Origin of the sequence: Streptomyces sp. NPDC008121 (assembly GCF_042957155.1) — a bacterium.
Classification (GTDB): Bacteria; Actinomycetota; Actinomycetes; order Streptomycetales; family Streptomycetaceae; genus Streptomyces.
The window spans coordinates 1,226,899-1,313,399 of record NZ_JBIBHT010000001.1 but is presented as its reverse complement, the minus strand read 5'-3'; the positions used below and the strand labels follow the sequence as shown (position 1 = coordinate 1,313,399).

Sequence of the window (86,501 nt, the reverse complement as noted above, 5' to 3'; positions counted from 1 at the left end):
CGCCTGGCACGCACGCTCGCTGCGTTGTCGGTCGTCGGCGCAGCCCGCTGCGCTCTCCTCCCTCCGCCTTGCGATCGCACGCACCAGACGCCCCCGGCCCCGCCCTGCGGGCGGACGACGCTACTTCCGACACACGCCCTAGGTCAGCGCGGCGCCTGCGACCTCGCCACGACGCTGTCCTCGCAGGGGCCGTCCGCCAGCAGCTTGACGGCCTCGACCTCGTCCTTGTCCGCGGACAGGCCCCAGCGCAGCTTGGTGCCCACCCACTCGGCGGCGTAACGGCAGTACTGGGCCGTCACCGAGGGGAGCCATTCGGCGGGGTCCCGGCCGGCCTTGTCCTTCTGGCTGCGGGCGGTCACCGCGACGAGCGTGGCGGCCGCCCCCTGGTCGTTGGCGTACTTCTCGCGGCGCGCTGCGGACCAGCCGGACGCGCCCGACTCCCAGGCCTCGCTGAGCGAGACGAGGTGGTCGACGCGGAGCGCGGCGGGGTCCGTGACGCTCTGACCGTCGTAGTACGACGTCCACTTGCCGTCCATGAGCGCGCAGCCCACGCCGGTCTTGGGGGCGTCCACGGCCTCTTCCAGGAGTACCTCGCCGCGGGTGTCGCAGCCGTCGGCGGGGTCGAGGCCCTGATTCCAGTGGCGGAACGCGGAGGCGGTGTACCCGGCCGCGTCCTCGGTGGCCACGTCGAGTTCGGCGAGGGCGTCGGGGAGCAGCACGACGCTCGCCGAGAGGGCGGGGGAGGGGGCCGCGAGGGGGGAGAGGATCAGGGCGACCGGGGTGAGTCCGCGCATCAGGTTCTTGATCATGTCGCCGTGGATAGCGGTGGCGGCGGGGGCGCGGGGACGAAACGCGGGTGTGTTCGCCCAAGCGGGTGTGGATCTTCACCGCAGAAACGATGCGCTGACACCACTGCCCCCGTAAGGGTCCGCGCACGTGAAAGAGCGCGGAACCAGGGACCGTAAACCTGGTTCCGCGCTCTCGTGATGCCCGCCCGACGGTGCGAGGCTGGCGCGACAGGACGTTCGCACCGCCGGGCGGAGTCTCGGGGTGTGCCCCCATGGGGGCGTTGGGACCGCGGCGGCGGCGACGGGCGTCGCGGACGGTCCTCTTCCTTCAGGTCAGGAAGAGGGTCCGGACGTCCTTACCACCGCACTGGCTCGCTCGCCGCCGCGGTCCTCACGCTGTCCGTACCGCCGGCCACCCCTCATCCGGGCCGCCGGTCCGGACGGCGTACGGCTTCTGACCTCCCGTCATCCGCCGTACGCGGTCTGGTACCGCGTGGGATCAGTCCTCGCGCAGGGCGCGGACCGCCTCCTCCACGCGCTTGCCGTACTCCGGGTCGGCCGCGGCGAAGTGCGCGATGTTCTTCTCGACGACGTCCTCGCGGGACACCTGGGAGAGACCGCCGGCGATGTTGGCGATCAGGCGGCCCTTCTCGTCCTCGGACATCAGGCGGTAGAGCTCACCGGCCTGGAAGAAGTGGTCGTCCTTGGCGTGCTCGGGCGCCGCGTGGGTGCCGGTCCAGCCGTGGATCGCCAGCGGGGCGGAAGGCACCTCGTCGCTCTGCGAGGGGCCGGAGTACGAGTTGGGCTCGTAGTTCTTGTCGTGGCGCGAACCCTGACGGGTGGCCATGAGGCCGTCGCGGCCGTAGTTGTCCGCCACGGTCGCCTTGGGCGCGTTCACCGGCAGCTGGGTGTGGTTGACACCGAGACGGTAGCGGTGGGCGTCGGCGTAGGCGAAGAGACGGCCCTGGAGCATCTTGTCCGGCGAGGGACCGATGCCCGGCACGAAGTTGTTCGGGGAGAACGCGGCCTGCTCGACCTCGGCGAAGACGTTGTCCGGGTTGCGGTCGAGGACCAGACGGCCCACGCGCTGCAGCGGGTAGTCCGCGTGCGGCCACACCTTGGTGAGGTCGAACGGGTTGAAGCGGTAGTCCGCGGCCTCGGCGGCCGGCATGACCTGGACGTAGAGGGTCCAGGAGGGGTTCACCCCGCGCTCGATGGCCTGGAGCAGGTCCGTCTGGTGCGAGTTGGCGTCCTTGCCGACGACCTCGGCCGCCTGCTCGGCGGAGAGGGAGCGGACGCCCTGGTTCGTCTTGAAGTGGTACTTGACGAAGAAGGCCTCGCCGGCCTCGTTGGTCCACTGGTAGGTGTGGGAGCCGTAGCCGTTCATGTGACGGTACGAGGCGGGGATGCCGCGGTCGCCCATCAGCCAGGTGATCTGGTGCGTCGCCTCGGGGGCGTGCGCCCAGAAGTCCCAGACGTTGTCCGGCTCCTGCTTGCCCGTGAAGGGGTCGCGCTTCTGGGAGTGGATGAAGTCGGGGAACTTGATCGGGTCCTTGATGAAGAACACCGGGGTGTTGTTGCCGACGAGGTCGTAGTTGCCCTCCTCGGTGTAGAACTTCAGCGCGAAGCCGCGCGGGTCCCGGACGGCGTCCGCGCCACCGAGCGAGTCGGCGACGGTCGAGAAGCGGATGAACGTCTCGGTCCGCTTGCCGACCTCGGAGAGGAAGGCGGCCTTCGTGAAGCCGGTGACGTCGTCGGTCACCTCGAAGTGGCCGTACGCGCCGGAGCCGCGGGCGTGGACCACGCGCTCCGGGATGCGCTCACGGTTGAAGCGCGCGAGCTTCTCCAGCAGGTGCTGGTCCTGCAGCAGGATGGGGCCACCGACGCCGGCGGTGGCGGAGTTCTGGTTGTCGGCGACAGGTGCGCCGGACTCGGTCGTAAGCACGCGCTTCGACATCGTGACCTTCCGTACGGGAGCTCTGCAGACGGTGCGAGGAGCGTAAATTCGCCTCGAACATCACGTCAACAGTTTGTTGAAGATGAAGGGAGGTGTTCCGGTCGGCGGTGGCGCCTGGGCGCGACAGGACAGGTGTCAGCGCCACCGCCGACCGGAAATCTGGGTCAGACCTGTTGGCCGGAGAGACGCTCGACGGCGCGGAGCAGGGCCGAGTGGTCCAGGCCGCCGTCACCCTGCGCGCGCAGGGAGGCGACGAGCTGGGCGACGACGGCGCCGACCGGGAGGGCCGCACCGACGTTGCGGGCGGCGTCGGTGACGATGCCCATGTCCTTGTGGTGCAGGTCGATCCGGAAACCGGGCTTGAAGTCGCGGTTCAGGAAGTTGTCCTTCTTGCGGGTCAGGACCGTGGAGCCGGCCAGACCGCCGTTGAGGACGTCCAGGGCGGCCTGGAGGTTCACGCCGGACTTCTCGAGGAAGACGACGGCCTCGGCGCAGGCCTGGATGTTGACCGCGACGATGAGCTGGTTGGCGGCCTTCACCGTCTGGCCGGAGCCGTGCGGACCGCACAGGACGATGGTCTTGCCGAGGGCCTCGAGGACCGGCAGGGCCGCGTCGAAGTCGGCCTGCTCGCCACCCACCATGATCGACAGGACGGCCTCGATGGCGCCGGCCTCGCCGCCGGACACCGGGGCGTCCAGGACGCGGATGCCCTTCTCCGCGGCGTTCTTGGCCAGGTCGACCGAGGTCTGCGGGGTGATCGACGACATGTCGATGATCAGCGCGCCCTGCCTGGCGTTCTCCAGGATGCCCTCGGGGCCGTAGGAGATGGCCTCGACCTGCGGGGAGGCGGGCACCATCGTGACGATCACGTCGGCGTCCTTGACGGCCTCGGCGATCGAGCCGGCGACGGTGCCGCCGGCCGCGGCGAGACGGTCCAGCTTGTCCTGCTCCAGCGTGAAGCCGGTGACGGAGTAGCCCGCCTTGATCAGGTTCTCGGACATGGGCGAGCCCATGATGCCGAGACCGATCCACGCGACCTTGGGGAGATTGCTCATGGTGAGGGTGCCTCTCGAAACTGGTGGTACGGAAGGAGGTCAGCGGGCCGCGCGGGCCTCGGCGGGGAGCCACTCGAAGGACGCGGCGGCGTCGGCGGCCTTGTACTCCAGGCCGACCCAGCCGTCGTAACCGGCCTTCTTGAGCTCGTCCAGCAGCTGCTCCAGCGGCAGCTCGCCGGTGCCCGGCGCGCCACGGCCCGGGTTGTCGGCGATCTGCACATGGCCGGTCTTGTCCGCGTACGCGGCGATGACCTGGCTGACGTCCTCGCCGTTCATCGACAGGTGATAGATGTCGAGGAGGAACTTGGCGTTGCCGAGTCCGGTGGCGGCGTTGACCTTGTCGACGACCTCGATCGCGGAAGGGGCGCTCACCAGCGGGTAGAGCGGCGACTCCGGCTTGTTCAGGGTCTCGACCAGGAGGATCGCGCCGACCCGGTCGGCCGCGCGGGCGGCCAGGACCAGGTTCTCCAGGGCGAGGGAGTCCTGGATCTGCGGGTCCACGCCCTCGACGCGGTTGCCGTAGAGCGCGTTGAGCGCGGTGCAGCCGACCGAGGCGGCGAAGTCGGCCGCCACGTCGATGTTGGCGCGGAAGCGGTCCGACTCCTCACCGGGTACGGAGAGGGCGCCGCGGTCGGGTCCGGGCAGCTGCCCGGCGTAGAAGTTCAGGCCCACCAGCTGGGTGCCGGCGTCGTCCAGAGCCTTTTTGAGGGCGTCGAGCTCGCTCTGGTCGGGGGTGGCGGTGTCGATCCAGGGCCACCACAGCTCGACCGCGGTGAAGCCCGCCGCGGCGGCGGCCGCGGGGCGCTCCAGAAGCGGGAGTTCCGTGAAGAGGATCGACAGGTTCACATCGAAGCGCTGGTCCGTGTATCCCATGAGGGGCGGCGCTCCTTCCGTATTGCGGAAGTAAGTTTCTGTCTGACGGAATGTTGCACGGAGGGGTGCGGGGGTGTCAAGGGGGCACCCGCGCAGGTCGGCCCCGCGCGGGGTCCCGGCTGATCGTCGAAGCCCGTGGCCGCCTTCTCCGCGGACCGGCCTCCCGGGCGGGTTCCGCGCCCAGTAGCGTGGGGCCATGGTGCGTTTGAAAGTGGAGTTCACGACCGAGCCGTTCGACCTCGACGAGGCACCGGCCCACGCGGTCGTGGCGCGCGAGGTCATCCAGGCGGCCGAACTGGACGCGGTGGACGTCGGCCCGTTCGGCAACACGGCGGAAGGCGCCGCCGACGAGGTGCTGACCGCCGTCGACGCCCTGCTGCGCAGGTCCCTGGCGGCCGGCGCGACCCGCGTCTCCCTCCAGGTCAACGTGATCGGGGAGGACGAGAAGTGACCGAGCACCCCCTGGTCGCCGCGGTGAAACCGCTCGTCGACGCCATGGGCGCCGAGATACTCGGCCCGGAGCAGGCCGAACCGGACGACGTCGTGCTCGCCTGGGAGGGCGAGGACGTGCTCGCCGTACGCCTGCCGCAGCTGTCCGACTCGCTCGACCACATCCTGGCCGCCATGGAGCGCCGGCACGGGATGCCATTGGCCGAGCTGGACCGCAAGGCCAAGCAGGAGGCCGTCCGGATGCTGGAGGCACGCGGTGCCTTTTCCGTACGCCACGGGGTGGAGACGGTGGCCGGGGCGCTCGGTGTCAGCCGGTTCACCGTGTACAACTATCTGAACAGGGAAACCGCCCTGAACAGGCAAAAGACCGCCCAGGCCGACTAGGGCGCGTTCCGATAGGCCCGTCCGGCCGGGGTGTCCCCGGCCGTGCCCGGTGCAAGCCGCCGTCCGGATGTCGGGACGGCGGCTTTTGTGTGGCCGAGTTTTCAACAAAGTGTTGACGGGATGTTGCGCCAGGGCGTTAGCTATCCGCAGCCCGTCCGACGCACAGTGAAAAACAGCCACGGAGGCTTCCCGTGACTTCAGGTTCGACTCCGGGCCTCGCCCGGTTCAACACCTCGGCGGACAGCGACGCTGTCGCCGCGCTCCACGAGGTGTGCTCCAGCTCGGCGTGGGGGAGCAAGCTCGTCGCCCAGCGCCCGTACGCCACCGTCGAAGCCCTCTTCCTCGCCAGCGACGCCGCCATGGCCGAACTGACCGCCGAGGATCTGGCCGAGGCGATGGCGGGCCACCCGCCGATCGGTCGTCCGAAGGCCGGGGACCCGACCTCCTCCCGCGAGCAGAGCGGGATGGCCGGGGCCTCCGAGGAGCTCAAGGCGGAGATGCTCGAACTCAACCTGGCCTACCAGGACAAGTTCGGTCATGTCTTCCTCATCTGCGCCACCGGCAAGACCGGCGAGCAGATGCGGGACGCGGTCCGCGAGCGGATCGAGCACGCGCCCGAGGAGGAGCGGGAGATCGTCCGCACCGAACTGGGCAAGATCAACCGTATCCGCCTGACCCGTCTCGTAGAGGAAGAGAGCGCCGCATGAGCACCGACACCACCGCCTCGGTGTCCACCCACATCCTGGACACCAGCGTCGGCCGCCCCGCCGAGGGCGTGGCCATCACGCTCGCGGCCCGCAGCGGCTTCGACGCGTCGTGGGTGGCGCTCGGCGGCTCGGCCACCGACGCGGACGGGCGTTGCAAGGACCTGCCGGCGCTGCCGGAGGGAACGACCCATGTACGTCTCGACTTCGAGACCGAGGCGTACTTCTCCAAGAAGCAAGCCGAGGCGCAGCAGGACGCCCCCCGCGTAAGGGACAGCGGTGCGTTCTTCCCGGAAGTGACCATCACCTTCGCGGTGAATCCGGGCGAGCACTATCACGTACCGCTGCTGCTCAACCCGTTCGGCTACTCCGTTTACCGAGGGAGCTAGCAGACATGCCCACGATTCTCGGCCAGAACCAGTACGGCAAAGCAGAGAACCGCGTCGTCAAGATCACGCGGGACGGCGAGACGCACCACATCAAGGACCTGAACGTCTCCGTCGCCCTCTCCGGCGACCTCGACGACGTCCACCTCACCGGCTCCAACGCCCACTGCCTGCCCACCGACACGACGAAGAACACCGTCTACGCCTTCGCCAAGGAGTACGGGATCGAGTCGGCCGAGCAGTTCGGCATCCACCTGGCGCGTCACTTCGTGACCAGCCAGGAGCCGATCCGCCAGGCCCGGATCCGGATCGAGGAGTACTCCTGGGAGCGGATCGCGACCTCGGACGCCAACTCCAAGTTCATCGGCGCCGACGAGGTCAACCACTCCTTCGCCCGCAAGGGCCAGGAGACCCGCGTCACCCAGATCACCTACGACGGCGAGAAGTGGGAGGTCATCTCCGGCCTCAAGGACCTCATCGTCATGAACTCCACCAACTCGGAGTTCTGGGGCTACATCAAGGACAAGTACACGACGCTCCAGGAGGCGTACGACCGCATCCTGGCCACGCAGGTCTCCGGTCGCTGGCGGTTCAACTGGACCGACGACGACCAGCGGATGCCCAACTGGGAGAAGTCCTACGAGCAGACGCGCAAGCACATGCTCCAGGCCTTCGCCGAGACGTACTCGTACTCGCTCCAGCAGACGCTGTACCAGATGGCCACCCGGATCATCAACCACCGTTCGGAGATCGACGAGGTTCGCTTCTCGCTCCCGAACAAGCACCACTTCCTGGTGGACCTGGAGCCCTTCGGGCTCAAGAACGACAACGAGGTCTACTTCGCCGCCGACCGCCCGTACGGCCTCATCGAGGCCACCGTGCTGCGTGACGGAGCCACGGCGCAGATCCCGGTCGACATGACCAACCTCTAAGCGGCACGCGTGGCCGCCCCCGCCGCCCGCCCGCAGGAGGGCGGGGGCCGCCACCACCGGAGGGACAAACCATGGCACAGCCCGCAGTCGGGCCGGCAACCGCCGAAGGCCCGTGTACCACCCCGCCGGCCACCTCGGCCGAGGTCCACCCGGTCGACGAGAAGCTCCCCGCCTCGCGACTCGTTCCCGCCGCGCTCCAGCACATCGCCGCGATGTACGCGGGCGTCGTCACCCCTCCGCTGATCATCGGCCAGGCGGTCGGCCTGGACGCCGCCGGGATGACCCGTCTCATCGCCGCCGGCCTGCTCATCGCCGGATTCGCCACCATCCTGCAGACCATCGGCGCCGGCCGCTTCGCCGGAAACCGGCTCCCGTTCGTCAACGCCGCCTCCTCCGCGGGCATCGCCCCCATGCTGGCGATCGCCGAGACCAGCGCCCCCGGACACCAACTCCCCGCCATCTACGGCGCGGTGATGGTCGCCGGAGTCTTCTGCCTCGCCGTCGGCCCCTTCTTCGGCCGGCTGCTCCGCTTCTTCCCGCCGCTCGTCACCGGCGTCGTGATCACCCTCATCGGGGTCACCCTGATGCCCGTCCCGGTGAGCTGGGCCCAGGGCGGCGACCCGACCGCGGGCGACTTCGGCGCGATGAAGTACCTCGCGCTCGCCGCCTTCACGCTCGTCGTCATCCTGCTCTTCCAGCGCTTCGGCAAGGGATTCGTCAAGCAGATCGCCCTGCTGCTCGGCCTGTTCATCGGAACCCTCGCCGCGATCCCCTTCGGGATGGCCGACTTCGGCGCCTTGCGCGAGGCGCCCGTCGCCGCGCTGCCCAGCCCCTTCGCCTTCGGCGCCCCCGAGTTCCAGCCCGCCGCGATCCTCTCCCTGTGCATCGTGATGCTCGTCCTCATGACCGAGTCCAGCGCCGGCATGCTCGCCCTCGGCGAGATCTGCGACCGCAGGAGCGACGGCCGGACGATCACCCGCGGGCTGCGGACCGACGGCATCGCCACGCTGCTCGGCCCCGTCTTCGGCGGCTTCCCCACCTCGGCCTTCGCCCAGAACGTCGGCGTCGTCTCGCTGACCCGGGTCCGCTCCCGCTACGTCGTCGCGGTCGCCGGCTGCGCCCTGCTCGTCCTCGGCGCCTTCCCGGTCCTCGGCGCGGTCGTCTCCATGGTCCCGATGCCCGTCCTCGGCGGCGCCGGCATCGTCCTCTTCGGCTCGATCGCCGTCTCCGGCATCCGTACCCTCTCCGAAGCGGGCCTCGACGACAGCTCCAACATCATCCTGGTGGCCGTCGCCCTCGGGGCGGGCATCATCCCGCTCGCCGCCCCCACCTTCTACGCCGGCTTCCCGGCGTGGGCCCAGACCGTCCTCGGCTCCGGCATCAGCGCCGGCGCGCTCGTCGCGGTCACGCTCAACCTGTTTTTCCACCACCTCGGCACCCGGAGCCGTCACGCGGCCCCGGCACTCAAATCCTCCTAGGGTCCTGCCGTGCCCGCCCCCTACGACTCCGTCGTGGTGGGACCCCCAACCAAAGAGGAATGAAGGAACCACCGCCATGGCAGCACCTTCGGCAGCCCAGCGCATCGTCATCGAGAACTGTGCGATCGCGACCGTAGACGCCAACGACACCGAGTACGCCTCCGGTCACCTCGTCGTCGCCGACAACAAGATCGAGTCCATCGGAGCCGGCAAGGCGCCCGAGGGCCTGGAGAACGTGGTCCGCAGGATCGACGCCACCGGACACCTGGTGACGCCCGGTCTGATCAACACGCACCACCACTTCTACCAGTGGATCACCCGGGGCCTGGCCACCGACCACAACCTCTTCAACTGGCTGGTCGCGCTCTACCCGACCTGGTCGCGCATCGACGAGTCGATGGTGCGCGTCGCCGCCCAGGGCTCGCTGGCGATGATGGCCCGCGGTGGTGTCACCACCGCCATGGACCACCACTACGTCTACCCGAAGAACTCCGGCGACCTGTCCGGCGCCATCATCGGCGCCGCCTCCGACATGGGCGTGCGCTTCACCCTCGCCCGCGGCTCCATGGACATGAGCGAGAAGGACGGCTTCCTCCCGCCGGACTTCGCCGTCGAGACGACCGAGGGCGCGCTCGCCGCGACCGAGGAGACGGTACGGAAGTTCCACGACGCCTCCTTCGACTCGATGACCCAGGTCGCCGTCGCCCCCTGCTCGCCGTTCTCCATCTCCACCCAGCTCCTCAAGCAGGGCGCCGAGCTGGCCCGCCGCCTCGGTGTGCGCATGCACACGCACGGCTCGGAGACCGTGGAGGAGGAGAAGTTCTGCCACGAGCTCTTCGGCATGGGCCCGACCGACTACTTCGAGTCGACCGGCTTCCTCGGCGAGGACGTGTGGATGGCCCACTGCGTCCACATGAACGACTCCGACATCGAGGCCTTCGCCCGTACGAAGACCGGCGTCGCCCACTGCCCCTCCTCCAACGCACGCCTGGCCGCCGGCATCGCCCGCGTCCCGGACATGCTGAAGGCAGGCGTCCCGGTCGGCCTCGGCGTCGACGGCACCGCCTCCAACGAGTCGGGCGAGCTCCACACCGAGCTGCGCAACGCGCTCCTCGTCAACCGGCTCGGCGCCCACCGCGAGGCCGCCCTCAACGCCCGCCAGGCCCTCCGTCTCGGTACGTACGGCGGCGCGCAGGTCCTCGGCCGCGCCGACTCGATCGGCTCGCTGGAGGCCGGCAAGCTCGCCGACTTCGTCCTGTGGAAGATCGACGGCCTCGGCCACTCCTCGATCGCCGACCCGGTGACCGCGATCGTCTTCGGCGCCGCCGCGCCGGTGACGGCCTCCTTCGTCAACGGCAAGCAGATCGTCGAGAACAACCGCCTGCTGTTCGCGGACGAGGAGTCCATCGCCCGCGACGCGCGCGCGGAGGCGCAGCGCCTGGCCCGCATCACGGCCCAGGGCTGACCCTCCCCAAGGAGTCCGACCGAGGGGGACGGCCCTCGGTCGGTCGCCACGGACCCGAGCGGGGCCCGTGGCCGGCCGGACGGGGGGTGCCCGTACGAAAAGAGGTACGGCACCCCCCGGACGGTCGACATCGTGTCCACCCCTCCCCGGGCACACCGAGCGCGGCGCCCCCAGGCCGACGCGAGCACACGTCCTCATGAGCCGCACTTCGTGAGGCGCCTTCACCGCACGACTGCACCACCTCCCTGACATCCGCGTCACCGCCGACGTGTAACCGACCGGAGGAACCGCCGTGGCCACCAAGCCCAGGTTTCGCAATGATGCACAAGACGCAGGCGCCGATACCGAGACCCGGAGCAAGCATCCGGTCGACGAGACGCTGCCGCCCCTGAAGATGTTCACCAGCGGTCTGCAGCACGTGGCCGCCATGTACGCGGGTGTGGTGGCCCCGCCACTGATCGTCGGAGCGGCCGTCGGCCTCTCCGGCACCGAGCTGACCTTCCTCACCGGAGCCAGCCTCTTCACCGCCGGACTCGCGACCTTCCTCCAGACCCTCGGCGTCTGGAAGATCGGCGCCCGGCTGCCGTTCGTCAACGGCGTCACCTTCGCCGGTGTCGCCCCGATGCTCGCGATCGTCGACACCACCGACGACAAGGCCGACGCACTGCCGCTGATCTTCGGCGCGATCATCGTCGCCGGCGTCCTCGGCTTCATCGCCGCGCCCTACTTCTCCAAGCTCGTCCGCTTCTTCCCGCCCGTCGTCACCGGCACCGTGATCACCCTCATCGGTGTCTCGCTGCTCCCGGTCGCGTTCGGCTGGGCGCAGGGACCCGATCCCGGTGCGAAGGACTACGGCTCCACGACCTACCTCACCCTCGCCGGGATCACGCTGGCGGTGGTCCTGGTCCTGCGCCGGTTCACCCGCGGCTTCCTCAAGCAGATCGCCGTCCTCGTCGGTCTGGTCATCGGCACCCTGATAGCCATCCCCTTCGGGGTCACCGACTTCAGCCCGGTGACGGAGGCCGACATCGTCGGCTTCCCCTCGCCGTTCCACTTCGGCGCACCGCAGTTCGCCCTCGCGGCGATCATCTCGATGTGCGTGGTCATGCTGGTGTCGATGACCGAGTCGACCGCCGACATGCTGGCGCTCGGCGAGATCGTCGACCGGCCCGCGGACGAGAAGACCATCGCGGCCGGACTGCGCGCCGACACCCTCGGCTCGGCGCTCAGCCCGCTCTTCAACGGCTTCATGTGCAGCGCCTTCGCCCAGAACATCGGCCTGGTCGCGATGACGAAGATCCGGAGCCGGTTCGTGGTCGCCTGCGGCGGCGGATTCCTCGTCCTGATGGGCCTGTCGCCGGTGATGGCCTCGCTGATCTCGGTCGTCCCGCGGCCGGTCCTCGGCGGCGCCGGAGTCGTCCTCTTCGGCTCGGTCGCGGCCAGCGGCATCCAGACGCTGGTCAAGGCCGGTCTGGAGAAGGACAACAACGTGCTGATCGTGGCGGTCTCGCTGGCCGTCGGCATCATCCCGATCACCGAGCCGGAGTTCTACCACGCCTTCCCGGAGACCGCGAAGATCATCCTGGACTCCGGCATCTCGACCGGCTGCGTCGCGGCCGTCCTGCTGAACCTGGTCTTCAACCACCTGGGCAGGCGCGGCGACGAGGACACGGTCACCGCGCCGATGGAACCGGGCGAGGAGATCTCCGAGACCCGGGGCGCCAAGGCGGTACACGTCCACTGAGCCCTCCTCCGCCGTCCGCCGAGCCGGTCCCCGCGTACGACGCGGGGGCCGGCCGCGGGCGTTCGGTGGTGCTGGTCAACCCGAACACCTCCGCCGCCACGACGGCGATGATGACGGCGATCGCCCGGCGGACCCTGGGCCCGGCCGTACGCGGGGTGACGGCGAGGCACGGCCCTCCGATGCTCACCGATCCGGCCGCGCTGCGGGCCGCCGTGCCCGAGGTCGTCGCGGCCGGCCGCCGCGCCCTGGCCGCCGGCGACTGCGCGGCCCTGATCGTGGCGGCCTTCGGCGACCCCGGCCTGGACGCGCTGCGGGCCGTGGCGGGGGAGGTCCCGGTCGTCGGCATCGGCGAGGCGTCCCTGCGGGAGGCCTCCGCCGGCGGCACCCGTTTCGGCATCGCGACGACGACCCCGCGCCTCGCGGTCTCCCTCGCGGACGGGGTCGCCGCGCTCGGCCTGACCGGCCTCTTCACCGGCGTCCGCCTGACCGTCGGGGACCCCGCGACCCTGTCGGCCGACCCGGACGCGCTCCTGGAGGGCCTGGCGCGCGCGGTCCGGGAGTGCGTCGCCCGCGACGGCGCCGAGGCGGTCGTCATCGGCGGCGGCCCCTTCGCCGCCGCGACCGAGACCCTCGCCCCCCACAGCCCCGTCCCCCTGATCGCCCCGGTCCCCGCGGCCTGCCGAAGGGTGCGCCGGCTGCTGACCGGATGACACGCTCCGGGGCCCCGGCAGCCGCCGGCGCGGGGCGGCGCACAGCGTGGCCGCCCGGGGAGAGGCGGCCCACGAAGGGCCGGTCGGCGAAGGCCCTGACGCCTTCTCCCACACCGGTCCGCGGCGAGGCGGCCGGCGGTGGGCCCGTCGGCGAAGGCCCCGAAGCCCTCCCACACCGGTCCCGTGGCGAGGCGTCCGACCGTGGGCCCGTCGGCGAAGGCCCCGACGCCTCTCCCGGGCCGGTCCCGTCGCTGCCCCGCCGCCCCCCTACGCCGCCCCCTCCGGGCGCCAGGCCGGGTCGCGGCCGCTCAGGCCGATCACCCGGTCGAGGAGGGGCGCCTCCGGGGGGACCGGGACGACCGGGCCGAAGAAGCCGTCGTCGGCCGGGGCGTCCGCCTCGGGGGTCAGCAGCTCCTCGGAGACGGCCAGGTCCTCCTCTCCCGGGGCGTAGGCCTGGTGCGTCGCGCGCGCCAGGTCCCAGCCGTGGATGACCAGTTCGTTGAGCGCGATGCGGCCCATGACGGCGGCCGGCAGCTCGACGCCGCCCGCCTCGGTGTCCCCCTCCCACGCCCCCGGCTCGCGCCAGGCCGCGGCCAGCTCCTCCAGGGCCTTCGGCAGCTCCGACCGCCAGCCCTCCGACAGGACCGGCCGCACCGAACCGGGCGGGGTGCCCGTCGTCGGGCCGAGGTCCTTGCGGGCCGCGTCCCGGAAGGCCACGCTCAGCGAGGCGAGGTGCGCCAGGATCTCCCGTACCGCGTACTCCGGACACGGCGTCGGATCACCCAGCCGCCGGTCGTCGATGTCCTCGGCGAGCCGCGCCACGCGCGCGGCGGCCGCTCCCAGATCGATCTGCGTCGACTTCTCCATGCAGGGCAGACCGCCGCGAGCCCCGGAACTCATCGCTCCGCCCCGATCCGCCGTCGGCACTCCCGCTCCAGCGCGGGATAGGCCGCCGCGATCGCCTCGTACAGACGCAGCCGCAGCAGCCGTTCGGCCTCGGCCCGCCCGGTCGCGCCGTACAGCCCGTCGAGCAGCGCGTCGTACCGCGCCAGGGCGTGGCGCAGATAGCTCACCTGCCACCGCACCAGCGCCCCGGCGGCCGCCTCGCCCGGCCCGCGGGCCCCGAGCAGATGGCGGTGGCGGACCGCCCGGCGCTCCAGCTCGGAGGCGGGCAGGCGCGGCACCTCGATCGGCTCCGCGCGGATCGCCGCCATGACCGCCCGCCGCCGGCGCTCCGCCCCCTCCTCGGTCGCGGACGGGCACCGCCCCGCCGCCGCCGCGCACCGGACGAACTCGGGGGTGCGCGCCACCGCCTGCACCCGGGCCAGGAGGAAGAGCCGGACCGGCGCAAGCGACCAGCGGCGCGGGTCGCGCCCCTGCACGTCCGGCTCGCCGAGCAGGCGGCTCACCATCGCGTCGGTCCAGCCCCGCTCGCGCAGTCCGGCGAGCGTCACATAGGTCGTACGGTCCGTCATGGTCCCCCCTCAGGACAGTCACGGAGAGTGACGAATCCAGTGAAGCGCACCCCACTGACAACGACCGCCCGCCGCCCCCTTGCCGCATCCCCCGCCCAGGTGCCATAAAGGTCTGGACCAGGGTCTGGACCATGTCGACGGACGGAGGCATTTCCGTGCAACGCCCGCCCGCCACCACCCCGTGGGCCCTCGCCCTCGCCGCACTCCTGACCACCGCGCCGGTCCTCGCCGGCTGCTCCGCGTCCCCGCCCGAGGACACCGCCGCCCCCGCCGCCCCCACCGGCGTCACGGCCGCCTCCGGCAGCGCCCGCACCGTCCACGTCATGTGGAACGCCGCCGCCGACGACCGCGCCGTCACCGGCTACGAGGTCTACCAGCAGGGCCGCAAGGTCAGGGACCTGCCCGCCACGACCCTCATGACCGACGTCCTCGGCCTCACCCCCGCCACCCCCTACACCTTCACCGTCCGCGCCCGCGACGCCGCGGGGAACCGCTCGCCGCACAGCGCCGCCGTGCCCGCCACCACCCTCGCCGCGACGGCCGAGGACCGCACGCCCCCCACCACCCCCGGCGCCCTGCGCGCCGCCCCCGACGGCGCCCGCGCGGCCACCCTGACCTGGAAACCCTCCCGGGACGACACCCGGGTCACGGCCTACGACGTCTACCAGGCGGACGCCCGGGTCCACACCGTCCCCGGAACCGCCACCACCGCCCGGGTCACCGGCCTGCGCCCCGGCACGATCTACTCCTTCACCGTCCGCGCCCGCGACGCCGCCGAGAACTCCTCGCCGGACAGCGCCCCCGCCGACCTGACCACCGCCCGGGCCGCCGGCGCCCCCGGCGGCACCGCTCCCACGGACCTCACCGTCACGGCCTCCCCGGGCTCGATCACCCTGACCTGGACCCCGCCCCGCGCCGACGCCCCCATCACGTCCCACCAGCTGTACCTGAACGAGAAGTTCGCCACCACCATCGTCTGGGGCGCCGCACCACCCCCCGGCCGCGCCACCTACACCTTCACCGTCCCCGACCCCCCGGGCACCCGCTTCAGCGTCAAACTCCGCGCCCGCCTCCCCGACGGCACCTGGGGTGACTTCTCCGCCCAGCGGACCGTTGTCGTCCCATGACGGCGCCGTCCCGCGCGTCGGCGTCCGGCCCCCGCCGGAACTACCCTGGGAAAGGTGGCTGGCACCGTGCTCACCAACACCGGGCTCGACGCGTTCCTCGACGGAACCCCGGAGACCCGTGACCCCTCGTACGCCCGCGCCGCCGACGCCGTCCTCGGGCTGCTGTCGCTGAGAGGCGCCGACCGGCGGACCGGGCTCCCCGAGCCGACCGTGGGGCTGGTGCGGCACCTCCTCGTGGAGGACGCGCCCGCGTTCGTCTACGCCACGCCCGAGGAGCTCGCCGCCTACCCCGCCGTCCTCGCCGCCCTTACCGAGCGCGTCCGGCGGGCCGGCCGGCTCAACGGCAAGCGCCAGGCCCGGATCCTCGCCGCGATCGACGAGACGGTGCCCGACTTCGAGCGGGCCATGAACGACCCCGGGAACCTCACCTGGCAGCGCTGGTACGCCTCCCTGCTGCGCGCCGACGGCACGGACCCCGCCGACGCCGACGCCGTACGGAGCTGGCTCGCCGCCCACCGGGGCGGCACGCCCCCGGACGGACTGCACCGCGCCGACCTGATGAACCGCAGCGTCCTCGCCGACATGGTGCTCGCCGAAGTGCTCACCGGCGCCTACGTCCGGGACACCGAGACGCCGTCACCCGCCGGGCCGCTGCTCTCCGACGCGGACGTCTCCCACGGCGTGAGCCGGGTCGGCGGCCTGCTGGTCGACCGCTGGACCGCCGAAGGGCTCGCCGAAGCCCTCGCGGGGCCGTACGCCCACCTGGCCCCCGGGCCCGACGCCTTCCCGCACCTCGCCCTCGCCGACACCCTCCTCGACGAACACCTCGACTACTACGGCGACTCCTGGACCCCGCTGCCGCCCCCGCCCGTGGAGGCCGACGACCCCGAGCCCTCCGTCGAGGCCGCCGCGGACCGGCTCGCCGCGACCGTCGAGGAGATGAAGGCCGAGGACGGCGGCCTGTTCGACGGCGAGGCCACGCACCTGCTCTACGCCCTCTACCAGCGCGGCTCCTGCGCCGAATCCGTGGCCCGCCGGGCCGCCGAGTTCGAGGACTGGCCGGTCGACCCGCGCCAGGAGGACGCTCCCGTCCTCGTCCCGGCGGAAGCGCCCGACAGCTACGAACTCCCCTCCGCCGAGGAGCTGTCCCGGCTGTGCGGCACCGCCGTCTCGGTGACCGAGGCCGACCGGGCCGGCCTCGAAGCGGCGGCGAAGGCCATGGCGGCGACCGTCGACCGGCTCGCGGCCGGCGGCACGGTCTTCCGTACCGGCGACGCCTTCGGACTCACCGCCCACGGCATCGAGGTGGTCCGCTACCTCCTGCGCGCCGGACACGTGGCCGCCCCCGACGCCGCCGAGGCGGCCGCCTGGGACGCCCCCGCCGTGGTCGCCGCCGCCGAGGGCTGGTCCGCCTCGGCCGCCGCGCGCGTGCTGGCCGACTGGCTCCACGCGCGCGGGGACACCGCCGCGGCCTGGTCGGAGCTGCTGGCGGCGCTCGGCACCGTCAACGCCGGCACCTGGGAGGCCGCCGACACCCGCGCCCTCTTCGGCTTCCTGGACACCGGCGCCATCCCCGCCGAGGCCCTACGCGGCGTCCTCGACGACCCTGCCATGGGCGCGTACGCCTACGAGGTGCTGCACGCCCGCGGCGAGCCCGCCGACGAGGCCCGCGTGCCCCGCTCCGCCCAGGCCGTCCTGCTCCTGGACCGGCTCCGCGGACCCGACGCGCGCACGCTCCTCGACGCGGCCGCCGCCGACTGGCCGGGAGGCGGCACCGCCCTGGTACGGGAGATGGCGGCGGCCGACCCCCACCGCGCCGAGCGGGTCCTGCCCACCCTCGGCATCGACGTCCCGGCGCCGTCCAAGGGACGGGCACGCCGCCGCCGGGGCCGCCGCCGCGTGCGCTGAGCCCGCACCGGCCCCTCCCGCCCCCGTCGGACACCGGACACCGGGCACCGGGCAGGAAAACGGCTCCGCCCCCGGTGCTGTGCGTACACCAGGGGCGGAGCCGGTTCAGGGTGCTATTCGGCCGCTGTGCGGTCAGCCGATCAGCTGGTCGTACGCCGGAAGCGTCAGGAAGTCGGCGTAGTCGGCGTCGAGCGAGACGTGCAGCAACAGGTCGTGGGCCTGCTGCCACCGGCCGGCCGCGAAGGCCTCCTCGCCGATCTCCGCGCGGATGGCGGCCAGTTCGGCCGCCGCCACCTCGCGGGCCAGCTCGGGAGTGGCCGCCACCGCCTTGCCGTCGTGCTCGAAGACGACACCGGCGTTGATCCACTGCCAGATCTGCGAACGCGAGATCTCGGCGGTGGCCGCGTCCTCCATCAGGTTGAAGATGGCGACGGCACCGAGGCCGCGCAGCCACGCCTCGATGTACCGGATGCCGACCTGGACGGCGTTGCGCAGACCCTCGTAGGTGGGCCGGGCGTCGAGCGAGTCGATGGCGATGAGGTCGCCGGGCGCCACGGAGACGTCCTCGCGCAGGCGCTCCTTCTGGTTCGGCTTGTCGCCGAGGACCGCGTCGAAGGAGGCCATCGCGATCGGCACCAGGTCCGGGTGGGCGACCCACGAGCCGTCGAAGCCGTCGCCGGCCTCGCGGTCCTTGTCCGCCTTGACCTTCTCGAAGGCGACCTTGTTGACCTCGGCGTCACGGCGCGAGGGGATGAAGGCCGCCATGCCGCCGATCGCGTGCGCGCCGCGCTTGTGGCAGGTGCGGACGAGCAGTTCGGTGTACGCGCGCATGAACGGGGCCGTCATCGTGACCGCGTTGCGGTCCGGCAGGACGAACTTGGCGCCGCCGTCACGGAAGTTCTTGACGATGGAGAAGAGGTAGTCCCAGCGGCCGGCGTTGAGGCCCGCCGCGTGGTCGCGGAGCTCGTAGAGGATCTCCTCCATCTCGTACGCGGCCGTGATCGTCTCGATGAGGACGGTGGCGCGCACGGTGCCCTGCGGGATGCCCACGTAGTCCTGGGCGAAGACGAAGATGTCGTTCCAGAGGCGGGCCTCCAGGTGCGACTCCGTCTTCGGCAGGTAGAAGTACGGGCCCTTGCCCAGCTCGATGAGGCGCTTGGCGTTGTGGAAGAAGTACAGGCCGAAGTCGACCAGCGCGCCGGGGACCGGGCGGCCGTCGACGGTCAGGTGACGCTCCTCCAGGTGCCAGCCGCGCGGCCGCATCACGACCGTCGCCAGCTCGTCGGCCGGCTTGAGCGCGTACGACTTGCCCGACTTCGGGTCCGTGAAGTCGATGTTCCGGGTGTACGCGTCGATCAGGTTGACCTGACCGAGGACCACGTTCTCCCAAGTGGGGGCCGAGGCGTCCTCGAAGTCCGCCAGCCACACCCGCGCGCCCGAGTTCAGCGCGTTGATCGTCATCTTGCGGTCGGTCGGACCGGTGATCTCGACCCGGCGGTCGTTCAGGGCGGCCGGGGCCGGCGCGACCCTCCAGGACGCGTCGGCGCGGATGGCCGCGGTCTCCGGGAGGAAGTCGAGGGTGGAGGTGCGGGCGATCTCGGCGCGGCGCTCCGCCCGGCGGGAGAGGAGCTCGTCCCGGCGGGGGGTGAACCGCCGGTGCAGCTCCGCCACGAAGGCGAGGGCCGCGTCGGTGAGCACCTCCTCCTGCCTCGGCAGGGGCTCGGCTTCGACGACGGCCAGAGCGGACGGCGCTGGTGCGGACATGAACTGTCACTTCCTTCAGCGGGCTTCACGAGCGGTGCCTTGTGGCCGCCGGGCGTCACGGTCGGCACGGAGTGCCGCAGGCGCCGAGATACGGCCACGAGCGCCGTCAGAGGTTTCAGGCGCTTCTGAACAGTGGATATTAGTTTCCTCATAGTGGAAGTTCAAGGTGTGTCGATGTCGAGATTCTCCGGATCGACACAACGTGGCGCTCAGTGCCACCCCCTTCACTCCTGGTGTGTCCGCTCCGGCCGGGTTCATTCCAGATGTGCCAGATCCGCCTCCGTGTCGATGTCGTAGGGCTCGGCCACATCCGAACAGTCCACCAGGGTGATCGCATCCCGGTGCGCCTTCAGATAGTGGCGCGCCCCCTGGTCCCCGGTCGCCCCCGCCGCGATCTCCGCCCACCGGTCCGCGCCGAACAGCACCGGATGGCCGCGCTTCCCGTCGTACGAGGCGGCGGCGAGCGCCGCCCGGGAGGCGTAGGCCGACCGGACCCGCGCCACCGCCTCGGCCCCGATCCCCGGCTGATCCACCAGGGAGACCAGCGCCGCGTCCACCGGCAGCGCCGCCGCCGCCAGCGAGGCCAGGCCCACCCGCAGCGACGAGCCCATGCCCTCGGCCCACTCCGGATTGTCCACCAGCACGCACCCCGGCAGCCGGGCCCGCTCCCGCACGGCCCCGGCCGAGGCGCCCAGCACCACATGGACGACCTCGCAGCCGCCCTCGCGGAGCACCCGCACCGCGTGCTCGACCAGGGGCCGGCCGCGATGGGACAGCAGCGCCTTCGGGCGGCCGCCGAGCCGCCGCCCGCCGCCCGCGGCGAGCAGCAGCCCGGCCACCACCGGCGCGGAGGAGGCGTCCGGGGGAGGGGCGGAGGACGGGGCGGACGGAGAGGAGGAAGGGGGCGTGTGCGTCATGAGGACTGCATACCTCATCCCCACGGGGGACACCGAAGCCCGAATTACGTCCACGGAGTGGCGCGCCGGGCGGACGATGGCGTTAACTGACCCGCGACTCACGGCGCCTGACGGCCGTTCGACGGCCCGCCAGGAGCGTGGAGATCGGCGCACAGAGTCGTGCGAGGGGGAGAAACTTGTTGCGTAGCGTGGGGCAGAGGCGTGTGACAACAGGCGGCGACGAGGACCCGAGGGTGGCGGAGCTGCGCGCCGCCGTCTCGCGGCTCCGTCGTGAACTCGCCAATCACCGGGTGGAGTTCGCCGACCGGGGCATCGCCGAGGACGAACTGGCCTCCCTGGACGCCATGGCCGCGGGCGGCCTCCCCGAGGTACGCCGCCTGCGCCGCTCTCTGCTGCTCATCGCCGGCTCGATCGGCTCCGTCAGCGCCCTCGGGGACGGCCTCTCCGGGGTCCGCAAGGCCGTGGAGATGTTCGGCGAACCGCCACGCGACCTGCCCTGACCCAGGCGGGACGGAGCCGTCGCGACCCGGACGGGAAACGCGGCGCGCCGGCGCGGCGCCGTCGCCGCGGCCACCGCTCGGGCCCGGCCCCGACGGGTCCGGTCCGTACCGGCTCCCGCCCACCCTCCGGCGGGCCCGGTCCGTGCCGGCCCCCGTTCGGACCCGGTCCGTACCGGCTCCCGCTCGGACCCGGTCCGCACCGGTCCACGGCCGCCTCCCGGCCGGTCCGGTCCGTACCGGCTCCCGCCCGCCCCCCGGCCGGTCCGGTCCGTACCGGCTCCCGCCCGGCCCCCGCGCGCGGCTTGCGGGGCGGCGGACGTCGGGTCATAGTCCGAGGTATGGACGCGCGCGAGACGGCGCTCCGCCAGGCCCACGCCCATGCCGTCCGCTGGCTGGCCGGCCTGTCCGACCGCCCCGTCCCCGCCCGCGCCTCGGTCGACGAGATCGTGCGCGCGCTCGGCCCCGCGCTGCCCGACCGCCCCACCCCGCCCGCCGACGTCGTCGACCTGCTCGCCACGGCCTGCGAACCCGGGCTCACCGCGTTCCCCAGCGGCCGCTTCTACGGCTTCGTCGTCGGCGGCGGCGAACCGGCCGCCCTGGCCGCGGACTGGCTGGTCAGCGCCTGGGACCAGAACTGCGTCATGCGCGCCGTCACACCCGCCTACGCGGCGGCCGAGGAGATCGCCGGCGACTGGCTGCTCGATCTGCTCCGACTGCCCGCCGGCAGCTCCGTCGGCTTCACCACCGGCGCCACCATGGCGAACTTCACCGCCCTCGCCGCCGGGCGCGACGAGGTCCTGCGGCGCGCCGGCCGGGACGCCGCCCGCGACGGGCTCGCGGGCGGTCCCGCCGTACGCGTCCTCGTCGGCGAGGCCCGGCACATGGCCGTCGACCTCGCGCTGCGCTACCTCGGCCTCGGGCAGCCCGAGACGGTGCCGGCCGATGCACAGGGGCGCATACGGCCCGAGGCCCTGCGGCGCGCCCTGGCGGCCGGCGAACAGGCGCCCACGCTGGTGGTCCTCCAGGCCGGGGACATCCACTCCGGCGCCTTCGACCCCTTCCCCGACGCGATCCGCGCCGCCCGCGAGGCCGGGGCATGGGTCCACGTCGACGGGGCCTTCGGCCTCTGGGCGGCAGCCTCGCCGCGGTACGCCGCGCTGACCGAGGGCTGCGCGGACGCCGACTCCTGGGCGACCGACGCCCACAAGACCCTCAACGTCCCCTACGACTGCGGTCTCGCGATCGTGCGCGACCCGTCCGCGCTCCGGGCGGCGATGGGCCGGCACGGCGACTACCTCATCCACGACGCGCTCGGCGACCCCATCGACAAGGTCCCCGAGCTGTCCCGGCGGGGCCGGGCCTTCCCCGTATGGGCCGCGCTCCGCTCCCTGGGCCGGTCGGGCGTCGCCGACCTCGTCGACCGGCTGTGCCGGCACGCCGCGGCGTTCGCCACGGGCATCGCCGGCATCGACGGCGTCACCGTCCGCAACGACGTGGTCTTCACCCAGGTCTGCGCCGAATTCGGCGACGACGCGCGCACGGACCGGGTCCTGGCCCGCCTGCTCGCCGACGGCACGACCTGGATCAGCGGCTCCACCTGGCACGGCCGCCGGGTGATGCGCATCTCGGTCAGCAACTGGTCCACGACCGACGACGACGTGGCGCGGGCCCTCGCCGCGATACGCCGCGCCGCCGCGGAACCCTGAGACGCGCCGCCGTCACCCCGACCGACAGCGCCGCCGCGCGCGGCCCCGGCCCGCGCCGGTGTCCGGGCCCGCGCCCCCGCCCTGACGCCCGGAGCCCGCCCGTCAGCGCCTGATCAGGCGGCGGGCCGTCGCCGCGGCCACCGCCGCCGTGCGGGAGTCCACGCCGAGCTTGGCGAAGACGTGGACCAGATGGGACTTCACCGTCGCCTGGCTCAGGAAGAGACGCTTGCTGATCTGCTGGTTCGACAGGCCCTCGCCCACCAGCTGCAACACCTCCAGCTCCCGTCTCGTCAGCGCCTCCGACGGCATCCGCATCCGGTCCATCAGCCGGTGCGCCACCGCCGGCGCGAGCGCCGACCGGCCCGCCGCGGCCGTACGGACCGCCGCCGCCAGCTCCTCCGGCGGCGCGTCCTTCAGCAGATAACCGCAGGCCCCCGCCTCGACCGCCGCCAGGATGTCGGCGTCCGTGTCGTACGTCGTCAGCACCAGCACCCGCGGACCGCCCGCCACCGCCGTGATCGCCGCCGTCGCCTCCGAGCCGTGCATCCCCGCGCCGAACTGCAGGTCCATCAGCACCACGTCCACCCCGCCCGCGGCCGCCAGCTCCACCGCCCGCTCGGCCGTGGCCGCCTCCCCGACCACGGTGACGTCCGGCTCCGTGTCCAGGACCGCGCGCAGCCCCGCCCGGACGACCGGGTGATCGTCCGCGAGCAGCAGCCGGACCGTCATGCCGCCACCTCCACCGGCAGGGGAAGACAGACCGCGACCGCCGTGCCCTGCCCCGGCGCGGACTCCACCGTGAACGTGCCGCCGAGCGACCTCGCCCGCGCCCGCATCGCCGGCAGCCCGAAACCGCCCTCCGCCGTCGGCGACGGCGCCGCCGGATCGAAGCCCTCCCCGTCGTCGACCACGTCCAGCGTCACCGAGGCCCCCATGAACGACAGGGTGATCTCCGCCCGCGAGGCGCGCGCGTGCCGGACCGTATTGGCCAACGCGGACTGGGCGATCCGCAGCAGCGCCACCTCGTACGGCGTCGGCAGCTCCACCGGGGCCCCGCTCACCGTGAACCGGGCCCGCACCCCGGTGTCGGGGGCCGGCCGGCACAACCGCTCCAGCGCCCCCGCCAGCGAGCCGTGTTCCAGGTCCGCAGGGGACAGCGCCCGGACGAAGCGCCGCGCCTCCGCCAGGTTGTCCTGCGCCGCCTGCCGCGCCCGTGCGAGGTGCCCGGCGGCGGGCGAGTCCCCGGGCAGGGCCCGCTCCGCCGCCCGCAGCAGCAGCTGGATCGAGGAGAGCCCCTGCGCCAGCGTGTCGTGGATCTCCCGGGCCAGCCGTTCCCGCTCGGCGAGCGTCCCGGCGTGCCGCTCGGCCGCCGCCAGCTCCGCCCGGGTCGCCACCAGCTCCTCCACCATCCGCCGCCGCCGCTCGCTCTCCCGGTACAGCGCCTGGTAGCCGAAGACCGTCGCCACCGCGACCGCCGCGCCCAGCAGCGGTCCGATGAAGACGCCCGGGTTGAGCGGGTCGCCCTGGCGTACGTACGAGAGGATCGCCGCCCCCGCCGTCAGCGCGACCGACGGCAGCGACCAGCGGGCGGGCAGCAGGTGCAGCTGGAGGAAGTAGAGCGGGAACGCCACCCAGAGCCCGTCCGGTGTCAGCCACAGCAGCGCCAGCCAGGCGACGCCCAGCACGACAAGCCACCCCGCGGCGGCCCGCGGGGAGCGCCGGACGGACGGCAGGAGGGAGCCGGTGGCGTAGACCGCGGCCGTCACGACCGCGGCGGTCACGCCCGCCGCCGTGTCCGACCGGAGGGCCGCCAGCGCGAGCAGCCCCGCCACCATCAGATGCAGACATAGGCGCAGCGCGCGCAGGGCGGGGGTGAGGGCACGTGGATCCATGGCCCGTCCAGCGTAGGCGGGCGGCGCCGGTCCGGACTCAACCGAAAGTTTGATCACGGAGCCATCCGTGGCGCGATGTCCGCGCCCGCCCCGGCCCCGCAGGCTTGGTCCCATGTTCGTGGCATGGAGAGACCTGCGCTTCGCCAAAGGGCGATTCACCTTGATGGGCACGGTGGTCGTGCTGATCACCCTGCTCGTCGGACTGCTGTCCGGGCTGACCGCCGGACTCGCCCGCGAGAACATCTCGGCGATCACCGGTCTGCCCGCCGACCGGCTGGCGTTCGCCGCCCCACCCGCCGGCCGGTCCGTCTCCTTCACCGGCTCGACCGTGACGGAGCGGCAGTGGCGGGAGTGGTCGGGGCGTCCCGGTGTGACGAGCGCCCGGCCGCTCGGCATCCGCACCCTCGAGGCCGCCGCCGGGGACCGTACGGCCGCCGTCTCCGCCTTCGGTACGCGGCCGGCGGACGCCCTCGCCCCGGAGAGCCGACGGCTGGGACCCGGCCGGGTCGTCCTCTCCCGGTCGGCCGCCGCCGAACTGGAGGTCGCGGACGGCGACACCGTACGGATCGGGCCGCTGGAGGCGACCGTCGCGGCGATCGCCGGCGACGCCTCGTACAGCCACACGCCCGTCGTCTGGACCTCGCTCGACGACTGGCAGCGTCTCGGCCACAACGGCAGCACGCCCGAAGAACAGGCCACGGCGCCCGAAGAACAGGCCACCGTCATCGCGCTCACGACCGCCGAGGGGGCGGACCTCGCTGCCGCGGACCGGGCGATCGGCACCTCCGCGCGGACCGTCGACGAGGCGCTCACCGCCCTGGGGTCCTACCAGGCCGAGAACGGCTCGCTCCAGCTGATGCGCGGGTTCCTCTTCGTGATCTCCGCGCTCGTCATAGGGGCGTTCTTCACCGTCTGGACGATCCAGCGCGGCGGTGACATCGCCGTCCTCAAGGCCCTCGGCGCCTCCACCCCCTATCTGCTGAAGGACGCGCTCGGCCAGGCGGTGCTGATGCTCACCGCCGGAACCCTCCTCGGCACCGGCCTCGCGGTCGGGATCGGCGCGCTGGTGAGCGGAGGGGACGTGCCGTTCCTCCTGGAGCCGGCGACCGTCCTCGGCCCGGCCGCCGTGATGATCGTCCTCGGCGTCCTCGGCGCGGCCCTGTCCATCCGGCGGATCACCGCCGTCGACCCCCTGACCGCTCTCGGGAGCGCGCGATGACCCTCCTCCTCGACGACGTGACCCTGACCTACCCGGACGGCGAAGGCCGGCTCACCGCCCTCGACTCCGTCCGGCTGGACGTGCCCGCCGGGCGCCTCACCGCGGTCGTCGGGCCCTCCGGCTCCGGCAAGTCCAGCCTCCTCGCCGTCGCGGCGACGCTGGCGACCCCGGACCGGGGGCGGGTGGTCGTGAGCGGTACGGACACCGCCGGGCTGGACCGGGCGGGGAAGGCGGCGCTGCGGCGGGAGCGGATCGGGATCGTCTTCCAGCAGCCGAACCTGCTGCCGTCGCTGACGGCGGTCGAGCAGCTCCTCGTGATGGCGCACCTCTCCGGCGGCCGGCCGAAGGCGGTACGGGAGCGGGCCCTCGCCCTCCTCGACGCGGTCGGCCTCGCGGACCTGGCGGCCCGCCGCCCGCACCAGCTCTCCGGCGGCCAGCGCCAGCGCGTCACCCTCGCCCGCGCCCTGATGAACGAGCCGTCCGTCCTCCTCGTCGACGAGCCCACGAGCGCGCTGGACCACGAGCGGGGCGCCGCGGTCGTCGACCTCCTGGCCCGCCTCACCCGGGAGCGCGGCACGGCGACGGTGCTGGTCACGCACGACCGTACGCATCTGTCCCGCGCGGACGTGACGGTCACCGTCCGGGACGGCCGCCTGTCGGAGCCGGCCGGCGTCTGAGCCGTGACCGTACGGAAGGGGCGGCGGCGCGGGCGGTCGGGGCGGGGATGCGCGGAGCGCCCGGGGCCTGAGGCTCCGGGCGCTCCTTCGGTGCGTGGCCCTACGCCTGGCCGTTGCCCGCCGTGTTGGCGAGGGCCGTGGACAGCTCCTTGGCGACTTCCTGGAGGATCGGGACGATCTTCTCCGTCGCCGCCTCGGTCACGCGGCCCGCGGGACCCGAGATGGAGATCGCGGCCGCGGTGGGGGAGTCCGGGACAGACACGGCGAGGCAGCGGACCCCTATCTCCTGCTCGTTGTCGTCGACGGCGTACCCCGCGTCGCGGACCAGGGCGAGCGCGTCCAGGAAGCCCTCGGGCGTGGTGATCGTCTTCTCCGTCGCGGCGGGCATGCCCGTACGGGCCAGCAGCGCGCGGACCTCGTCCGCGGGGGTGTAGGCGAGCAGCGCCTTGCCCACGCCGGTGGAGTGCGGCAGCACGCGCCGGCCGACCTCGGTGAACATGCGCATCGAGTGCTTGGAGGGGACCTGTGCGACGTACACGATCTCGTCGCCGTCGAGCAGCGCCATGTTCGCGGTCTCGCCCGTCTCCTCGACCAGACGCGCCAGATACGGACGCGCCCAGGTGCCGAGCAGCCGTGCGGCGGACTCGCCGAGCCGGATGAGCCGGGGCCCGAGGGCGTACCGCCGGTTGGGCTGCTGACGGACGTACCCGCAGGCCACCAGCGTGCGCATCAGCCGGTGGATGGTGGGCAGCGGCAGCCCGCTGCTGGCGGACAGCTCGCTGAGCCCGACCTCGCCGCCGGCGTCGGCCATCCGCTCCAGGAGATCGAAGGCACGCTCAAGGGACTGGACGCCGCCGGCGGCGGGCTTGGCGGCGTCGGTGGTGCTGGCGCTGGACGTCGGCACGTCAAGGTCCTTTCGAGGCAGGCGGGCAAGGCAGCAGCCTACCGGGCCGTCCCGCCGGACACACGGCCCCGGCCCCGGCGTACGAGCCGGTCAGGGGGGTGTTTGTCCGGTGTCGGCGGGCACCGGTCGGCGTGCGGGTCGACCACGCATGTGGGGAGCTACGTTCTACTGTACGAAATTTTCCTTCCACTTCATGGAAACCTCCAAGCGGAGTTCCGGAAGGCCCGTTGTGGCGCCGCAGGAAGCCCGCGAGCGCACCGCTGCCGGGGCGCTCCACCCGGGTCATGCTGAAAGTGTGCCCTTGACGACATGTCGTCCTGAGTGAAGACTCCTTCAACAGTTCGTTGAATTTCTGCTGGTGGAAGAAGAAGGGGTACGGGTGGACGTCAACCTGGTACTGCGCTCGACAAGGGTCATCACCCCCGAGGGAACGCGCCCCGCGTCGATCGCCGTCTCCGGCGGGACCATCGCCGCGGTGCTGCCGTACGACGCGGAGATTCCGGCCGGCGCCCGGCTGGAGGACGTCGGCGACGACGTCGTACTCCCCGGCCTCGTCGACACCCACGTCCACGTGAACGACCCCGGCCGCACCGAGTGGGAGGGCTTCTGGACCGCCACCCGCGCGGCCGCCGCCGGCGGCATCACCACGCTCATCGACATGCCGCTCAACTCCCTGCCGCCGACGACCACCGTCGAGCACCTGCGGACCAAGCAGGAAGTCGCCCGCGCCAAAGCACACATCGACGTCGGCTTCTGGGGCGGCGCCCTCCCCGACAACGTCAAGGACCTCCGCCCCCTCCACGACGCCGGCGTCTACGGCTTCAAATGCTTCCTGTCGCCGTCCGGAGTCGACGAGTTCCCCGAACTCGACCAGGAACAGCTGACCTCCTCGCTCGCCGAGATCGCCGGCTTCGACGGCCTGATGATCGTGCACGCGGAAGACCCCCACCACCTCGCCGCGGCCCCGCAGCGCACCGGCGGGAAGTACGCCGACTTCCTGGCCTCCCGGCCGCGCGACGCCGAGAACACCGCCATCGAGAACCTCATCAACCAGGCCCGCCGCCTGAACGCCCGCGTCCACGTCCTGCACCTGTCCTCCTCGGACGCGCTGCCGATGATCGCCGCCGCCAAGGCCGAAGGCGTCAAGATCACCGTCGAGTCCTGCCCGCACTTCCTCACCCTCACCGCCGAGGAAGTCCCCGACGGCGCCACCGAATTCAAGTGCTGCCCGCCCATCCGCGAGGCCGCCAACCAGGACGCCCTCTGGGAGGGACTCGCCGACGGGACGATCGACTGCATCGTCTCCGACCACTCGCCCTCCACCGCCGACCTGAAGACCCCCGACTTCGCCTCCGCCTGGGGCGGCATCTCCTCCCTCCAGCTCGGCCTCCCCGCCATCTGGACCGAGGCACGCCACCGCGGCCACGACCTGACCGACATCGTCCGCTGGATGTCCGCAGGCCCCGCCCGCCTCGCCGGCCTGGACCGCAAGGGCGCCATCGAAGCCGGCCGCGACGCCGACTTCGCCGTCCTCGACCCCGAAGCCACCTTCACCGTCGACCCCGCCGAACTCCAGCACCGCAACCGCGTCACCGCCTACGCCGGCCGCACCCTCCACGGCGTCGTCACCTCCACCTGGCTGCGAGGCGAACGCATCGCCGACCGCGGCACCCTGGCCGAGCCCTCCGGCCGCCTCCTCGAAAGGAACAACTGACGTGTCCGCCATACCCAGCTTCACCGGTGACGCCAGCCCCTACGGAGGCGGCGACCCGTACGCGGACTACCGCACCGCGGACTTCCCCTTCACCCAGTACGCCGACCTCGCCGACCGCCGCCTCGGCGCCGGCGTCATCGCCGCCAACGACGAATTCTTCGCCGAGCGCGAGAACATGCTCAAGCCGCAGGCCGCCGAGTTCGACCCGGAGCACTTCGGACACAAGGGCAAGATCATGGACGGCTGGGAGACCCGCCGCCGCCGCGGCGTCTCCGCCCAGCAGCCGCACCCCACCGACGACGACCACGACTGGGCGTTCGTACGCCTCGGCGCCCCCGGCGTCATCCGCGGCATCGTCATCGACACCGCCCACTTCCGCGGCAACTACCCGCAAGCCGTCTCCGTCGAAGCCACCTCCGTCGCCGGCTCACCCTCCCCCGACGACCTCCTCGCCGACGACGTGAAGTGGACGACCCTCGTCCCGCGCACCGCCATCGGCGGCCACGCCGCCAACGGCTTCGCCGTCGACATCGAACAGCGCTTCACCCACCTCCGCGTCAACCAGCACCCCGACGGCGGCATCGCCCGCCTGCGCGTCCACGGCGAAGTCGCCCCCGACCCCGCCTGGCTCCGCGTCCTCGGCACCTTCGACCTGGCCGCCCTCGAAAACGGCGGCCAGGTCGAGGACGCCTCCGACCGCTTCTACTCCCCGGCCACCAACACCATCCAGCCCGGCCGCTCCCACAAGATGGACGACGGCTGGGAAACCCGCCGCCGCCGCGACAAGGGCAACGACTGGATCCGCTACCAGCTCGTCGCCGAATCCGAGATCCGCGCCATCGAGATCGACACCGCCTACCTCAAGGGCAACAGCGCCGGCTGGGCCGCCCTCTCCGTCGCCGCCGACGGCTCCGACGACTGGACCGAAATCCTCCCCAGGACCCGCCTCCAGCCCGACACCAACCACCGCTACGTCCTCGACACCCCCGCGGTCGGCTCCCGCGTCCGCATCGACATCTACCCCGACGGCGGCATCTCCCGCCTCCGCCTCTTCGGCTCCCTCACCGAAGCGGGCTCGGCGCGCCTGACGGCCCGCCACCAGGAACTGGGCGGGTAACGACACCCCGCCCGGCACGCGAGGGCGCACCGGCCCGACAGCACCGGTGCGCCCTCCTGTTTTGTTTTTTGAGGCTCGGTTCCCCTCCGGGCGCTGAGAGCCGGACTCACAGCCCCGTACGTGCTCGCCCCCTCGTTCCTCGGGGGCTCTGCGCGTTCGGGGCTGTTCCCCCGGCGCGCCCTTCGGGTCACTCGCCTGTCGGGGGCCGGCGTTCGGGTCTGTTCCCCCGGCGCGCCCTTCGGGTCACTCGCCTGTCGGGGGCCGCTTCCGCCGGTCCCGGCGTTCGGGGTCACTCGCCGTCCGGGGCGCTCCCTCTGGGCGCTCGGACGTGGGTGTCACGCCGCGTGGCCGCCGTCCACCGCGAACTCCGCGCCCGTCACGTACGCCGCGTCCGGGCCCGCCAGGAACGCCACCATCGCGGCGACCTCGTCCGGCGTGCCGAAACGACCCAGCGCCGTCCCCGCCGCCTGGGGCTCCGCGTACGGGCCGGACGCCGGGTTCATGTCGGTGTCGACCGGGCCAGGGTGGACGATGTTGGCCGTGATGCCATGGCCGCCCAGCTCCCGCGCGAGGCCCTTGGTCAGCCCGATCAGCGCCGACTTGCTCAACGCGTAGAGCGTCGCACCGGGCCCGGGAACCCGCGCGGTGACACACGAGCCGATCGTCACGATCCTCCCGCCCCGCCCCATCCGTGCCGCCGCCGCCTGCGAGGCGAGGAAGACCGCCCGCACATTCACCGCGAGCACCCGGTCCACGTCGGCCAACGACAGCGACGCCAGCGGCCCCAGCACCCCCACCCCCGCGTTGTTGACCAGGGCGTCCAGCCGCCCGAGCGCGTCCGCCGCCCACTCCACCGCGCCCGCCGCGTCCCCCGCGTCGGCCGCGTCGGCCCGCACGGGGAAGGCCTTGCGCCCCACCGCCTCGATCGCCTCGGCGACCTCCCGCGCCCGCTCCTCTCCCCGTACGTACGTGAACGCCACGTCCGCCCCCTCCCGCGCCAGCCGCACAGCCGTCGCCGCGCCGATCCCCCGGCTGCCGCCCGTCACCAGAACCGCCCTGCCGTCCATCGTGGACATCCCGAACCTCCGTCGATGCGTACTCATGTCATGACTGGTTGCGGGTTCAATGAAAGTCGGGTGGGGCTCAGGGCACCGGCGGGAAACGGACACCGATGAGATCCGCCGGGCGGTGGAGTCGGAGTGAGTGGGACACGATGGACCGGGGGACACCCGGCCGACACCGAAAGGCACCCGCCATGGCCACGCTCAGCCTCACCCAGTTCCTCTCCCTCGACGGCGTCTACCAGGCCCCGGGCGGCCCGGACGAGGACCGCAGCGACGGCTTCGGTCAGGGCGGCTGGTCCGTGCCGTACGGAGACGAGGACTTCGGCCGCTTCATGGACGGGGTCTTCCGGCGGCCCAGCGCCTTCCTCCTCGGCCGGCGGACGTACGAGATCTTCGCCGGCCACTGGCCGCGGCAGACGGACCCCGCGAACCCGGTCGCCTCGAAGCTCAACGCCCTCCCGAAGTACGTCGCGTCGAGAACCCTCGAAAAGGCCGACTGGGCCGGGACCACCGTCCTCGGCGGCGACGTGATCGCGGAGGTCACCGCGCTGAAGGAGGGCACCGACGGCGAGGTGCAGATGCACGGCAGCGGCGGCCTCGCCCGGACCCTGCTCGCCCACGACCTGATCGACACACTCCACCTGCTCGTCTTCCCCGTCGTCCTCGGCGAGGGCCATCGCCTCTTCGCCGACGGCGCCAGGCCCACCGCGTTCCGGCACGTCGAAGGCAGCACCACCGGCTCCGGCATCGCCATCCACACCTACGAACTGGCGGGCCGCCCGGAGTACGGGAGCTACGCCTGAGCGGGCGCGGACGGGCACGTCCAGGAAAGGTGTAGCCGCCACGCGCCGCTCCGGGTACGGTGATCGTCCCCGTGCGAGCCGCCGAAGTCTCCACCCCGGACCACGCGTTGGAGCAGGCCCGCCCATGACAGCCACGTCGCCGACCGCCGCCCCCCTGCCCCTGCGCGCCCCCCGCCCGGCCTGGCTCACCGACCTTCCGGTGCTCCTCGTCGCCGTCGTCTGGGGCGCCAGCTACCTCGCGGCCAAGGGCATCACCACCACCCACACGGTCGTCGCGGTCCTCGTCCTGCGCTTCGCCGTCGTCCTGCCCGCCCTCGTCGTCGCCGGATGGCGGGGGCTGCGCGCGCTCGGCGCCGCCCAGTGGCGCGGCGCCGGGATGCTCGGCCTGGTCCTCAGCGGGATCTTCCTCCTGGAGACCTACGGCGTCGTCCACACCTCCGCCACCAACGCGGGCCTGATCATCAGCCTCACCATGATCCTCACCCCGCTCGCCGAGGCCGCCGTCACCCGCACCCGCCCGCCCCGCGCCTTCCTCCTCGCCGCCGCGCTCTCGGTGACCGGCGTCGTCCTGCTCACCCAGGGCGGCGGGTTCACCACCCCGTCCCTCGGCGATCTGCTGATGCTGCTCGCCGCCGTCGCCCGTACCATCCACGTCCTGGCCATGTCCCGGATCAAGGCGGTCCGCGGCGCCGACTCGCTCTCCCTCACCACCGTCCAACTCGGCGCCGCCGTCGCCGTCTTCGCCCTGCTGGCCGCCGCGCCCGGCACCGGTGCGTCGCCCTGGTCCGTGGCGCTGGACTTCGGCCCCCGGGAGTGGGCCGGGCTGCTCTTCCTCTCCGTCTTCTGCACGCTCTTCGCGTTCTTCGTCCAGATGTGGGCCGTCCGCCGCACCTCCCCCTCCCGGGTCAGCCTGCTCCTCGGCACCGAACCGCTCTGGGCCGCCGCCGCCGGCATCGCGCTCGCCGGCGACCGCCCCGGAGCCCTCGGCATCGCGGGCGCCGTCCTCGTCCTCGCCGGCACGACCTGGGGACGCCGGGCCGCGGACGAGGGCACCCGCTAGGGGGGTCCGGGCCCTACGCCTTCCGCACCCGGTCCGAGACGATCAGGATCACCAGGCCGAGCACCGCTATCACGATGTTCGCGAACAGCTCGCGGCCCTGGAGGAACCAGACGTTCTCCGTCAGGAAACGGGTCAGACCCATCAGACGGAACCAGCCGTCCGTCAGCTCACGGATCACGCCGCAGACGCCGAAGACCAGGGTGAGGAAGCCGACGACTTCCAGGAATCGCTTCATGGCACCAGCATGATCCTTCCGGCCTCGCGCCCGCGTCCACCCCCCGGACATCCCCCGTCGACGGAAGTCTTCCGTCCCGCGACTTTGGTAGCCGAGGCCCCTTCCTACCCGCTCCCGCGGCCCTCACCTGCGTACGTTGGTGGGTATGACTCGGACGGACCGCCACGCCTGGCTGCTGCCCTCGGCGATGGCCGACCCCCCGGCGGACAGCCCCCCGGGCCGTCGGCCCCGCCGCACCGTGCGCGACTGGTTCGTCGACACCCTCCTCTTCCTCCTCGCCGCCTTCGTCGGACTCATCGCCGCCGACTCCACCGAGCAGCTCACCAGCGAGATCGTCGCCTTCGCCGACCAGATCGTCGGCGCCGCCGCCTGCTGCGCCCTCTGGCTCCGCCGCCGCTGGCCCGCGGGAGTCGCCGTCGTCCTCACCGTGATCAGTACGGTCGCTCCCGTCGCCGGCGGAGCCGCCCTCGCCGCCCTCTTCGGCGTCGCCGTCCGCCGCCCCTTCCGCGAGACCGCGCTCATCGGCGGACTCGCCGTCGCCTCCTCCACCGCCCAGGTCTTCCTGCGGCCCGACCCCAGCCTCCACCCCGCCGCGGCCGTCGTGATCGGCATCGTCATGACGCTCCTGGTGACCGCCTGGGGCATGCTCGTCCGCTCCCAGCGGCAGCTCCTCGTGGCCCTGCGCGAACGCGCCCGGCGCGCCGAGGCCGAGGCGGAACTCCGCGCCGAACAGGCCCAGCGCCTGGCCCGCGAGGCCATCGCCCGCGAGATGCACGACGTCCTCGCCCACCGGCTCACCCTGCTCAGCGTGCACGCCGGAGCGCTGGAGTTCCGGCCGGACGCCCCGCCCGAGCAGGTCGCCCGCGCCGCCGGCGTCATCCGGGACAGCGCCCACGAAGCCCTCCAGGACCTGCGCGAGATCATCGGCGTCCTGCGCGCGCCCGGCGAGGACGGCGGTGGCGACCGGCCCCAGCCCACCCTCGACACCCTCGACGAACTGGTCGCCGAATGCCGCGCGGCCGGCATGAAGGTCACCCTCGACCTCGCCCTGGACGGCGCCGACGGTCCCCGCGCCGTCCCCGCCGCCACCGGACGCACCGTCTACCGCATCGCCCAGGAGGGCCTCACCAACGCCCGCAAGCACGCCCCCGGCGCCGATGTCGACATCACCGTGCGCGGCCGCCCCGGCGACGGCCTCACCGTCCACATCCGCAACGCGGCCCCCACCGGCCCCGTCCCGCACGTCCCCGGATCGGGCCAGGGACTCATCGGACTCACCGAGCGCACCACCCTCGCCGGCGGACGGATGGACCACGGCCCCGCCCCCGACGGCGGCTTCGCCCTGCACGCCTGGCTACCGTGGCCCGCATGACCATCCGGCTGCTCATCGTCGACGACGACCCCCTGGTCCGCGCGGGCCTCACCCTCATGCTCGGCGGCGCGGAGGACATCGAGATCGTCGGCGAGGGCGCCGACGGCCGCGACGTCCCCGAACTCGTCGCCCGGCTCGCCCCCGACGTCGTCCTCATGGACATCCGGATGCCCCACGTCGACGGCCTCACCGCCACCGAACGGCTCCGCGCCCGCCCCGGAGCCCCCGAGGTCGTCGTCCTCACCACCTTCCACGCCGACGAACACGTGGTCCGCGCCCTGCGGGCCGGAGCGGCCGGCTTCGTCCTCAAGGACACCCCGCCCGGCGAGATCGTGGCCTCCGTCCGCCGGGTGGCCGCCGGCGACCCCGTCCTGTCCCCGGCCGTCACCCGCCAGCTGATGACCCATGTCGCAGAACAGCAGCCCCGGACCCGCCGCGCGCACGCCACCGCCCGCCTCGCCGAACTCGCCCAGCGGGAACGGGAGGTCGCCGTCGGCGTCGGCCGCGGCCACTCCAACGCCGAGATCGCCGCCGCCCTCTACATGAGCGTGCCGACCGTCAAGACCCACGTCTCCCGCGTCCTCGCCAAACTGGGCCTCAACAACCGCACCCAGATCGCCCTCCTCGTCCACGACGCCGGCCTCCTGGAGGACGACGGGACCCCGTGAGGCGCCCGGGCCCGCCCGCCCCGCCGACGTGCCGGGACCGTTCCGACCGCCCGGGAACCCCGCGCCCCACCCGGCTACGCTGGACCGATGTCGGACATCGATCTGGGGGAGTACGGCCCGGACTTCACCGTGAATCCCCACCCGTACTACGCGAAGATGCGCGAAGCCGGCCCCGTCCACCGGATCCGCACCACGGACGGCAGCCGTCTGTGGCTGGTCGTCGGCCACGAGGCGGCCCGCGCCGCCCTCGCCGACCCGCGGCTCTCCAAGTCACCGTCCGTCGTCGGCATGACCATGCTGGACGAGCGGGTCATCGGCCCCAACCTCCTCGTCCTCGACCCGCCCGACCACACCCGGCTGCGCAGACTGGTCGCCGGGCAGTTCACCGCCCGGCGGGTAGAGAGCCTGCGGCCCCGCGTCGAGCGGCTCACGGGCGAACTCGCCGACGCGATGGCACCGGCCGGACACGCCGACCTGATCGACTCCTTCGCCTTCCCGCTGCCCATCACCGTCATCTGCGAACTGCTCGGCATCCCCGCCGCCGACCGCGACACCTTCCGCGCCTGGTCCAACGAGATCGTCGCCCCGACCGGCGCCGGGCCCGAGGCCGAGGCGATCGAGGGGCTCGCCGCCTACCTCGACTCGCTCATCGAGGACAAGCGCGCCGCCGGCCCCTCCGACGACCTGCTCTCCGACCTGATCACCGCCCGCGCCGAGGACGGCGACCGGCTCTCCCTCGCGGAACTGCGCGCCCTCGCCTACCTCCTGCTCATCGCCGGCCACGAGACGACCGTCAACCTCATCTCCAACGCCGTCCGGGCCCTGCTCACCCACCCCGCCGCCCTCGCCGCCGCGCGCGCCGATCCCGGTCTCCTCGACGGCGTCGTGGAGGAGACCCTCCGCTGGGAGGGGCCGGTGGAGAACGCGACCTTCCGCTTCACCCGGGAACCGGTACGGATCGGGGAGACGGTCATCCCCGCGTACGAACCGGTCCTGGTCTCGCTGGCCTCGGGCGACCGGGACCCGGCGCGCTACCCCGACGCCGACCGCTTCGACCCGCACCGCGACCCCCGGGGGCACCTCGCCTTCGGCCACGGCATCCACTACTGCCTGGGCGCCCCGCTCGCCCGCCTGGAGGCGCGGACCGCGCTCGGCACGCTCCTGGAACGCTTCCCCCAGCTGGAACTCGACCCGGAGGGCGGGGCGCCGGAGTGGCTTCCCGGCCTCCTCATGCGAGGCGTGCGCCGCCTCCCCGTCCGATGGTGAGGCCATGACCGCACTCGATCTCGCACACGCCCGACGGGTCCTGGACGCCCAGCCGTTCAGCCGCCTCCTCGGCGCCCGGCTCACCGCCTTCGGCGAGGGGTCCGCCGCCCTGGAGCTCGACCTCCGCGAGGAGCTGCGGCAGCAGAACGGCTTCGCGCACGGGGGAGTGCTCTCGTACGCCGCCGACAACGCCCTCACCTTCGCCGCCGGCACCGCTCTCGGCGGCGCGGTCCTGACCGCCGGCTTCTCCATCCAGTACGTCCGCCCGGCTCTCGGCGTCACCCTGATCGCCCGCGCCGAGGTGGTCCACGCGGGCAAGCGCCAGGCGGTGGTCCGGTGCGACCTGCTGACCGTGTCCGAGGACGGGTCCGAAGCCCTCTGCGCGGTCGCCCAGGGTTCGGTGCTCGCCGCCGACGGCTGACCCGCGGGCCGTGAAGACAGCCGCGGCGCGAGCACCGACCGGCTGACCGACCGGCCGGGGGAGCCCTCAAGGCCCGCACGCGCGATCCCGGTCAGGCGTCCGGCCCGGCCCCGTCCGCGGGGATCTCCGCCAGGGCGACCGGCCGGCGCTCGCGCCGTGACCGCTCGCACGCCTCGGCGATCCGCAGCGCCCGCAGGGCCTCCCGGCCGTCGCAGGGGTTGGGCGCCGTGCCGCGGACCAGGCGTACGAACGCGTCCAGTTCGGCCTCGTACGCCGGGGCGAACCGCTCCAGGAAACCGGACCAGGGCTTCTCGGGGGGCGGCGGGCCGTGAGGCTCGACGGAGGAGAGCGGGGTCCGGTCGTCCAGGCCGACCACGATCTGGTCCCGGTCACCCGCCAGTTCCATCCGTACGTCGTACCCGGCGCCGTTGCACCGCGTCGCCGTCGCCGTCGCCAGCGTGCCGTCGTCCAGCGTGAGCACCGCCGCCGCCGTGTCCACGTCCCCCGCCGCGCCGAACATCGCGGGACCGGCGTCCGAGCCGGTCGCGTACACCTCCACGACCTCCCGCCCGGTCACCCACCGCAGGATGTCGAAGTCGTGCACCAGGCAGTCGCGGAACAGCCCGCCCGACAGCGGCAGATACGCGGCGGGCGGCGGCGTCGGGTCGGAGGTGGCCGCCCGGACCGTGTGCAGCCGCCCGAGCCGGCCCGCGCGCACCGCCTCGCGGGCCGCGCGGTAGCCGGCGTCGAAGCGGCGCATGAAGCCGAGCTGCAGCTCCGTGCCGGCGCTCTCCACCGCCCGCAGCGCGCGGAGGGTGCCCGGCACGTCGAGGGCGATCGGCTTCTCGCAGAACGCCGGGAGCCCGGCCCGCGCGGCGCGCGCGATCAGCTCGGCGTGCGCGGCGGTGGCGCTGGAGATGACCACCGCGTCCAGCGGACGGCCGAGCAGGGCCTCCACGGTCGGCTCGGCCCCGGCCCCGACCGCCCCCGCCACGGCCGCCGCCCGGCCCGGGTCGGCGTCCGCGACGACCAGCGATTCGATCTCCGGGTGACGGGCCAGCACGCCCGCGTGAAAGGCCCCGATACGGCCCGTTCCGATCAGTCCGATGCGCATGGCCCCAAGGTGCTGCCGGCACGACCCCCTGTCAAGGATTTGTCAGGACAATCGGACGTCACCACTTCCTGTCATCTTTTCCTCCGACTACGCTCGCCCCCGTGGCCAAGCAGTCCCCGCCCCCGCCGAGGTCCGTCGCCTCCCTCCCGCACCTCTCCGTCGACCGCACCAGCCCGGTCCCGCTGTACTACCAGCTCGCCCGGCAGCTGGAGGCGGCCGTCGAGAGCGGCGACCTGACGCCCGGCACCCTCCTCGGCAACGAGATCGACCTCGCCACCCGCCTCGGCCTGTCCCGGCCGACCGTGCGCCAGGCCATCCAGACCCTGGTCGACAAGGGACTCCTGGTCCGCCGCCGGGGCGTCGGCACCCAGGTCGTGCACAGCCAGGTCCGGCGCCCGCTGGAGCTGAGCAGCCTCTACGACGACCTGGAGTCGGCCGGCCAGCGCCCCGCCACCCTCGTCCTGGTCAACCGCGTCGAGCCGGCCACCGCCCGGGTCGCCGCCGCGCTCGGCGTGTCGGAGGGCAGCGACGTCCGCTGCCTGGAACGGCTCCGCGCCGCCCACGGCGAGCCGATGGCCCGGCTGCGCAACCACCTGCCCGCCGGTCTGCTCGACTTCGACACCGAACGACTGGAGGCCACCGGCCTCTACCGCCTGATGCGCGGCGCCGGTATCACTCTGCACAGCGCCCGCCAGACGGTGGGCGCCCGCGCGGCGACCCCCGCCGAGGCGGAGCTGCTCACCGAGGAGGAGGGCGCGCCGCTCCTGACGATGGAGCGCACCACGTTCGACGACACCGGCCGCGCCGTCGAGTTCGGGTCCCACGTCTACCGGGCCTCGCGGTACTCCTTCGAGTTCCAGCTGCTGGTCCGGCCCTGACCGACAACCCCGGTGACGGCCGGGCGCACCCCCATGACCGATACTGCAATGCACGCAGAAGGACATAAAGGAGGGCACGGCCTCGTGACCAGGGTTCGGACAGGAGGGGTACGCGCGGCCATCGGCGCCGTGCTCGCGGTGACGCTCACCGCCGCACTCGCCGGCTGCAGCAGTACGGGGGGCAAGCGGGCCGAGGACGCCCGCAAGGCCGCCGCCGCCCAGGGCAGGGCCGCCGTCGACACACCGAGGTGGACCTTCGCCATGGTCACCCACTCGGGCGACGGGGACACCTTCTGGGACATCGTCCAGAACGGCGCCAAGCAGGCCGCCGTCAAGGACAACATCAACTTCCTGTACGCCCACAGCGACGAGGCCCAGCAGCAGGCGCAGCTGATCGACTCGTACATCGCGAAGGGCGTCGACGGGCTCATCGTCACCCTCGCCAAGCCGGACGCGATGAAGACGGCGGTCGCCAAGGCGGTGAAGGCCGGCATCCCGGTCATCACCGTCAACTCCGGATCGGAGCAGTCCAAGGCCTTCGGCGCGCTCACCCACATCGGCCAGGACGAGGCCGTCGCCGGCGAGGCGGTCGGCGAGGAACTCGACAAGCGGGGGCGCAAGAAGGCCCTGTGCGTCCTGCACGAGCAGGGCAACGTCGGCCACGAGCAGCGCTGCGGCGGAGCGAAGAAGACCTTCGGCGGCGACCTGCAGAACCTCTACGTCGACGGCACCAACATGCCCGACGTGCAGGCGTCCATCGAGGCCAAGCTCCAGGCCGACCCCTCCATCGACGCGGTCGTCACCCTCGGCGCGCCCTTCGCCGACGCCGCCGTCCAGGCGAAGAAGACCGCCGGCAGCGACGCGGAGATCGACACCTTCGACCTCAACGCCAAGGTCGCCACCGCCCTCGGCGCCGGGACGCTCGGCTTCGCCGTCGACCAGCAGCCCTACCTCCAGGGGTACGAGGCCGTCGACCTGCTCTGGCTGTACAAGTACAACGCCGATGTCCTCGGCGGCGGCAAGCCGGTCCTCACCGGCCCGCAGATCATCACCAAGGACGACGCCACCGCGCTCAAGGAGTACACCGAGCGGGGCACCCGATGAGCACCACCAGCCCGTCCGGCCTCGACCACGTCGACGAACGGCTGCTGCGCACCTCACCGCTGCGCAAACTGCTCGCCCGGCCCGAACTCGGCTCGGTCGTCGGCGCGGCCGCCGTCTTCCTGTTCTTCGCGATCGTCGCCGACAGCTTCCTGCGCGCCTCCAGCCTCGGCACGGTCCTCTACGCCGCCTCCACCATCGGCATCATGGCGGTGCCCGTCGCCCTGCTGATGATCGGCGGGGAGTTCGACCTGTCGGCCGGCGTGATGGTGACCAGCTCCGCGCTGATCTCCTCGATGTTCAGCTACCAGATGACGGCGAACGTCTGGGTCGGCGTCGGCGTCTCCCTGCTCGTCACCCTCGCCATCGGCGTCTTCAACGGCTTCATGCTGACCCGCACGAAACTGCCCAGCTTCATCATCACGCTCGGCACGTTCCTGATGCTGACCGGTCTCAACCTCGGTCTCACCAAGCTGATCAGCGGCACCGTCTCCACCAAGTCGATCGCCGACATGGAGGGCTTCCCCTCCGCCAGGAAGCTCTTCGCCTCCCAGCTGACCGTCGGCGGCGTCGAGCTGAAGGTCACCATCCTGTGGTGGCTCGTCCTGGTGGCCCTGGCCACCTGGATCCTGCTGCGCACCCGTTTCGGCAACTGGATCTTCGCCGTCGGCGGCGGCGCCGACGCGGCCCGCGCGGTCGGCGTCCCGGTCTTCAAGACCAAGATCGGCCTCTACATGGGCGTGGCCTTCTGCGCCTGGGTCTCCGGCCAGCACCTGCTCTTCTCCTTCGACGTCGTCCAGTCGGGCGAGGGCGTCGGCAACGAGCTGATCTACATCATCGCGGCGGTGATCGGCGGCTGCCTGATCACCGGCGGCTACGGCTCCGCCATCGGCTCGGCGGTCGGGGCGTTCATCTTCGGCATGACCAGCAAGGGCATCGTCTACGCCGAGTGGAACCCGGACTGGTTCAAGTTCTTCCTGGGAGCGATGCTCCTCCTGGCGACCCTGCTGAACGCCTGGATCCGCAAGCGCGTGGAGGCGACCAAGTGACCACGACCCCTCCGCCGGCCCCGTCGCCCGCGCCCTCCGCCGCGCCGGATCCGGCGCCGCTGGTCGAGCTGGACGACGTCAGCAAGTACTACGGCAACATCCGGGCCCTCGAAGGCGTCTCGCTGGAGGTCCACCCGGGCGAGATCACCTGCGTCCTCGGCGACAACGGCGCCGGCAAGTCCACCCTCATCAAGATCATCGCGGGGCTCCACCGGCACGACGCCGGCACCTTCCGCATCGAGGGCGAGGAGGTCTCCCTGGCCAACCCGCGCGAGGCGCTGGACCGGGGGATCGCCACCGTCTACCAGGACCTCGCCGTCGTCCCCCTGATGCCGGTCTGGCGCAACTTCTTCCTCGGCTCCGAGCCCACCAAGGGCGCCGGACCGTTCAAGCGCCTGGACGTCGAGCGGATGCGCCGGACCACCCGCGCCGAGCTGCTGCGCATGGGCATCGACCTGCGCGACGTCGACCAGCCCATCGGCACCCTCTCCGGCGGCGAGCGCCAGTGCGTGGCCATCGCCCGGGCGGTCCACTTCGGGGCCAAGGTCCTCGTCCTCGACGAGCCGACCGCCGCGCTCGGCGTGAAGCAGTCCGGAGTGGTCCTGAAGTACGTGGCCGCCGCCCGTGACCAAGGCCTCGGCGTGGTGCTCATCACCCACAACCCCCACCACGCCTACCTCGTCGGCGACCGGTTCATCCTGCTCAAGCGCGGTCTCATGTCGGGCAGCCACACCAAGACCGGCGCCGGCGCCGTCACCTTGGACGAGCTGACCCGCCAGATGGCCGGCGGCAGCGAGCTGGAGGACCTCCGCCACGAACTGGAGCGCCCCTCCGCCACGTGACGGCGCCCCGACACCCCACCTGGCAGAATCGAGCCGATGAGTACCTACCGCGACCTCACCCAGCGCGGCTCCGCCCGGGGCACCGTGCTGCGGACCGTCGGCACCCGCGAACGGCGCTCCCACCTGACCGCCCCGAAGGTGCCCACCGTCGGCATCGACATCGGCGGTACGAAGGTCATGGCCGGTGTCGTCGACGCGGACGGCACCATCCTGGAGCAGCTCCGCACCGAGACGCCCGACAAGTCCAAGAGCCCCAAGGTCGTCGAGGACACCATCGTCGAGCTGGTCCTGGACCTCTCCGACCGGCACGACGTGCACGCCGTCGGCATCGGCGCGGCCGGCTGGGTCGACGCCGAGCGGGCCACGGTGCTCTTCGCCCCGCACCTGGCCTGGCGCAACGAACCGCTGCGCGACGCGCTCGAGTCCCGGCTCGCCGTCCCCGTCATGGTGGACAACGACGCCAACACCGCGGCCTGGGCCGAGTGGCGCTTCGGCGCCGGACGCGGCGAGGACCACCTCGTCATGATCACGCTCGGCACCGGCATCGGCGGGGCGATCCTGGAGGAGGGCCGGGTCAAGCGCGGGAAGTACGGCGTCGCCGGCGAGTTCGGCCACATGCAGGTCGTCCCCGGCGGCCACCGCTGCCCCTGCGGCAACCGCGGCTGCTGGGAGCAGTACAGCTCCGGGAACGCCCTGGTCCGCGAGGCCCGTGAGCTGGCCGCCGCCGACTCGCCGGTCGCGTACAACATCATCGACCGGGTCCAGGGCAACGTCCCCGAGATCACCGGCCCGCTCATCACCGAGCTGGCCCGCGAGGGCGACGCCATGTGCGTGGAGCTGCTCCAGGACATCGGCCAGTGGCTCGGCGTCGGCATCGCCAACCTCGCCGCGGCCCTCGACCCCTCCTGCTTCGTCATCGGCGGCGGCGTCAGCGCCGCCGACGACCTCCTCATCGGCCCCGCCCGGGACGCCTTCCGCCGGCATCTGACCGGCCGCGGCTACCGCCCCGAGGCCCGTATCGCCAAGGCCCAGCTCGGCCCCGAGGCCGGCATGGTCGGCGCCGCCGACCTCGCCCGGCTCGTCGCCCGCCGCTTCCGCCGCGCCAACCGCCGCCGGGTCGAACGCCACGAACGCTACGAGCGCTACGCCCAGGCACTGCTCAACGGCACCGCCGGACGCGCCTCCCGCACCACCCAGGACCCGCCCTCATGACCGTCCCCTCCCCGTCCGCCTCCCCCGAGCAGCGGACGAAGCTGCCCGAGGACCGGCGCCACATGATCCGCCGCCGCTGGCTGACGGCGATCATCATCGTCCTCCTCGTCGGCATCCCGGCCGGCTATCTGCTGATCTCCGCGGGCCAGAGCCGCGACAGCGGGCGGGACAAGGAGCGCGAGTCCTCGGCCGCGGGCCTCCAGGACAACTGGCCCTCCCAGATGAAGCGCCGGATCTTCGAGGTCCCCATCCCGGCCGGCAGCACCGACGTCGCCTACTACGAGACGAGCAACTGGCGCACCAGCCGCCTGTACGTCCGGTTCACGACCAGCGCCGGCAAGCTCGACACCTTCCTCGACCGGCTCGGCACCAGCCGCTCCGGCCTCACGGCCGGCGAGGTCACCATCGGCGAGCGCGACGCCTCGATCGTCGGCTGGGACTTCCCGCGCGACCGCGACTGGTCGGGCACCAGCATCACCCGCGACAAGCCGAGACCGGGCCAGGACCTCACCGTCGACCTCACCGACCCGGCGGCCCCGACCGTCTACGTCGTCTCCACCACCACGCCCTGACAGGCGCCCGCCACCCCCGGGAGGACGCCCCGGAGCCGGCCCGCTCCGGCCGGAGCGCCCTCGTCGGCACACCGCCCCCGGAGAGTGCTCATCGCCCCCCGCCACGGGCCGACCACGGGATGTGAGAGCGTGCAGGGCGTGAGTGAGACACCGACGAACACCCTGCAATACCGCGTCGACGGGCCGGACCAGGCCCCGGTCCTGGTCCTCGGCCCCTCGCTGGGAACGACCATGCACATGTGGGACCGGCAGATACCGGAGCTGACCCGGCAGTGGCGGGTCGTCCGCTTCGACCTGCCCGGGCACGGCGGCGCCCCCGCCCGGTCCTTCACCACCGTCGCCGAGCTGGGCGACCGGCTCCTGGCCACCCTCGACGAGCTGGGCGTCCAGCGCTTCGGGTACGCGGGCTGCTCCATCGGCGGCGCGGTCGGACTCGACCTCGCCCTGCGGGCACCCCACCGGGTCGCCTCCCTGGCCCTGATCGCCGCCTCGCCCCGGTTCGGCAGCGCCGACGAGTTCCGCCAGCGCGGGGTCGTCGTCCGGACCCACGGCCTCGAACCCATGGCGCGCACCGCCCCCGAGCAGTGGTTCACCCCGGGCTTCGCCGCCGGCCAGCCGGCGATCGTCGAGTGGGCCGTCCAGATGGTGCGCACGACCGACCCCGGCTGCTACGTCGGCGCCTGCGAGGCCCTCGCCCTCTTCGACGTCCGCGACGCCCTGGGCCGGATCGGCGTCCCCGCCCTGGTCCTGGTCGGCTCCGACGACCAGGTCACCGGCCCCGCCGAGGCCCGCACCCTGGTCGCCGGGATAGCCGACGCCCGGCTCGCCGTCGTCCCCGGCGCCTCCCACCTCGCCCCGGTCGAACAGCCCGGAGCCGTCACCGACCTCCTCACCGGCCACTTCGCGGGGATCGTCCACGACACCCAGAGCGCCCTGCCCGCCCCGCCGATGCCGCCCGTCTCCGCCCCGGTCGCCCCCGTCGCCGAGATCGCCCCGTCGGCGGCCGTCCCCGAGGGAACGGGTTCCGTGCGGCCCGACCCGTACGACGAAGGCCTCAAGCTGCGCCGCGAGGTCCTCGGCGACGCCCATGTGGACCAGGTGCTCGACGACGGGTTCGGCGCCGAGTTCCAGGCCCTGGTCACCCGCTACGCCTGGGGCGAGGTGTGGAACCGCGAGGGCCTGGACCGCCGCACCCGCAGCTGCGTCACCCTCACCGCCCTGATCGCCGGCGGTCACCTCGACGCCCTCGCCGACCACACCCGGGCCGCCCTGCGCAGCGGACTGTCCCCGGCGGAGATCCGGGAGGTCCTGCTGCAGACGGCGGTCTACTGCGGGATGCCCGCCGCCGACAGCGCCCTGCGCGTGGTGCGGCGGGTGATCGAGGAGGAGACCACCCCGTAGGGTGGGCCGTTCCATGCCGTCGTGAGGGGGACCCCTGTGAAGCTGACGAAGAAGTCGCACGCCTGCATCCGCCTGGAGAAGGCGGGGCGGTCCCTCGTCGTCGACCCCGGCGGGTTCAGCGAGGAGGACGCCGCACTCGGCGCCGACGCCGTCCTCGTCACCCACGAGCACCCCGACCACTTCGACGAGGGACGGCTGCGGGCCGGTCTCGAGGCCAACCCGGCGGCCGAGATCTGGACGCTGCGGAGCGTGGCCGAGCAGCTCTCGGCCGCGTTCCCCGGCCGGGTCCACACCGTCGGCGACGGCGACACGTTCACCGCCGCCGGCTTCGAGGTGCAGGTCCACGGCGAGCTGCACGCCGTGATCCACCCGGACATCCCCCGGGTCACCAACATCGGCTTCCTGGTCGACGACGCGGTCTTCCACCCCGGCGACGCCCTGACCCTGCCCGGCCGGCCCGTCGACACCCTGATGCTGCCGGTGATGGCCCCCTGGAACAAGATCTCCGAGGTCATCGACTACGTCCGCGAGATCAGACCGCGCCGGGCCTACGACATCCACGACGCCCTGCTCACCGACCTCGCCCGGCCGATCTACGACCGCCAGATCGGCGCACTCGGCGGCACGGACCACGGCCGGCTGACCCCCGGCGACTCCACCGAGCTGTGACCGCGCCGCGGCCGCGGACGCGGTGACTGTCACACCCCGCCGTTAGGCTTGCGGCCATGCGCATCGCCACGTGGAACGTCAATTCGATCACCGCCCGGCTGCCCCGCCTCCTGGCCTGGCTGGAGAGCAGCGGCACGGACGTGCTCTGCCTCCAGGAGACCAAGTGCACCGCCGAGCAGTTCCCCACCGACGAGCTGCGCGAGCTGGGATACGCCTCCGTCGTCCACGCCACCGGGCGGTGGAACGGCGTCGCCCTGCTCTCCAAGGTGGGCCTTGACGACGTCGTCATGGGCCTGCCCGGCGCGCCCGACTACGAGACCGCGCAGGAGCCCCGCGCGATCTCCGCGACCTGCGGCCCGGTGCGCGTCTGGTCGGTGTACGTCCCCAACGGCCGCGAGGTCGCCCACGAGCACTACGCCTACAAGCTGCGCTGGCTGGAGGCGCTCCAGGCCGCCGTCGCCGAGGACGCGGCGGGCGGGCGCCCCTTCGCCGTCCTCGGTGACTACAACATCGCCCCGACCGACGACGACGTCTGGGACATCTCCCTCTTCGAGGGCGCCACGCACGTCACCGCCCCCGAGCGGGCGGCGCTCGCCGGTCTGCGCGAGACCGGGCTGACCGACATCGTCCCGCGCCCCCTCAAGTACGACCACCCCTATACGTACTGGGACTACCGCCAGCTCTCCTTCCCGAAGAACAAGGGCATGCGGATCGACCTCGTGTACGGCAACAAGCCGTTCGCCGACGCCGTGAAGGACAGCTACGTCGACCGCGAGGAGCGCAAGGGCAAGGGCGCGTCCGACCACGCCCCGGTCGTCGTCGACCTGGACATCTGACCCCCCGGCGCGCGCCGGTCCGCGCGCCGGGGGTTCGCCGCGCGCCCCGGCGCCCGGACGATCTCCGCGCGCCGGGTGGTGCCGGGCGAGGGTCCGGTGCGACGCTGGACGGATGTACATCCCGTTCCTGGACAACTGGCGCAAGCGGCGCGAAGCCGAGAGCACCCCGCTGGCCGCGGCCTTCGACCGTGACCCGGAGGGGATGGGGGAGCTGCTCGCCGAGTGCGAGCTGCTGCGCGCCAGGGCCGAGGAGGCCGGGATCGCCCTGGATGACACTCCGCGCTCGCTCGGGGCGATCGACCAGCTCACTCCGCGCTGGCGCGACGATCCGGAGGAGCTGCCCTGGCTGGGCAATGACGCCGGCCTCTATCTGGGCACGGTGATCGTGCGCACGGTGCCCGGGGCGAGCTGGCAGCTGTGGCCCGGCGGGCAGCCGATCGTCCGGCTGGCCTCCGGCCGGGAGATCAACGTGGTCGAGGCCGGACTCGACTGGGCCGTGAGCGGATCGCCCGAACTCTCCCAGGTGTACGCGGAAGCCGCCGAGTACTGACCGTTTTCCTCGCCTTCGGCAGTAAATACGGCTTATCCCCGTTTCATGCGTGTCGGTCGGCACGTCCCTTTTCGTGCTGAATAGTTTGCGCTGACCTCGACACCGCTGAGAAATGGGGCAGGGCAGCGTATGGCCGTCGTCGATCCGTTGATCGAGCTGCGTGACGTCAACAAGCACTTCGGCACCTTGCACGTCCTGCAGGGCATCAACCTCACCGTCGGGCGCGGGGAGGTGGTGGTGGTCATCGGGCCGTCCGGATCGGGCAAGTCGACCCTCTGCCGGGCGATGAACCGGCTGGAGTCGGTCGAGTCGGGCGAGATCCTGGTCGACGGACGCCCCCTCCCCGAGGAGGGCAGAGCGCTCGCCCGGCTCCGGGCCGAAGTCGGCATGGTCTTCCAGTCGTTCAACCTCTTCGCCCACAAGACCGTCCTCGCCAACGTCTCGCTGGCCCAGATCAAGGTCCGCGGGCGCAAGCGCGAGGAGGCCGACCGGCGCTCACGCGAACTCCTCGACCGGGTCGGCCTCGCCGACCACGCGGACAAGTTCCCCGCCCAGCTCTCCGGCGGCCAGCAGCAGCGCGTGGCCATCGCCCGCGCACTCGCCATGGACCCCAAGGCGCTCCTCTTCGACGAGCCGACGTCCGCCCTCGACCCCGAGATGATCAACGAGGTCCTTGAGGTCATGCGACAGCTCGCCCGCGAGGGCATGACCATGGTCGTCGTCACCCACGAGATGGGCTTCGCCCGCTCCGCCGCCCACCGCGTCGTGTTCATGGCCGACGGCCGGGTCGTCGAGGACCGCACGCCCGAGGACTTCTTCACCGCCCCGCGCAGCGAGCGCGCCAAGGACTTCCTGTCCAAGATCCTCAAGCACTGACCGGGGAGGGACGCCATGCACCGTACGAAACGAACCCTCGCCGCCCTCGTGCTGCTGCTCGCCGCCGCCGTGACGGCCGCCTGCGGCAGGGAGGGCAGCCCACCGGTCAAGGGACCGCAGCCGGACGCCCTGCCCGTCTACCAGGTCCGGACCGACTTCCGGCTGCCCTCCTCCCCGACGTGGGAGAAGGCGAAGCGGCGCGGCCACCTGGTCGTCGGCGTCAAGGAGGACCAGCCCTATATGGGCGAGAGGGACCCCGCCACCGGGACGTTCTCCGGCTTCGACATCGAGATCGCCAAGATGATGTCGGCCTCCCTCGGCTTCGACCCCGCCACCCTCGCGTACCGCACCATCGCCTCCGCCAACCGCGAGACAGCCCTGCAGAACGGCCAGATCGACTACTACGTCGGCACCTACACGATCAACGCCAACCGCAAGAAGCTCGTCGGCTTCGCCGGCCCGTACTACATGGCGGGCCAGTCCCTGCTCGTCCGTACCGACGAGAACGACATCCACGGCCCCCAGGACCTCGACGGCAAACGGGTCTGCTCGGCCGCCGGTTCCACCCCGTACCAGCGGATCGAGAAGGACTACCCCAAGGCCGACCTCGTCGCCTACGACACCTACTCCGTCTGCGTCGACAACCTGCTCACCTTCCAGGTCGACGCCGTCACCACCGACGACACCATCCTGATGGGCTACGCCGCCAAGGCCCCCGACGAACTCAAGGTCGTCGGCAAGCCGTTCTCCCAGGAGCCGTACGGCATCGGCGTCCCGCACGACGACAACGCCCTCCGCTTCGCCCTCGACGACGCCCTCGCCGCGCACGAGAAGAACGGCGACTGGAAGAAGGCGTACGACGCGACCCTCGGCCTGTCCGGGGTGCCCGCCCCCGCGCCGCCGGCCATCGACCGCTACCCGGCGAACTGAGGAGGAGAACGGCGACATGGACGTCCTGACACAGAACTTCTCCCTCTACGGCGACGGCTTCCTCGGCACCGTCGAACTCACCGTCTACGCCTCGGCCCTGGCCCTCGTCCTCGGCTTCCTGATGGCCTCCTTCCGGGTCGCCCCGGTCGGCTCCTTCCGCGTCTTCGGAGCCGTCTGGGTGACCGTCCTGCGCAACACCCCGCTCACCCTGCTCTTCTTCGCCGTGATGCTGGGCCTGCCCCGCTTCGGACTCGTGCTCCCCTTCGAGCTGTTCGCGGTCCTCGCCCTCGGCTGCTACACCTCGGCCTTCATCTGCGAGGTGCTGCGCTCGGGCATCAACACCGTGCCGCGCGGCCAGGGCGAGGCGGCCCGCAGCCTCGGCATGACCTTCGGGCAGACCCTGAGCACCGTCGTCCTGCCCCAGGCGTTCCGCTCGGTCATCCCGCCCATCGGCTCCACGCTCATCGCGCTCGCCAAGAACTCGGCCATCGCCGGAGCCTTCAGCGTCACCGAACTCCTGGGCACCTACAAGACGTTGAGCGAACTCGGCTACAACATCATCTGGACCTTCGTCTGGATCGCCGTCGGCTATCTGATCATCACCCTCACCATCAGCGCGATCTTCAACATCATGGAGAAGCGCTGGGGAGTCGCCCGATGAGCCAGTCCACCGCCCTCTACGACATCCCGGGCCCGCTCACCCGGCGGCGCCACCGGCTCTACGGCGTCCTCTCGACCGTGGTGATCCTCGCCCTGATCGGCTGGATCCTCTCCCTCCTCTTCGACACGGGGCAGTTCACTGCGACCAAGTGGGCACCGTTCACCTACGAGGGCATCCAGGAGCTGCTGCTTCGCGGCCTCGGCAACACCCTCAAGGCCTTCGCCTACGCCTCGGTGCTCTCCCTGGTGCTCGGCGGGATCCTGGCCGCCGGCCGGCTCTCCGAGCACCGGATCCTGCGCTGGGTCTCGACGCTCTTCGTCGAGTTCTTCCGCGCGATGCCCGTCCTGGTGATGATCTTCTTCATCTTCGTCGCGCTCAAGGTCCAGCCGCTGCCCGCGCTCGTCGCCGGACTGACCCTCTACAACGGCTCGGTGCTCGCCGAGGTGTTCCGCACCGGCGTCGACTCGGTCGACCGCGGGCAGCGGGAGGCGGCGTACGCGCTCGGCATGCGCAAGACGCAGGTGATGACCTACGTCCTGGTCCCGCAGGCCCTCCGCGCCATGCTGCCGACCATCATCAGCCAGCTGGTGGTGGCGCTGAAGGACACCTCGCTCGGATTCCTCATCACCTACGAGGAGTTCCTGCACGCCGGCAAGCTGATCGCGTCGAACCTCGACTACGACCTGCCGTTCATCCCCGTCGTGATGGTCATCTCGCCGATCTACATCGGCATGTGCGTGCTGCTCTCGTGGTTCGCCACCTGGGTGGCGAGGAGGGAGCGCCGCAACCCCAAGACCAAGGCCGTGGAGCTCCCTCCCCCCGACCGGGGGACGCTGCTGCCGGGCGGGGGGCCTCCCACCGGCGCGTGAGGCGCCACCGGGGACACCGCGGCCGCACGGCGGCTCGCGAGGGGGCCGTACCCGTCCGGCAGCAGCCGGTGATCACTCCTCCCGCAGCGGAACCGACACGTACGACGGGTCGGTCGACGGCGAGGAGAAGGTCAGCTGCGCGCCGGTCGGGTTGTGCTCGATGTAGAGCGGGTCGACCGTGTCCACGACCACGGCGAGACGGTGACCTGCCGGCACGTCGTAGGCCGTGGAGAACAGCTCCAGGTCGACGGTGAACGGCCGGCCGGGCGTCTGTCCGTGGAAGGTGTACGGGGCGTTGCTGACCAGCTTGCCGAGGCCGAGCGGGCCCACGTCGTAGAGGTACGCGACGAGGGTGCCGCTCTCCTTGGTGGAGGTGACCGTGGTGTGCAGCCTGGCCGTGCCGCGCACCTTCCGGGCGGTGTCGTACCGCTCGGACTGCCAGACGCCGGCGAAGGCGCGGGGGAGCAGCGGGATGGAGGCGACGGGCGGGGTGTGGAGGAACTGGTCCAGGAGGTTGGAGAGGAGGACCACGCCGCCGTTGGCGCCGGAGTCGACGTTGGCCCATATCTTCCGGGAGCCGCCGAGCGCGATCCTGGCCTCGTCGGCGCCGACCGACTTCCAGTCGGGGTAGCCCTCGTAGCCGCCGGAGGAGCGGGGCTTGAGCTGGACGGGCTGCTCGCGGTCGATGCCGTTGTCGGCGCCCTTGAGATGGCGGTCGAACCAGCGGTGGGCGTTGGTCCAGGTGTCGTTGGGCAGTCCCAGCAGACCCGTCGCCTCGGCGGTGGCGTGGTCGCCGGGGCGGAACTCCAGGCGCTTGGGGCCCTGGAGCTTCTCGTAGAAGGAGGCGTACTGGTTGGGCGGGAAGATGGTGTCGCCCCAGGCGTTCCCGAGCATGATCGCGGCGCCGTTGGCGTTGATCCGGTCCAGGTAGGTGGCGGCCGAGCGCTTCTTGCCCCAGGCGATCATCCCCTCTTCCTTGGTGAGGTCGGAGGAGAGGAAGTCGTCGAGGATGGAACGGAGTTCCGGCCCGGGGCGGCCGGTGAGGAAGCCGGCGCCGCCGAGCAGGCCGGCGGCCTGGCGGTGCTGGGTGCGGCCGCTGTAGATCGACTCGATGAGGTCGGCCCAGCCGCTCAGGGCGGCGACGGCCTTGACGCGCTTGTCGCGCGCGGAGGTGAGCAGGCTGATCCCGGCGCCGTACGAGACGCCCGCCATGCCGACCTTGGCGGGGTCGGCGGGGGTGTGGGCGAGCGCCCAGTCGATGACCTTGGTGGCGTCGGCGACGTCCTTGGGGCCCGCGGTCTCGATCTCGCCGCCGGACTGCCAGAAGCCGCGGGAGTTGTAACTCACCACGACGTAACCGGAGTCGGCGAGCTTCTTCGCCTGGGCGAGGTACTCGATCTGGGGCATCGCCCAGCTGGTGGGGAGCACGATGACGGGGTAGCGGGCGGAGCCGTCGGCTCCGGCCGGGGTGACGACGTTGGCCTTGAGGACGGTGCCGCCGTCGCCGGCGATGTCCACGAAGCGGATGCCGGTCTCCGAGGCATCGGCGGCGGGCGCGAGCCCGAACGCCGTCCCCGCCACGAGAGCGGCCGAGACGGCGAGGGCCAGGGGTATGCGCACGGGTCACTCCTCACTGGGTGTCACTGATGGGGGGCAGTGAAAGTGACCCGACGGTAACCGCGGAGACTTACTCGGGGTAACTGGTCGGTGAGTTACGTGCGGGTAACGATTATTGGACGAGCTGTCAGTTAAGTGCGCTCTTGGAACGCCACTCCGCCCAGGACAGATTCCACTCGCCGTAGCCGTTGTTCAGGGCCTGGGTCCCCTTGGCGTCGGAGCCGGTGATCTCGAAGGGGTCCCCGACCCGCACCGCGTCGTACACGGACCGCGCGTCCGCGTCGCTCATGCCGATGCAGCCCGAGCTCCTGTTGGCGCTGCCGAAGTAGGAGGCGTTCCAGGGCGCCGCGTGCGCGTACATCCCGGACCAGGTCAGCCGCATGGAGAAGTCGACCATCTTGTCGTAGGCGTCTCCGAGTCCGACGGTCTCGGAGCGCATGTTGATGGTGCCCTCCTTCGACATGAGCACCGTCTTCCCCCGCCAGGACGCCTTGTCGCCACCGGGCGTACCGGCCGACATGGGCACGTCCTTCACCACCGCGCCGTCCCGCAGCAGGGTCAGCCGGTGACGGTCGAGGTCGACCTTGACGACCTGCCGCGCGCCGATGCCGAAGGTGGTGGTGTAGTCGCGGACGAACCAGCCGCCGGCGCCCGAGTCGACGCCGTTCAGCCGGGCGTCCAGCGTGACCTTGGTGCCCGGCTTCCAGTACTCCTTCGGCCGCCAGTCCACCCTGTCCTTGCCGGACCAGTCGCGCATCCAGCCCCAGGAGCCCTCGGTGCGGTTCGAGGTGGTGACGCGCAGGTGCCTCTCCACCTCCGCCTTGTTCTTGACCGGGTGGTCGAAGACGATCGACAGCGGCTGGCCGATGCCGACGGTGGTGTTCTTGCCGGGCGCCAGCGTCAGCTTGTTGACCTTCTCGGGCGGGGCGGTGGTGAAGGCGGCGGTGGCGCTGCCGCCGCCCGTGTCCTTCGCCTGGATCGCGTAGGCAGTCCCCGGGGCGGCCTTCCGCGAGGAGGTCCAGCTCCGGCCGTCGGCCGCGACCGTGCCGTCGAGCCGCGCACCCCGCGAGTCGGTCACCTCGACCCGGGCCAGCCTCCCCTCGGCGAGGCGCACCACGACCGGCTCGCCCGCGTTCGCGCGCTGACCGGTGAGGTTCACCGAGATCCGCGTCGCCGGCTTGGCCGGCTTGCCGTCGTCGGCCGCCGTCGTCCCGCCGGAACACGCGGTGAGGGCGGCCAGGGCGAGCGCCCCGGCGGCGGCGGTGAGCAGGGGACGCGGGCGTATGCGGTTCACGTGGGACGACCTCCGGTGTGGATCTCTTTCCCGGGGAGAGAGGGCCACGGGGCCGGAAGGGTTGCGACAATCCGATCTTTTTCCCCGATGTCGGATGTGAGACGGGACACGGCCCCACCGGCCCGCCCGGCTGAGTGCACGGGCTCTGCCCGGACACGACCTAGGCGCAGCGGCGGCCGATCGAGGCCAGCAGGCGGCGCATGCCGACGGCGTGCCCGCCCGTACCGACCACCAGCAGCCGGTAGAGAGCGCCCGACGGGCCGGGGAAGGAGGCCCGGCTCTCCGCGCGCAGTCGCGTCCGGCCCGGGCCCGCGGGGTCGAGACGGAAGGTCAGGGCGTACACCGAGAACCGGTGGCGCCCTTCGAGCGCCAGCTCGCGGTCGGGGTCCGCGCGGACCACCCGGAAGCCCGGCAGCGTGGAGCCCGCGACGAGCGGGCGCGGTCCGGACGCCGTGGGGTCGGCGCATCCCACGAGCCGGGCGTAGCGTGCCCCTCGGGGGTGGGAGAAGGTTCCGTCGACCGCGGCGAGCAGCTCGCGCCAGACGGTCTCGGCCTCCGCGGGGACGACGGTCGCGTGCTCGTCAAGGTACGGCAGCGGGGTGAACTCCATCCGACCGTCCCCCCTTTCGTGGTCGCCGGCGCCTGCGACGCGGTCCCACGGCCAGTATCCGCCCGCGTCACCGCCCATGGAGCACCGGCCCCGGCCGGTCTCGGACTCGATCGGGTCCGCGCCCCGGCCGTCCGTGCCAAGCTGGTCCCGTGGAGAGTCCGAGCGACGTACCCGGCGTGCCCGATGTCTTCGACCCCCGCCGCTACGCCCGAGGCCTGCCGCACGCGGCTTTCCGGACCCTGCGCGACCGGTATCCGGTCGCCTGGCAGGAGGAGTACGCCGTGCTCGGCTGGCCCGCCGGCCCCGGGTTCTGGGCCGTCACCCGCCACGCGGACGTCGTCCGGGTGCTCAAGGACGCCGCCACCTTCTCCTCGTCCCTCGGCGCCACGCAGATCCGTGACCCCGACCCCGCCGACCTGCCGTTCATCCGGCGCATGATGCTCAATCAGGACCCGGCGCCGGATCCCCACGCGCGTGCGGACGCCGGCGACCGTCATGACCACGGCAGGCTCCGACGGCTCGTCAGCCGGGCCTTCACCCCCCGACGGATCGAGCGCTTCGCGGCCACCGCCCGCGAGCGGGCCCGGACGCTGCTCGCCGCCGCGGCGGAGGCGGGGCCCGAGGTGGATCTCGTCCGCGCGGTCACCGACGACTACGCCCTGCTCAATCTGACCGACCTCCTCGGCGTCCCCGCGCCCGACCGGGGCCTCCTGCTCGCCTGGACCGAGCGGGTCATCGCCTACCAGGACCCCGACGAGCCGCCCGTCCTCGACCCCGAGGGCCGGCCCGTCAACCCGCGCTCCCCGGCCATGCTGGCCGAGATGTTCGCGTACGCCCGGGACCTGGCCGCGTACAAGCGGCTCCACCCCGCCGACGACGTGATGACCGCGCTGGCGACGGGCGAACTCCGGGACGCGGAGCTGGAGATGTTCTTCTTCCTGCTGACCGTCGCCGGCAACGACACCGTGCGCTCCGCCGCCCCCGGGGGACTGCTCGCCCTCGCCGAACACCCCGGCGAGCGACGCCGGCTGTGGGACGGGGAGGTGTCCGTGGACAGCGCCGTGGAGGAGCTCCTGCGCGTCCACCCGCCGGTGCTCTCCTTCCGGCGCACCGCCGCCCGCCCCACCGAACTGGCCGGTCGGACCATCGCCGCGGGGGAGAAGGTCGTCGTCTTCCACGCCTCCGCCAACCATGACGAACGGGTCTTCCCCGACCCCCTGCGGCTCGACCTCGCCCGGCGCCCCAACCCCCACGTCTCCTTCGGGGACGGCCCGCACGTCTGTCTGGGCGCCCACTTCGCCCGGCTTCAGCTGCGCGTCCTCCACGAGGAGGTGCGGGAGGCGGCGGCGCGGGGCGCCTTCACCCGCCTCGCCCCGGCCGGCCCGCCCCGCAGGCTGGTCTCCAACTTCGTCAACGGCATCAAGTCGCTGCCGCTTCGGGTGCGGTAGCCGTCCGCGCCGCCCGGGTCACGTCGGCGACCAGCTCCACCACGTCGGGTCCGTACGCCTCGGAGTTGACCACCTTCAGCAGGAGCACGAAGGGGCCGGAGCCGTAGCTGCGGGCCAGCTTCTCGTGGTGCCGCGCGAGATAGCGGGTCGCCGCCTGGTTGGTGACGGCGAACTGTCCGCAGAAGAGGAAGACCGGCCGGCCGCCCTCGCCGCCCGTGAGCCTCGCGAGGAGGACGTACTCCCGCTCGCCCTGCACCCCGCGGTACACCTCGCCCCCGACCGTGATCATGCCCCGGTCGGCGACCGGATCCGACTCCACGTTCATCGTCAGACCGGGCAGCAGGGAGGCCAGATGGGCCGCCATCCGCCGATTGGAGTACGGCCCGCCGACGCAGAACTCCGTACGGTCGCCGAGGCCCTGGCGCGCCATGTCGTGCTGGACGATATGGGCTTTCGCCCCGCAGTCCTTTATCAGCGCGGAGAGCTCCAGGAGCGCGGAGACGTCGACGTTGTGCACCGCGGCGTCGCTGCCCGCCTTGCGGTTCATCACCAGGACGCACTCGGACCCGCTGGGGAGCCCGAAGAACGCCTGCTTGCGCCGGAGCCCGCGGCGCCACGCGTAGGTGCGGGTCAGCCAGCCCAGCGACGCGCTGACTCCGGTCGCGAGCACGCCGAGGACGACATTGCGCAGGTCTTCATTCATGGGCGCGCATGCTAGCGGGGGCGCCGCGGCGCGTCCGAGGCGGTCCTGACGATGCGGCCGCCCGGAAGTTACGCTGCGCGGACGGCTGTTGACTGGAGGTAGGGATGCGTCGTTCCGTGGCCCGCAACGGGTCGGTTCTCGTCGTCGCCACGACCGTGCTGCTGGCGGTGGGGGCGGCGGCCCCGCCGACCGGGGCGGTGGCCGCTCCGGCGGCCGTGACCCGGTCCGGCCCCCCGGCCCCCGGCCCCGCGAAGGTACCGGTCGCCGTCGGGTACGGCGGAGCCGTCGCCAGCGTCGACCCGGACGCCTCCGCCGCCGGGATCGAGGTGCTCCGCGACGGCGGCAACGCCGTCGACGCGGCCGTCGCCGTGGCCGCGGCCCTCGGCGTCACCGAGCCCTACTCCGCCGGCATCGGAGGCGGCGGCTACCTCGTCCACTACGACGCCGCGAGCCGTACGGTGCGCACGGTCGACGGCCGCGAGACCGCGCCGCTCTCGGCCGACGCGCGCCTCTTCGTCGAGGACGGCGAACCCCTCCCCTTCGAGGAGGCCATGACCAGCGGCCTCAGCGTCGGGACCCCCGGCACCCCGGCGACCTGGCGGACCGCCCTCGACGCCTGGGGCACCAAGCCGCTGCGCCGCCTTCTCGCCCCCGCCACGCGGCTGGCCCGCGACGGCTTCACCGTCGACCCGACCTTCCGCGCGCAGACGGCCGCCAACGAGGCCCGCTTCCGCGACTTCCCCGCCTCCTCGAAGCTCTTCCTGCCGGGCGGCGCCCTCCCCGTCGTCGGCTCCACCTTCAAGAACCCGGACCTCGCCCGTACGTACGAGAAGCTCGGCCGGGAAGGCGTCGGCGCGCTCTACCGCGGCCCGCTGGCCCGGGACATCGTCGACACCGTGCGCAAGCCGCCGGTACGGCCGGGCGCGACGCGGGTGGTCCGCGCCGGGGACCTGACGGAGCGCGACCTCACGGTGTACGAGACCGAACGGCGCCGGCCCACGAAGATCTCGTACCGCGGCCTCGACGTGTACGGCATGGCGCCCTCCTCGTCCGGCGGCACCAGCGTCGGCGAGGCGCTCAACATCCTGGAGCGGACCGATCTCTCGGCCGCCTCCGAGGCCGCGTACCTGCACCGCTTCATCGAGGCGAGCCGGATCGCGTTCGCCGACCGGGGCCGTTGGGTCGGCGACCCCGCCTTCGAGGACGTGCCCGTCCGCGGCCTGCTCTCGCAGCGGTTCGCGGACTCGCGCGCCTGCCTGATCCGCGACGACGCCGTCCTGACCAGCCCGCTCGCGCCGGGGGACCCGCGTCACCCCGCCGACTGCGCGCGGGGCGGGACGGCGGCGCCGACGACGTACGAGGGCGAGAACACGACGCACCTCACGGTGGCCGACCGGTGGGGGAACGTCGTCGCCTACACCCTCACGATCGAGTCGACCGGCGGCAGCGGGATCACCGTGCCGGGGCGCGGCTTCCTGCTCAACAACGAACTGACCGACTTCTCCTTCGTCCCGGCGAACCCGGCGGTCCACGACCCGAACCTGCCCGGCCCCGGCAAGCGCCCCCGCTCGTCGATGGCCCCGACCATCGTGCTCGACCGGCACGGCCGGCCGGTCCTCGCCCTGGGCTCGCCGGGCGGGGCGACGATCATCACCACCGTGCTGCAGACCCTGACGGGCGTCGTCGACCGGGGACTGCCCCTCGTCGACGCCATCGCCGCGCCCCGGGCCAGCCAGCGGAACCAGACGACGACGGAGCTCGAACCGGGTCTCTGGAACAGCAAGCTGCGCGGCGAACTGGAGGCGATCGGCCACGCCTTCCGGCAGAACCCGGAGATCGGGGCGGCGACCGGCGTCCAGCGGCTGCCGGACGGCCGTTGGGTGGCGGCGGCGGAGACAACCCGCAGGGGCGGAGGCTCGGCGATGGTCGTACGGCCCCGGGGCTGAACCGGGGCCGTTCGAACGGAGTGCCGGGGTGCCGGGTCAGGAGGGACGGGCGCCGGACCCGGTCGAGCGAGGCGCCGGGTCCGGGCGGTCCCTCGTGGTCGACGACCCGGCCGGTCTCGCGCTTCGCCTGCGGGGACGCCTCCGTCGTGAGCCCATGACGCCAATTACTATACCGGTATTAGAATGGGTGGATGGTACGTACCCCCTTGACTCCCGAAGAGCGCGAGCGCGGCGAGCGCCTCGGCCTGCTGCTGCGCGAAGCGCGCGGCGACAGGTCCATGGCCGAGATCGCCACGGCCGCCGGCCTCTCCGCCGAGACGCTCCGCAAGATCGAGACCGGACGGGCCCCGACCCCCGCCTTCTTCACCGTCGCGGCCCTAGCCGGCGTCCTCGGCCTCTCCCTGGACGAGGTCGTCACGCGCTGCGCGCTCGTCCCGGTCTGACCCCCCGAGCCGGTCCGATCCCTCGGGCGCCCGGAGCCGTGGGGGAGCGGCCCGGGGGCCTTGTTGGGGCCTCCGGCCCGGTGGCATAGCCTCGGCCGCATGATGCCCGAGGAGCTGCGACGCGGCCGCTATGTCAGCCTGACCACCTTCCGCAGGAACGGCACCGGCGTGGCGACGCCCGTCTGGTACGCGGTGGAGGGCGACGAGCTCTACGCATGGACCCGTACGGACTCCTGGAAGGTCAAGCGGCTGCGCAACGACCCCCGGGTCACGGTCGCCGTCTGCGACCTGCGCGGGAACGTCGCCCCTGACGCGACCGCGACGGCGGGCACCGCCCGCCTGCTGACCGGCGAGGAGCTGCGCCAGGTGCGCAAGCTGCTCGCCCGGAAGTACACCTGGCAGTTCTGGTTCGTGGACTGGCCCGCCATGGTCGCCCGCCTCGGGAAACGCCCGCACACCGGCATCGCCGTGACGTTCCCCACCGACGCGTCCTCTCCTGAAAACCGTCCGTAGCCGCCCCGTAACACGACTGCGGTCGAATGCCCGCGGACCGGAATGTTCCAGTCGAGGGCACGGGCGGTGCGGCGGTATGACGGTGTATCAACTTCCGGCGGAGGTCCACGCTTTCGCGCGCTGCCTTCGAGAGCTCGCGGGCCGTCTGGATCCGGGCGCGGGCTGGTACGGCGTCTTCGTGAGCCGGGACCCGGAGGGGCTGCGAGCCTGCTTCGACGGCACGGAGATCATGCCCTGGGACCTCGTCGAATCCCTCCTCCAGGACCTGGGGGAGGCCCCCTCCGGACCGACGGCCGCGCGGGTCGGTGCCCGCTACGCCGCGGCGGCCGTGGCCCACGACCGCCGGCCCGGCGGCGCCGAGGCCCTGCGGGAACGCAGGGAGCTGAGGGAGCGGGAACGGCGGCACGCCGAGAACCGGGCGCGCGAAGTGGGCGCGACGGAGGAAGCCCCCCAGGCCGTCGCCGTACCTCAAGCCGTCGCCGTGCCCCCGACCGCCGGTGACCACGCGGCCGCACCGCGCGGCGCCCGGTTCGCCGCGGCCGAGGCCGCCCCCGAACCCCGGCCGCGCCCCCTCCTCCCCGCCGCCGACCTCGCCGCGGCCGAGCGCGCCGCCGGAAACGCGGTGTACGCGCTGGGCCGGCTGCGGGCCCAGGGCCGCAGCGGCGAGGCGCACGCCCTGCTCTGCGAGGCACTGGCCGGTCCGCCCGCCTGGCTGCCCCCGCTCGCCGCGGAACTCCACCGCGCGGGACTCGGCGCCGACTGGACCACCCTGCTCTGGGAGGCGGCCACGCTGCCGCCCGGCCGGCTCGCCGCCGTCGCCGGGGCGCTCGCGGACGCCGGCCGCGACGACGACTGCGATCAGCTCCTCCGCCAGGGCGTGAGCCGTCCCGTCGAGGAGCTGGCCGGCGCCTGCGCCGCCCTGCGCGCCGAGGAGCACCACCCCGAGGCCCGTGCCCTGCTCACCGCCTTCGTCCGGGTGCGCACCCCCGAGGACGCGGCCCGGCTCGCCGCCGTCGACCCGTACACCCTCGTCCCCCAACTCCTCGACGCCGCCGGGACGCTCTCCCCGGCCCACGTCCGGGCCCTGTCCCACGCGCTCCGGGTCGCCGGCCTCGCCGGCGCCTGAAGGCCGGGCGAGCCGCCCTCGCGCCGGTCACATCGGTCACACCGGAACAGGCCCGGACGTGTCGGTGCGTGTCCGACGTGGACCACTCGGGTATGAAACATGATCGACTCCTTTGCTTCGCGGCGGCGGTCTTGCTCCGGGGTGTGACGGGGCTTACGTTCTCCATCTACGCACCGCGTCTACGTGCGTAGAGGCTCTCTGACGCCGTGCCGAAGGAGCAGCTCATGACCGCTGTCGTACGCGCCGCACTCGTCCAGGCGACCTGGACCGGCGACACCGAATCCATGATCGCCAAGCATGAGGAGCACGCCCGCGAGGCGGCCCGGCAGGGCGCCAAGGTCATCGGGTTCCAGGAGGTCTTCAACGCCCCCTACTTCTGCCAGGTGCAGGAGCCCGAGCACTACCGCTGGGCCGAGCCGGTCCCCGACGGGCCGACCGTGCTGCGGATGCGCGAGCTCGCCCGCGAGACCGGCATGGTGATCGTCGTCCCCGTCTTCGAGATCGAGGACTCCGGCTTCTACTACAACACCGCCGCCGTGATCGACGCGGACGGCTCCTACCTCGGCAAGTACCGCAAGCACCACATCCCCCAGGTCAAGGGCTTCTGGGAGAAGTACTACTTCCGCCCCGGGAACATCGGCTGGCCGGTCTTCGACACCGCCGTCGGCAAGGTCGGCGTCTACATCTGCTACGACCGGCACTTCCCGGAGGGTTGGCGGCAACTGGGACTCAACGGCGCCCAGTTGGTGTACAACCCGTCCGCCACCCACCGCGGTCTCTCCTCGCACCTCTGGCAGCTGGAGCAGCCCGCGGCCGCCGTCGCCAACGAGTACTTCATCGCCGCGATCAACCGCGTCGGCCAGGAGGAGTACGGCGACAACGACTTCTACGGCACCAGCTACTTCGTCGACCCGCGCGGCCGGTTCGTCGGCGACCTCGCCTCCGACAAGACCGAGGAACTCGTCGTCCGCGACCTCGACTTCGGACTGATCGAGGAGGTCCGGCAGCAGTGGGCCTTCTACCGCGACCGGCGCCCCGACGCCTACGACGGGCTGGTGAGCCCGTGAGCGCCCTCCACGACCGGCACAAGGCCGTCATCCCCGACTGGGTCGCCCTCTACTACCGGGACCCGCTCGAGATCACCCACGGCGAGGGCCGCCACGTCTGGGACGCCGAGGGCCGCAGGTACCTCGACTTCTTCGGCGGCATCCTCACCACCATGACCGCCCACGCCCTGCCCGAGGTCACCAAGGCCGTCGCGGAACAGGCCGGCCGGATCATCCACTCCTCCACGCTCTACCTCAACCGCCCGATGGTGGAGCTCGCCGAACGGATCGCCGCCCTCTCCGGCATCCCCGACGCGCGCGTCTTCTTCACCACCTCCGGCACCGAGGCCAACGACACGGCGCTGCTCCTGGCCACCACCCACCGCCGGTCGAACCAGATCCTGGCCATGCGCAACAGCTACCACGGCCGGTCCTTCTCCACCATCGGCATCACCGGCAACCGCTCCTGGTCGCCCACCGCCCTCTCGCCGCTCCAGACCCTGTACGTCCACGGCGGCGTCCGCACCCGCGGTCCGTACGCCGCGCTCAGCGACGACCGCTTCATCGAGGCGTGCGTCGCCGACCTCGAGGACCTCCTCGGCCACACCCGGGACGTCGCCGCGCTGATCGCCGAGCCGATCCAGGGCGTCGGGGGCTTCACCTCCCCGCCCGACGGGCTCTACGCCGCCTTCCGCCGGGTCCTCGACCGGCACGGCATCCTCTGGATCTCCGACGAGGTGCAGACCGGCTGGGGCCGCACCGGCGACCACTTCTGGGGCTGGCAGGCCCACGACCAGGCCGGACCGCCCGACATCCTCACCTTCGCCAAGGGCATCGGCAACGGCATGTCCGTCGGCGGGGTCGTGGCCCGCGCCGAGGTCATGAACTGCCTGGACGCCAACTCCATCTCCACCTTCGGCGGTTCGCCGGTGACGATGGCCGCCGGCCTCGCCAACCTCGGCCACCTCCTGGAGCACGACCTCCAGGGCAACGCCCGCCGCGTCGGCGGACTGCTCCTGGAGCGGCTGCGGGCCGTCGGCGCCGGAGTGGAGGCGGTACGCGAGGTCCGCGGCCGCGGCCTGATGATCGGCATCGAACTGACCGTACCGGGCACCGACGAGCCGCACCCCGAGGCGGCCGCCGCCGTCCTGGAGGCCGCGCGCGAGAACGGGCTGCTCATCGGCAAGGGAGGCGGTCACAGCACCAGCTCCCTGCGCGTCGCCCCACCGCTCTCGCTCACCGTCGCCGAGGCCGAGGAAGGGGCCGCGATCCTCGAAGCGGCGCTCCGCGCCCTCTAGCCCCACCCCCCCGGGCCCCACCCCCCGGGCCGCGCCGCCGGCCCCGTCGGCCCGGGGGAGCCCGCCCCCCAAGCCCTCACACCCCAGCGCACCCACCCGGTTCCTGTCAGGGGGAGACCCGTGAGCACCCGTACCCTCATCCGCGGCGGTCTGGTCGTCACCGCCGCCGACGAGCTGCACGCCGACGTCCTGATCGAGGACGGCCGCATCGCCGCCCTCGCCACCCACGGCTCCGACGCGGCCGCCCGCTGGACCGCCGACCGGACCATCGACGCCACCGACCGCTACGTCATCCCCGGCGGCGTCGACGCGCACACCCACATGGAGCTGCCCTTCGGCGGCACCGCCGCCTCCGACACCTTCGAGACCGGCACCCGCGCCGCCGCCTGGGGCGGCACCACCACCATCGTCGACTTCGCCGTCCAGAGCGTCGGCCACAGCCTGCGCGAAGGACTCGACACCTGGTACGCCAAGGCCGACGGCGTCTGCGCCGTCGACTACGCCTTCCACATGATCCTCTCCGACGTCAACGAGCACACGCTCAAGGAGATGGACAAGCTGGTCGAGGAGGGCGTCACCTCCTTCAAGCTCTTCATGGCGTACCCCGGCGTCTTCTACAGCGACGACGGCCGGATCCTGCGCGCCATGCAGCGCTCGGCGGGCAACGGCGGCCTGATCATGATGCACGCGGAGAACGGCATCGCGATCGACGTCCTCGTCGAACAGGCCCTGGCCCGCGGCGAGACCGACCCCCGCTACCACGGGGAGGTGCGCCGGGTGCTCCTGGAGGCCGAGGCGACCCACCGGGCCATCCAGCTCGCCCGGGTCGCCGGGGCGCCCCTCTACGTCGTGCACGTCTCCGCCGACGAGGCGGTGCGGGAGCTTGCCGCCGCCCGGGACATGGGGCTGCCGGTCTTCGGCGAGACCTGCCCCCAGTACCTCTTCCTCTCCACCGACAACCTCGCCGAGCCCGGCTTCGAAGGCGCGAAGTACGTCTGCTCCACGCCCCTGCGGCCCCGGGAACACCAGGAAGCGCTCTGGCGCGGGCTGCGGACCAACGACCTCCAGGTCGTCTCCACCGACCACTGCCCCTTCTGCTTCGCCGGCCAGAAGGAGCTCGGCCGCGGGGACTTCTCCAAGATCCCCAACGGTCTGCCCGGCGTCGAGAACCGGATGGACCTGCTCCACCAGGCCGTCGTCGACGGCCGCATCAACCGCCGCCGCTGGATCGAGATCGCCTGCGCGACCCCGGCCCGCATGTTCGGCCTCTATCCGCAGAAGGGCACCCTCGCCCCCGGCGCCGACGCCGACGTCGTCATCTACGACCCGCACGTCCGGCAGACCCTCTCGGCGGAGACCCACCACATGAACGTCGACTACTCCGCGTACGAGGGGAAGACCGTCACCGGCCAGGTCGAGACCGTCCTCTCGCGCGGCGAGGTCGTCATCGACAAGCGGGAGTTCACCGGCCGGGCCGGACACGGCTGCTTCATCCCCCGCTCCACCTGTCAGTACCTGAACTAGGAGAAGCAGTCGTGGACTTCGGACTCGTCCTGCAGACCGACCCGCCCGCGTCGGCGGTCGTCGGCCTGATGCGCCGGGCGGAACGCAACGGCTTCCGCTACGGCTGGACCTTCGACTCCGCCGTGCTCTGGCAGGAGCCCTTCGTCATCTACAGCCGCATCCTGGAGCACACCACCAAACTGACCGTCGGCCCGATGGTCACCAACCCGGGGACGCGGACCTGGGAGGTCACCGCCTCCACCTTCGCCACCCTCAACGAGATGTACGGCAACCGGACCGTCTGCGGCATCGGCCGCGGCGACTCGGCGATGCGGGTCGCCGGCCGCAAGCCCAACACCCTGGCCCGGCTCGGCGAGGCCATCGGCGTCATCCGCGACCTCGCCGAGGGCCGCGAGGCCGAGGTCGACGGCAGCACGATCCGCATCCCCTGGGTGAAGGACGGCCGGCTCCCGGTCTGGATGGCCGCCTACGGCCCGAAGGCGCTGGCCCTCGCCGGGCAGAAGGCCGACGGCTTCATCCTCCAGCTCGCCGACCCCTTCCTCACCGAGTGGATGGTCAAGGCCGTCCGGCAGGCCGCCACCGAGGCCGGCCGCGACCCCGACGCGCTCACCATCTGCGTCGCCGCGCCCGCCTACGTGACGGCCGACGACTCCCCGGAGGCCCTGGCGCACGCGCGCGAGCAGTGCCGCTGGTTCGGCGGCATGGTCGGCAACCACGTCGCCGACCTGGTCGCCAGGTACGGCGAGCACTCGGGGATGGTGCCGGAGGAGCTGACCGCGTACATCAAGAACCGGCACGGCTACGACTACAGCCACCACGGCCGGGCCGACAACCCCGACACCGCCTTCGTCCCCGACGAGATCGTCGACCGCTTCTGCCTCCTCGGCCCGGCCGAGGAGCACGTCAGGAAACTGCGCAGGCTGCGGGAGCTGGGCGTCGACCAGTTCGCCGTCTACGCCATGCACGACGCCAAGGAGGCCACCATCGACACCTACGGCTCCGACATCATCCCGGCGCTCGCCGACTGACCCCCGTGCCCGCACTCGCGCGGAGTGAGGGCAGCCGCCTCCCGTGACCGGGCCTCGCCCCGTGGCGGGAGGCGACTCCGGGCCACCGGGCCACCACGTGAACGGATGTACGGGGGCGGTCCCCGGTCGCCACCCCGACCACGGGGGGCCCGGGCCGGGCCGAGGAATCGTGCCTCCGAAGCCGCTTGGACCTTTACCTTCCGCTCGCCCGTCCCCTAGCCTGAAGTGGCGCCGATCACATCGGCGATCACCTGCATGTCGTGGTTCCCCATGGAAAAAGCGAAGGATAGGCGGTTGCCGATGGCCGGCACCCAGGACAAGGCCCGCGAATCCGGGACCGAGTCCTCCGAGTACACCCAGCGGCTGGCACGTCTGGAGCAATCGGGACTCAAGAGGTTCCTCCCCACCCAGGCGCCCTACAGATGGAATCTGCGCCGCCTCAAGCTCGGCCGTGTCCTCGACGTCGGGTGCGGCCTCGGCCGCAACCTGCTCAACTGCGGACCGGACAGCGTCGGCGTCGACCACAACGCCCACTCCGTCACCACCTGCCGTGAGCGAGGGCTGAACGCCTACACCCCCGAAGAGCTGGCCAAGGCCGAGGACTGCGGTCCCGGATCCTTCGACAGCCTGCTCTGCGCCCATGTCCTGGAGCACATGGAAGAGGGCATGGCGGTCGACGTCCTCGCGCAGTACCTCCCGCTGGTGAAGCCCGGCGGATCGGTCGTATTGATCACCCCACAGGAATCCGGCTACAAGACGGACGCCACGCACGTGCGCTTCGTCGGCTTCGAGGAACTGCGGCGCCACGCGGAGAAGGCGGGGCTCGACGTCGCCCGGACCTACTCCTTCCCCTTCCCGCGGCCGGTCGGAAAGGTCTTCCCGTACAACGAGTTCGTCCTCGTCGGGACCCTCGCCACTCCCTGAACGCGCCCCACGGACCCGTTGCGACGACACCCCCACCGGGCGCGCGCGGCGGGTCCGTTCGCGTCCCCGCCGCAGCCGCGCGGGTCCGGTGCCGCGTCCGGCGCCTATTCTTGGTCGTGCCGGTCGCCGGACGGCGGCCGGTGGCCGACGAAGGAGTCCGAACGTGCCGTCGATGCTCGATGCCGTCGTCGTGGGGGCGGGCCCCAACGGACTGACCGCCGCGGTGGAGCTGGCCCGTCGCGGGTACTCCGTCGCCCTGTTCGAGGCCGCGTCCACGGTCGGCGGCGGCGCCAGGACCGAGGAGCTGACCCTGCCGGGCTTCCGGCACGACCCCTGCTCCGCCGTGCACCCGCTCGGCGTCACCTCACCCGTCTTCAGGACGATGCCCCTGGACCGCTATGGCCTGGAGTGGCTGCACCCCCGGCTCCCCATGGCCCACCCGCGGGACGACGGCACGGCCGCCGTCCTCTCCCGGTCCGTGGGGGAGACCGCCGCCTCCTTCGGGCCGCGCGACGCCGGGACCTACCGACGGCTGGTCGCGCCCTACCTCAGCCGATGGGACACGCTGGCACGGGACTTCATGTCCCTGCCGCTGACCGCGCTGCCCCGCGACCCCCTCACGCTCGCCCGCTTCGGCCTCGACGGACTGCCCCCCTCCACCTGGCTGCTGCGCCGCTTCCAGGACGACAAGGCGCGCGCCCTGTTCGCCGGGCTCGTCGCCCATGTCATCGCCCCCCTCAACGGCTTCGCCACCACGGCGATCGGCCTCGTCTTCGCGCTGGCGGCGCACGCGGGCGGCTGGCCGCTGCCCCGGGGCGGCTCGCAGTCGATCTCGGACGCCCTCGCCGCGTACCTGAAGGACCTGGGCGGCGCCGTCCACACCGACTTCCACGTCAAGCGGCTCGACGACCTGCCGCCGGCCCGCGCGTACGTCTTCGACACCTCGCCCACCGCCCTCGCCCGGATCGCGGGCTTCGGCGGCCACTACGACCGCTACCGCTACGGCGCCGGCGTCTTCAAGATCGACTACGCCCTGGACGGACCCGTGCCCTGGACGGCCGAGGAGGCACGGCACGCCGGCACCGTCCAGATCGGCCCCTCCACCGCCGAGATCGGCACCGCGCTCCACCAGGCGTCCTCCGGGACGGCGCCCGACACGCCCTTCCTCATCACCGCCCAGCCCAGCCTCGTCGACCCCTCCCGCGCCCCCGAGGGGCGGCACGTCTTCTGGGCGTACGGCCATGTGCCCAACGGCTGGGACGGCGATCTCACCGACGCGATCGAGCGCCAGATCGAGCGCTTCGCGCCCGGCTTCCGCGACCGTGTCCTGGCCCGCGCCACCGCCGGACCGCCCGAGCTCGCCGCCCGCAACCCCAACTACGTGGGCGGCGACATCGCCTGCGGCGCGGCCCGCGGTCTCCAGCTCCTGCTGCGCCCCAAACTGTCCCTCTTCCCGTACCGCACCCCGCACCCCGCCGTCTTCCTCTGCTCCTCGGCGACCCCGCCGGGCCCGGGCGTCCACGGCATGTCCGGCCACAACGCGGCCAAGGCGGTGTGGCGCCGCCTGCGTGCGTCCGGCCGCTGACCGGGGGCGCCGTCCGCCTGCGTACGCGGACGGCGCCCCGGAAAACGGGCGGCGCAGGCGCCCGCCCCCGGGCGAGGATGACCCCATGACCCGTACGACGCCTCCCGGCATCACCCTCGTCCTCGGCGACATCACCGCCCAGCACGCCGACGCGATCGTCAACGCGGCGAACTCCTCCCTGCTGGGCGGCGGCGGGGTCGACGGCGCCATCCACCGCAAGGGCGGCCCCGACATCCTGGCGGAGTGCCGTGCGCTCCGCGCCGGGCACCACGGCCGCGGCCTGCCCACCGGCCAGGCCGTCGCCACCACCGCCGGCCGGCTCGACGCCCGCTGGGTCGTCCACACCGTCGGCCCGGTCTGGTCCCGCGACGAGGACCGTTCCGCACTGCTCGCCTCCTGCTACCGCGCCTCCCTCCGGGTCGCGGACGAGCTCGGCGCCCGCACCGTCGCCTTCCCCGCCGTCTCGACCGGCGTCTACGGCTGGCCCCTGGACGACGGCGCCCGCATCGCCGTCGAGACCGTCCGGGCGACGGAGACGGCGGTGGTCGCGGAGGTCCGCTTCGTCCTCTACGACGAGACGGCGTACGAGGCCTTCGCACGCCACCTGCGCTGACCGGCGCACGTGCGCGGGCGGATCCCGGCTGCCGAACGGACCACTCGCAGAGCCCCGCAAGGGCGGCTCGGATAGGGTGACTGCGTAGGAATGACACCCCCCGGGGTTAGGTCGATGCGTTGGACACTGATCAGTCGCGGAGCGGGAAGCCGGGGCGGCCGCCGGCGGCCATCGGATACGCGGGTGTGCTGCGCGAAGTGCTGCCGATCGCCCTCTGGAGAGAGGACGCCGACGGCCGCGTCGTCGAATGGTCCCTCGCCGCCCAGGACCTCCTCGGTTACCGCCCCGACGAACTGCTCGGCCGCCCCGCCACCCCCGTCCTGGTCCCCGAGGCCAACCAGGAACTCGCCGACGACCTGACGCGCCGCGTCCACTCCGGCGAGACCGTCGTGGGCACCCTCCCCGTGCGCCACCGCGACGGCCACGACGTCACCATGGAGATGTGGATCGTCCCCGAGGTCGACCCGCGGGGGCGGCCCGGCGCCATGCTGATCGCGGTCGAGACCTCCGAGGTCCTGCGGATGCGGGACTCGCTCGCCGCCCTGCAGAGCCTCTTCACCCAGTCGCCCATCGGCCTCGCCACCCTCGGCCCCGACCTGCGCTTCCTGCGCGTCAACGACGCCCTGGCCCGGATGAACGGCGTCACCGCCGCCGCGCACCTCGGCAGACGGCTCACCGAAGTGGTGCCCGGCGTCAACGCCGCCGCCCTGGAGGCGACCATGCGCCAGGTGCTGGACCGCGGCGAGGCCGTCGTCGACGTCCGCCGCACCGGCCGCACGCCCGCCGACCCCGACCACGACCGCACCTGGTCCTGCTCGTACGCCCCCCTCCTCGACGGCTCCGGGCGGCGCCTCGGCCTGATCGCCTCCCTCATCGACATCACCGACGGCCAGCGCGCCCTCGTCGAAGCGGAACGCGCGCGGTCCCGCTTCGCACTCCTCGCCGAGGCCGGCGCCCGCATCGGCACCACCCTCGACCTGGGCCGGACCGCCGAGGAGATCGTCCGGGTCCTGGTGCCCCGGTTCGCCGACTCGGCCGACGTCCAGATGCTGGAGGCCGTCCTCGCGGCCGACGAGACCGCCGCCGCGGCCGGGTCCTCCGCCCAGGGCCTGCTGCGCCGGATCGCCGCCGTCTTCCCCGACCCGACCGCCCCCACCGCCCGGCTCACCGTCGGACAGACCTTCCAGATCCCGCTCGGCACGGTCTACGAACGGGTCGTCGCCGAAGGCCGTCCGATGAACCTCTACCACTCCGACCTCCCCGCCCTCTTTCCCGACCCCCGCTCCGCGGCCCTGCGCTCCTACTTCGAAGGCAACATCGGCTCGGCCCGCCTCGTCCCGCTGGTCGCCCGCGGCAAGGTGCTCGGCGCCGTCACCGTCACCCGGGTCTACGGCCGCGAGCCGTTCGACGAGCAGGACTGCGTCCTCGTCGACGAACTGGTCGCCCGCGCGGCCCTCAACATCGACAACGCGCGGATGTACACCACCCAGCGGGAAGCCGCCCTCACCCTGCAGCGGAGCCTGACCAACAGCTCGCTGCCCAGGGTCGAGGGACTGGAACTGACCGGCCGCTACCTCCCCGCGAGCGACCACGACGTCGGCGGCGACTGGTTCGACGTCATCGCCCTCCCCGAGGGCCGCACCGCCCTCGTCATCGGGGACGTCATGGGGCACGGCATCCACGCGGCCGCCGTCATGGGCCAGCTCCGCACCGTCGTCCGCACCCTCGCCCGGCACGGCGTCCCGCCCACGGAGCTGCTCCGCTCCCTCGACGCCGCCGTCGCCGACCTGGGCGAGGACGAGATGGCGACCTGCGTCTACGCCGTCCACGACCCGGCCACGAGCAGCGTCGTCATCGCCCGCGCGGGCCATCCGCCACCGGCCGTGGCGACGGCCGACGGGGCGATCACCTTCCTGGAGGGCCCGCCCGGCACACCGCTCGGCACCGGCGTCCAGGACTTCCGCACCGACGAGGTGCGGCTGCCCCCGGGCAGCCTGCTCGTCCTCTACACCGACGGGCTCATCGAAGCCCGCGACCGCGACCTCGACCAGGGCATGGACGAACTCGCCCGGGCCCTGTTCGACCTCGAACGCCCGCTCACCCAGCTCTGCGACGGCATCCTCGAACGGCTGCTGCCCTGCGCCCCGACCGACGACGTCGCCGTGCTCCTCGCCCGTACGCCACTGGGCTGACCGGGGGCTCACCAGGCCAGGCGCTCCAGCGCGTCCAGGTCCGGCACGCCCATCGCCGCCGCCTCCGCCGCGGGCGCCGTGGTCAGCGTCAGCTCCGCCCAGATCACCTTGCCGCGCTCGGTGTACCGGGTGCCCCAGCGCTCGGCGAACTGCGCCACGAGGAACAGGCCCCGGCCGCCCTCGTCCGTGGTCGTCGCGTACCGCAGATGCGGAGAGGTGCTGCTCCCGTCGGCGATCTCGCAGATCAGGCGGCGGTCGCGCAGCAGCCGTACCTTGATCGGTTCCGCGCCGTACCGGATGGCGTTGGTGATCAGCTCGCTCAGGATCAGTTCGGCGGTGAAGGCGACGTCCCCCAGCTCCCAGGCGGCGATCTGGGCCGAGGCCGCGTTGCGCACCCCCGAGACGGCGGCCGGGTCGGCCGGCACGTCCCATTCGGCGATGCGGTCGGCGGGCAGCCGGCGGGTGTCCGCCACGAGGAGCGCGATGTCGTCGTCCGGAGCGGGGACGAGCAGCGCCGTCAGGACGTCCGCGCAGGCCTGCTCCGGGCTGCGGCCGGGCCTGGCCAGGGCGGAGCGGAGCAGGCCGAGGCCGGTGTCGAAGTCCCGGTCGCGGTTCTCCAGGAGGCCGTCGGTGAACAGCACCAGACGGCTGCCCTCCGGCAGGGACAGCTCGGTCGACACGAACGGCATCCCGCCCACGCCCAGCGGCAGGCCCGCAGGCAGTTCGGGGAACTCCACCCGCCCGTCGGCGTGCACCAGGGCCGGGCCGGGATGCCCGGCGCCCGCCATGGCGCAGCGGCCGCTGACGGGGTCGTAGATCACGTACAGACAGGTCGCGCCCGTGATCGGATCGCGCTCGGAGCCGACCGGCCCCTGCTCGTCCTCGTCCTGGCCGTCGCCGTTCCCCGTCTCCGGCCGGTCGATCCGGTCGATCAGCTCGTCGAGATGGCCGAGGAGTTCGTCGGGCGGCAGGTCCAGGGTGGAGAAGTTGTGCACCGCCGTGCGCAGCCGGCCCATCGTGGCGGCCGCGTGCAGACCGTGCCCGACGACGTCGCCGACGACCAGCGCCACCCGCGCGCCGGGCAGCGGGATCACGTCGAACCAGTCGCCGCCGACCCCCGCCTTCGCCGGCAGATAGCGGTGCGCCACGTCGACGGCGGACAGCTCCGGCAGCACGCGGGGGAGGAGGCTCCGCTGGAGGGTGACGGCCATCGCGTGCTCACGCGTGAAGCGGCGGGCGTTGTCGATGGAGACGGCGGCCCGTGCGGTCAGCTCCTCGGCGAACGACAGGTCGTCCTCGCCGAACGGCTCCGCGGTCTCCGCGCGCCAGAAGTTGGCCATGCCGAGGACGACTCCCCGGGCCTGCAGCGGCACCGCCACCAGCGAGTGCAGGCCGTAGTCGAGTGCGGCGGCGGCCCCCTCCGGGTCCTGCGCCCGCCAGCCGTCGGCCGCGCCCAGCTCCTCCACCAGGACCGCGTGTCCGCGGTCGAGCGCCGTCGCCATGGGCGTGGTCGGCACGACGCAGCGGATCGGATCGCCCACCGGCTGGAGCGGATGGTCGTCCCTGATGCCGGTGAGCGCCGCCCGGCGCATCTCCGTGTACGCCCCCGAGGGCTCCTCGCCGCGCAGCACCGGCTCCAGCAGCTCGACGGTGACGTAGTCGGCGAACCGCGGCACCGCGACCTCCGACAGCTCCTCCGCCGTGCGCTCCACGTCCAGGGTGCTGCCGATCCGCACCCCGGCGTCGTACAACAGCTGGAGCCGCCCCCGCGCCACCTCCGCCCGGCCGGAGAGCGCGGCGAGTTCGGTGGAGTCCCGGAGCGTCATCACGGTGCCGGTGGGGCGTCCGCGGTACGGCTCGGTGGGCCGTACGTTCACGGCCAGCAGGCGGTCGCCCGCCAGGTGCACCTCGTCCGTCACCGCCCGGCCGGAGGCGAGGAGAGCGGCGGTGGCCGGGTCCAGGCCGAGTTCGGTGACGTGCCGCTGCTCGGCGTCGGGCGGGAGGTCGAGGAGCCGGCGGCCCTCGTCGTTGGCGAGCAGCAGCCGGCGGTCGGCGTCGATGATGAGCACGCCCTCACGGACGGCGTGCAGGACCGCCTCGTGGTGTTCGTTGATCCGGGTCATCTCGACCGGGCCGAGGCCGTGCGTCTGGCGGCGCAGCCGCCTGCTGACCAGCGCGGCGCCGCCCACCGCGAGCAGCAGCGCCCCGGCGGCGGTGCCGAGCAGCAGCGGCAGCTGCCCCTCCACCACGTTCGACACGGCGTCGATCTCGATGCCGGTGCCGACCAGGCCGACGATGTCGCCGTCCTCCGTCCGCACCGGGACGATCGCCCGGACGGCGTCGGTCGGCTCGCCGGTGAAGATCTCGGTGAACGACTCGCCGCCCCGAGCCCGCGCGATGTCGCCGGTGGCGCGCTGCCCGATCAACTCGGGCCGGGCGTCGGTGTAGCGGATCCCGTCCGGGGTCATCACGGCGAGGAAGTCCAGACCCCCGGCCACCCGGGCCTCCTCGGCCGCCGTCTGCAGCTCCGCCGTAGGGTCGGGCGCCCGCAGCGCGTCCACCAGGCCGGGCGCGTGGGCGAAGGCCTCCGCGGCGGCGAGAGAGCGGTTCCGCGCCTCGCGCTCGCTGTCGTAACGGGTCTGGAAGACCAGGGCGAGCGCGCCGACCGTCACCAGCAGGACCACGATGACCGCCTGCAGGGCGAACACCTGTCCGGCGACACTGCGCGTCCACAGCCCCCGTGGTCGGCCGAGACGTCCGGTCATGGGGTTCTTCTCGTGGATGTGGCTGTCATCACGGACTCGGCTGTCACCCGTCCACTTCCTCGGCTCGCCGCCGCCGCACACTTTCCTTCCTCCCATGCTGCCCCCGCCGGGCCCGGAAATCGAGGCGGCACCGGCCAGACGAGGTCGATGTCGTTTTCTCGCCAGCCGGGGACGGCCGCCGTCCACGATCCTGGACCCATGCACACCGACACCGAGCGCTGTGTGCGGGCCGTCCGGTCGAAGGACGCCCGCTTCGACGGCGTCTTCTTCACCGCGGTCCTCACCACACGGATCTACTGCCGTCCCAGCTGCCCGGTCGTGCCGCCCAAGGCGGAGAACATGGTCTTCCACCCCAGCGCCGCCTCCTGCCAGCGCGCCGGATTCCGGGCCTGCAAGCGCTGCCGGCCGGACACCAGCCCCGGTTCCCCGGAGTGGAACGTCCGCGCCGACGCCGTCGCCCGCGCCATGCGCCTCATCCAGGACGGCGTCGTGGACCGCGAGGGCGTCTCGGGACTCGCCGCCCGGCTCGGCTACTCCACCCGCCAGATCGAACGCCAGCTCCTCGCCGAACTGGGCGCGGGCCCCCTGGCCCTGGCCCGCGCCCAGCGGGCCCAGACGGCCCGCCTGCTGATCGAGACCACCGCGATGCCCATGGCGGAGATCGCCTTCGCCGCCGGATTCGCCTCGATCCGCACCTTCAACGACACCGTCCGCGAGGTCTTCGCGCTCGCCCCCGGAGAGCTGCGGGCCCGCGTCGGCGGCCCCCGCCCGGGGGGCTCCCGTGTCTCCGCCGGCGCCCCGGCGACGCCGGGTGTCCTCGCGCTGCGCCTGCCGTACCGCGCCCCGCTGAACCCCTCCAACCTCTTCGGCCATCTCGCCGCGACCGCCGTGCCCGGGGTGGAGGAGTGGCGGGACGGCGCCTACCGCCGGACGCTCGCCCTGCCGCACGGCCACGGCATCGTGGCCCTGGCCCCGCGACCCGACCACATCGCCTGCCGGCTCTCCCTCACCGACCCGCGCGACCTCACCCACGCCATCAGCCGCTGCCGCTGGATGCTCGACCTCGACGCCGACCCGGTCGCGGTCGACGAGCAGCTGAGCCGCGACCCGCAGCTCGCGCCGCTCGTCGAGCGGGCGCCCGGACGGCGGGTGCCGCGCACCGTCGACGCCGCCGAGTTCGCGGTACGGGCCGTGCTCGGCCAGCAGGTCTCCACCGCGGCGGCCCGCACTCACGCCGCCCGCCTGGTCACCGCGCACGGCGTCCCCGTCGAGGACCCCGAGGGCGGCCTCACCCACCTCTTCCCGACCCCCGCCGCGCTCGTCGGCCTCGACCCCGAGACGCTCGCACTGCCCCGCAGCCGCCGCCACACCCTCCTCACCCTCGTCGAGGCACTCGCCGACGGCTCCCTGGAGCTGGGCCCGGCCTGCGACTGGGAGGAGGCCCGCGCCCGGCTGCAGGCCCTGCCCGGCTTCGGGCCCTGGACCACCGAGGTCATCGCCATGCGCGCCCTCGGCGACCCGGACGCCTTCCTCCCCGGCGACCTGGGCGTCCGCCGCGCCGCCCACCACCTCGGGCTGCCGTCCACCCCGGCCGCGCTGACCGCCCGCGCCGCCGACTGGCGGCCCTGGCGCGCGTACGCCGTGCAGTACCTCTGGGCCACCGACAGCCACCCCGTCAACCACCTCCCCGCCTAAGGAAGCAGCCCCCGCCATGCCCACCGTCCAGCACCTGGTCGTGGACAGCCCGTACGACGCGCTGACCCTGGTCGCCGTCGACGGCGTCCTCAGCCGCATCCACATGACCGACCAGCGCCACCGCCCGCCGGAGGAGACCTTCGGCGCGCCCGACCCCCGCCCCTTCGGCGAGGCGGTCCGTCAGCTCGACGCCTACTTCGCCGGTGAACTGACCGCGTTCGACCTGCCGTTGAGGCTAATCGGCACCCCGTTCCAGCTCCGGGTGTGGGAGCAGCTGTGCCTGATCCCGTACGGCGAGACCCGGACGTACGGCGAACTGGCCGAGGCCCTCGGCAACCCCGGCGCCTCCCGGGCGGTGGGCCTGGCCAACGGCAAGAACCCGCTCTCCATCGTCGTCCCCTGCCACCGCGTGATCGGCGCGAGCGGTTCCCTGACGGGATACGGCGGCGGCCTCGGCCGCAAACAGCGGCTGCTCGCCTTCGAGTCCGGCCGGTCCGACACCCTTTTCTGACGCGGACCGGCCCCCGGGAGACGCCCCGGGCGCGCGCGTCAGAGCAGTCGGTCCAGGAGCGCCGGGAGCGCGGTGCCGATCGGCTCGCGTACGACCTCGTCGGCGATCTCGTCGTACGGCGTGGGCTGGGCGTTCACGACGACCAGCCGCGCCCCGTGTTCCGCGGCGATCCCCACCAGGGAGGCGGCGGGATGGACCTGGAGGCTCGTGCCGACCGCGAGGAAGACCTTCGTGGCCTTGGCGATCGACATCGCCGTGCCGAGGACGACCGGGTCGAGCCGCTGGCCGAAGAGCACGGTCGCCGACTTGAGGATGCCCCCGCAGTCCCGGCACGCCGGATCGTCCTCGCCCGCCCGCACCCGGTCCAGTGTCTCGTCCATGGGGGACCGGACATGGCACCGGGTACACACCACGGCCCGCGCGGAGCCGTGGAGTTCGAGGACCTTGCGCTCCGACACCCCGGCGAGCTGGTGGAGCCCGTCCACGTTCTGCGTGAGCACCCGGACCGGGTTCCCGCGCTTCTCGAACGCGGCGATCGCCCGATGGGCCACATTCGGCTCGGCACGCCCCACCGGCCCGTCCAGGCGCATCCGCCACGCCCGCCGCCGGATCGCCGGATCGGCCATGTAGTACGCGTACGTCACGACCTTCTCGGCCTCCGGGTCGCGCGTCCACTCCCCGTCGGGCCCTCGGTAGTCGGGGATGCCGGAATCCGTGGAGATTCCGGCGCCGGTGAGTATCGCGACCATGGTCATGACCGGAGCGTAGGACCCGGCTCACGGGCGTCGCCACGGATTTCCGGCCTCCTCGGCCGCCCGTCCCGGCGGCCTCGGCCCGTATGGGCAGGGCGCACGAACCGGCCTGTCGCCCCCCGTTTGATCGATCGTCGGGGATCCCGCGCCCCGCTATGAGCGGGAATATCGCCTCATCGGGGGGTGGCACGGCCTCTTCCGCTCCGGATAGGGTCGGCCTCGGCGCGACTGCCTGTTCGAAAGCAAGGGATGCAAGGTGACGGACGGAGCAGTAACCGAGGTCGCACAGGGACGAGCACGCGTGCTCGTCGCGGCCGACAAGTTCAAGGGTTCGCTCACGGCCGTGCAGGTCGCGGAGCGGGTCACGGCTGGGCTGCGGCGGGTCGTCCCCGAGCTGGAGGTGGAGACGCTGCCCGTCGCGGACGGCGGCGACGGCACGGTCGCGGCCGCGGTGGCGGCCGGTTTCGAGCGCCGTGAGGTGCGGGTGACCGGGCCCCTCGGCGAGCCGGTGACGGCGGCGTTCGCGCTGCGCGGGACGACGGCGGTCGTGGAGATGGCGGAGGCTTCCGGCCTCCAGCTGCTCCCGCCCGGTGTCTTCGCGCCGCTGACCTCGACCACGTACGGCTCCGGCGAGCTGCTGCGCGCCGCCCTCGACGCGGGCGCCACGAGCATCGTCTTCGGCGTCGGCGGCAGCGCCACCACGGACGGCGGCGCGGGCATGCTCGCCGCGCTGGGCGCGGTCTTCCTTGACGCGGCCGGCGAGCCGGTCGCCCCCGGCGGCGGGCCGCTGCGCGAGCTGGCCTCGGCCGACCTCTCCGGTCTCGACCCGCGCTTCGCCTCCGTCGACCTGGTCCTCGCCAGCGACGTGGACAACCCGCTGACCGGCCCCAAGGGCGCTCCGGCGGTCTACGGCCCGCAGAAGGGGGCGTCCCCCGAGGACGTCGAGACCCTGGACGCGGCCCTCGCCCACTTCGTCACCGTCCTGGAGAAGGCCATCGGTCCCAAGGCCTCGGAGTGCGCCGTCGCCCCGGGCGCGGGCGGCGCCGGCGGCATCGGCTACGGCGCGCTGGTCGGCCTGGACGCGAGCTTCCGGCCCGGCATCGAGCTGATGCTGGACGTCCTCGGCTTCGCCCCGGCCCTGGAGCGGGCCACCCTCGTCATCACCGGCGAGGGCTCCCTGGACGAGCAGACCCTCCACGGCAAGGCCCCCGCGGGCGTCGCGTCCGCGGCCCGCGCGGCGGGCAAGGAGGTCGTCGCGGTCTGCGGCCGCCTCGCCCTCGCCCCGGAGACGCTCGGCACGGCCGGCATCCGCCGCGCCTACCCGCTCACGGACCTGGAGCCGGACACGGAGAAGTGCATTGCCGAGGCGGGCCCCCTCCTGGAGCAGGTCGCGGCGAACATCGCACGCGACTTCCTGGCCTGAGGCGCCGAAGCCCGGTGTGGCGGGCGGGTCGGGCTGGCCGGCGTGACGGTCCGACGGGACCGGCCCGCCGGCCCGGGGCCGGCCTTCCCGTCACGTGCCGGTCTCTCCGTCACGGCCCCGCCCGGCGGTCACGGTCCCGTGGCCACGGGCGGGGCATGCCACCCCCGCCTGGTTCGTCCGGGGCGCCGCCGCACCCCCCGCTCCGGCGCCACCGCGCCGCCGCCGGGCCTGAGCACTGCGGGGCCTGAGCGCCGCCCGGCCAGTGTGGCCGTACGCCGAGGACCTCTGCCCAGATCGCGCGCAGGGCCTCCTCGACGGATCCCTCCGCGCTCTCGCCGTCCGAGACCGCGTCGGCGGCCCGCCCGGTCTGCGTGCCCGCGCCCCGCCGGGCCTGCGTGCCCGCACCCCGCCGGGCCTGAGCGCGCCCGTACCCCGCCCGGCCTGTGTACCCGCACGGCGCCCGCCTGCGCGCCCGCACCCCGCCCGCACTCCTCCCGCGCCGCCGCCGTCCCCCTCACCCCGCCGCCGTCAGCCGGAACGCGTCCAGGGCCAGCGTCATCTCCGTCAGGTCCCTCGGTCGCGACAGCGACCGTGACGTCAGCTGCTCCAGGCGCCGCAGCCGGTTGAAGACCGTGTTCCGGTGGCAGTACAACCGCCCCGCCGCCCGCCCCGCCGAACCCTCGCAGTCGAGCCACACGTCCAGCGTCTCCAGCAGGATCGCCCGGTCCGCCGGATCCAGTTCCAGGAGACCGCCCAGCACGCCCGTGATCAGCAGCCCCGCCATCTCGGGCTGCCCGACCACCAGGGCGGCCGCCATCCGCCGGTCCAGCCGGACGATCTCGTGGGACTCCGGCGGGCAGGTGCGCAGTGCCAGCTCCGCGAGCCGGCGGGCCCGGCCCAGCTCCGCGAGGCCCGAGACCACCGGACTGATCCCGCCGGGGCCCGGGCAGCGACCGGTCAGCAGCTCGGACAGCGCGTCCAGACCCGTGCCCTCCGTCAGCGACACCACCCCGATCTCACAGTCCGCCCGCATCCGCCACAGGAACCGCACCCCCGCGCCCTGCACCCGCCGGTGGAACGGCTCCGGCACCTCCCGCCGGTCGTAGCGCAGCACCACCACCGCGTACCGCCCGTGCTCCGGCAGATCCAGGCCCGCCGCCGCCCGCGAGACCACCTCAGGCGTCCGCTGGCCCTGCAACAGCGCGTCGAGCAGCGCCTGCAGCTGCTCGTCCGTACGCCGCCGCAGCTCCAGCTCCGTCGCCCGATAGGCCTCCGACGCCGTGTCCGCCTGCGCGTCCACCGCGTGCCACACCATCGTCGCCGACTGCATCAGCGCCGTCAGCTGCGCCGGATCCGCCGCCGCGCCCTCGATCAGCGCCTCCCAGACCAGATGCCCGGCCGACCGGTACGAGTGCACCACCAGCTCCAGCGGCATCCCCTGCTCCGCCCGCAGCCGGCCCATCTCGTCCGCGTGCTCCAGATCCCGCCGGGGCGAGTCGCGGGGCGCCGAGATCATCTCGATCCCGATCCGCATCGCCTCGTGGGCCTCCTGCCAGTGCTGGTCGTGCGGCACGATCCGGCCGTACGCCGGCTCGTACGCGTGCAGCTCTCTCAGATGCTCGTCCACCAGCTCCGGCAGCCGTGCCAGGAGCGCCGCGCACGCCTGTGCGAGCAGCTTCCAGTCGTCGCCGGTCCGCGGTCTGCGCCGTCCCATGCCCGGAGGATGCCATCCTTCCGCCGTATCCCACAGGCCCCTGACACGCACTGTTGTGCCCGTGCACAACCCGCCGCCGCGCCCGCTGGTCACCGGCAGCGTTTCCGCCGCCGGACGTGGACGGGCGGCCCCCGCGGTGCTGGGGTGAGCGCCACTGAACAGGCCACGGAATCCGAACAGGCCCCGGGAACGGGGCAGGCCGACGCAACGGACAGGCCACGGAGACCGGGCAGGCCACGGAAGGGGAGCCATGGGGGGTACCGCACTCGCGCTCGAGATAGCGGACCTGTCGGCGGGATACGGACCCGTACGCGCACTGCGAAGGGTGTCGCTCGACGTACCGGAAGGCGCCGTCGTCACCGTCCTCGGCGGCAACGGCGCCGGGAAGTCCACGCTGCTGCGCGCCGTCTCGCGCACACTGTCGTTCCACGGCGGCGCCGTCGTCTCCGGCACCGTCCGCTTCGGCGGCCGGGAGCTCGGCGGGCTCGCGCCCGACCGGGTCGTCGCCGCCGGCGTCTCCCAGGTGCCGGAGGGACGCCAGGTCTTCGCCCGGATGACCGTCGAGGACAACCTCCGCGCCGGAGCGCTGGGCGCCCGCGGCGACCGGGCCGCGAAGGCCTCGGCTCTCGCCCGGGTCCACGAACTCTTCCCGGTCCTCGCCGAGCGCGCGGGGCAGCGCGCCGGGCTGCTGTCCGGCGGCGAACAGCAGATGCTCGCCGTCGGCCGCGCCCTGATGGCCTCGCCGAGGCTGCTCCTCCTCGACGAGCCCTCGCTCGGCCTCGCGCCGCTGATGGCGGCCCGGATCGCCGACACCATCCGCGAGATCAACGCCCAGGGCACGGCCGTCCTGCTCGTCGAACAGAACGCCGCGCTCGCCCTGCGCCTCGCCTCCCGGGCGTACGTCCTGGAGGTCGGCGAGGTCACCCTCTCCGGCCCGGCCGACGAACTCGCCGCCTCCGACGAGGTACGCCGCCGCTATCTGGGCGTCGTCGACGAGGACGCCGCCGCCGACGCGGCCGGCGCCACCGCCGCCCATCCGGTGCTCTCCCGCTGGGAGGAGGCCCGATGAGCGACGACGCCACCACCCCGCCGGCCGCTCCGCAGGGCGTCGGCACACCCGTCCCCGCCCTGGAGGTACGGGACGTCACCGTCAGGTTCGCCGGACTCACCGCCCTGGACTCCGTCGGGTTCACCGTGCGCCCCGGCACCGTCCACGCGGTCATCGGCCCCAACGGCGCCGGCAAGTCGACCTGCTTCAACGTGCTCTCCGGGGTCTACCGGGCCACCTCCGGCTCCGTCCGCTTCGGGGACCGGGAGCTCACCGGCCTGCCCCCGCACCGGATCGCGGACCTCGGGGTCGCCCGGATCTTCCAGAACCTCGCCCTCCCGCCCCGGGTCACCGTCGAGGACAGCCTGATGCTGGGCCGCCACCGGCTCACCCGCACCGGCTTCGTCGCCGCCGGGCTCCGGCTCCCCTCCGCCTCCCGCGAGGACGCCCGGCACCGGGCCCGGGTACGCGAGATCGCCGCCTTCGTCGGCCTGGAGCAGCAGCTGGCGCAGCCCGCCGGGTCCCTCCCGTACGGACAGCAGAAGCTCGCCGAACTCGCCCGGGCGCTCTGCATGGAGCCCAAGCTGCTGCTCCTCGACGAGCCCGTCGCCGGGATGACCGCCGACGAACGCCGCCGTACCGCCGCCGTCATCGCCGGTGTGCGCGACAGCCTCGGGATCTCCATCGTCCTCGTCGAACACGACATGGGAGTGGTGATGCGGCTCGCCGACGCCGTCACCGTCCTCGACTTCGGCCGTCGCATCGCCGACGGCACCCCCGGCGACGTACAGAACGACCCGGCGGTCGTCCGCGCCTATCTCGGAGAGGAGACCGCCGAGTGACCACCTTCGCCGAACTCCTGCTCAACGGCGTCTCGTTGGGCTCGATCTACGCCCTCATCGCCCTCGGCTTCGTGGTGATCTTCCGCGCCACCGAGGTCGTCAACTTCGCCCACGCCTCGCTCCTGCTCGCCGGCGGCTACGTCACCGCCGTCCTCCACGAACCCCTCGGATTCTGGCCGGCGCTGCTCGTCGGCATCGCCGGCGCCGCCCTGGTCGGCGCGGCCGTCGAGTTCCTGGTCATGCGCCGCTACCGAGGCTCCGACCACAGCGTCCTCGCCATCGTCACCATCGGCGTCGACATCCTGCTCGCCACCGAACTCACCCGCCGCATCGGCACCGACATCCTCGCGCTCGGCGACCCCTGGGGCGACTCCGTCGTCACCCTCGGCCCGGTCACGATCGCCCAGACCCGGATCGCGGCCTTCCTCGCCGCCGCGCTGCTCATCACCGCGTTCCTGCTGGCCTTCCGCCACACCTCCTGGGGCGTCGCCATGCGCGCCGCCGCCGAGAACCAGGAGACCGCCGCGCTCATGGGCATCCGGCTCGGCCGGGTCTCGCTCGGCGCCTGGGCGGTGGCCGGCGGGCTCGCCGCCGTCGCCGCTCTCTTCCTCACCGTCTTCCCCACCCCCGGCCTGGAGCGCTCCACCTCCCTCGCCGCGCTGAAGGCCTTCCCGGCCGCGATCCTCGGCGGCCTCGACTCCACCACCGGCGCCCTCGTCGGCGGACTCCTCGTCGGCATCACCGAGTCCCTCGCCACCGGCTACCAGGGCGACCTGACCTTCCTCGGCCGGGGCATCGGCGACCTCGCGCCGTATCTGGTGATGGTCGCCGTCCTGCTCATCCGCCCGGCCGGTCTCTTCGGCACGAAGGAGCTGGCCCGTGTCTGACGCGCTGCCCCGCCGCGGGTTCGCCGCCGTCGCCCGCCCCCGGGTCTACGGCTGGGCCGTCGCCGGCCTCGTCCTCGCCGCCTTCCCGTTCTACCTGGACCGCTTCTGGCTCCAGGCCGGCCTGTTCGCCATGGCCGCCGCCATCGGAGCCATCGGCATCAACCTGCTGACCGGCGCCACCGGCCAGCTCTCCATGGGACACGCCTTCTTCCTCGCCGTCGGCGCGTACGGCTACTGCGCCTTCGCCGGCGACGGCACGGACGGACTGGCCGGCCTCGGCCTGCCGGGCTGGCTCGCCGCCGTCCTGGCCGTCGCGCTCGCGGGCCTGGCCGGTGGGGTGTTCTCGCCGATCGCCGGGCGCCTGCGGGGCGCGTACCTCGGCATCGCCACCCTCGCGCTGATCTTCATCGGCCAGCACGTCCTCTTCAACGCCCATGACCTCACCGGCGGCTTCAACGGCCGGGCCGTGCCACCGCTCAGCCTCTTCGGCCTCACCTTCGACGACAGCGAACTCCTCGTCGCCCAGGTGCCGTTCGGCGCCGCCGAGAAGCTCTGGTACCTCGGTCTGGTCCTGCTCCTCGCGGGCGCCCTCTTCGCCCGGGGTGTCCTGCGCGGCCGCCCCGGCCGCGCCATGAACGCCATCCGGGACCACCGGATCGCGGCGGGCGTCATGGGCATCCCCGTGGCCCGCTACCGCGCCGCCGTCTTCGTGCTCTCCTCGATGTACGCGGGTCTGGCGGGCGTCCTCCTCGCGCTGGTCTTCCAGCGCACCGTGCCGGAGTACTTCGGCATGATGCTCTCCCTCGAATACCTGGCCATGATCGTCATCGGCGGTCTCGGCTCGGTCGCCGGAGCGGTGGTCGGAGGCGTCTTCGTCTCCCTGCTGCCGCAGCTCCTCAACCGGTACAGCGACGCGCTTCCCCTGGTCTCCGCCCCCGGGACGGGCGGGATCGCACCGGGGGAGGCCTCGCGCTATCTCTACGGCGCCGCCGTCGTCGCGGTGGTGCTCTTCCTGCCCGGTGGCCTGGTCCGGCTGGCCGCACGGCGCACCACACACCCCTCACGCACCAAGCAACCCTCAAGCACCACGCGATCCTCAGGGGAGGACAGATGAACCACCGACGACAGGCTGTGCGGGGCCTGACCGCCGCACTCGCCGTCCTGGTCACGCTCACGGCCGCCGGATGCAGCTCCAAGGCGAAGAGCGGTGATGACCAGGGCACCGGCGCGGGCGGGGTGAAGGCCGGCAAGGGCGTCACCGACAAGACCATCGCCATCGGCGCGCTCACCGACATGACCGGGGTGTACGCCACCCTCGGCAAGAGCGTCACCCAGGCCCAGCAGCTGTACGTCAAGCAGACCAACGCGGCCGGCGGGATCTGCGGCCGGCAGCTGGAGCTGACGGTCCGCGACCACGGCTACGACCCTCAGAAGGCGCTGTCGGCCTACACCGAGCTGGAACCGAAGGTGGTCGGTTACGCCCAGTTCATCGGCTCCCCGTTCGTCGCCGCCGTCAAGCAGCGCATCGACGGCCAGGACAAGGGGGTCGTCCTGCCGCAGGCCTGGTCGGCCTCGCTGCTCGGCTCCCCGTACATCCGGGTCCTCGGCGCCACCTACGACGTGGAGACGATCAACGCGGTCGACTTCCTGGTCAAGGAGAAGGGCCTGAAGGCGGGCGACAAGCTCGGCCACGTCTACTTCGAGGGCGACTACGGCGAGAACGCCCTGGCCGGCTCGAAGTACGCCGCCGAGAAGGCCGGTCTCACGGTGGTGGAGCAGAAGATCAAGCCCACCGACAACGACATGTCGGCGCAGGTGGCGGCGTTGCGGAAGGAGGGGGTCAAGGCCATCGTCATCAGCGCCGGCCCGCGCCAGGCCGCCTCCCTGGTGGGTGTCGCGGCCGCCGTGAAGCTGCTGGTGCCGATCGTCGGCAACAACTCGGCGTTCGCCCCGCAGCTGCTCGGCACCCAGGCCGGACCGGCGCTGGAGAAGATGTACTGGTTCGCCTCCCCGAGCCTGCCGATCGGCGCGGACACCCCGGCCGCCAAGAAGCTCGTCGCCGACTACAAGACGGCCTACCCGAGCGACACCCTCGACAACGGCATCGTCGCCGGCTGGACCGCGGCCACCGTCTTCGGCGAGGCCCTGAAGAAGGCCTGCGCCGACAAGGACCTCACCCGCGAGGGCGTCGACAAGGCCCTCCTGACCCTGAACGCCCACGACGCCGGCTTCGGCATGACGCACGACTTCAGCGACCCGAAGGCACCCTCGGCACGCGAGTCCGTGATCATCCAGCCGGACAAGACCGTCCCCGGAGGCATGCGCACGGTCCGCGAGCCCTTCGTCTCCGAGGCGGCGCGGAGCTTCACCCCGAAGACGGGCTGACGGGGCCCCACGGGGGCTCTCCGGGGCGGGCGGGGCGGGTGGACGAGCATCCGGCCCCGCCCCGCCCCCCACGACGCACTCTCCAGCGGCTCCGACCGCCTCGCGGCACCGGAGACGAGAAAGGGCCCGGACGCATCGGCGTCCGGGCCCTTTCTCTCTGTCCGTACTTCCGCTACGGCAGCTGGGCCGCGCGAGCCTCCCGGCTCTCGCGGCGGTTGCCGCGGAAGGTGTTCACCCGACGGGCCGTCGCGAAGAGGGGGATCACGGCGCCCATCACGACCTGCAGCGCGCAGCCGGTCTGGAGCAGGAACTGTCCGCCCGGGGCGTCGAACGCCCAGGCCGCCAGCATGCCCATGGCACCGACGATCCAGGCGAGCATCGCCACCGCGAGGACACCCCGCGGCTTGGGGTACTCGACCCGGCTCACCATCAGCCACGCCACTCCGATGATCGCGAGCAGCGTCGGGATGAACGGCAGCTCCAGCAGCACGATCGAGACGACCGTCAGCGCGCCGAAGGGGCTCGGCATGCCCTGGAACATGCCGTCCTTCATCGTCACGCAGGAGAATCTCGCCAGCCGGAGCACCACCGCGAGCAGCACCACGATCGCGGCCACCGCCGAGACCTTCTGCTGCGCGTCGTCCGCGACCATTCCGTACACCAGCACGAAGTAGGCCGGGGCCAGACCGAAGCTGATCAGGTCCGAGAGGTTGTCCAGCTCGGCACCCATCGGCGACGAGCGGAGCTTGCGCGCCACGATGCCGTCGAAGAGGTCGAAGATCGCCGCGGCCAGCATGAGGATCACGGCGGTGGCGGCGCTGTTGCGCGCCATGCCGTTCTCGGCGCTGCCCGTGAGGTGCGGGATGAGGATGCCGGTGGTGGTGAAGTACACCGCCATGAAACCGCACGTGGCGTTACCGAGCGTGAGGGCGTCCGCTATGGACAGCCTCATCGACAGCGGCATCTCCTCGGCGTCTTCGGCACCGTCCGCTTCGGCGTCGGCGACCCAGTCGCCGGCATGTGTGTCGGGATCAATCACGGTCAATGCGAGTCACCCCCGCGGTCGTGGTCTGACCGACCTCGACAGCGACGTCGACACCTTCCGGAAGGTAGATGTCAACGCGCGACCCGAAACGGATCAGACCGATGCGCTCGCCCTGCTCGACCTTCGTCCCCTGCGGGATGTACGGCACGATGCGGCGGGCCACGGCCCCCGCGATCTGCACCATCTCGATGTCGCCCAGCTCGGTGTCGAAGTGCCAGACAACGCGCTCGTTGTTCTCGCTCTCCTTGTTGAACGCCGGGACGAACCCGCCGGGGATGTGCTCCACGGACGTCACCGTGCCGGCCAGCGGCGCGCGGTTGACGTGGACGTTCAGCGGGCTCATGAAGATGGCGACCCGGGTCCGCCCGTCCTTCCACGGCATGATGCTCTGCACCACACCGTCGGCGGGGGAGATGACCCGGCCCTGAGCGATCTCGCGCTCGGGGTCGCGGAAGAACCACAGCATGCCCGCCGCCAGAGCGGTGGTGGGCACGGCGACAGCGGCCCAGCGCCCGGACCGGCGGGCCCGGGTGAGGCTGAGCGCCGCGGTGGCGACGGTCGGCAGAAGCCACGGCGATGCTCCGCGCGCGAGGCGTACGCCAGCGAGGCTGTCGCGAGGTGCAGAGGTTTGGCTGTGGGGCATGAATGACCTTCGTAGCGGATGATGCCGCACGGGCAAGGGGGACGGCGGCTTTCCGGCGATGCTATCGGTTGCGGGGCGCAACTGGGCAAGCCAGAAGCCGAGTCGGTCGGCCGGAAACCCTCGGCAAACGCTGACAGGGTGTGATCTTCTTCGCGGCCGAACCGACTCAAAAGCGACATCAACCCTGGAAGCGGTACTCCTCGAGCAACCGGCGACCGATGATCATTTTCTGGATCTCGGCGGTACCTTCACCGATGAGCAGCATCGGAGCCTCGCGGTAGAGGCGCTCGATCTCGTACTCCTTGGAGAACCCGTATCCACCATGGATACGGAAGGCGTCCTCGACGACTTCCTTGCAGTACTCGGAGGCGAGGTACTTCGCCATCCCTGCTTCGAGGTCGTTTCGCTCCCCGGAGTCCTTTTTGCGCGCTGCGTTCACCATCATCGCATGAGCGGCTTCCACCTTGGTAGCCATTTCGGCCAGCTTGAACTGGATCGCCTGGTGCTGGGCGATCTGCTTGCCGAAAGTATGACGCTGCTGGGCATAGGAGACACCCAGCTCGAACGCACGCTGAGCGACACCGCA

Annotated in this window: 82 protein-coding genes (1 of these 82 running past the window's edge); 58 read left to right on the top strand and 24 right to left on the bottom strand. The window is 72.8% G+C overall.

Annotation, left to right across the window (positions count from 1 at the left end):
• Nucleotides 1-143: 143 nt before the first annotated feature.
• The 4 genes from ACFZBD_RS05645 to ACFZBD_RS05630 all read right to left on the bottom strand — a co-directional run bounded on the left by ACFZBD_RS05645 (nucleotide 144) and on the right by ACFZBD_RS05630 (nucleotide 4,673).
• Nucleotides 144-809 (bottom strand): HNH endonuclease, encoded by a 666-nt coding sequence (locus ACFZBD_RS05645; RefSeq protein ID WP_391135797.1) that lies wholly within the window; start codon nucleotides 807-809, stop codon nucleotides 144-146.
• A 478-nt stretch (nucleotides 810-1,287) separates the two neighbouring features.
• A complete protein-coding gene (locus ACFZBD_RS05640; protein ID WP_391135794.1) occupies nucleotides 1,288-2,745 on the bottom strand; it encodes a catalase in 1,458 nt (485 codons plus the stop codon).
• 164 nt (nucleotides 2,746-2,909) lie between these two features.
• Nucleotides 2,910-3,800, bottom strand: a complete 891-nt coding sequence (locus tag ACFZBD_RS05635; RefSeq protein WP_391135791.1) for a 2-hydroxy-3-oxopropionate reductase — start codon at nucleotides 3,798-3,800, stop codon at nucleotides 2,910-2,912.
• Nucleotides 3,801-3,839: 39 nt separating this feature from the next.
• Nucleotides 3,840-4,673 carry a TIM barrel protein gene (locus ACFZBD_RS05630; RefSeq protein WP_391135788.1) on the bottom strand — a complete coding sequence of 278 codons (834 nt, stop codon included), beginning with the start codon at nucleotides 4,671-4,673 and terminating at the stop codon, nucleotides 3,840-3,842.
• Nucleotides 4,674-4,872: 199 nt separating this feature from the next.
• Between ACFZBD_RS05630 and ACFZBD_RS05625 the strand changes: the two genes are divergently transcribed.
• From ACFZBD_RS05625 to ACFZBD_RS05585, 9 genes are all read left to right on the top strand, one after another.
• Nucleotides 4,873-5,124, top strand: a complete 252-nt coding sequence (locus ACFZBD_RS05625) for a thiamine-binding protein (RefSeq protein ID WP_391135981.1) — start codon at nucleotides 4,873-4,875, stop codon at nucleotides 5,122-5,124.
• A gap of 44 nt (nucleotides 5,125-5,168) precedes the next feature.
• Nucleotides 5,169-5,507: a helix-turn-helix domain-containing protein gene (locus ACFZBD_RS05620; RefSeq protein ID WP_391135978.1), complete on the top strand. Its 339-nt coding sequence runs from the start codon at nucleotides 5,169-5,171 to the stop codon at nucleotides 5,505-5,507.
• 191 nt (nucleotides 5,508-5,698) lie between these two features.
• Nucleotides 5,699-6,214 carry a 2-oxo-4-hydroxy-4-carboxy-5-ureidoimidazoline decarboxylase gene (uraD, locus tag ACFZBD_RS05615; RefSeq protein ID WP_391135785.1) on the top strand — a complete coding sequence of 172 codons (516 nt, stop codon included), beginning with the start codon at nucleotides 5,699-5,701 and terminating at the stop codon, nucleotides 6,212-6,214.
• A complete protein-coding gene (gene uraH, locus ACFZBD_RS05610) occupies nucleotides 6,211-6,600 on the top strand; it encodes a hydroxyisourate hydrolase (protein ID WP_391135782.1) in 390 nt (129 codons plus the stop codon). Before uraD ends, uraH begins: the two co-directional genes overlap by 4 nt.
• Before the next feature lie 5 nt (nucleotides 6,601-6,605).
• A complete protein-coding gene (pucL, locus tag ACFZBD_RS05605; protein WP_391135778.1) occupies nucleotides 6,606-7,529 on the top strand; it encodes a factor-independent urate hydroxylase in 924 nt (307 codons plus the stop codon).
• A gap of 71 nt (nucleotides 7,530-7,600) precedes the next feature.
• The gene (locus tag ACFZBD_RS05600) at nucleotides 7,601-9,007 is read left to right on the top strand and encodes a solute carrier family 23 protein (RefSeq protein WP_391135775.1); all 1,407 of its coding nucleotides are present in this window, start codon (nucleotides 7,601-7,603) and stop codon (nucleotides 9,005-9,007) included.
• Between the two features lie 76 nt (nucleotides 9,008-9,083).
• Nucleotides 9,084-10,472 carry an 8-oxoguanine deaminase gene (locus tag ACFZBD_RS05595; RefSeq protein ID WP_391135772.1) on the top strand — a complete coding sequence of 463 codons (1,389 nt, stop codon included), beginning with the start codon at nucleotides 9,084-9,086 and terminating at the stop codon, nucleotides 10,470-10,472.
• A 292-nt stretch (nucleotides 10,473-10,764) separates the two neighbouring features.
• On the top strand, nucleotides 10,765-12,216 hold the full coding sequence (locus tag ACFZBD_RS05590; protein WP_391135769.1) for a solute carrier family 23 protein: 1,452 nt from the start codon (nucleotides 10,765-10,767) through the stop codon (nucleotides 12,214-12,216).
• A 68-nt stretch (nucleotides 12,217-12,284) separates the two neighbouring features.
• Nucleotides 12,285-12,926 (top strand): aspartate/glutamate racemase family protein, encoded by a 642-nt coding sequence (locus ACFZBD_RS05585; RefSeq protein ID WP_391135767.1) that lies wholly within the window; start codon nucleotides 12,285-12,287, stop codon nucleotides 12,924-12,926.
• A gap of 267 nt (nucleotides 12,927-13,193) precedes the next feature.
• On the opposite strand, the gene ACFZBD_RS05580 is transcribed toward ACFZBD_RS05585, so the two are convergent.
• Nucleotides 13,194-13,826, bottom strand: a complete 633-nt coding sequence (locus ACFZBD_RS05580; RefSeq protein WP_391135764.1) for a TIGR03086 family metal-binding protein — start codon at nucleotides 13,824-13,826, stop codon at nucleotides 13,194-13,196.
• On the bottom strand, nucleotides 13,823-14,401 hold the full coding sequence (locus tag ACFZBD_RS05575; protein ID WP_391135761.1) for a hypothetical protein: 579 nt from the start codon (nucleotides 14,399-14,401) through the stop codon (nucleotides 13,823-13,825). Before ACFZBD_RS05575 ends, ACFZBD_RS05580 begins: the two co-directional genes overlap by 4 nt.
• Nucleotides 14,402-14,556: 155 nt before the next feature.
• On the opposite strand from ACFZBD_RS05575, the gene ACFZBD_RS05570 reads away from it, so the two are divergent.
• Together ACFZBD_RS05570 and ACFZBD_RS05565 are read left to right on the top strand one after the other, a co-directional pair.
• Entirely contained in the window at nucleotides 14,557-15,528 is a 972-nt protein-coding gene (locus tag ACFZBD_RS05570) for a fibronectin type III domain-containing protein (protein ID WP_391135759.1), read from the top strand.
• Nucleotides 15,529-15,582: 54 nt separating this feature from the next.
• Nucleotides 15,583-17,436, top strand: coding sequence for a hypothetical protein (locus tag ACFZBD_RS05565; protein ID WP_391135755.1), 1,854 nt, complete (start codon nucleotides 15,583-15,585; stop codon nucleotides 17,434-17,436).
• 132 nt (nucleotides 17,437-17,568) lie between these two features.
• Here ACFZBD_RS05565 and aceB read toward each other — a convergent pair whose 3' ends face one another.
• Both aceB and ACFZBD_RS05555 read right to left on the bottom strand, forming a co-directional pair.
• Nucleotides 17,569-19,200, bottom strand: a complete 1,632-nt coding sequence (gene aceB, locus ACFZBD_RS05560) for a malate synthase A (protein WP_391135751.1) — start codon at nucleotides 19,198-19,200, stop codon at nucleotides 17,569-17,571.
• A 254-nt stretch (nucleotides 19,201-19,454) separates the two neighbouring features.
• The gene (locus ACFZBD_RS05555; protein ID WP_391135749.1) at nucleotides 19,455-20,117 is read right to left on the bottom strand and encodes an NTP transferase domain-containing protein; all 663 of its coding nucleotides are present in this window, start codon (nucleotides 20,115-20,117) and stop codon (nucleotides 19,455-19,457) included.
• A 176-nt stretch (nucleotides 20,118-20,293) separates the two neighbouring features.
• Here ACFZBD_RS05555 and ACFZBD_RS05550 point away from each other — a divergent pair, with 176 nt between their 5' ends.
• On the top strand, nucleotides 20,294-20,617 hold the full coding sequence (locus ACFZBD_RS05550) for a DUF5955 family protein (protein WP_391135746.1): 324 nt from the start codon (nucleotides 20,294-20,296) through the stop codon (nucleotides 20,615-20,617).
• Between the two features lie 338 nt (nucleotides 20,618-20,955).
• Complete coding sequence (locus ACFZBD_RS05545; protein ID WP_391135743.1) at nucleotides 20,956-22,323, top strand: pyridoxal-dependent decarboxylase; 1,368 nt, start codon at nucleotides 20,956-20,958, stop codon at nucleotides 22,321-22,323.
• 102 nt (nucleotides 22,324-22,425) lie between these two features.
• On the opposite strand, the gene ACFZBD_RS05540 is transcribed toward ACFZBD_RS05545, so the two are convergent.
• On the bottom strand, nucleotides 22,426-23,052 hold the full coding sequence (locus ACFZBD_RS05540) for a response regulator (RefSeq protein ID WP_391135740.1): 627 nt from the start codon (nucleotides 23,050-23,052) through the stop codon (nucleotides 22,426-22,428).
• Entirely contained in the window at nucleotides 23,049-24,215 is a 1,167-nt protein-coding gene (locus ACFZBD_RS05535; RefSeq protein WP_391135736.1) for a histidine kinase, read from the bottom strand. The genes ACFZBD_RS05540 and ACFZBD_RS05535 overlap by 4 nt, the downstream gene beginning before the upstream one ends.
• Nucleotides 24,216-24,327: 112 nt before the next feature.
• Between ACFZBD_RS05535 and ACFZBD_RS05530 the strand changes: the two genes are divergently transcribed.
• Nucleotides 24,328-25,434 carry an FtsX-like permease family protein gene (locus tag ACFZBD_RS05530; protein ID WP_391135733.1) on the top strand — a complete coding sequence of 369 codons (1,107 nt, stop codon included), beginning with the start codon at nucleotides 24,328-24,330 and terminating at the stop codon, nucleotides 25,432-25,434.
• Nucleotides 25,431-26,111 (top strand): ATP-binding cassette domain-containing protein, encoded by a 681-nt coding sequence (locus ACFZBD_RS05525; RefSeq protein ID WP_391135730.1) that lies wholly within the window; start codon nucleotides 25,431-25,433, stop codon nucleotides 26,109-26,111. The genes ACFZBD_RS05530 and ACFZBD_RS05525 overlap by 4 nt, the downstream gene beginning before the upstream one ends.
• Before the next feature lie 100 nt (nucleotides 26,112-26,211).
• Here ACFZBD_RS05525 and ACFZBD_RS05520 read toward each other — a convergent pair whose 3' ends face one another.
• Nucleotides 26,212-27,015, bottom strand: coding sequence for an IclR family transcriptional regulator C-terminal domain-containing protein (locus tag ACFZBD_RS05520; protein ID WP_391135726.1), 804 nt, complete (start codon nucleotides 27,013-27,015; stop codon nucleotides 26,212-26,214).
• A gap of 379 nt (nucleotides 27,016-27,394) precedes the next feature.
• Here ACFZBD_RS05520 and allB point away from each other — a divergent pair, with 379 nt between their 5' ends.
• Nucleotides 27,395-28,729, top strand: a complete 1,335-nt coding sequence (gene allB, locus ACFZBD_RS05515; protein ID WP_391135723.1) for an allantoinase AllB — start codon at nucleotides 27,395-27,397, stop codon at nucleotides 28,727-28,729.
• A gap of 1 nt (nucleotide 28,730) precedes the next feature.
• Entirely contained in the window at nucleotides 28,731-29,846 is a 1,116-nt protein-coding gene (alc, locus tag ACFZBD_RS05510) for an allantoicase (RefSeq protein WP_391135720.1), read from the top strand.
• Between the two features lie 335 nt (nucleotides 29,847-30,181).
• Here alc and ACFZBD_RS05505 read toward each other — a convergent pair whose 3' ends face one another.
• The gene (locus tag ACFZBD_RS05505) at nucleotides 30,182-30,922 is read right to left on the bottom strand and encodes an SDR family oxidoreductase (RefSeq protein ID WP_391135717.1); all 741 of its coding nucleotides are present in this window, start codon (nucleotides 30,920-30,922) and stop codon (nucleotides 30,182-30,184) included.
• A gap of 179 nt (nucleotides 30,923-31,101) precedes the next feature.
• On the opposite strand from ACFZBD_RS05505, the gene ACFZBD_RS05500 reads away from it, so the two are divergent.
• Together ACFZBD_RS05500 and ACFZBD_RS05495 are read left to right on the top strand one after the other, a co-directional pair.
• Nucleotides 31,102-31,713, top strand: a complete 612-nt coding sequence (locus ACFZBD_RS05500; protein ID WP_391135714.1) for a dihydrofolate reductase family protein — start codon at nucleotides 31,102-31,104, stop codon at nucleotides 31,711-31,713.
• A 124-nt stretch (nucleotides 31,714-31,837) separates the two neighbouring features.
• A complete protein-coding gene (locus ACFZBD_RS05495) occupies nucleotides 31,838-32,773 on the top strand; it encodes an EamA family transporter (protein ID WP_391135711.1) in 936 nt (311 codons plus the stop codon).
• A gap of 13 nt (nucleotides 32,774-32,786) precedes the next feature.
• On the opposite strand, the gene ACFZBD_RS05490 is transcribed toward ACFZBD_RS05495, so the two are convergent.
• Nucleotides 32,787-33,008, bottom strand: coding sequence for a hypothetical protein (locus ACFZBD_RS05490; protein WP_391135708.1), 222 nt, complete (start codon nucleotides 33,006-33,008; stop codon nucleotides 32,787-32,789).
• Between the two features lie 145 nt (nucleotides 33,009-33,153).
• Here ACFZBD_RS05490 and ACFZBD_RS05485 point away from each other — a divergent pair, with 145 nt between their 5' ends.
• The 4 genes from ACFZBD_RS05485 to ACFZBD_RS05470 all read left to right on the top strand — a co-directional run bounded on the left by ACFZBD_RS05485 (nucleotide 33,154) and on the right by ACFZBD_RS05470 (nucleotide 36,735).
• Complete coding sequence (locus ACFZBD_RS05485; protein WP_391135705.1) at nucleotides 33,154-34,380, top strand: histidine kinase; 1,227 nt, start codon at nucleotides 33,154-33,156, stop codon at nucleotides 34,378-34,380.
• The gene (locus ACFZBD_RS05480; RefSeq protein WP_391135702.1) at nucleotides 34,377-35,048 is read left to right on the top strand and encodes a response regulator; all 672 of its coding nucleotides are present in this window, start codon (nucleotides 34,377-34,379) and stop codon (nucleotides 35,046-35,048) included. Before ACFZBD_RS05485 ends, ACFZBD_RS05480 begins: the two co-directional genes overlap by 4 nt.
• 87 nt (nucleotides 35,049-35,135) lie before the next feature.
• A complete protein-coding gene (locus tag ACFZBD_RS05475; RefSeq protein ID WP_391135699.1) occupies nucleotides 35,136-36,314 on the top strand; it encodes a cytochrome P450 in 1,179 nt (392 codons plus the stop codon).
• A gap of 4 nt (nucleotides 36,315-36,318) precedes the next feature.
• Complete coding sequence (locus ACFZBD_RS05470; RefSeq protein ID WP_391135696.1) at nucleotides 36,319-36,735, top strand: hotdog fold thioesterase; 417 nt, start codon at nucleotides 36,319-36,321, stop codon at nucleotides 36,733-36,735.
• A 91-nt stretch (nucleotides 36,736-36,826) separates the two neighbouring features.
• Here ACFZBD_RS05470 and ACFZBD_RS05465 read toward each other — a convergent pair whose 3' ends face one another.
• Nucleotides 36,827-37,849: a Gfo/Idh/MocA family oxidoreductase gene (locus ACFZBD_RS05465; protein WP_391135693.1), complete on the bottom strand. Its 1,023-nt coding sequence runs from the start codon at nucleotides 37,847-37,849 to the stop codon at nucleotides 36,827-36,829.
• A gap of 101 nt (nucleotides 37,850-37,950) precedes the next feature.
• Here ACFZBD_RS05465 and ACFZBD_RS05460 point away from each other — a divergent pair, with 101 nt between their 5' ends.
• The 14 genes from ACFZBD_RS05460 to ACFZBD_RS05395 all read left to right on the top strand — a co-directional run bounded on the left by ACFZBD_RS05460 (nucleotide 37,951) and on the right by ACFZBD_RS05395 (nucleotide 50,295).
• Nucleotides 37,951-38,727, top strand: coding sequence for a UTRA domain-containing protein (locus ACFZBD_RS05460; RefSeq protein ID WP_391135690.1), 777 nt, complete (start codon nucleotides 37,951-37,953; stop codon nucleotides 38,725-38,727).
• A 120-nt stretch (nucleotides 38,728-38,847) separates the two neighbouring features.
• Nucleotides 38,848-39,831 carry a substrate-binding domain-containing protein gene (locus ACFZBD_RS05455; RefSeq protein ID WP_391135975.1) on the top strand — a complete coding sequence of 328 codons (984 nt, stop codon included), beginning with the start codon at nucleotides 38,848-38,850 and terminating at the stop codon, nucleotides 39,829-39,831.
• On the top strand, nucleotides 39,828-40,877 hold the full coding sequence (locus ACFZBD_RS05450; RefSeq protein ID WP_391135687.1) for an ABC transporter permease: 1,050 nt from the start codon (nucleotides 39,828-39,830) through the stop codon (nucleotides 40,875-40,877). Before ACFZBD_RS05455 ends, ACFZBD_RS05450 begins: the two co-directional genes overlap by 4 nt.
• Entirely contained in the window at nucleotides 40,874-41,719 is an 846-nt protein-coding gene (locus ACFZBD_RS05445; RefSeq protein WP_391135684.1) for an ATP-binding cassette domain-containing protein, read from the top strand. The genes ACFZBD_RS05450 and ACFZBD_RS05445 overlap by 4 nt, the downstream gene beginning before the upstream one ends.
• Before the next feature lie 36 nt (nucleotides 41,720-41,755).
• A complete protein-coding gene (locus ACFZBD_RS05440; RefSeq protein WP_391135681.1) occupies nucleotides 41,756-42,931 on the top strand; it encodes an ROK family glucokinase in 1,176 nt (391 codons plus the stop codon).
• Nucleotides 42,928-43,503, top strand: a complete 576-nt coding sequence (locus ACFZBD_RS05435; RefSeq protein WP_391135678.1) for a hypothetical protein — start codon at nucleotides 42,928-42,930, stop codon at nucleotides 43,501-43,503. The genes ACFZBD_RS05440 and ACFZBD_RS05435 overlap by 4 nt, the downstream gene beginning before the upstream one ends.
• 138 nt (nucleotides 43,504-43,641) lie before the next feature.
• Nucleotides 43,642-44,904, top strand: coding sequence for an alpha/beta fold hydrolase (locus tag ACFZBD_RS05430; protein WP_391135675.1), 1,263 nt, complete (start codon nucleotides 43,642-43,644; stop codon nucleotides 44,902-44,904).
• 36 nt (nucleotides 44,905-44,940) lie between these two features.
• On the top strand, nucleotides 44,941-45,573 hold the full coding sequence (locus tag ACFZBD_RS05425; protein WP_391135672.1) for an MBL fold metallo-hydrolase: 633 nt from the start codon (nucleotides 44,941-44,943) through the stop codon (nucleotides 45,571-45,573).
• Between the two features lie 56 nt (nucleotides 45,574-45,629).
• Complete coding sequence (locus tag ACFZBD_RS05420) at nucleotides 45,630-46,409, top strand: exodeoxyribonuclease III (protein WP_391135667.1); 780 nt, start codon at nucleotides 45,630-45,632, stop codon at nucleotides 46,407-46,409.
• A 112-nt stretch (nucleotides 46,410-46,521) separates the two neighbouring features.
• Complete coding sequence (locus ACFZBD_RS05415; protein ID WP_391135664.1) at nucleotides 46,522-46,959, top strand: DUF6278 family protein; 438 nt, start codon at nucleotides 46,522-46,524, stop codon at nucleotides 46,957-46,959.
• A 129-nt stretch (nucleotides 46,960-47,088) separates the two neighbouring features.
• Nucleotides 47,089-47,835 carry an ATP-binding cassette domain-containing protein gene (locus tag ACFZBD_RS05410; protein WP_391135660.1) on the top strand — a complete coding sequence of 249 codons (747 nt, stop codon included), beginning with the start codon at nucleotides 47,089-47,091 and terminating at the stop codon, nucleotides 47,833-47,835.
• 15 nt (nucleotides 47,836-47,850) lie between these two features.
• A complete protein-coding gene (locus tag ACFZBD_RS05405; protein WP_391135657.1) occupies nucleotides 47,851-48,765 on the top strand; it encodes a transporter substrate-binding domain-containing protein in 915 nt (304 codons plus the stop codon).
• A gap of 16 nt (nucleotides 48,766-48,781) precedes the next feature.
• Nucleotides 48,782-49,426 carry an ABC transporter permease subunit gene (locus tag ACFZBD_RS05400; protein ID WP_391135654.1) on the top strand — a complete coding sequence of 215 codons (645 nt, stop codon included), beginning with the start codon at nucleotides 48,782-48,784 and terminating at the stop codon, nucleotides 49,424-49,426.
• On the top strand, nucleotides 49,423-50,295 hold the full coding sequence (locus ACFZBD_RS05395) for an ABC transporter permease subunit (RefSeq protein WP_391135651.1): 873 nt from the start codon (nucleotides 49,423-49,425) through the stop codon (nucleotides 50,293-50,295). Before ACFZBD_RS05400 ends, ACFZBD_RS05395 begins: the two co-directional genes overlap by 4 nt.
• Nucleotides 50,296-50,367: 72 nt before the next feature.
• Here the strand turns inward: ACFZBD_RS05395 and ACFZBD_RS05390 are convergent, their stop codons facing one another.
• From ACFZBD_RS05390 to ACFZBD_RS05380, 3 genes are all read right to left on the bottom strand, one after another.
• Nucleotides 50,368-51,915, bottom strand: a complete 1,548-nt coding sequence (locus ACFZBD_RS05390; RefSeq protein ID WP_391135649.1) for an alpha/beta fold hydrolase — start codon at nucleotides 51,913-51,915, stop codon at nucleotides 50,368-50,370.
• 124 nt (nucleotides 51,916-52,039) lie between these two features.
• Complete coding sequence (locus ACFZBD_RS05385) at nucleotides 52,040-53,206, bottom strand: Ig-like domain-containing protein (RefSeq protein WP_391135646.1); 1,167 nt, start codon at nucleotides 53,204-53,206, stop codon at nucleotides 52,040-52,042.
• A gap of 160 nt (nucleotides 53,207-53,366) precedes the next feature.
• A complete protein-coding gene (locus ACFZBD_RS05380) occupies nucleotides 53,367-53,816 on the bottom strand; it encodes a hypothetical protein (RefSeq protein WP_391135643.1) in 450 nt (149 codons plus the stop codon).
• Nucleotides 53,817-53,965: 149 nt separating this feature from the next.
• Here ACFZBD_RS05380 and ACFZBD_RS05375 point away from each other — a divergent pair, with 149 nt between their 5' ends.
• Nucleotides 53,966-55,264 (top strand): cytochrome P450, encoded by a 1,299-nt coding sequence (locus ACFZBD_RS05375; protein WP_391135641.1) that lies wholly within the window; start codon nucleotides 53,966-53,968, stop codon nucleotides 55,262-55,264.
• Here ACFZBD_RS05375 and ACFZBD_RS05370 read toward each other — a convergent pair.
• Nucleotides 55,236-55,967, bottom strand: a complete 732-nt coding sequence (locus ACFZBD_RS05370; RefSeq protein WP_391135638.1) for a hypothetical protein — start codon at nucleotides 55,965-55,967, stop codon at nucleotides 55,236-55,238. The two genes, ACFZBD_RS05375 and ACFZBD_RS05370, sit on opposite strands and share 29 nt — an antisense overlap.
• A 104-nt stretch (nucleotides 55,968-56,071) precedes the next feature.
• On the opposite strand from ACFZBD_RS05370, the gene ggt reads away from it, so the two are divergent.
• The 12 genes from ggt (at nucleotide 56,072) to ACFZBD_RS05310 (ending at nucleotide 70,205) form a co-directional block, all read left to right on the top strand.
• A complete protein-coding gene (ggt, locus tag ACFZBD_RS05365; RefSeq protein ID WP_391135635.1) occupies nucleotides 56,072-57,913 on the top strand; it encodes a gamma-glutamyltransferase in 1,842 nt (613 codons plus the stop codon).
• 191 nt (nucleotides 57,914-58,104) lie between these two features.
• The gene (locus ACFZBD_RS05360; RefSeq protein WP_391135632.1) at nucleotides 58,105-58,356 is read left to right on the top strand and encodes a helix-turn-helix domain-containing protein; all 252 of its coding nucleotides are present in this window, start codon (nucleotides 58,105-58,107) and stop codon (nucleotides 58,354-58,356) included.
• Nucleotides 58,357-58,455: 99 nt separating this feature from the next.
• Nucleotides 58,456-58,869, top strand: coding sequence for a PPOX class F420-dependent oxidoreductase (locus tag ACFZBD_RS05355; protein ID WP_391135629.1), 414 nt, complete (start codon nucleotides 58,456-58,458; stop codon nucleotides 58,867-58,869).
• Nucleotides 58,870-58,945: 76 nt separating this feature from the next.
• Nucleotides 58,946-59,995 (top strand): hypothetical protein, encoded by a 1,050-nt coding sequence (locus ACFZBD_RS05350; protein WP_391135626.1) that lies wholly within the window; start codon nucleotides 58,946-58,948, stop codon nucleotides 59,993-59,995.
• Nucleotides 59,996-60,219: 224 nt separating this feature from the next.
• The gene (locus tag ACFZBD_RS05345; protein WP_391135623.1) at nucleotides 60,220-61,062 is read left to right on the top strand and encodes a nitrilase-related carbon-nitrogen hydrolase; all 843 of its coding nucleotides are present in this window, start codon (nucleotides 60,220-60,222) and stop codon (nucleotides 61,060-61,062) included.
• Entirely contained in the window at nucleotides 61,059-62,339 is a 1,281-nt protein-coding gene (locus ACFZBD_RS05340) for an aminotransferase class III-fold pyridoxal phosphate-dependent enzyme (protein ID WP_391135619.1), read from the top strand. The genes ACFZBD_RS05345 and ACFZBD_RS05340 overlap by 4 nt, the downstream gene beginning before the upstream one ends.
• Nucleotides 62,340-62,459: 120 nt before the next feature.
• Nucleotides 62,460-63,863 (top strand): dihydropyrimidinase, encoded by a 1,404-nt coding sequence (gene hydA, locus ACFZBD_RS05335; RefSeq protein ID WP_391135616.1) that lies wholly within the window; start codon nucleotides 62,460-62,462, stop codon nucleotides 63,861-63,863.
• A gap of 11 nt (nucleotides 63,864-63,874) precedes the next feature.
• A complete protein-coding gene (locus ACFZBD_RS05330) occupies nucleotides 63,875-64,891 on the top strand; it encodes a TIGR03842 family LLM class F420-dependent oxidoreductase (protein ID WP_391135614.1) in 1,017 nt (338 codons plus the stop codon).
• A gap of 300 nt (nucleotides 64,892-65,191) precedes the next feature.
• Complete coding sequence (locus ACFZBD_RS05325; protein WP_391135611.1) at nucleotides 65,192-65,815, top strand: methyltransferase domain-containing protein; 624 nt, start codon at nucleotides 65,192-65,194, stop codon at nucleotides 65,813-65,815.
• 163 nt (nucleotides 65,816-65,978) lie between these two features.
• The gene (locus ACFZBD_RS05320; RefSeq protein WP_391135608.1) at nucleotides 65,979-67,400 is read left to right on the top strand and encodes an FAD-dependent oxidoreductase; all 1,422 of its coding nucleotides are present in this window, start codon (nucleotides 65,979-65,981) and stop codon (nucleotides 67,398-67,400) included.
• Nucleotides 67,401-67,485: 85 nt separating this feature from the next.
• Nucleotides 67,486-68,013, top strand: a complete 528-nt coding sequence (locus ACFZBD_RS05315; protein WP_391135606.1) for an O-acetyl-ADP-ribose deacetylase — start codon at nucleotides 67,486-67,488, stop codon at nucleotides 68,011-68,013.
• 119 nt (nucleotides 68,014-68,132) lie between these two features.
• A complete protein-coding gene (locus ACFZBD_RS05310) occupies nucleotides 68,133-70,205 on the top strand; it encodes a SpoIIE family protein phosphatase (protein ID WP_391135602.1) in 2,073 nt (690 codons plus the stop codon).
• A gap of 8 nt (nucleotides 70,206-70,213) precedes the next feature.
• On the opposite strand, the gene ACFZBD_RS05305 is transcribed toward ACFZBD_RS05310, so the two are convergent.
• Nucleotides 70,214-72,970 carry a SpoIIE family protein phosphatase gene (locus ACFZBD_RS05305; protein ID WP_391135599.1) on the bottom strand — a complete coding sequence of 919 codons (2,757 nt, stop codon included), beginning with the start codon at nucleotides 72,968-72,970 and terminating at the stop codon, nucleotides 70,214-70,216.
• 198 nt (nucleotides 72,971-73,168) lie between these two features.
• On the opposite strand from ACFZBD_RS05305, the gene ACFZBD_RS05300 reads away from it, so the two are divergent.
• Together ACFZBD_RS05300 and ACFZBD_RS05295 are read left to right on the top strand one after the other, a co-directional pair.
• Complete coding sequence (locus ACFZBD_RS05300) at nucleotides 73,169-74,665, top strand: AlkA N-terminal domain-containing protein (protein ID WP_391135595.1); 1,497 nt, start codon at nucleotides 73,169-73,171, stop codon at nucleotides 74,663-74,665.
• Between the two features lie 16 nt (nucleotides 74,666-74,681).
• Nucleotides 74,682-75,176: a methylated-DNA--[protein]-cysteine S-methyltransferase gene (locus ACFZBD_RS05295; protein ID WP_391135592.1), complete on the top strand. Its 495-nt coding sequence runs from the start codon at nucleotides 74,682-74,684 to the stop codon at nucleotides 75,174-75,176.
• 38 nt (nucleotides 75,177-75,214) lie between these two features.
• Here ACFZBD_RS05295 and ACFZBD_RS05290 read toward each other — a convergent pair whose 3' ends face one another.
• A complete protein-coding gene (locus ACFZBD_RS05290) occupies nucleotides 75,215-75,931 on the bottom strand; it encodes a Sir2 family NAD-dependent protein deacetylase (RefSeq protein ID WP_391135589.1) in 717 nt (238 codons plus the stop codon).
• A gap of 253 nt (nucleotides 75,932-76,184) precedes the next feature.
• Between ACFZBD_RS05290 and ACFZBD_RS05285 the strand changes: the two genes are divergently transcribed.
• Nucleotides 76,185-77,351 (top strand): glycerate kinase, encoded by a 1,167-nt coding sequence (locus ACFZBD_RS05285; RefSeq protein ID WP_391135586.1) that lies wholly within the window; start codon nucleotides 76,185-76,187, stop codon nucleotides 77,349-77,351.
• Between the two features lie 514 nt (nucleotides 77,352-77,865).
• On the opposite strand, the gene ACFZBD_RS05280 is transcribed toward ACFZBD_RS05285, so the two are convergent.
• Nucleotides 77,866-79,065, bottom strand: coding sequence for a helix-turn-helix domain-containing protein (locus tag ACFZBD_RS05280; RefSeq protein WP_391135583.1), 1,200 nt, complete (start codon nucleotides 79,063-79,065; stop codon nucleotides 77,866-77,868).
• A 250-nt stretch (nucleotides 79,066-79,315) separates the two neighbouring features.
• Here ACFZBD_RS05280 and ACFZBD_RS05275 point away from each other — a divergent pair, with 250 nt between their 5' ends.
• The 5 genes from ACFZBD_RS05275 to ACFZBD_RS05255 are packed head-to-tail and all read left to right on the top strand — an operon-like array spanning nucleotide 79,316 to nucleotide 84,227.
• Nucleotides 79,316-80,134 (top strand): ATP-binding cassette domain-containing protein, encoded by an 819-nt coding sequence (locus ACFZBD_RS05275; RefSeq protein ID WP_391135579.1) that lies wholly within the window; start codon nucleotides 79,316-79,318, stop codon nucleotides 80,132-80,134.
• On the top strand, nucleotides 80,131-80,955 hold the full coding sequence (locus ACFZBD_RS05270) for an ATP-binding cassette domain-containing protein (RefSeq protein ID WP_391135576.1): 825 nt from the start codon (nucleotides 80,131-80,133) through the stop codon (nucleotides 80,953-80,955). Before ACFZBD_RS05275 ends, ACFZBD_RS05270 begins: the two co-directional genes overlap by 4 nt.
• Complete coding sequence (locus ACFZBD_RS05265) at nucleotides 80,952-81,842, top strand: branched-chain amino acid ABC transporter permease (RefSeq protein WP_391135572.1); 891 nt, start codon at nucleotides 80,952-80,954, stop codon at nucleotides 81,840-81,842. Before ACFZBD_RS05270 ends, ACFZBD_RS05265 begins: the two co-directional genes overlap by 4 nt.
• The gene (locus tag ACFZBD_RS05260) at nucleotides 81,835-82,956 is read left to right on the top strand and encodes a branched-chain amino acid ABC transporter permease (protein WP_391135569.1); all 1,122 of its coding nucleotides are present in this window, start codon (nucleotides 81,835-81,837) and stop codon (nucleotides 82,954-82,956) included. The genes ACFZBD_RS05265 and ACFZBD_RS05260 overlap by 8 nt, the downstream gene beginning before the upstream one ends.
• Nucleotides 82,953-84,227, top strand: a complete 1,275-nt coding sequence (locus ACFZBD_RS05255; protein ID WP_391135566.1) for an ABC transporter substrate-binding protein — start codon at nucleotides 82,953-82,955, stop codon at nucleotides 84,225-84,227. The genes ACFZBD_RS05260 and ACFZBD_RS05255 overlap by 4 nt, the downstream gene beginning before the upstream one ends.
• A 172-nt stretch (nucleotides 84,228-84,399) precedes the next feature.
• Here the strand turns inward: ACFZBD_RS05255 and pssA are convergent, their stop codons facing one another.
• From pssA to ACFZBD_RS05240, 3 genes are all read right to left on the bottom strand, one after another.
• Nucleotides 84,400-85,266: a CDP-diacylglycerol--serine O-phosphatidyltransferase gene (gene pssA / locus ACFZBD_RS05250; protein ID WP_391135972.1), complete on the bottom strand. Its 867-nt coding sequence runs from the start codon at nucleotides 85,264-85,266 to the stop codon at nucleotides 84,400-84,402.
• On the bottom strand, nucleotides 85,259-85,915 hold the full coding sequence (locus ACFZBD_RS05245; protein WP_391135563.1) for a phosphatidylserine decarboxylase: 657 nt from the start codon (nucleotides 85,913-85,915) through the stop codon (nucleotides 85,259-85,261). The genes pssA and ACFZBD_RS05245 overlap by 8 nt, the downstream gene beginning before the upstream one ends.
• A gap of 178 nt (nucleotides 85,916-86,093) precedes the next feature.
• Nucleotides 86,094-86,501, bottom strand: partial view of an acyl-CoA dehydrogenase family protein gene (locus tag ACFZBD_RS05240; protein WP_391135560.1) — the end only. The gene runs 798 nt beyond the window's last position; 408 of the gene's 1,206 nt are visible here — the last part of the coding sequence; its start codon lies off the right edge, out of view — the gene reads right to left on this strand; its stop codon occupies nucleotides 86,094-86,096.

Bases quoted from the DNA above. Each gene is read 5' to 3' on its own strand.
- ACFZBD_RS05645 (WP_391135797.1), bottom strand. From the start codon at position 809: ATGATCAAGAACCTGATGCGCGGACTCACCCCGGTCGCCCTGATCCTC.
- ACFZBD_RS05640 (WP_391135794.1), bottom strand. From the start codon at position 2,745: ATGTCGAAGCGCGTGCTTACGACCGAGTCCGGCGCACCTGTCGCCGAC.
- ACFZBD_RS05635 (WP_391135791.1), bottom strand. From the start codon at position 3,800: ATGAGCAATCTCCCCAAGGTCGCGTGGATCGGTCTCGGCATCATGGGC.
- ACFZBD_RS05630 (WP_391135788.1), bottom strand. From the start codon at position 4,673: ATGGGATACACGGACCAGCGCTTCGATGTGAACCTGTCGATCCTCTTC.
- ACFZBD_RS05620 (WP_391135978.1), top strand. From the start codon at position 5,169: ATGGGCGCCGAGATACTCGGCCCGGAGCAGGCCGAACCGGACGACGTC.
- uraH (WP_391135782.1), top strand. From the start codon at position 6,211: ATGAGCACCGACACCACCGCCTCGGTGTCCACCCACATCCTGGACACC.
- pucL (WP_391135778.1), top strand. From the start codon at position 6,606: ATGCCCACGATTCTCGGCCAGAACCAGTACGGCAAAGCAGAGAACCGC.
- ACFZBD_RS05600 (WP_391135775.1), top strand. From the start codon at position 7,601: ATGGCACAGCCCGCAGTCGGGCCGGCAACCGCCGAAGGCCCGTGTACC.
- ACFZBD_RS05595 (WP_391135772.1), top strand. From the start codon at position 9,084: ATGGCAGCACCTTCGGCAGCCCAGCGCATCGTCATCGAGAACTGTGCG.
- ACFZBD_RS05580 (WP_391135764.1), bottom strand. From the start codon at position 13,826: ATGAGTTCCGGGGCTCGCGGCGGTCTGCCCTGCATGGAGAAGTCGACG.
- ACFZBD_RS05575 (WP_391135761.1), bottom strand. From the start codon at position 14,401: ATGACGGACCGTACGACCTATGTGACGCTCGCCGGACTGCGCGAGCGG.
- aceB (WP_391135751.1), bottom strand. From the start codon at position 19,200: ATGTCCGCACCAGCGCCGTCCGCTCTGGCCGTCGTCGAAGCCGAGCCC.
- ACFZBD_RS05555 (WP_391135749.1), bottom strand. From the start codon at position 20,117: ATGACGCACACGCCCCCTTCCTCCTCTCCGTCCGCCCCGTCCTCCGCC.
- ACFZBD_RS05545 (WP_391135743.1), top strand. From the start codon at position 20,956: ATGGACGCGCGCGAGACGGCGCTCCGCCAGGCCCACGCCCATGCCGTC.
- ACFZBD_RS05540 (WP_391135740.1), bottom strand. From the start codon at position 23,052: ATGACGGTCCGGCTGCTGCTCGCGGACGATCACCCGGTCGTCCGGGCG.
- ACFZBD_RS05535 (WP_391135736.1), bottom strand. From the start codon at position 24,215: ATGGATCCACGTGCCCTCACCCCCGCCCTGCGCGCGCTGCGCCTATGT.
- ACFZBD_RS05530 (WP_391135733.1), top strand. From the start codon at position 24,328: ATGTTCGTGGCATGGAGAGACCTGCGCTTCGCCAAAGGGCGATTCACC.
- ACFZBD_RS05525 (WP_391135730.1), top strand. From the start codon at position 25,431: ATGACCCTCCTCCTCGACGACGTGACCCTGACCTACCCGGACGGCGAA.
- ACFZBD_RS05505 (WP_391135717.1), bottom strand. From the start codon at position 30,922: ATGTCCACGATGGACGGCAGGGCGGTTCTGGTGACGGGCGGCAGCCGG.
- ACFZBD_RS05500 (WP_391135714.1), top strand. From the start codon at position 31,102: ATGGCCACGCTCAGCCTCACCCAGTTCCTCTCCCTCGACGGCGTCTAC.
- ACFZBD_RS05495 (WP_391135711.1), top strand. From the start codon at position 31,838: ATGACAGCCACGTCGCCGACCGCCGCCCCCCTGCCCCTGCGCGCCCCC.
- ACFZBD_RS05490 (WP_391135708.1), bottom strand. From the start codon at position 33,008: ATGAAGCGATTCCTGGAAGTCGTCGGCTTCCTCACCCTGGTCTTCGGC.
- ACFZBD_RS05485 (WP_391135705.1), top strand. From the start codon at position 33,154: ATGACTCGGACGGACCGCCACGCCTGGCTGCTGCCCTCGGCGATGGCC.
- ACFZBD_RS05480 (WP_391135702.1), top strand. From the start codon at position 34,377: ATGACCATCCGGCTGCTCATCGTCGACGACGACCCCCTGGTCCGCGCG.
- ACFZBD_RS05475 (WP_391135699.1), top strand. From the start codon at position 35,136: ATGTCGGACATCGATCTGGGGGAGTACGGCCCGGACTTCACCGTGAAT.
- ACFZBD_RS05470 (WP_391135696.1), top strand. From the start codon at position 36,319: ATGACCGCACTCGATCTCGCACACGCCCGACGGGTCCTGGACGCCCAG.
- ACFZBD_RS05465 (WP_391135693.1), bottom strand. From the start codon at position 37,849: ATGCGCATCGGACTGATCGGAACGGGCCGTATCGGGGCCTTTCACGCG.
- ACFZBD_RS05450 (WP_391135687.1), top strand. From the start codon at position 39,828: ATGAGCACCACCAGCCCGTCCGGCCTCGACCACGTCGACGAACGGCTG.
- ACFZBD_RS05440 (WP_391135681.1), top strand. From the start codon at position 41,756: ATGAGTACCTACCGCGACCTCACCCAGCGCGGCTCCGCCCGGGGCACC.
- ACFZBD_RS05435 (WP_391135678.1), top strand. From the start codon at position 42,928: ATGACCGTCCCCTCCCCGTCCGCCTCCCCCGAGCAGCGGACGAAGCTG.
- ACFZBD_RS05420 (WP_391135667.1), top strand. From the start codon at position 45,630: ATGCGCATCGCCACGTGGAACGTCAATTCGATCACCGCCCGGCTGCCC.
- ACFZBD_RS05415 (WP_391135664.1), top strand. From the start codon at position 46,522: ATGTACATCCCGTTCCTGGACAACTGGCGCAAGCGGCGCGAAGCCGAG.
- ACFZBD_RS05410 (WP_391135660.1), top strand. From the start codon at position 47,089: ATGGCCGTCGTCGATCCGTTGATCGAGCTGCGTGACGTCAACAAGCAC.
- ACFZBD_RS05405 (WP_391135657.1), top strand. From the start codon at position 47,851: ATGCACCGTACGAAACGAACCCTCGCCGCCCTCGTGCTGCTGCTCGCC.
- ACFZBD_RS05400 (WP_391135654.1), top strand. From the start codon at position 48,782: ATGGACGTCCTGACACAGAACTTCTCCCTCTACGGCGACGGCTTCCTC.
- ACFZBD_RS05395 (WP_391135651.1), top strand. From the start codon at position 49,423: ATGAGCCAGTCCACCGCCCTCTACGACATCCCGGGCCCGCTCACCCGG.
- ACFZBD_RS05380 (WP_391135643.1), bottom strand. From the start codon at position 53,816: ATGGAGTTCACCCCGCTGCCGTACCTTGACGAGCACGCGACCGTCGTC.
- ACFZBD_RS05370 (WP_391135638.1), bottom strand. From the start codon at position 55,967: ATGAATGAAGACCTGCGCAATGTCGTCCTCGGCGTGCTCGCGACCGGA.
- ggt (WP_391135635.1), top strand. From the start codon at position 56,072: ATGCGTCGTTCCGTGGCCCGCAACGGGTCGGTTCTCGTCGTCGCCACG.
- ACFZBD_RS05360 (WP_391135632.1), top strand. From the start codon at position 58,105: ATGGTACGTACCCCCTTGACTCCCGAAGAGCGCGAGCGCGGCGAGCGC.
- ACFZBD_RS05355 (WP_391135629.1), top strand. From the start codon at position 58,456: ATGATGCCCGAGGAGCTGCGACGCGGCCGCTATGTCAGCCTGACCACC.
- ACFZBD_RS05350 (WP_391135626.1), top strand. From the start codon at position 58,946: ATGACGGTGTATCAACTTCCGGCGGAGGTCCACGCTTTCGCGCGCTGC.
- ACFZBD_RS05345 (WP_391135623.1), top strand. From the start codon at position 60,220: ATGACCGCTGTCGTACGCGCCGCACTCGTCCAGGCGACCTGGACCGGC.
- ACFZBD_RS05325 (WP_391135611.1), top strand. From the start codon at position 65,192: ATGGCCGGCACCCAGGACAAGGCCCGCGAATCCGGGACCGAGTCCTCC.
- ACFZBD_RS05315 (WP_391135606.1), top strand. From the start codon at position 67,486: ATGACCCGTACGACGCCTCCCGGCATCACCCTCGTCCTCGGCGACATC.
- ACFZBD_RS05305 (WP_391135599.1), bottom strand. From the start codon at position 72,970: ATGACCGGACGTCTCGGCCGACCACGGGGGCTGTGGACGCGCAGTGTC.
- ACFZBD_RS05300 (WP_391135595.1), top strand. From the start codon at position 73,169: ATGCACACCGACACCGAGCGCTGTGTGCGGGCCGTCCGGTCGAAGGAC.
- ACFZBD_RS05295 (WP_391135592.1), top strand. From the start codon at position 74,682: ATGCCCACCGTCCAGCACCTGGTCGTGGACAGCCCGTACGACGCGCTG.
- ACFZBD_RS05290 (WP_391135589.1), bottom strand. From the start codon at position 75,931: ATGACCATGGTCGCGATACTCACCGGCGCCGGAATCTCCACGGATTCC.
- ACFZBD_RS05280 (WP_391135583.1), bottom strand. From the start codon at position 79,065: ATGGGACGGCGCAGACCGCGGACCGGCGACGACTGGAAGCTGCTCGCA.
- ACFZBD_RS05275 (WP_391135579.1), top strand. From the start codon at position 79,316: ATGGGGGGTACCGCACTCGCGCTCGAGATAGCGGACCTGTCGGCGGGA.
- ACFZBD_RS05270 (WP_391135576.1), top strand. From the start codon at position 80,131: ATGAGCGACGACGCCACCACCCCGCCGGCCGCTCCGCAGGGCGTCGGC.
- ACFZBD_RS05255 (WP_391135566.1), top strand. From the start codon at position 82,953: ATGAACCACCGACGACAGGCTGTGCGGGGCCTGACCGCCGCACTCGCC.
- ACFZBD_RS05245 (WP_391135563.1), bottom strand. From the start codon at position 85,915: ATGCCCCACAGCCAAACCTCTGCACCTCGCGACAGCCTCGCTGGCGTA.